Source organism: Kineococcus sp. TRM81007, assembly GCF_022669155.1.
Classification (GTDB): domain Bacteria; phylum Actinomycetota; class Actinomycetes; order Actinomycetales; family Kineococcaceae; genus Kineococcus.
Map to the genome: position 1 here is coordinate 219,785 of NZ_JALBVB010000056.1, position 115,343 is coordinate 335,127.

The window sequence follows — 115,343 nt, forward strand, 5'->3', positions numbered from 1 at the left end:
CGGGTGGACCGGGCCCCGACGGGAGGACGACCCGGCGCCCCCCGGGCGGCGCGGCGGCTCCCGGCGTTCGCCTGGACGCGCGCCGGGAGCGCGCGCACAGTGGTGCGGTGCGCGGCGTCGGGCGGTGGGGGGTGCGCCCCGTCATGCCGCAGGCGCTGCTGCTGGCCCTGCACCTGCGCGACGCCGCGGGCCTGCACCCGCCCACCTCGCCCGCCGTGCCCGACCTGCCGCCCCTCGACCCGCCGGTGCGCCCCGCGGCGACGCTGCCGGGCGCCGAGGAGGCCGGGCGGCAGTGGGCGCGCTGGTGGGCCGGCGCGTTCCCCGGCGGCCCCGAGTCGCTGACCTCCCTGCTGCCGCCGACCTTCCCCGGTCTGCGGGGCATGCCCGAGCTGCGCGGGGTGGCCGAGCTCGGCATCGACGAGGCCGTCGCCTGGACCGAGCGGGCGCGCCACCTGGAGCGGCGGGTGCTCGCCGACGTGCCGGTCGCCCTGTTCGAGACGACCCTGCTGACGCGGGTGGAGCGCGAGCTGGGGCGGCGCCTGCGCTCGTTCACCCTCGACGTGGTGGTGCTGCCGGTGCGGGGCGCCGGTGCCTGGGAGACCCCCGCCGGCCCGGTGATCTCCCTGGCGCTGCGCGCCGACCGGGACGCCTACCTGGCGTGGCTGCGCGAGCAGCTGCTGCGCGCCGGCGGGACCGCGGGGCGCACGCGCACCCCGCCGCCGGAGGGGGCCGGCCCCGCCGTCACCGGGTGATCGCCCTCGCGGGGCCGCCGCCCGGCGCGCTCCCGGCGGGTCACGCCTGGCGGGGCGGTGAGCGGACGGGCATGGTGGGAGGACGCCGAGAACGAGGAGTGCGACGTGCGCGAGGTAGTGCTGGTCCTGTCCACCGCCGGTCTGCTGACCCTGACGGCCTGCGGCGGTGCGCCGGCGTTCGACTCACCCGCCCAGCCCGGCGCGCTCGTCGAGTCCCGGTCGACGCCCACCCCCTCGGTGACCCCGGCCCCCGAGGACGTCGTCCTGGGCTCCTGCGCGGCCGACGGCTCCGGGCAGGTCGCCGCGGACCTGACGGTCACCAACACCGCCGACGAGCCCCGCAGCTACCTCGTGACGGTCTCGGTCGCCGGCCCGGACGGCGAGCGCCTGACCCAGGCGCACGTCGCCGCGCCCGAGATCGCCGCGGGAGGGTCGGCGCAGGTGCGGGCCACCGCCCCCGTCGCCGGCGCGCCGGCCCAGCTCACCTGCGAGGTCGCGCAGATCCACAGCTTCTGACCCGGGCGGCCCCGGGACGCACGGAGGGCCCCGGCTCGCGCNAGCCGGGGCCCTCCGACGTGGGGTGAGTGACGGGACTTGAACCCGCGACTTCCTGGACCACAACCAGGTGCTCTACCAGCTGAGCTACACCCACCACGTGACGACGTGCGGGGCACGACGTGACGCGGTGAGCATACACGCCGCGCGGCCGCGTCCCCGAACGCGTGCACGGGCCCCGGGGCGCGGACGGGTGGAGCGGACGTCAGCTCCCCGGGGTGCCCTCCCCGGCCGGCTCCGCCTTCAGCTCCAGCCGCTGCCCGGCGGCCTTGGCGGTCTCCGAGTCCGGGCCGGGCTGCGGCACGAACAGCACCTCCCGGTAGTACTTCAGCTCCTGGATGCTCTCGCGGATGTCCGCCAGAGCCCGGTGCCCGCCGTGCTTGCGGGGGGTGTGGAAGTACACGCGCGGGAACCAGCGGCGCGCCAGCTCCTTGACGGAGGAGACGTCGATGAGCCGGTAGTGCAGGTGCTCGGTCAGCTCCGGCATGTCGCGCGCCAGGAACGCCCGGTCGGTGTGCACGGAACTGCCCGCCAGGGGCGCCTTGCGCGGCTCGGGCACCCACCGCCGCACGTACTCCAGGACGATCTCCTCCGCCTCGGCCAGGGTGCGCCCGGCCGGCAGCTCGGCCAGCAGCCCGGAGGAGGTGTGCATGTCGACCACCACCCGGTCCATGTCCTCCAGCGCCTCCGGCGGCGGCTTGACGACCACGTCCACGCCGTCGCCGAGCACGTTGAGGTCGGCGTCGGTGACGAGGACGGCCACCTCGACCAGCGCGTCGCGGGTCAGGTCCAGCCCGGTCATCTCGCAGTCGATCCACACGATGCGGTCCTGGACGCGGTCGCCGGGCCCGGCCGGCGTGGGGGTGCTCACCCGTCCAGCGTAGTCAGCGCCGCCGGCACCCCGCNCGCGGGGTGCCGGCGGACCCCACCACCTGCGCCGCCCCCGCGGCCGCGCCCCGGCGCTCGCTGCTGGTGCTCACCGTGGCCGTCCTGGCGGTCTGCGGGACGCTGAGCCTGGGGGCCGTGGCGATGGAGGTGGGCCTGTCGGGCGCGCTGCCCGCGCTGGCCCTGGCGGCGGTTCCGGTGGGGCCCGTGCTGGCGGCCGTGGTGTGGCTGGACCGCCACGAGGCCGAGCCGCCGCACCTGCTGGCCTTCGCCTTCGGCTGGGGCGCGTGCGTGGCCAGCCTGGGCGCCCTGGTGCTGAACTCGCTGTCCTCCCGCCTGCTGGAGCGCGCCGTCGGGGACGTGACCAGCTCCTCCGTGCTCGTCGCGCCCGTGGTCGAGGAGGTCCTCAAGGGCCTGGGCGTCCTGCTGCTGCTGCTCAAGCAGCGCCGCCAGTTCGACGGCGTCGTCGACGGCATCGTGTACGCGGCGTTCGTCGGCGTGGGTTTCGCCTACCTGGAGAACGTCCTGTACCTGGGGCGCGCCCTGGGCGACGAGGAACCGGCGGCGCTCGTGACGGTGTTCGTGCTGCGCTGCGTGGTCTCCCCGTTCGCGCACCCGCTGTTCACCATGGCCGTCGGCGTCGGGCTGGGCCTGGCGGCCGAGCGCCGGCCGGTGCGCGTGCGGGTGGCGGCGCCGCTGCTCGGGCTCCTGCTGGGCGTGGGGCTGCACTCGCTGTGGAACGCCAGCGCCGGGGCGGGCACGGCGGCGTTCGTGGAGGTGTACCTGCTGCTGCAGGTCCCGGTGTTCGTCGCGGCGCTGGGCGTGGCGCTGGCCGCGCGGGCGCGCGAGGCGCGGCTGGTGGGCCGCTACCTGGAGGTGTACGTGCGCACCGGCTGGCTGCGCGAGGAGGAGGTGCGCGTCCTGGCGTCGCCGTCCGCGCGGCGCTGGGCCCGCGCCGGCGCCCGGGACGCCGGCGGGCGCGAGGCCGCCCGCGCGGTGCGCGACTTCCAGGAGGCGGCCACCGCGCTGGCGTTCCGGCGCGAGCGCGTGCGCCGCGGCACCGACCCCGGCTCGCCGGAGGAGGAGCTGGCGCTGCTGCGGCGCCTGTCCGCCGAGCGCTCCCGGGTGGTGACGCTGGTGCCGGAGCGGTGAGAGGCGTCTCACGTGTGACGCGGGACACCGTGGCGCCTCCCCGGCGACGACCGCCGCCCGCGAGGCCGTAGCCTTCCCTGGTCGATGTCCACGGTCGACGCCGTGGTCGATGGAGCCGCACGAGAGACGAGGGTGAGCCCGTTGCCCGCTGCTGACAGGTACGACGCCGTCCTCGTCGGGGGCGGTGTGATGAGCGCCACCCTCGCCACCGCCCTCACCGAGCTGGAACCGGACTGGTCGGTGCTGGTCCTGGAGAAGCTGGACACCATCGGCGCCGAGAGCTCCGACGCGTGGAACAACGCCGGCACGGGCCACTCCGCGCTGTGCGAGCTGAACTACACGCCCGCCAGGCCCGACGGCACCGTCGACATCGCCAAGGCCGTCGCGATCAACGAGCAGTTCCAGGTCAGCCGGCAGTTCTGGGCGCACCTGGTGGAGCAGGGCGTGCTCGGCGACCCGGGCGGGTTCATCAACCCCGTCGCCCACATGAGCTTCGTGCGCTCGCGCGACGTGGAGTACCTGCGCACCCGCCACGAGGCGCTCTCGCAGCACCCGCTGTTCGCGGGCATGCAGTGGTCCACCGACCACGCCGAGATCGGGGAGTGGGCGCCGCTGCTGGTCGCCGGCCGCGACCCGGGCGAGCGGGTCGCCGCGACCCGGTCCACCGCGGGCACCGACGTCGACTTCGGGGCGCTGACCCGCGCGCTGCTGACCGGCGCCGCCGGCCGCGGCGTGGAGCTGCTCACCGGGCACGCCGTCACCGACCTCACCCGGCGCGGCTCCGGGTGGACGGTGAAGGGCACCGCCGCCGGCGGCGGCTCCTTCGAGGTGTCCACCCCGTTCGTGTTCGTCGGCGCAGGCGGCGGTGCGCTGCACCTGCTGCAGCGCAGCGGCGTGCCCGAGGGCAAGGGGTTCGGCGGCTTCCCCGTCAGCGGCCAGTGGCTGCGCTGCACCCGCCCGGAGATCGTCGAGCAGCACGCCGCGAAGGTGTACGGGCAGGCCGAGGTCGGCGCCCCGCCGATGTCCGTGCCGCACCTGGACACCCGCGTCATGGACGGCCGCCGCTCGTTGATGTTCGGTCCCTACGCCGGTTTCTCGCCGCGGTTCCTGAAGAAGGGCTCGCTGCTGGACCTGCCGCTGTCCGTGAAGCCGGACAACCTGCTGCCGATGCTCGCGGTGGCCCGCGACAACGTCCCGCTGATGACGTACCTGGCCAAGCAGCTGACGCAGTCGACGGAGCAGCGGATCGAGGCGCTGCGGGTGTTCTACCCGCAGGCGCGCCGCGAGGACTGGGAGCTGCTGACCGCCGGTCAGCGCGTGCAGGTCATCAAGAAGGGCCCGCGCGGCGGGGTGCTGCAGTTCGGCACCGAGCTCGTGCACGCCGCGGACGGCTCCGTGGCGGCGCTGCTGGGTGCCTCCCCGGGCGCCTCCACGGCCGTGGACGTCGTGCTGCGGCTGCTCGCGCAGTGCTTCCCCGCCCACCAGGACGCCTGGCGCGAGCGCCTCGTCGGCATGGTCCCCTCGTACGGGCGCAAGCTCTCCGACGAGCCGGACCTGCTCGCGAAGACGCTGGCGCGCACCCGCGGCGCCCTGCACCTGGCCGCCTGACCGGCCCGCCCGTGCGCCACGGGGTGCTGCCGTCCCCGCTGGGGGAGCTCACGCTCGCGCGCGACGAGCGCGGCCTGGTGGGCATCTGGTACGAGGACCACCGCGGCGGTGCGCCCGCGGACCTCGGTGCGCGCGACGACGCCGCGTTCGGTGACGTCGCCGCCCAGCTGGCGGAGTACTTCGCCGGCGAGCGCACCGCGTTCGACCTGCCGCTCGCCCCGCGCGGGGACGCCTTCGAGGCGCGCGTGCGGGCGGCGCTGCTCGAGATCCCGTACGGCGCCACGCGCACCTACGGCGAGCTGGCCCGCGCCCTGGGCGGGCCGGGGTACGCGCAGGCCGTGGGCGCCGCCAACGGGCGCAACCCGCTGTCGGTGGTGGTGCCCTGCCACCGGGTCGTCGGCGCGGACGGCGCCCTGACGGGCTACGCGGGCGGGCTGTGGCGCAAGCGGTTCCTGCTGTCCCTGGAGGAACCCGCCGCCGACGCGGCCGGTCGCCTGTTCTGAACCCCCGCCCCGCTCGGCCTCCCGCACCCACCCGCTCCCTCCCGCCGTGATCTTGCGCGGTTGAACGTTGAACCGCGCGAGATCGCCGAGGGGGAGCGGGTGGGCGCGGGAGGGGAGGGGGGCCTCAGGGGCGGGAGGCGAGTTCGCGGCGCACGTGCTCGACGATCCCGTCGGCGGCCGCCTCGACCTGCGCCAGGGCCTCCTCGAAGTCGCCGCGGTCGCCGTACCAGGGGTCGGCGATGTCGAGGGCCGACTCGTCGGCCACCGCACCCGGCCCGCCCACGTCGGGCGCCGCCGGGTCGAAGGAGCGGTACATCGCGACCCTCGCCGCCGAGGCCTCGTCGGGCGCCTGGGTGCGCAGCCAGCGAGCGTGCCGCGACGTCATGGCCAGCAGCAGGTCGCGGGAGGCGATCTCCTCGACGGTGACCCGGTGGGCGCGGTGGTCCGGCACGTCGTAGCCGGCCTCGGCCAGGACCGCGCGGGCGCGCCGGTCCACGGGGTTGCCGTCCTCCTCGTCGCTGATCCCGGAGGAGTCCACGACCACCTGCCCGTCCAGGCCCGCCTCGGCGAACCGGCGGCGCAGCACGGACTCGGCCATGGGGGAGCGGCAGATGTTCCCGGTGCACACGGTCATCACGCGGTAGGGCACGGGGTTCATCCTGCCGCCCCCGTCCGATGGTCGCGCGTGGGGCCTTGTGCACGGACTGTGACGCAGTGGATGCTTCAGCGCACCGGTGTCGGAGCAGGCGCCGGAGATCCCCAGGAGGACACGCATGGGTCTGGACCCCTCGCGCGGCGGTCGCATCGCGGTCGCCGCGCTCTCGGCGACGGCTCTGGCCGTCCCGGCGGCTGCGGCGGCATCGCCCGCCGCCACCCCTCAGCAGGCCCCCGCCCCCGACGTCCGCCTCCTCGACGGCGAGTACCGCGACGGCGCGCCGCTGCCCGTGCTGGCCCCCGACGCCGCCGGGTCGAGCGCCGCGGGAGCACGCACCACCCTGGCGGCGCCCACCGACGGCGGTGCCGGCGACGGCCCGGTGCAGGTCGGCGACCAGCGGGACTGGCCGTCCCTCGTCGACGGCGGCGTCACGCCCGACGGCGAGGTCGTCGAGAGCGCGGTCACCGTGCAGGGCTACACGCTGCGCGGCCTCGGCGACAACATCGAGGTGTGGGTCGCCGACGACCTCTCCTTCCCCGAGGGCGACTGCCGCAACACCACCGGCGGCGGCGAGCTGGTCGTCGTCACCGACGAGCAGGTCGCGGGCTTCGTGCAGGAGTTCGACGAGACGATCTACCCGGTGGAGTCCGAGGTGTTCTCCGTCGCCCCGCTGCGCGACGGTTCCGGTGCGGTGCTCGGCGAACTGGTCGAGCAGCCCGACGGCGGCACCTACCCCGAGGGGTACTGGACCGGCCAGGGCGACCGCACCGTCGTGCTCGTCGACAACGTCCGCGACCAGAACTACTTCGACCCGACGGACGAGAACGGCCGCACCTACATCGCGGGGTTCTTCTACTCGCTGTTCAACGACCTCGTCGACCGCAACGTCATGACGATCGACGGGTTCGACTGGGTGCACCGCACCGGCGAGAACCCGCCGGACGACTCGCAGGAGCCGGACTACCTGGAGTGCGCCGACTACCTGCAGCGCTCCGGCCTCGGTGAGCCGGCGGCGCGCACCTACGAGGGGACGTTCGCGCACGAGTACCAGCACCTGCTGGAGCACTACGCCGACCCCGACGAGCTGTCGTGGGTGAACGAGGGCCTGTCGATGTGGTCCGAGGCCCTGCTCGGGTTCTCCGACCCCGCGCCCGCGCCGAACACCGACGAGGCGGACAGCTACCTCGCCACGTTCCTCGGGTTCAACGACCAGCCGGAGTACGGCGGCCCCGAGCAGTCCGTCACCCTGTGGGGCGACCAGGGCGACCCGGAGATCCTCGCCGACTACGGCAGCGCCTACGCGTTCATGCTCTACCTGCACGGCCGGTTCGGTGGCGACGAGTTCATGACGGCCCTGCACAACGAGCCCGAGGGCGGCCTGGCCGGCCTCGACGCGGTGCTGCGCGAGCGCGGGTACGACGTCCGCTCGCAGGACGTGCTGCACGACTTCCTCGCCGCGATGGCCGTGGACGCGGCCCTCGACGCCGGTGCGAAGGTCAAGCGCGGGGACGCCGGGGCGCTGCAGGTGGAGGCGATGACCGCGCGCGTGAACTGGGACTCGCCGCAGTCCTACGACTCCCCGGGGGCCCCGGTCAACGGCGCCGACTTCGTGCGGCTGCGCGACCCCGCCGGTTACGTCGACCGCGGGCTGATCACCTTCAAGGGCTCGAACACCTACCCGACCACCCCGGTGGAGTGGGAGCAGGACGGCGAGGAGCTGTACTCCGGCAGCGGCGACAACCTCGACCGCGGCGTCGTGCGCGAGTTCACGATCCCGGCGCAGGACCCGACGATCGGCGTGGACCTGCAGGTGGACACCGAGGAGGGCTGGGACTTCGCGGTCGTGCAGGTGTGGGACGAGGCCGCCGGCGACTGGGTGTCGCTGTCCAGCGAGGCCACGACCACCGAGGCCGACCCCGGCGCCGACCCGCGCATCACCGCGGAACTGCCCGGCCTGACCGGTGAGGTCTCCGGCACGCAGACCTTCGACGCCTCCGCCTACGCCGGGCAGACCGTCGACGTCGCGATCCGCTACCTCACCGACGGCGGCGTGGCCGAGCCCGGCGTGCGGGTCAGCGGGGTCTCGGTGGGTGGGCAGCCGGTGGCCGACGCCACCGACCTGTCGACCTGGAGCTCGCTGAGCGAGGCGCACCCGACCGAGGTGGCCGGCTGGACCGTGCAGGTGGTGGGCACCTCCGGGAAGAGGGTCTCCGTCGTGGAGCTGCCCGTGGTGCGCACCCCGTGGGGCTTCACCACGGTGACCAGCGTCAAGCACGCGCTCGGGTTCACCCCGGAGGTGGCCGCCGTCCTGGTCACCGCCGACGACCCGAGCGAGAGCATCACCTCGTACGCCACGTACGAGCTGTGCGTGAACGGCGTGCTGCAGCCGGGCGGCGGCACCGCCTGAGCGTCCCGCGCGCCCGCGACGCCGCTGCGACCGACCGGTCGCGGCGGCGTCGTCGCGTCGGGGCGCCGCTCAGGACGCCGCGACCACCCGGGCCCGGCGCACGCGCCCGGACCCGGCCCGGACCGCGGCCACGAGCGCGAACACCGCCAGCGCCAGCAGGACGATCGTGCCGCCGGAGGGCGTGCCCACCACGGCGGAGGCCGCCACCCCGCCCACGCCGACGGCGGCGCCCAGGGCGCTCGCGGTGAGCAGCAGGGCCCCGAAACCCCGGCACAGCCGCTGGGCGGTGGCGACGGGCACGACGAGCAGGGCGCTGACCAGCAGCAGCCCCACGGTGCGCATCGAGAGCACGACCGTCACGGCGGTCAGGACGGCCAGGGCGCAGTTCAGCCGGAACACCGGCAGGCGCACGGCGCGGGCGTGCTCCTCGTCGCTGCCCGCGGCGAAGAACCACGGCCGCAGCACCAGCACCGCCGCGACGACGACGACGGTGAGCGCGGCGAAGGCGCGCACGTCCGCGGCGCTGGTCGTGGTGATCGCCCCGAACAGGTAGCTCTCGAGGTTCGCCCCGCCAGCCGGCGCCAGGCTCAGCAGGACCGCCCCGCCGGCGATGCCGCCGTAGAACAGCAGCGCGAGCGCGACGTCGCCGCCGGTGCGGCCGCGGTGGCGGACCAGCTCGATCAGCAGGGCCGCGCCCACGGCGGCGACCAGCGCGGCCCACACCGGGCTGCGCCCCGTGAGCACCCCGACCCCCACGCCGGCGAGGGCGACGTGACCCAGCCCGTCGCCCACCAGGGACAGCCCGCGCTGGACGAGGAACGCGCCGACGAGCGGGGCGGCCAGGCCGACCATCGCGGCGGCCAGCAGGGCGCGGCGCAGGAACGCGTAGTCCAGGAGCTGCAGCAGCTCAGGCACCGGCCGCCACCCGCCCCCGCTGCTCGCAGGCGCAGCCGCCCTCGACCCGCACGACGCGGTGCAGCACGGGGGCGAGGGCGGCGGTCTCGTGGGTGACGAGGACCACGGCGGTGCCGGCGTCGAGCTGCCGGCGCAGGACGGCGGCGACGGTGCGGGCCGCGGCGGCGTCGACGCCGGCGGTGGGCTCGTCCAGCAGCAGCAGGCGCGGTGCGCCGGCCAGGGCGCGGGCCAGCAGCACCCGGCGCTGCTGGCCGCCGGAGAGCTCGGCCAGGGGGGCGCGGGCGCGTGCGCGCAGCCCCACCAGGTCGAGGGCGTCGAGCACGGCGGCCCGGTCGCGGCGGCGCTGCGCCGGCAGCAGGCGCCGCAGGGGGCCGGTGCCCCCCAGGCGCCCGCCGGCGACGACCTCGGCGGCGGTGGCGGGCACGGCGGTGGCCACCGTGTGCCGCTGCGGGACGTAGCCGAGACCCGCGCCGGCGGGCAGCCGGTCGTGCCGGTGGCCGAGCACCTCGAGGTGCCCGGAGTGCACCCGGGCCAGGCCCAGGGCGGCGCGCACCAGGGTGGTCTTGCCGGCACCGTTCGGCCCGAGCAGGGCGACGCACTCGCCGGGGGCGACCTCCAGGTCGACGTCGCGCACGACGGGGCCGTCGGCGTAGCCGGCGCAGCAGCCGCGGTAGGCGAGGGCGGGGGAGCGGTGGGGAGGCGCTGACACGGTGTTGATGATAATCACAATCGTTTGCTAGCTTCCGGACCGCCCCGCTCGGGGCGCGACCCCCCACGGAACCGAGGACCGCCGTGCACCACCCGCTCGCCCACCTGCCCACCCGCCCGCTCGCCGCCGGCTCGCTGCTCTCGCTCCTGCTGCTCACCGGCTGCGGTTCCGGGACCTCCGAGCCCGCCGCCAGCGCCGAGGACACCCCCGAACCCGCCGCGGCCGCCACCGAGGTCGCCGCCGGCACCCCGCGCCTGGCCCTGACCCACGACGGCGGGGTCCAGGTGCTCGACGCCTCCACCTTCGAGCTCCTCGCCGACCTGCCCGTCGAGGGCTTCAACCGCCTCAACGCCGCCGGCGACGGCCGCCACCTGCTGCTGTCCACCACCGGCGCCTTCCAGGTGCTCGACGCCGGCACCTGGGCCGAGCCGCACGGCGACCACTCGCACTACTACACCGCCGAACCGGAGCTGACCGACGTGCGCTTCGACGCCGTCAAGCCCGGCCACGTCGTCGTCCACGAGGGCCGCACCGCCCTGTTCGACGACGGCACCGGGGACGTCACCGTCTTCGACTCCGCCGACGTGGAGGACCCCGACCGCGCCCAGCGCGAGCTGACCACGCCCGCCGCCCACCACGGCGTCGCCGTCGAGCTCTCCGACGGCAGCCTGGTCGTCTCCGAGGGCACCGAGGAGGAGCGCACCGGCACCCGCTGGCTCGACGCCGACGGCACCGAGATCGCCGCGAACTCCGGCTGCCCCGGCGTGCACGGTGAGGCCGTCGCCGCCGGTGAGGCCGTCGTCATCGGCTGCGAGGACGGCGCCCTCGTCCACCGCGACGGCACCATCACCGAGGTCACCGCCCCCGACCCCTACGGCCGCATCGGCAACCAGGCCGGTTCCGAGGTCTCCCCGATCGTCCTGGGCGACTACAAGACCGACCCCGACGCCGAGCTGGAGCGCCCCACCCGCGTCTCCCTCATCGACACCCGCGACGCCTCCCTGCGCCTGGTGGACCTGCCCGCCTCCTACTCCTTCCGCTCCCTGGGGCGCGGCGAGGACGGCGAGGCCCTCGTCCTGGGCACCGACGGCGCCCTGCACGTGATCGACCCCGAGGCGGGGGCGCTCGTGCGCTCGATCCCCGTCGTCGAGCCGTGGGAGGAGCCGATGGAGTGGCAGGAGCCGCGCCCGACCCTGCACGTCCTCGACGGGACCGCCTACGTCACCGAGCCGGCCACGAAGGAGCTGCACGCCGTCGACGTCGCCACCGGCGAGGTGTTCGAGACCGCGCAGCTGGACGTCGTGCCCAACGAGCTGAACGGCGTGACCGGCGACGCCGGGCACGAGCACGCCCACGAGGGCGAGCACGAGCACGAGGAGGCCGGGACCGCGTGAGCCCCGCGCGCCGCTGGGCCGCCGCCGCCCTCGCGCTCACGGCCCTGACCCCCGCCGCCTGCTCCACCGGGGCGGCGGGGGGCGAGGGCGGCGACGGCCGCCTCGACGTCCTGGCCTCCTCGCCCCCGCTGCAGCACGTCGCCGAGGTCGTCGGCGGCGAGCACGTCGACGTGACGGGCCTGGTGCCGCCGGGCGGCGACAGCCACGACGTGGAGCTGACCGCCGCGCAGGTCGGCGCCCTCGGCGAGGCCGACCTGCTCGTGCACCAGTCCGGCCTGCAGCCGTCCACCGACGACGCGCTGGAGGTCTCGCCCCCGGGGCGGGTCGTCGACACCGCCGGGCTCGCCGACCTGGACGCCGACCCGCACTTCTGGCTCGACCCGCTGCGCCTGGCCGAGGCGGGCGAACTCGTCGCCGACGCCCTCGCCGAGCTCGACCCGGCCGCCGCCGCCGACTACGCGGCGGGCGCGGAGGCGCTCGCGGAGCAGGCCGCCGCCCTGGACGCCGAGCACGCCCGGGCTCTGGCACCCTGCCGCGGGGCCACCCTCGTCACCTCCCACGAGGCGTTCGGGTACCTGGCCGGCCGCTACGGGCTGCGGCAGGTCGGGATCGCCGGCATCGACCCGCACGTGGAACCCACCCCCGCCCGCGTGCGCCGCGTCGTCGACGTCGTCCGCGACGCCGGGGTGCGCACCGTCTTCTTCGAGGTCTCCACCAGCCCGGAGGTCACCGAGGCACTGGCGCGCGAGCTCGGCGTGGGCACCGGCGTGCTGAACCCGATCGAGCGCGCCGGAGAGGACGAGGACTACCCCTCGCTGGTGCGCCGCAACCTCGACGCCCTCACCTCCGGGCTGGTCTGCGACGGCCCGCCGGGCGCGGGGGAGCCCTCGAACTCGTAGAACACGCTGCGCGAGGCGCCCGCGGAGTCGTCCGCGACGACGCGGGCGCCCAGCGCCTCCCAGAACGCCACCGCGCCGGGGGAGTGGCGGTAGGTGTGCAGGGCCAGGCGCTCGTAGCTGCCGTCCGCCGCGGCGCGCTCGCGCACCGCCGCCACCAGGCCGCGGGCGATGCCCCGCCGGCGGGCGCCGGCCGCCACGTACACCCGCACGAGCTGTCCGGTGCGGTCGTCGGCGTAGCGCTCGACCAGGTGCTGCGGGCTCGCGCCCGGCCGCAGCCGCCCCTCGCGCAGCCCCGCGGTGCCGAGCACCTCGCCGGTGGCGTCGTCGACCGCGACGAGCAGGAACGCCTCCGCGGTGCCCGGGTAGCGGCGCAGCGGGTCGTCGACGTCGGCGTGCACCACCGGGTCGTGGGCGTCGCCGAAGTCGCGGGCGATGCAGGTGCGCATCACCTCCTGCGCGCCGGCGAGCGTCGCGGGCGAGAGGAGCTGCGGGGACCAGGGGTGGGACGGGGAGCGGGGCGCGGCGTGCACGGTGGTGACTCTGCCACCGCCCGCCGCGCTCCCGTCCCCCAGCCGGTCCGTTCAGGCGGTCCGCTCAGCCGGCGTGGTGCTCGCCGTCCTGCTGGGCCAGGAAGCGGTCGCGGGCCACGACACCCAGGTCGGGGGAGTCGGTGAAGATGCCGTCGATGCCGGCCTCGAAGTACACCTGGGCCAGGTCCAGCACGCGGCCGAACTCCGCCGGGTCCTCGCTGCTGCGGTAGTCCACCGGCAGGAACTCGTTCTCCGGGCGCAGCGTGTAGGGCACGACCTCGAGACCGGCGGCGTGCGCGTCGGCCACCAGACGGGTCTCCTCGCCCAGCGTGCCGTCCTCCTCCAGCGCCACCACCTGGGTCAGCGACGGGCCGATGGCGTCCACGTAGCGGGCGATGTCGCGCAGCGTGGAGGGCAGCAGCAGGTCCGCGTACTGGCGCGGGTCACCGGCCGCCACCAGGTCCGCCGGGGCGCCGGAGGCGGAGGTGAGGAACACCGAGTCGGCGCGCAGGCCCAGCTCCGTGCGCAGCTCGACGAGGTTCGTCAGCTCGAACGACTGCACGGTCGCGCCCGAGCCGGGACGGTTCAGGCCGTGCTCGGTCAGCGCCTCGACGACCTCCTCCTCCATCGGCAGCCCGATGGACTGGAAGTACGTGGAGTGCTTGATCTCCGGGATGATCCCGATCTCGCGGTCCAGCTCCTCCGAGAGGCGCTCGCGCTCGTCGAGGACCTCCTCGAAGGTGGGCACCTCGTAGGCGCCGTCGAAGATCGTGCTCTCCTGGCGCAGCTCCGGCAGGCGCTCCTCGGCGCGCAGCGTCTTCAGCTCCGCCAGGGTGAAGTCCTCGGTGAACCAGCCGGTCAGCTCGACGCCGTCGATCGTCTTGGTCGCCTGGCGGTCGGCGAACTCGGGGCGCTCCTCGACGTCGGTGGTGCCGGAGATCTCGTTCTCGTGGCGCACCACGAGGACGCCGTCCTTGGTGGCGACCAGGTCGGGCTCGATGACGTCGGCGCCGAGCTCGGCGGCCAGCTCGTAGGCGGCCAGGGTGTGCTCCGGCCGGTAGGCGGAGGCGCCGCGGTGGCCCACGATCAGCGGGGCGGCCTGCTCGTGGCCGTGGCCGTGGCCGGGGTGGGTGTCCGGCGCGGCGGAGGCGGCGGTCAGGGGGGTCAGGACGGTGGCGGCGGCCAGGGTGGCGGCGGCGACGGTACGCGATCTCACCCGGCGGAGTCTGTCGACGGCTCCACGCGCTCTCAACGAACCCTCAGCGAACAGCCGGTGACGACAGGGCGGCGCCGGTGGGGGGCTGTGCCCGCCGCGCCGCCGGCGGCCGGCTCCGCCGGACGGCTGACGACCCCCTCCAGCCGCCGCTCCCGGCTGCCGATGACACCGGGAGCAGTCCGCAGGAGGCTGCCCCAGCGAGGGAGCTGCACCGTGAAGGGCATCAACGTCAGGTCGATCGCCGCGCGCCTGCTGGTCATCGTCGTGGTCGCCGCGATCGCCATGGCCGGCATCACCGTCATGGCCGGCCTGCAGACGCGCGACCGGATCCTCGCCGAGCGCCAGGCCGCCACGCGAGCCGTCGTCCAGACCGCCCTGGGCGTCGTCGAGCACCACGCCGCCGAGGCCGAGGCCGGGCGCCTCACCGAGGCCGACGCCCAGGCGCAGGCCCTGGCGGCGCTCGCCTCCCTGCGCTACTCCGGCCAGGAGTACTTCTGGGTCAACGACATGGGCCCCACCATGCTCATGCACCCCGTCAAGCCCGAGCTGAACGGCACGGACCTGTCCGCGAACACCGACCCCGACGGCAAGGAGCTGTTCGTGGAGATGGTCGACGTCGTGCGCCGCGACGGCGCCGGGTTCGTCGACTACCAGTGGCCCAAGCCGGGCGAGGAGGACCCGCAGCCGAAGACGTCCTACGTGGCCGGCTACGAGCCGTGGGGCTGGGTCGTCGGCTCCGGCGTCTACGTGGACTCCGTCTCCGCCACGGCCCTGGCCGACGCCCGCCGCCTGGCCCTGGGCGCCGGCGCCCTCCTGCTCGCCTGCGTCGCGCTGTCCCTCGTGGTCGGCCGCAGCATCGTGCGCCCCGTCCGGCGCGCCACCGACGTCCTGGCCCGCGGCGACCTGTCCGCGCGCCTGGACCCGGGCCACGGCCGCACCGAGCTGGAGCAGCTGGCGGTCGCGCTGAACGCCACCCTGGACCGCGCCGCCGGCGTCGTGCGCGACGTCACCGACGCCGCCGGGGACCTGGACGCGGCCGCCACCCGGCTCGTCACCTCCAGCGACCAGATCGCCGAGCACGCCGCCGGCACCAGCGCCCGCGCCGTCGAGGCGGGCGGCACCGCGCAGGAGGTGACCAGCCGCATCGCCGAGGTCGCCGACGGCGCCCGCCGCACCGGCGAGGCCACCGGCGAGATCAGCCGCAACGCGCAGGCCGTCGCCCGGATCGCGCAGGAGGCCGTCGGCGTCGCCTCGGAGACCAGTCGGGCCGTCGCCGAGCTGGGCCGCTCCTCCTCCGAGATCGGCAGCGTCGTGAAGGTCATCACCGCCATCGCCGAGCAGACGAACCTGCTGGCGCTGAACGCCACCATCGAGGCCGCGCGGGCGGGGGAGATGGGCAAGGGGTTCGCCGTCGTCGCCGGGGAGGTCAAGGAGCTGGCGCAGCAGACCGCCACCGCCACCGAGGACATCACCGGGCGCATCAGCGACGTCCAGCAGGCCGTGGCCGCAGCCGCCACCCGCATCGCCGAGATCAGCGACATCGTCGCCCGCATCGACGACTACCAGGGCACCATCGCCGCCGCCGTCGACGAGCAGAGCAGCGCCACCGGTGAGGTCGCCGGTCAGGTCGCCGCCGCCGGTGAGTCCGGGCGCGTCATCGGCACCACCCTGGAAGGGGTGGTGCAGGCCGCCGAGCGCACCTCCCGCGACCTGGTGACCGTGCGGGAGGCCGCCCGCGGGATCGCCGAGACGTCCGCGCAGCTCCAGCGGGCCGTGGGGGTGTTCTCCGGCTGACCCCGGCCCGCGGCGTCAGCCGGCGACGCGTCAACCGGCGACGGTGACGTCCTTGGAGTCCACGGCGACCACGGACCCGTCGCGGGCGGAGACGCTGAACGCGCGGACGGTGTGCTCGCCCGGCCCCAGCGGCACCTCGACCGACCACGCACCGCGGCCGGGGGCGCCCTCGGCCGCGGTGGTGAACCCGTCGGCCACCACGGCGCCGGAGGCGTCCAGCACCTCCCAGCCCACGGTGGCCTCGAACACCGACGCCTCCCCGCCCAGCGTCACCGGGGAGGTCACCTCGGCGCCCTGCGCGGGGCCCAGCACCCACACCGGGCCCAGCACCGAGGACGCCTCCGCCCGCGCCAGCGCCTCCCCGGCGTGAGCGCCCAGGCCCCACAGGTCCGGCACGCGCGAGCCGTCGATCATCAGCTGCACCCCGGCCACGGACGGGTCCGCCGCCGTGACCGTGTGCACGACCTGCTGCAGCGCCGCCTGCGCCTGGTCCTCGCCGGCACCCGGTGGTGCCGTGGCGGCCTCCGCGGACAGCTCCACCGTGACCAGGTCCTGCATCCGCTCCACGCCGAGCACCTCCGTGCCCTCCGGCCACGGCACGAAGTAGTCCGGGTCGCGCGGCGGCTGCAGCATCTCGCGCAGCGCCGTGGAGACCGGGTCGCCCGCCGAGGGCACGTCGTGGAACTCCCGGTAGAGCGCGACCTCCAGACCGCCCTCCATGCCGGTGCGGCCGGCGTAGTACGCGGGGACGGTGATCGTCCCGGCGGGGGAGGTGCTCGTGCCGGAGCCGGTGGGCGTGCCGGTGGTCGTGGCCGTGGAGGTGGCGGCCGCGGGACCGGCGGGGGCCTCGGCCGAGCCGCACGCGCTCAGCAGCAGGGCGGCGGCCAGGGCCGTGCCCGCCGCTCCCGCCCTGCCGGGCCGGTGCGCGGCGCTCCTGCCACCGGGCGTTGCCGCCGGGGTTCCGGACTGCGGTACGCGGTTCACAGCACCCATCCCCCCAGCATCGCAGGGGGCGGGCCGGGCAGCAGGGCGGGCGCGCGGCGGCTCACGCCGGCGAACGCTCCACCGCGGGGGTGCTCCGCGCGCCGTGCTCCCCGGTCAGGACCAGGAGGACGCCCAGCGCGCCGAGCGCCAGCAGCCCCCCGGCGCCGGTCGTCGGGAGGCCGTCGTAGTTGACGTACGCCCCCGCGGGTGCGGTGAGGGCGAGGCCGAGCATCCCGCCGACGACGACCACCGGCACCAGCAGCGGCAGCGCCGCCGTCGAGACGGCCGCCGCCCCGGTCAGCACGAGCGCGGTGGTCAGCACCCGCCGCCGGGACGGGGCCCGCAGGCCCGGCCCCGCCGCCAGGAGGAACGGGGCCAGGGCCGCGACCAGTGCCGGGCCCACCGCCCGGGACAGGTCCCGCGGTCCCGGCACGAACCCGGCCGGGTCCAGCAGCAGCACCACCGCCAGCGCGGTCGGCAGGACCACGAGGACCGCACGGGTGGGCGCGCCGACGGCGCGGGGCGCCGGGCCGCTCCCCGCGCCGGCGGGCGGGGCGGCGGCCGGGCGCAGCGCGCCGGCGCACGCACCCGAGACCAGCAGCAGCGTCAGCGTCACCAGCGCGTCGGCGGTGGACAGGTCCCCGGGGGTGAAGGTGGCGTAGCGCTCGCCGCCCAGGTCCTGCACCGCTACCGCGCACGCGGTGCCCGCCGCCAGCGAGCCCGCTCCCGCCAGCCACCACCAGCGTGCCCCGCCCGCCGGCGGAGCGGGACGCCCCGTGCGCCAGCCCCGCGAGATCGCGGTGCCCGCCGCCGCACCCACCGCCGCTCCGGCACCGACCGCCGCGAGCACGAGCACCGCGGCCAGGGCGGGGGAGCGGCCGTCCACGGCCCGGCCGAGGACCGCGTTGGCGAGCACGACCGCGGCACCGGCCCCCAGCCAGGACGCGACCGGCACCGGCGGGGCGCCGCGCCACGTCGCCCGGCCCGCAGCCCGGCCCGCGGCCCGGTGCGCGGGGCGGGCCGGCAGCAGCGGCAGGGCGCACCACATCGCGGCCACCGCGGCCAGGCGCACGTCGTGGGCGATCAGCGCGAGCTCGTCCTCACCGGGCACCTGCGCGGTGTGCCCGGGGCCCAGGGCCCGCGCCTCCGCGGCGTGCACCGCCGACATGGCCGTGGCCGCCAGCGCCCAGGACACCGCCCCGCCCACCAGGGCCGTCCCGCCGATCGCGGTGCTCAGCCAGCGCATGCCGCCACGCTACGGGCCCGCGGCGCACGCGGGCCAAGTCCTCGGCGCGGGCGGCGGGGTGTTCACGGGCGGTTCGCCCGCCCGTCCCCGTCCGCGGCTGTGCTGGGTGCCCCCGGCAGGATTCGAACCTGCGACACACGGTTTAGGAAACCGATGCTCTATCCCCTGAGCTACGGGGGCCCGCCCGCCGGCGCTCGCCGCGGGCCCTGGGAGTCTAACCGGACCCGCCGAGCCGCCGGCCTACGCGGTCCGCCGTCGCGGCAGCGGCGCCTCGACCCACGCGGCGTCCTTCAGCCGCAGGGCGGGGCTCTCCACCAGCAACCACGAGGCCGCTGCGGCGGCGCAGGCCAGCAGCAGGCTGAGCGCGACGAAGCCGGCGGTGCCGAGCGCGGCGGCCCCCGCCAGGGCCAGCAGCAGCTGGATCGGCCAGTGGTAGACGTACAGGCCGTAGGAGAGGTCCCAGCGGGGGTCCTGCCGCAGCGGCAGGCGCACCGCCGCCCACAGGAACAGGTAGGCGAACGCCGGGCCGGCCAGGGCGCGGTGGTCCGGCAGCAGGTGCAGGCCCGCGACGACCAGCGGCACGCACGCGGCGGCCAGCAGGCCGCTGACCGGGACCCGGTCGGCGAAGACGTGCCCGGCCGCCCCCAGCAGGAAGACGAACAGGAACCGCAGCATCAGCTCCGTGCCCAGGTCCACCCCGGCGGCCGAGGCGATCGTCGCGGCCCACAGCAGCCCGCAGGCCAGGAGCAGCCAGCGGCGCCGGCGCAGCACGCCCAGCACCCCCAGCGCGGCCACGGCCCCGTAGCAGCAGGCCTCGAAGAACAGCGTCCACAGCGACCCGTCGAGGACCGCCTGCCCGCCCTCGACGGGGTCGGTCACGGCGCTGACGCCGAACTGGCGCATGAGCAGCGCGGCGTTGGCGGTCACGTACGACACCGCGGTCTCCGGCCCCTCCAGCACCGCGGTGGCCGGCCTGCCCGACAGGACCGCGGCCAGCGGCGCCACGACGGCCGCGGTGACCAGCAGGCACACCCAGAAGCCGGGCGCGATGCGCAGGAAGCGGTGCCAGGCGTAGCGGCGCAGCGAACCCAGCCGCAGGAAGCTGCGGGCCACGAGGAAGCCGCTGATGACGAAGAAGCCGTCGACGGCCAGGCTGCCCAGGTCGGTGGAGCCGACCTGGGGCTGGTGGCCGAAGCCGTTCTCCATCCCGTGCACGACCGCCACGGTCACGGCCAGCGTCAGCCGCAGGACGTTCAGCGAGTTGCTGCGCGGGTCGAACAGCGCCGCCAGGGTCGGGTACCTCCCGGGCACCCGCCCCCCGCGAGGGGGTGCGACGACCCGAGGGTCGTCCCGCTCCCCGGTGCTCGCACCTCCGCCGCCGATGGTCCTGCCCCGCCCCACGCGCGCCCCCGGATCCGTGCCCCGTCTGCTCGGCCGGCGGTCGGCGCAGCCCCCCGCGCCGTCCGCCGCCGGTCCTCCCGGGTGCAGCGCGCCGCCCGGGGAGACCGTCCCGCAGGACCCTACCCTCACGTGACAGGAGGGTTGAGGGGCCGGACCCCCGTCCTCGCCGACCGCGACGACCCCCCACCGGGCGCGACGGGGGAGCGGGGAGGGGTGCCGCGGGACCTACGACGCCGTGTCGTTGACTCGCGTTGCGCCGCAGGCGAACACCCGGCCCCCGTGTCCGGAGGGGGCCGTCCGGGTGCCTACACTCAAGTCGCAAGACACGCCGACCGATGCCGTCTCCTGGGTGTCGGGCCGAGTCGAGGGGGACTCCGACACCCGGCCGACGTCGTCTCCCGAGGAGAATCCCGGATGTCCGTTCAGACCGTCCGCACCGAAGCCCGCGCGAGCGTCCCCGCGCCCCGCCGTGCTCCCCGCGAGAGCGCCGCCCTCGCAGCCATCGACGCGGCCCTGGCCGAGACCGGCTGCATCCTCGTGGCCACCTCCGCCACCGAGGCCGGCTGCAGCATCGCCTTCTACGACGCCCGCTCCCTCAGCCGCGCCGTCGACGTCATCGCCTCCGCGGCCACCCGCTGCGGGGACGACGCGCTCGCCGCCCGCGCCCGTCAGCGCGGCGCCGGCGCCTGGAAGGTCACCGCCGAGCCGCAGGCCTGGTCCGGCCCCGACGGCGACCCGCACACCGCCGGGCAGCGCTCCTCCACCACCTGGAACCTCCAGGTGCCGCAGTCCGACGTGGTGCCCGCCGCCGCCGCGCTCCTGGCCTGACGCGGCACCTGGCCTGACGCGGCACCGGGGGCGCCGGCCGCTCACACCTCGATCTCGGCGAGCACCCGCGGCACCTCCGCGGGCAGCTCCCGGGCGAGGAACCCCAGCCGGCCCACCGAGCTGGCCAGGCGGTCCCCGGCCCGCCCGTGCAGGTGGCACGCCCACACCGCCGCCTGCACCGGGTCCGCGCCCCGCGCGCACAGCCCCGTGACGATCCCGGCGAGCACGTCGCCGGAACCCGACACCCCCAGCCCGGCGCCGCCGGACACGTCCAGCCACAGCCGCCCGTCCGGCGCCGCGATCCACGACTCGCCCCCGCCGGCGGCGACCACGCACCGGCTGCGGCGGGCCAGCTCGCGCGCCGCGGCGGCCGCGTCCCGCTCCACCTCCTCCTCGTCCACGCCCAGCACGATCGCCAGCTCCTGGGGGTTGGGGGTGAGCACGGCCCGGCCGTCGAGGTGGTGCAGGAACGACGCGTCCCGCGTGACCGGCGCCAGGCCCAGCGCGTCCAGCACCACCGTCTGCCGCAGCGGCGGCACCAGCACCTCCAGCAGCTCCACCACCGCCGCCTCGCCGACCGTGCCCACCCCCAGGCACACCGCGTGCGCGCCCTGCGCCAGCTCCGCGAGCTCCGAGCCCTCCGCGCCGCACGAGGGGTCGATGCCGCCCTCGTCGTTCGCGGGCAGGGCCAGCACCAGCGCCTCGGGCAGCGCCACCCCCAGCGTCGGTGCCGTCGAGGCCGTCGTCGCCACCTGCAGCTTGCCCGCGCCGCAGCGCAGCGCCGCCTCCGCCGCCAGCAGCACCGCGCCCGGCGTGCGCTCGCTGCCACCCACCACGCACGTGCGCCCGCGCGACTCCTTGCCCACGCCCGGCGGCGGCAGCGGCCACTCCCGCAGCACCGCCGACGTGACCGTCACCGCGTCCGCCGCCGCGTCCCGCGGGCTCACCGCGCCACCCGCGCCGTCCCGGCCCGCGCGCCGTCCCCCGGGTCGTGGGCCGCGTCGTCGGAGCCGTCGCCGGAGCCGTCGCCGGAGCCGTCGCCACCGGGGTCCTCGTCACCGGGGTCGTCGCCGGGGTCGTCCGTGACCCGCACGTCCGCGACCGCCCGCGCGTCCCCGGCCAGCCGCAGCCGCAGCGCACCGCCGTCGCGCTCGTAGGAGGTCACCGAGCAGTTCGCCAGCGGCTCGCGGTCGTCCAGCTCCAGCACCGCCCGCTCGTCCAGGCCCTCGAGCACCAGCCGGAAGTTCATGACCACCGCCTGGTGGGAGACCACCAGCACGTGCCGGTCGGCGTGCTCCTCGCGCAGCGACGCCAGCACGCTGCGCACCCGCAGCGCCACGTCGCACCAGCTCTCACCGCCCGGCGGGCGGTAGTAGAACTTCCCCAGCCGCGCGCGCCGCTCCGACTCCTCCGGGAAGCGCGCTCGCACCCCGGCGCCCGTCAGCCCGTCCCACCAGCCCAGGTCGCGCTCGCGCAGCCGCTCGTCCGTGCGGACGTCCGGCACGTCCAGCCCCGCCGCGCGCGCCCCGCGCACCACCTCCTGCGCGGTCCGCAGCGCTCGGCGGTACGGGGAGCTCAGCACCACCTGCGGTGCCGGCGGAGCACCCGCCCCGCCCGCCAGCCACGTCCCCACGGCCGCCGCCTGCCGCCGGCCCAGGTCCGACAGCGGCACGTCCGCGTCCCGCTCGCCGACGTCCACCACCTCGGCCTGCGCGGCTCGCGCCCGCGCGTCGGCCACGTTGCCGGTGCTCTGCCCGTGACGGACCAGCACCAGGGAGGCGGGCCAGCGCAGTCCGGGTGATCCGGGGGAGTCCAGGGGATCGGGGGAGTCGGCCACCCGCCTACGTCTATCGCAGCGGCCCGGCCCGTGCGCGGTGAGCCGTGCCCGTCCCCACCGGGAGGTGACAAGGTGTGACGATGCGGTCCCGGCGGGCGCAGGTCCCGCCGCCGGAGGAGGAGGTGCACGCTGAAGCGGCTCGTGCGGCGCTGGCACCACCTCATGCTGCGCACCACCCTGCAGCGGCGCGTCTCCGTGATGGCGGGCGTCTTCCTGCTCATCTCCCTCGCCCTGACCGTCGTGCTCGCCCAGAGCCTGCTGGGTCCGGAGCGGGACGGCGATCAGCACCGCGCCGAGCAGCGGCAGTGGGAGGCCGCCGGCGAGGGGCTGCGCGACCTGCGCGGCGACTTCGTCGAGCTGCACGCCGTCCACCAGCAGTACGTGCTGTCGACCGACCCCACCCAGACCCCCCGCCTCGCCCGCGAGCGCGAGCAGCTGGCCGAGCAGCTCACGCAGCGCGAGGACCAGCTGCGCGAGGAGTTCGCCGTCCTGGAGCCGACCGCGCTCACCGGCCGGCTGGAGGAGGCGCTGCGGGACGTCGAGGAGTGGCGGACCGTCGCCGACAGCCAGGCGGACGTCAAGGCCACCGGGGACGAGGACGGCCTGCGCAGGGCCCTCGCCAACGCCCCCGCCAGCCGGGAGTTCCGCACCGCCTACCTCGACATGGAGTCCCTGGCGCGGGAGCTGCACCAGGAACGCACAGCCGACGCCGAGCTGGCCGAGGAGGACCTGAACCGCTTCCGGCTCGTGCAGGTCCTCGTCCTGGGCATCGCCCTGCTGATGGTCCCCACCGTGCTGCACCTCGTGCGCCGCTGGGTCCTGCGCCCCCTCGACCAGCTCTCCCACCAGATGCTGGGCGTCGGCGGCGGCGACCTGCAGACCCCCGTGGGGCTGGCCGGGCCCCCGGAGCTGGCCGCCGTGGCCCACTCGGCCGAGACGATGCGCCGGCGCATCCTCGACGAGCTCGCCGACGCCGTCTCCGCCCGCGAGGCCCTGGCCCAGGGCCAGCCCCTCGTCGCCGAGGTGCGCGACCAGCTCGCCGCCCACGAGCTGCCCGTCCTCGCCGGGTGGTCCGCCGCCGCCGCGCTGCGCCCCGCCGAGGGCCTGCTCGCCGGCGACTGGTACGACGTGCTGCCGCTGCAGGACGGCCGCTACGCCGTCGTCGTCGCCGACGTCTCCGGGCACGGGGCGCGCGCCGGCATCGTCGCCATCCAGCTCAAGCGCCTCCTGGAGGCCGCGCTGCACCTGGCGCCCGAGCCGGACCTGGCGCTGGCCATGGCCGCGCGCGTCTTCACCGACGAGGCCGAGCGCTTCGCCAGCTGCGTGGTCGCCGTCGTCGACCCCGACTCCGGGCTGGTGCGGTACGCCAACGCCGGGCACCCCGCCCCGCTGGTGCTGCGCTCCGACGGCGGGGCCGTGCGCCTCGTCGCGGAGCTGGAGGCCACCGGCCCGCTGCTGTCGTGGCTGCACCTGGACGTGCCCGGCGCCTGGAGCACCGGCACGGTCTCCCTGGCGCCCGGTTCGATGCTCGTCGTCTACACCGACGGGCTCACCGAGGCCCGCCCCAGCGGCAGCACCGACGAGCTGGGCGTCGAGGGCGTCCTCGAGGCGCTCTCCGGCCTGCCCGAGCTGACCCCCCAGACCCTCGTCGACGAGGCCCTCGACGTCGCCCGCCGCTTCAGCGGCGGGCGGGCCCGCGACGACGTCACCCTCGTCGTCCTCGCCCGCAGCACCACCCCGGCCCCGAGCGCCCCGCCCGCCGCCCCCTCCGCCCCGGGCGGCTCGCCCCTCCCGGCCGGCTGAGCACCCCGGCGCGGCGAGGTCCTGGAGCGGCCCGCCCGCGCGCCTACTGTGGAGGGCGTGAACGACGCCGCACGCCCCACCGCCGACACGACCCGACGGCGGTGGTGGGCCGAGGCGGAGGCGCTCGGCGGCACGTCCACCCTGCTGGACCACCCCGACGGGCCCGACGCGGGCCTGGACCTGACGACCGCGCACCCCTCCGGGCTGGCGCAGCTGCTGGCCGGCGGGCCGGCACCGCTGTCCAGCCTCGTGCGCGAGTCCGGAGCCTTCGCCGACGCCCGCCGCCGCGCCCGCACCACCCACCGCCGCGCCGCCGTCCTGCTCGCCCAGCGCGGCACCCGCGCCCTGGCCGTGGCCGTGGGCACCGTCACGTGGGTCCCGCCGCACGGCCCGGCGCGCCGCACCCCCCTGCTGCTGCGCCGCTGCTCCCTGACACCGGTGGACGGCACGCAGGACGACTTCGTCGTGCAGCTCGACGCCGGCGTCCTCGTCAACCCCGTGCTGGTGCGCACCGCGCGCGCCGAGCTGGGCGTGGAGCTGGACGCCCCCCGCGTGGCGCGCGCCGTGGGCAGCCACCGCGGTTTCGACCCCGACCCCGCCCTGGAGGAGGTGCGCCGCCAGCTGTCCGGCGCCCCGGGGCTGAGGGTGGAGCGCCGCCTGCTGCTGAGCACCTTCACCGACCCCGGCTCCGACCTGCTCGCGCACCTGCGCGACCACGGCGCGGACGTGCGCGGCCACCGGGTGGTGCGGGCCCTGGCCGAGCAGGTGCCCGTCGCCCCCGCCGGCGCGCTGCCGGCCGGTGGTGACGCCCCGGTCGCGGACCGCACCGGGCTGGCGCTGGACCCGTGGCAGCACCGCGCCGTGGAGCACGTCCTGGCCGGCGGCGACCTGCGCCTGGAGGCATCCGCCGGCACCGGCGCCACCCAGGTCGCCGCCGCGATCGTGGCCGCCGGCGCCGCGGCGGGGCGCACCACCCTGCTCGTGGCCGACTCCGCCGCCGAGCGCCGCGCCGTCGATGAGCGCCTGCGCGAGCACGGCCTGGGGCGCCTCGTGCTGCACGTGACCGCCGAGCTCGACGCCGCCGCCGTGCTCGCCGCCGTGCGCGAGCAGACCCGCGCCGCCAGCGCCGAGGCCGCCGCCCGCGGCGGCGGCGCGGACCCGGGGTCCCCCCGACCGGAGGCCGCCGGCGCCGCCGCGGTCCTGGACGAGCACGCCCGCGCCCTGCACCGCCCGCGCGAGCCGTGGGGCGTCAGCGCCCACGACGCGATGGAGGCGCTGGCCGCGCTCGCCGAGCGCGACGTGCCGGCCACCACGACCCGGCGCCTGCGCGGCCGGGCGCTCGCCGAGTGCCGCCGCGAGGACCTGCCGGTGTGGGCGGCGCGGCTGCGCCGCGCCGTCGAGCTGGGCGCCTTCGAGGTCAGCGGGGCGAGCACCCCGTGGGCGGACGCGCCGCTGCGCAGCCCCCGCGCGGCCGAGGACGCCCTGGCGCGGGTGCGCTCGGCGCTGGAGCGCACCCTGCCCGCCGCCCGGGCCCTGATGGCCACCGTCTGCGACGCCGCCGGGCTGCGCGGGGCCGCCTCCGTGGCCGAGGCGAACGCGCGGGTGGAACTGCTGGAGGGGGTGCGCGCCAGCGTCGACCGCTTCGGGGCCGACGTGTTCACCGTCCCCCTCGGCGACCCGGCCGCCGCCACCGCGACCGCCCAGTGGCGGCGCGAGAACGGCGTGCGCATGGGCGCGCTGGCGCGCTGGCGGCTGCGCCGCCGGGCGCGCGCCCTGCTGCTGCCCTCCGCGGCGCCCGAGAGCACCGCCGAGCTGCACGACTGGCTGCAGCGGGCGCGCGCCCAACGGCTGGCCTGGCAGCGCGTCGCCGTGCGCGAGACCGCACCCCACGTCCCCGACGGCCTGGACGAGCTGTGCACCGCCGTCGCCGCCCTGCGCGCCGACCTGCTCGACCTCGAGCGCGTCCTGCCGGGGCGCCTGCTCGGCGACGTCAGCGCGGACCGCGTCGAGGACGGCTCGCTGCTGGCCGTGCCCCTGCCGGAGCTGACCGCGCTGCTGCGCTCCCTGGCCGCCGACGCCGCCGCCCTGGACGACCTGCCCGAGCGCACCGTGCTCCTCGACGAGCTCGCCGCCGCCGGCTGGCAGCCCCTCCTGGAGGACCTGGGCGCCCGCTGGGGCGGCGCGGGCAGCCTGGACCTGACCGCGGAGGTGGAGCGCGCCTGGTGGGCCGGCGTCCTGGACGCCGTCTGCCTGGAGGACCACCTCGTCGGTGCGCCCGACGCCCCGGCGCTGCGCAGCGCGCGCGCCGGGCTGCAGCTGGCGGAGGCCGCCGCCCGCACCCACGACGCGCGGCGGGTGCGCCGCGCCGTGGACGCGCGCGTGCCGGTGGCGCCCGCCGCACCCGTCCGGGCCGCACTGCCCGCCCTGCGCGGTCCCGGCCGGCCCGCCGAGCCCCTGGGCCCGGAGCTGACGGCGGCGGCCGCGCTGCTGCCGTGCACGGCGCTGTCCGCGGCCGGTGCCGCCGCCCTGGCCGCGGACCTGCCGCAGGCCGACCTGGTGGTGGTGCTGGGGGCGCGCTCGACCGCCACCTCCTGGGCGCTGCCGGCGCTGGCCCGCGGCCGCCGCCTCGTGGTGGTGGGCGACCCCGCCCTGCCCGGGCCCCGCGACCTCGCCGACCTCGCCGACCTCACGGGGCGTGACGGCACCGGCGAGGCCGCCCCGCCGCCCCGCAGCCTGCTGGACGACGCCGCCGGCGTGCTGCCCGGCCTGCGGCTGGAGCGTCAGCACGCCTGCCTCGACGACCGGCTGCTCGAGGGGGTCGTGCCGGTCACCGGCGACGACGCGCAGGACGTGCTGCCCGGTTCCGGCCCCGACCCGCGCGCCGTGCACCGCACCTCGGCGCGCACCGGTGCCCGGCGCGGGCCGGACGCGTTGGTGGAGCTGACCCTGGGCGTCGTCGCCGACGCGCTGCACCGGTGCCCGGGGGAGTCGCTGGGCGTCCTCGTGCCCGACGCGGCCGGTGCCGACCTGCTGGGCGACGTCCTGCGCCGGCGCCTCGCCGAGCGGGGGCTGGGGCACGCGGCCGGGGAGCTGCTGGTCGCCGAACCGCCGCGCTGGGCCGGTGAGCGGCGCGACCACGTCGTGGTGCTCGCCGACCCCGTGACCGGAGGGGCCGGCCTGGGCGCCGGGCACGCACCCCCGCAGGAGGTCGTCCTGGCGCTGACGCGCTCGCGGCTGCGCACCACCCTCGTGCTCGACGACGCCCGGTGGGAGGCGGCGGGGCACGGTGAGCCGGGCGGCTCGGCCGTGGACGGCCGCCCGCTGCTGCTGCGGACCGCGGTGGCGTGGGAGTCGCCCGCCCCGCACGGCGAGCGCACCACCAGCGCGCTGCAGCGCCGCCTGGCCGCCGCGTGCCGGGACCTGGGGCTGCCCGTGACGCTCGGCGCCGGGCGGTCCGGAGCCGTGCCGATCGCGGTGCGCCGCCCGGACGGGACGGGACCGGCGCTCGCGGTGGAGCTGGACGGCCCGGGGTGGGCCGCCGTCGGCGTGCTGGAGCGGGAGGTCGTCGCTCCCGCGCGCCTGGAGCGGCGCGGCTGGTGGTGCGTGCGCTCCCTGGAGGCTGACGTGCTGGCCGACCCCGCCGCCGAGGCGCACCGGCTCGCGCGGCGCTGGCGCGAGGCGGTGGCGGAGCTGGGCGAGCCGGCGGACCTCGTGCTGGACCTGCGCGCGGACGCCCCGGTGGGCCCGCCGCCGCGGGACCCGCGGGTGAGCGGACGCGACGAGCGGCACCGCGCCGGGCAGGACGCCGGGCAGGACGCCGTGCAGGACCTCGAGGGGGACGTCGAGCGCGAGGCGCCGGACCGGCCCGGCGAGCCGGGGGAGCCTCGGCCGGTGGTCCGGTCCCGGCCGGTGCCGGTGCCGCGCGAGGAGGCGTCGTGAGCGTGCCGGGCGGGCAGCCGCGAGGAGGCGCCGGGCAGCGGCGCGAGGAGCCGGCGGGGACCGGCAGCTCCGTGGAGGACGAGCGCTCGGCCGACGACCGCGACGAGGGCTGGGGTGAGCGGGCCGGCGGGCTGGACGACGACTGGTACCTGTCGCAGCGGCCGCCCCACTGGGACTGAAGCGCTCGGTGCGCCAGGTGCGGGGCGCACCGCACCGCACCTCACGCAGCGTTCTGGTGCATCGCTCTCAGCGAGACCCTGATGACGTCTCGTGGACCGCGCGTGACGGTAGGTCGAGATCTCGCGGTCTCCGCTGTCGCAGGGGTTCCTCGTGCGGTCGCGGGCCCACATGATGGGCGCCGATCAGCGGCCGCGACCCCACCCGGTCCGGCCGGGACAGCGGTCGAGACGACGGTCGGGAGGTGGGGTGTGCACGGGTACCGCGCTGCGACCGGCCCCGCCGCGGCACCGGTGAGCGTGCCCCGGCCGGGCGCGACCCCCACCGGCGCCGGGTCCCTCGCCCGGCACCCGCCGCGCCGGCCCCCGCGGGTGGGACGCACCCCGTTGGTGCTCCTCGCCGCCGCCCTGGTCGGCATCACCCTGACGGCATTCGCGCCGCTGCCCGGGGAGCTCGCCGTGGGGGTGGGCGTGCTGGCCGGTGCCTCGGCCGGTGCGGTGGTCGGTGCCCTCCCGGGGCGCCCGGCGGCCCGCACTCGCCGGTTCCCCGGTCCGGACTGTGCGCGGGCGGGGCGCCGCGGGCGCGCGGCGCCGCGCGACCGGCTGACCGGGCTGCCCGAGCGGGAGGCGCTGCTGGCGGCCGTGGACCGCGCCCTGGTCGCGGCGGCCCCGGGAGGACCGGCCCCTGGCCTGCTCGTGGTGGACCTCGACCGGTTCCGGGACGTCAACGACGCGCTGGGGCACGACGGGGGCGACGACGTGCTGCGCGCCCTCGCCGGTCGGCTGCGCGCGCTGGCGCCGGCCGACGCGGTGGTCGGCAGGCTCGGCGGCGACGAGTTCGCCGTCCTCGTCCCGGACGGTGCCGGCGCGGAGGACCTCGCACGGCGCGTCGTGCACAGCGCCGGGCGGCCGCTGGACGCCGGCGGGCTGCGGGTGCTGCTGCCGGCGAGCGTGGGGGTGGCGCTGGCACCCCGGCACGGGTCGGTGGCGGCGGCCCTGCTGCGCAGCGCCGAGGCCGCTCTGCACGAGGCCAAGCGGGTGCGCGGGTGCGCCTGCACCTACGGCGGCGAGCACGCTGCCACCGGAGCCCCCGGCGCCGAGCGCCTGCGGTTGCTGGGCGAGTTGAGCCGGGCGGTGGAGCGCGGTGAGCTGTTCGTGCACTACCAGCCGCAGGTCGACCCGGCGACCGGCGCGCTCGCGGGTGCGGAGGCCCTGGTGCGCTGGCGCCACCCCGACCTCGGCACCGTCGCACCGGACCGCTTCGTGCCGCTGGCGGAGGGCTCCGGCCTGGTCCACGCCCTGACCGGCGTGGTGCTGGGGCACGCCCTGGCCGACCTGGCGGGCTGGCGGGCGTGCGGGTGCGACGTGACGGTCTCCGTCAACCTCTCCGCGCGCTCGCTCGCCGAGACCGGTCTGCCCGCGCTGGTGGCCCGCGAGCTGGATCGCCACGGGGTGCCTGCTCGGGCCCTCGTGCTGGAGGTCACCGAGACGGCTCTGGTGGCGGACCCGCAGCGGGCCCGCACCGTCGTCGGCGAGCTCCGCGCCCTGGGGTGCTCCGTGGCGGTTGACGACTACGGCACCGGGCAGTCGTCGCTGCGCCGCTTGACGGGCCTGGACGTCGACGAGCTCAAGATCGACCGCTCCTTCGTGACCGCGATGACCACCGACCGCGCCCGGGAGGTGATCGTGCGCTCCACCGTGCAGATGGCCCGGGACCTGGGGCTGCGGGTGGTGGCCGAGGGCGTGGAGGACGCCGGCACGCTGCGGGCCCTCGCCGCACTGGGCTGCCACCTCGTGCAGGGCACCCACGTGGGTGAGCCCGCGGCGGCGGGGGACCTGCTGTGGTCGCTGGCCACGCGCGGCGGTGCGGCGCACCTCGGCGCCGCACCACGGCTCGTGGTGCGGCGCCGCCCTTCCGGCGCGCTCTGACCCCGTCCCACCCGGCGTCCCACCCGGCGTCCCACCCGGCGTCCCACCCGGCGTCCCACCCGGCGTCACGGCGCGCGCAGGGCGAGCACCGTGCGCCCGGACGCCGCTGCCAGGCGCGCGGCCGTGGGCGGGTCCACCGCCACCAGCACGCTGCCCGGCCCGCCCGGTGCCGCGCCGAGGAACCCGCTGCCGGTGGCCGTGGTGGGCACCGCGAGGACCACGACGTCGGAGGCGACGCGCTCGGCGCCGGTGGGCAGGCCCGTGACGGGGTCGTCGGTGCGGGCCAGGACGTCGACGCGGGCACCGGACCGCAGCCCGTCGAGGACCGCCGGGTCGCCCACGGCGACGGTGGTGGCCAGCGTGCCCGGCGGCTGCCCGGCCAGCAGGCCGGCGCCGGTGGTGCGCGCGTCCGTGAGGACCTCACCGCGGCGCACCGCGCCGGAGAGCACGGCACCCCGCGCGCCGGCGTCGTCCAGGGCGCCGTCGGGCACGGTGCCCGACGGGCGCTCGTCGCTGCGCACGTCGCCCACCGTCAGGGCCGCCCCGGCCGGCAGGTCGCGCGTCGCGACGAGCACCGGCCGCGTCGCCGGCTGCGGCGGCGCCAGCGCGGACACCGCCACCCCGGCGGCGGCGGCGGTCAGCCCGGCGCTGAGCCAGCGCCGGGCCAGCCTGCGCCGCCGCCGGTCGCGGGGCCCGGCGGGGCGGGGTGTCGTCTCGCGCAGCACACCCGGACGCTAGGGAGGCGCGGCCGCCCAGCCGGTCGCGTCCGTGCCCGGCTGTGGACCGCCGCGGCGGTGCGGCCGGTGTGGAGACCGGGTGAGCCGTCCACTCAGGCGGCGGAGGTCGAGCCGCCCGACGCGGAGGAGGACGAGGACGAGGTGGACGACTTGGACGAGGACGAGCTCGTCGAGGACGACGAGTCCGAACTCTTGGCCGCCGAGCCGCCGGAGTCCTTGGACCCGCTCTTGGCGTCCGAGCCGCCGGACCCGTTGCCGGAGCCGCTGCGCGAGTCGGTGCGGTAGAAGCCGGAGCCCTTGAAGACGATGCCGACGTTGTTGAACAGCTTGCGCAGCTGCCCCGAGCACTCGGGGCAGGTGGTGAGGGCGTCGTCGCTGAAGGACTGGCGGACCTCGAAGCTGTGGTCGCACTGCTGGCACGCGTAGGCGTAGGTGGGCACGTCGTCTCCAGGGAGGTCGAGACCCCGACTGGCACTCGGGGAGTTCGAGTGCCAATCCTACTCGCCGCGCGGACCCCGCGCGGCCCTCAGCGCGCCGCGCGCCCCCGGCGCACCACGGCCTGACCCAGCGGCCGGGCGTGCACCCGGAGCCAGCCGTCGTCGGCACCGGCCGGCAGCGCACCGGCGACCTCCGGCGGGCTCGGCGCGGCGGCGTCGACGGTGAGCAGGGTCCAGCAGCCGCTGCCGCCGCCGGGGGCGAGGGCCCGGGCGGCCCCCACCTCCAGCACCCCCTCGCGCCGGGTGACCGCCGGGGTGGCCCCGTCCGCCCGGCCCACCAGGGCGATCCGCCCGCCGGTCGCGGTGCGCCAGCGCGCCGCCCACCCGCGCAGCAGGGCCGACTCGTCCGGGTCCACCAGGTCGCCGGCCCCGCTGCCCGGGCCTCGCGCGGCGACGACCACGACCCCCGTGACGGCGCCGTCGGCGGCCGCCGCGTCCAGCTCGGCGCGCAGCCACGGCAGCTGGGTGAAGCCGGCGGTGCGCAGCGAGCCGCCGGTGGCGTCCAGCAGCACGTAGCGGGTGCCGGCCAGGTCGAGCCGCCGGTGCGGCGCCGCGGCGCCGCTGGACGCCGGCCCCGCGGCGGCGGCCGTTCCCGCCTCACCGTCGCCGGGCAGCCACGACCAGGAGGTGGCGGCGGGCAGCTCCTGCGCCAGCACCTCACGGGCCAGCGCCACGTCGGCGTCGGTGCCGGCCCGCCCCGGGGTGCCGACGACGTCCCCGGAGAGCAGCACGTGCTGCGCTCCGGCGGCGGCCGCGCCCCGCAGGGCCTCGCGCAGCGGCGTCTCGGTGCCGGGGTGCGCGGCGCGGACGTGGGTGGCGGCCACGAGCGCGACGCGGCCGGTGCGCGGGCCGGTGGCGGTGCCCGGGCCGAGGGCTGGGTCGCGCGGTGCGTCCACCGCCCCGGGAGCGGCCGGTGCCGTGCCGGCCTCCAGGGCGGCGAGGTCCAGCCGGCCCGCGGTGCGGCGGGCGGCGTCGGTCTGCGCCACGTACACCCGCTCCACGGCCACCTCGCGCGCCCCGGCGGGCACGGCGGCCGTCAGGCGGCGCCAGCCGGTGAAGTCGACCCGCTCGGCGAACGTCACCGGCCGGGCGGCGCCGTCCACGCGCAGCACCGCCCGCAGCCAGCCGCCGGCTCCGTCGCCGCGCACCCGCAGAGCGACCTCGCGGGTGCCGGCGGGCAGCGCGACGGGCGGGTCGGCGACGGCGGCGGCCACGGACGTGCCGGTCGGTTGCTCGTGCGTGTCGTGGGTGAGCCGCAGCGCCGCCCGGACGCCGGCCAGGTCGTCCACGGTGACGGGGGCGAGGGCGGCGGTCGCGCGCGTGGCGGCGGCTCGCCAGCGGCCGGGGTCGGTGACGGGGTCGGCGAGCACCGTGCTCAGGCCGACGGCGACGGCGGTGGTGGTGCTCACCGCCCCGGCGCGCAGGACGACGGGCACCGCGGCAGGGCCCGTGCCGGCGGCGGTCAGCCGGAGGCGGCCGTCGGGCAGGGCGGCGACGCTCAGCAGGGCGGGGTCGGTGGTGACGGTGACGTCGGCGGCGTCGACGCGGGCGCGCCGGCCCTCGCCGTCGCGGCCGGTGATCTGCACGTCGGCGACCGCGCCCGCGGTGGTCAGCTGCGGGGAGGGGTCGAGCTCCAGGGAGGCGAGCGGGCCGAGCACCTCCAGCGCCAGCTCGCCCGAGGCGGCCCCGGCCCGGACGCGCAGCACCGTGCGCCCGGGTGAGCTGCCCCGCACCAGCACGCGGGTCCCGCCGTCGCCGGGCTCGACGGACTCGACGGCCGCCGTGGCGGGGGCGTCGGTGCTGAACGCCGGTGCCTCCAGCGGTGCGGGTGCCAGCGCGGCGTCGGTGCCCGCGGCCTCCACGGCCAGCAGCAGGCCGGGCAGGACCCGGCCGCCCGGTCCGCGCCAGACGATCCCGGTGGCGCGCCCGTCCGCGGCCGGTGGCAGCAGCCCGACGGCGTGGGCGACGGCCCGCGGGGCGCCGTCGGACGGTTCACCGACGACTGCGACGTGCGCCTCGCCGGCGGGACGTGCCACGAGCTGCGCGGAGCCGCCGCCGTCGAGCACCACGGCACCGGCCGCACCGGCCTCGACCATCCGCTGCGCGGTCTCAACGGCGGTCAGCCCGCGCGAGCGGGCGGTGCCGCCGTCGGCGGTCAGCAGCAGCAGCTCCCCGGCGCGGGTCCACCCGAGCGCGGTGCGCGCGCGCAGGGCGGCCCAGGTGGGGTCGGCGGTGTCGATGGCGGCGACGGCGCCGTCGCGCACGAGCTCCAGACGGGCGCCCAGGGCGAAGCCGTCCGAACCGGGGTCGAGGGCGCCGACGCGCACGTCGACGGCGGTGCTCGCGGGGGTGCCGACGGCGGTGCCGGCCAGGGCGGTGGCGACGGTGCCGGTGGCGACGAGGACGAGGCCGTCCGCGGGCACGGGGGTGCGCCCGGGGGAGCGCACGGCGCTGACGCGGCCGGCGCGCACCTCGACCTCCAGGCCGCCGGGGGCGGTCGGGGTCCGGTCCCCGGGACCCCAGGCGGGGGTGAACAGCGCCACCGCGTCGGCGGGGACGGTGCGGGTGGCGAGGGCGGCCAGCGGCCAGGTGCGCTCGCCGACGGTGGCGGTGCCGGTCAGCCGCACGTCGCCGAGGCGACCGGCCCAGCCGGTGGGGGTGTCGTCGACGCCGACGGCGCGCTGCACCGCGGCGTCGGCCTTGAGGGCGTGGCCGTCGACGACGACGGGGCCGTCGGGCGTGCCGGTGCGGTCGATGTCGTAGAAGTCGCCGTTGACGGCGGCGACCGCGCCGGCGGCGGTGGCCAGCTCGGCGGGGGTGCGCGGTTCGGACAGGCTGCGCTGCAGCAGCGCGGGCCGGGTGCCGGTGCCGGGGGCCAGGCGCAGCAGCGAAGTGCGCTGGGAGCCGGCGGCGTCGAGGGTGGCGAGCCGCTCCAGGGTCAGGCCGGGGGCGACGGTCGTCAGCGTGCGCTCCAGCTCGACGCGGCCGGGGGCGGCGGCCAGCGCCCGCGGGTCCGGCAGGCCGGCGGCGCTGCCGGCGGCGTCCGCGCGGGTGGCGGGCGAGGCGGCGGGGACGAGCAGGCTGGCGAGGCCCCCGGTGAGGACCGTGCGACGGCGCATGCACGAAAGGTATCCGCTGGGGCACGCGGAGTTACCGGCTTGGGGGGTGGCGCCAGTCCGCCAGCTTGCCGTGCCGGCTGACCTGCTGCAGCCGCTCCTCCACCACCGAGCGCTCCGCGGTGCCCGTGACCACCAGCACCTCGTCACCGCGGCGCAGGGCGGTGCGCGTCCCCGGCACGAACGTCGCCCCGTCGCGCGCCACCAGCGTCACGTTCGCGCCCGGCGGCAGCCGCAGCTCGAACACCTCCACCCCGTGCAGCCGCGAGCCGTCCCCCACCCGCACCCGCACCACGTCCGCCGACAGCGTCCCCAGCGGGGAGACCTCCACGTCCAGCTCGGCCGTGGTGGTCGTCGGCACCAGCCGCAGCACCCGCGCCAGCGGCCGCAGGGTGGGCGCCTGCAGCAGCGTGAACACGACGACCAGGACGAGCACCACGTCGAAGAGCTGCTCCGTGCCGGGCACCCCCGCCACCGCCGGCACGGTCGCCAGCACGACCGGCACCGCGCCCCGCAGCCCCGCCCACGACAGGAAGGCGAGCTCCGCCGCGCTGGAGCGCTGCGAGCCCCGGAACGGCAGCAGGCTCACCAGCACGGACAGCGGCCGCGCCAGCACCGTCAGCACCAGCCCGACGAGGAGCGCGTCCAGCACCACGCCCGGCAGCCGCGACGGGCTCGCCAGCAGCCCGAGCGCCACGAACAGCCCGATCTGCGCCAGCCACCCGGCGGACTCGGCCACGCCCCGCGTGGTGTGCCGGTGCGGCAGCCGGGAGTTGCCCAGCACCAGGGCGCACAGGTACGTCGCCAGGAAGCCGGAGCCGCGCAGCAGGTCGGCGCCGGCGTAGGCGCCCACGGTCAGGGCGAGGACCGCCACCGGGTACAGCCCGGAGCTCGGCAGCGCGGTCCGGCGCAGCAGCCACGCCCCGGCGAAGCCGCCGCCGACGCCGACGGCGGTGCCGACGGCCAGCTGCAGCACCGCCTGCCCGACCGCGGCCCACCACGTCGGCGCGGCACCACCGCCGGCGACCTCCGTCAGCGTCAGCACGGCGATGACGACGGGCGCGTCGTTCAGACCCGACTCCGCCTCCAGCACCCCCGTCAGCCGCCGCGGCAGCGGCACCGAGCGCAGCACCGAGAAGACCGCGGCCGCGTCGGTGGAGGAGACCACCGCCCCGATCAGCAGCGACACCGGCCACGACGTGCCCAGAAGCAGGTGCGCCCCCACGCCCACCACGGCCGTGGACACGGCGGTGCCGACGGTCGAGAGGACCGCCGCCGGCGCCAGGACCCCGCGGATCGTGCCCCAGCTGGTGGTCAGGCCGCCCTCGGCGAGGATGAGGATGAGCGCGCCGTAGCCGAGCACCTGCGCCAGCTCGGCGTCGGAGAAGAGCACCCCCAGGCCGCCCTCGCCGACGAGCAGCCCCAGCCCCAGGTACAGCAGCAGCGACGGCAGCCCGGTCCGGGCCGACAGCCGCACCGCCAGGACCGCCAGGAGCAGCACGGCGGAGGAGAGCAGCAAGACGGCGCTGAGCTCCTCGACGGTCATGCGGCACCGTACCGGCCGGGGCCCGCGCGGACGGCCGTGGCCTCAGCCGCCGCCGGCGTCAGGGCGCGACGGCGCGCGGCTCGCGCAGGTCCACCTCGGCGGGCGCGGGCCCGCGCACGGCGGCGACGGCGTCGGTGGTCCAGCCGGCGCCCCAGTCGCGGCGCTCGCGCCACAGCGGCGCCCAGGTCTCCTCGCCCCCGCCGCGCCCGGCCAGCGCCAGCGCGCGCTCCCCGACGGTGCGCAGCCCCACCCCGCCGGCCAGCAGCGCGGTGCCGGCCGCGGCGCGCGCGGGGCTCCAGCGCTTGCGGGCGAACTCGGCCTTGCCGCGCAGCACCATCCGCAGCTTGCCGGTGCGCGAGGCGGAGGACTTGCCGCCGGCGTGCACGACGACCGCGTCGGGGGTGACGGAGGGGTGCATGCCGCGGGCGATGGCGCGCGCGCTGAGGTCGGCGTCCTCGCTGTACATGAAGAACGCCTCGTCGAACCCGCCGAGCGCCTCCCACGTCTGGCGGGTGGCCAGCAGGAAGGCGCCGCTGACGACGCCGACGTCGCGCACGCTGTCGCGGTCCCAGCGCCCGAGCGACTCGGGGTCGAAGACGGGGGAGCGCTTGAACGCCGTGGACAGGCCGGTGGCGTAGCAGAACCAGCTCCACAGCGTCGGCTGGGCGAAGCAGGACGTCAGGGACACCGTGCCGTCGGGGTAGAGGACGCGCCCGCCGACGACGCCGCGCGTGGGGTCCTGCTCGAGGAAGGCCAGCAGGGCGTCGATCGCCCCGGGCAGCACGACGGCGTCGGGGTTGAGCAGCAGCACGTGCCGGCCGCTGCTGATCTCGGCGGCGCGGTTGCAGGCGGCGGCGAAGCCGAGGTTCTGCGGCGAGAAGCGCACGACCAGGTCCGGGTCGGCGGCGGCGCGCTCGGCGAGCAGGGTCCGGGTGGGCTCGTCGGAGGCGTTGTCCAGCACGACGACCTCGTGGGAGGCGGCGGGGCGCCCCTCGCCGGCCAGCGCGTCCAGGCACTGGGCGGTCCACTCGGGCGCGTTGTAGGTCACGACGACGACGGACACGTCCACGGTCACGGGGGCTCCTCCTCGCCGGCGCCGCCGGGAACACCGGTCAGCACTCGGAGTCGATCTGGGCACAGCTCGCAGTCACCATCGGCGGGGCACAGTGAACCACGCCGGTGCCGGTCCCCGGCCGGGGCGCGGGCCCGGAGCGCGGGGGAGGTGCGTGCGCGCGGGGGCGGGGCGGGCGGCGGTCAGGCGGTGAACGGCATCCAGCGGGTGGGGGTGACCACGGCCTGCACCGGGCGGTCGTGCGGCAGCACCGGCAGGGGGCTGACGGCGGCGTCGAACAGCTCGTCGTCGTGCACGAGCGCCACCACCGGCACCCGGGCCGGCACCCTGCGCAGCGCCCGGTCGTAGCTGCCGCCGCCCTGGCCGAGGCGGCGTCCGGCGGTGTCCACGGCCAGCGCGGGCACGACGACGACGTCGGCGGTGGCGATGGCGTGCGGCCCCAGGGGGCCGTGGCCGTGCCCGCCGGTGGCGTCGCTGCGCACCGCGCGCACCTCCCAGTCGAGGTCGGCGTCGGGCAGCAGCACGGGCAGCAGGACCTCCACGCCGTGCCGGCGCAGCTCGCTCAGGGCCGAGCGGGTGCCGGGTTCGCCGGGCAGGGAGGAGTAGCAGGCGACGCGGTGGGCACCGGCGACGAGCGGGCAGGCCAGCAGGGTGCGGGCCACGGCGGCGTCGACCTCGGCGGCCTCGGCGGCGCCGCGGGTGCGGCGGCGGGCGCGCACCGCGGTGCGCAGGCCCAGCTTGCGCGCGCCCACCTCGACGGGGTCGTGGGCGACGTGCAGGCGCCCCGGGTGCGAGGTCGCGCGTGACGCCGCGTGCGGCGTCGTGCGCGACGTGGTGCCGGTGGTGGACCGCGCGTCGTCGCGGGTGGGGGGCACGGCGGCTCCTGAGGCTCTCGGACGTGCCGCGCGCGCGGTTGCACGCGGGACGTCACCGCGTCCAGTCTGCCCCCGCGACGCCCGGAAAGCCATGCCCGCCGTGACCGCTTGGCTGCTCTCGGTGTCCCGGTTGAGCCGGGCGGTAGCCTCCGGCCCCATGAGCGAACGCGACGAGCGTCCCGGCCGCACGGTCCGCAAGGCCGTCATCCCGGCTGCGGGCCAGGGCACCCGGTTCCTGCCCGCCACGAAGGCCATGCCCAAGGAGATGCTGCCGGTGGTGGACACCCCGGCCATCCAGTACATCGTCGAGGAGGCGGTGCGTGCCGGCCTGACGGACGTCCTCATGATCACCGGCCGCAACAAGCGGTCGCTGGAGGACCACTTCGACCGCAACGTCGAGCTGGAGGTGGGCCTGCGGGCCAAGGGGGACGACGCCAAGCTCGCCCGCGTGCAGGAGTCCACGGACCTGGCGCAGGTGCACTACGTGCGCCAGGGCGACCCCAAGGGCCTGGGGCACGCGGTGCTGGTCGCCGAGCAGCACGTGGGCGACGAGCCGTTCGTGGTGCTGCTGGGCGACGACATCGTCGACTCCCGCGACCCCCTGCTGGACAAGATGATCGAGGTGCGCGAGCAGCGCGGCGGCAGCGTCGTGGCGTTCATGGAGGTCCCCGAGGACCAGATCCACCTGTACGGGTGCGCGGTGGCCGAGCCCACGGACGTCGAGGACGTCGTGAAGGTCTCCGGCCTGGTGGAGAAGCCCAAGCGCGAGGAGGCCCCCAGCAACCTCGCCATCATCGGCCGCTACCTGCTGGACCCGGCCGTGTTCGCGGTGCTGCACGAGACGCCGCCCGGCAAGGGCGGGGAGATCCAGCTCACCGACGCCCTGCAGGTGCTGGCGCGCTCCGACGCCCCGGGCGGCGGCGTGCACGGGGTGGTCTTCCGCGGCCGCCGCTACGACACCGGCGACAAGCTGGACTACATCAAGGCCGTGGTGCGCCTGGCCAGCGAGCGCGAGGACATCGGCCCGGAGCTGCGCGAGTGGCTGGGCGAGTACGTCGCGGCGGGGGCCGGCGCGTCCTCGTGAGCGCCGCCCCCCACCCCTCCTCGCACGGGGACGGGCCGTTCACCCCGGTCTCCGAGCACGCCGCCGCCTGCCTGGACCTGGTGCGCCCGCTGCCGCCGCTGGACGTGGCGCTGCGCGACGCGCTGGGGTGCGTGCTGGCCGAGGACGTGGTCAGCCCGCGCCCGCTGCCGGCGTTCGACAACTCCGGCATGGACGGCTACGCGGTGCGGGTGCGCGACGTGGAGGGCGCCTCGGAGGAGTCCCCGGTGGGGTTGCCGGTGGTGGCGGACATCGCGGCCGGCAGCGGCGACCCGATGCGCCTGCCGGGCGGTGCGTGCGCGCGCATCATGACCGGCGCGCCGGTGCCGGCGGGCGCGGAGGCCGTGGTGCCGGTGGAGTGGACCGACCGCGGGGTGGCGCACGTGACGGTCCGGCGCGCCCCGCGCCCGGGTCAGCACGTGCGCCGCGCCGGCGAGGACGTCGCCGCCGGCGTGGTGGTGGTGGAGGCCGGCACCCGCCTGCAGCCCCGGCACGTCGGCGTCCTGGCGGCGGTGGGTCGCGCCCGGGTGCGGGTGCGCCCGCGCCCGCGCGTGGTGGTGGTCTCCACCGGCGCGGAGGTCGTCGAGCCGGGCGCCGTGCTGGCGCCGGGGCAGCTGCACGACACCAACGGCTACCTGCTGACGGCCGCCGCGGAGGACGTGGGTGCGCTGGCCTACCGGGTGGGCGTGGTCGACGACGACGCCGCCGCGCTGGCGGCGGTGCTGGACGACCAGCTGGTGCGCGCCGACGTGGTGGTGACCTCCGGCGGGGTCAGCGAGGGCGCCTACGACACGGTCAAGGAGGTGCTGTCCGGGCCGCTGGGCGAGCGCGCCGGGCACCGGGTGCGCTTCGGGCGCGTGGCGGTGCAGCCGGGGATGCCGCAGGGCGCGGGCACCCTGGGCGAGCAGCGGGTGCCGGTGTTCACGCTGCCGGGCAACCCGGTCAGCTCGTTCGTGTCCTTCGAGGTGTTCGTGCGCCCCGCGCTGCGCCGGATGCTCGGCGCGGAGGGCCCCGACCCCGAGCGCCCGCGGGTGCGGTGCGTGGTCGCCCGGGGCTGGACGTCGCCGTCGGCGAAGGAGCAGTACGTGCGGTGCGCGTGGACGCGCGGCGAGGACGGCCGCCTGCACGTGGCGCCGGTGTCCGGGCACGGCTCGCACCTGGTGACCGCCCTGGCGCGCACGACGTGCCTGGCCGTGGTACCCGTGGGCACGTCCGAGGTGGAGGTGGGCGACGAGGTGGAGTGCGTGCTGCTGGGACCGCTGCCGGTGGGGCAGCCGTGAGCGGGGACGCGGCGGCCGGGGAGCGGCTGACGCACCTGGACGAGCGCGGGCACGCCCGAGTGGTGGACGTGTCCGCCAAACCCGTCACGGTGCGCGAGGCGCGCGCCGAGGGGCGGGTCGAGTGCTCGCCGCGGGTGCTGGAGCTGATCGCCTCCGGCGGGCTGCCCAAGGGCGACGCGCTGGCCGTGGCGCGCATCGCGGGGCTGCAGGCCGCCAAGCGCACCCCGGACCTGGTGCCGCTGGCGCACCCGGTGGCCGTGCACGCCGTCGAGGTCGAGATCGACGTGGAACCGGACGCCGAGCGGCCGGGTGTGCTGATCCGCTCCGCCGTGCGCACCGCGGACCGCACGGGCATCGAGATGGAGGCGCTGACGTGCGTGGTCGTGGCGGCGCTGACGTTCGTGGACATGGTCAAGGCCGTGGACAAGCGCACGGTCGTCACCGGGGTGCGGGTGACCGCCAAGAGCGGTGGGCGCTCGGGGGACTGGAGCGTGGATGACTGACGCGACGGCCGGTGGGGTGCGGCGCAGCGCCCTGGTGGTGACGGTCTCGAACCGCGCCTCCGCCGGCGTGTACGCGGACGACTCCGGGCCCGTCCTCGTGGACGGCCTGGGCTCCATGGGCTTCGCCGTGGACGGCCCGGTCGTGGTGCCCGACGGCGACCCGGTGGAGGAGGCGCTGCGCGACGCGGTCGCCGCCGGGTACGACGTGGTGGTGACCAACGGCGGGACGGGGCTGAGCCCGCTGGACCTGACGCCGGAGCGCACCCGGCGCGTCCTCGACTACGAGGTCCCCGGTGTGCCCGAGGCGATCCGCGCCGCCGGTGCCGCGAAGGGGGTTCCCACCGCGGTGCTCTCGCGCGGGTTGGCCGGCGTCGCGGGGCGCACGTTCGTGGTGAACCTGCCGGGTTCCCCCGGTGCGGTGCGCGACGGCGTGGAGGTCCTGTCGGGTTTCCTGCCGCACGCCGTCGAGCAGGTGCACGGCGGCGACCACCGCCGTGGTGGCGGTACCCCGTGAGCCGGGCGTGACGGTGCCGTTCTGGCCGGCGGAACTGGTCGAGGGCTCGGTGCGGCTGCGGCCGCTGCGCAGGCGCGACGCCGCGCAGTGGCGGGCGGTGCGCGCCGCGAACGCGTCCTGGTTGCGGCCGTGGGAGGCGACGAGCCCGGACCCGGCCGGGCCGGTGCCGACGTTCGCGCAGATGGTGCGGGGTTTCTCGCGCGAGGCGCGCGCGGGCCGGATGCTGCCGTTCGTGGTGGAGCTCGACGGGCGCCTGGTGGGGCAGGTGACCGTCTCGGGCGTGACGTGGGGTTCGCTGCGCTCGGCGCACGTGGGGTACTGGATCGACCAGCGGGTCGCCGGCCGCGGCACGATCCCGCTGGCGCTGGCGATGGTGGTCGACCACTGCTTCCGCGTGCTGCGCCTGCACCGGATCGAGGTGAACATCCGCCCGGAGAACGCGGCGTCGCTGCGGGTGGCGGCCAAGCTGGGCCTGCGCGACGAGGGGTTGCGCGAGCGGTACCTGCACATCGACGGGGCGTGGCGCGACCACCGCACGTTCGCGGTGACGGCGGAGGAGGTGCCGGAGGGGATGGTGACCCGGTACCGGAACTCCACCCGGTCCTGAACGGATCCCCGGGAGGTGGTTTCACCGTGGGCACGAGGGGTAACCGGACGGTGGCGGGGTGGGAAAGCGGTGCGGCGACACACCGTCGAGGTCCACGGTGTCGTGGACGGCGAGCCCTAGCGTTTCGCCCGTGCCCGCGAGCAGCCTGATCTTCCTCACCATCGTCGTCCTGTGGGCTGCCTACCTGGTGCCCTCGGCCATCCGGCGGCGCCGGCACGCCGGGGAGGCCCGCGTCGGCGACCGCGACTCCGAGGCGCTGCGCGTGGTGGTGCGCCAGGGCTCCGCCCCCGCGGAGCGCCCCGGGGCCCTCGCCGCCTCCTCCAGCCGTCCCGTGCTCGCCGGGCCGGCGCCGCGGCCGCAGCCGGCCGCTCCGGCGGCGCCGGCCGCCGCACCCGCTGCCGCGCCGGCCGAGCCGCGCGTGCTGGTGCAGCAGACCCGCACGAGCCGGGTGGTGCGCCGGCGCCGCCGTCTGCTGGGGGCCGTGCTGGGCGCTGCGGCGGTGACGTGGGCGCTGGTGCTGGCGTCGGTGGCGCCCGCGTGGGCGGCCCTGCTGCCGACCGCCGCCCTGGCCCTGGTGGTGGTGGCGCTGCGCCGGCACGCCGCCGCCGCGCCGGCGCCGGTGCTGGTGCCCACCGCGGTGGTGCCCGCACCCGCGGCCCCCGCCGAGGACGCCGGCCGCGCGGGCGGCACGGTGCTGGACGACCTGACCGCGCAGCTGGAGCGCGAGCTCGCCGAGGAGCTGGCTGCCGCGCGGGCGGCCGCCGACGGCGCGGTCCCGGCGCCCCGGACGCAGCCGGAGGCGCCCGCCGCGGCTGCGGACGGCGCCGGCTGGGAGCCCGCGGAGGTCCCGCTGCCGACGTACCTGCTCAAGCCGCGCGCCCGCCTGGTGCGTCCCGCCCGCGCCGGTGCGCCGGTCGCCGGCCCGGTGGAGGTCGACGTGGAGGTCACCCCGGCGCGGTCGGTGCGCGGGCACCGGGTGATCGACGTGCGCGAGCACTCCCGCGTCGTCAACGGCTGAGCACCGGCGTCCGGGGTGGTGCCCCGGGCCTGGTAGTGTTCTTCTCGCTCCCGCGGCAACGGGGAGCGAGCAAGGGGCTGTGGCGCAGCTGGTAGCGCACCTCGTTCGCAACGAGGGGGTCAGGGGTTCGAGTCCCCTCAGCTCCACATCACGGAAGAGGCCCCCGCCGGGTTCGGCGGGGGCCTCTTCGTCGTTGGCAGTGCCGGCGCGCTTGGTCGCCGAGAGTGATCGCTGCTCGTGTTGCGCTCAACGATCCCTGTGGGAGGGTTGCGGAGAACAGGTGATGCCCAGCTACCATCCGTGGCAGAGGGTCACCCGAACGTACGCACGCACTTCGCGGCGGTCGAGTGGCCCGGTGCCACACCGTCGTGGTCTCGATCATTCGCAGGACCTCGACGGGGGGAGAGGCATGGCGGCGGAGGAACTGGCGGCAGGACAGGTGCGGGTCTTCCCGCACCAGCAGCGGAGGGTCATCGACGGCTCCACCGCTCCCACGGCGACCGCTCCCTTCCTCCCCGTCTCACGGCGGCGACCCGCACCGACGGGTGCGCACCGCGCCTCCCGCCGCGCCGTGTGGCAGCACGAGTACGTGCGCACCCTCGTCGCGAGCGACGCCGTGGCCGCGGTGATGGGCGCCCTGCTGGGCTGGGCAGCCCGCTTCGGCGGCTCCCCGCTGCACCTGGGCACCGTCAGCGGTGCGTCGGTGCTGTGGCTGATGGCGCTGCTGCCGCCGATCTGGGTGGCCGCGATGGGCTTGATGCGCGCCTACGAGCCGCGCTTCCTCGGGGTGGGCTCGGAGGAGTTCCAGCGGGTCCTCACCGCCGGCACCACCGTCGTGGCGCTCGTGGGCACCCTGTCGTGGGCGTTCAAGCTCGACCTGGCGCGCGGCTTCGTGGTCGTGGCGCTGCCGGCGGCGGGCCTGCTGACGCTGGCGGGCCGCCTGGTGGCCCGCCGCTACCTGCACCGCCGTCGCGCGGCGGGGGAGTGCGTGCAGTCCACGCTGGTGGCCGGGCACCCGCAGGCGGTGGCCGCCCTGGTGCGGCAGGTGCGCCGCGACACCGACCACGGCCTGCGCATCGACGGCGCCTGCACCCCCGGCGGTCGGAGCAGCGCCGAGCTGGAGGCGCTGGGCGTGCCGGTGTGCGGGACGCTCGACGACGTCGCCGCGGTGGCCCGCCGCACCGACGTCGACGTGGTCGCCACCCTCACCTGCCCGGAGCTGGACGGGCCGGTGCTGCGACGGCTCGGCTGGCAGCTGGAGGACACCCGCGCCGACCTCGTCGTCGCCCCGGCGCTGACGGACGTGGTGGGCCCGCGCGTGGTCATCCGGCCCGTGTCCGGGCTGCCGCTGCTGCACGTGGAGCGCCCCGAGCTGCGCGGGCTGCGCCACGTCGGCAAGGCGCTGCTGGACCGCGGCTCCGCGGCCCTCGCGCTGCTGCTGCTCAGCCCGGTGTTCCTGCTGATCGCCGCGATGATCAGGCTGGACTCCAAGGGCCCGGCGTTCTTCCTGCAGACCCGCGTGGGTCGCGACGGCCGCGAGTTCACCATGGTGAAGTTCCGCTCGATGGTCACCGACGCGGAGAAGCTGCTGATCGACCTGCGTGAGAAGTCCGAGGGCAACGGGCTGCTGTTCAAGATGAAGCGCGACCCGCGGATCACCCGCGTCGGCGGGTTCCTGCGCCGCTACTCCCTGGACGAGCTGCCGCAGCTGTTCAACGTGCTGACCGGGTCGATGTCCCTGGTGGGCCCGCGGCCGCCGTTGCCGAAGGAGGTCGCCGAGTACGGCGCCGACCTGCACCGGCGGCTGCTCGTGAAGCCCGGCCTCACGGGGCTGTGGCAGGTCAGCGGGCGTTCCGACCTGGACCTGGACGAGTCGACGCGGCTGGACCTGCAGTACGTGGAGAACTGGTCCCCGGCGTTCGACGCGATGATCCTGGCCAAGACGGTCAAGGCCGTGCTGGGTGGGCGCGGGGCGTACTGAGCCCCTCTGCCCGCTCCCCGGTCCGGCGCCCGGAGTTCACCACCGGGACGACCGTGACGATCAGCGTGGCGTGTAGCCTCCGTCACGGCCAGTTCCGGCCGGCGTTCGAGGGCGAGGGAGAGTCACGCCAGTGCTCACGGGGACCAACGACGGTGCCGGTCACGCGACGGCGGGGGGAGCCTCGTCACCGGAGCCCTCCGGCGACCTCTTCCGGGTGGAACTCCTCGGGACGACGCCCGGCCGGGTCGCGTACCGCGTCGACGGGCACGAGGTGTCCGTCGCGGCCCCAGCGGTGCCGCTGACGGCCTCGGGGGACGCGGAGGTGGCGCTGGGTCTCCTCCCCGCCCTGAAGACGGGACGTCCCCTCTCGGTCGACCTGGGGATCAGCCCTCGGCTCGGGCAGGGCGTCGGGCGGTTGCAGGAGGTCCTCGCCACGTGGCTGGACCTGCCGCCCGTGCCCGTCCACGCGGACACCGCCGAACCGCCCGGGGGGCGCGTCGCGGGGGTGGGCTGCTTCTTCAGCGGCGGGGTGGACAGCTTCCACAGCGCCCTGCGGCGCCGGGACGAGATCACCCACCTGATCTTCGTGCGGGGTTTCGACATCCCCGTCGACGACGACGTCCTGGGTGCCCAGGCCGCGCAGCACGCGCGGGAGGCCGCCGACGCGCTGGGCAAGGAGCTCGTCGAGGTCACCACCGACCTGCGCCGCTACCCGCTGCTGGACAAGAAGTGGGAGTTCACCCACGGTGCCGCGCTCGCCGCGGTGGCGCACTCCCTCTCCGGTGTCGTCGGCAAGGTCTACGTCCCGGCGTCCCGCACGTACAACGACGCCCGCCCGTGGGGCTCCCACCCGCTCACCGACCCCTTGTGGAGCGGTGACGCCGTGGACCTCGTGCACGACGGCGCGGACGCCACCCGGGTGGAGAAGATCGGTTTCCTCGCCCGCGAGGACGTCGCCGCCCGGCACCTGCGGGTGTGCTGGGAGAACCGTGACGGGCGCTTCAACTGCTCGCAGTGCGAGAAGTGCACCCGCACCATGGTCGCGCTGCGCGCCCACGGGGTCCTGGACCGGTTCACGACCTTCAGCGGGGAGCTCGACCTGCGCCGGTTGCGTTCCAGCACCCCGCGGGCCCGCGCTCAGGAGGCGTTCACCCGCCAGACCCTGCGGCAGCTCGAGAGCACCGGGGCCGACCCGGAGCTCGAGTCCGCGCTGCGGTGGCAGTTGCGGCTGGGCCCCGCCCGACGGGTCGTGGGCAGGACGAGCCGGCGGATCCGGCACCGGCTGACCCGCCGCTGACGGCGGGCCGGCCGGTTCCGGCCACGTCATCAGCGGTCACCAACGGTCGCCCGTGACCTCCTGGCCGGTCCACCCCAGGACGTTCCCCGACACGGTGATGTCCTTGCCGTTCGGCATGATCATCGCCCCGTAGCGGCTGTTGTCCTCGAAGGTGTTGCCCCGGACGACCAGGCCGGTGATGCTCGCGTCGCCGCGCACGTTGATCGTGTAGGAGCCGCCGCCGAGGCGGTTGCCCTCGATGAGGACGTTCGACAGCTTCCTCGTCCCCAGCTCGGTGCCGATCATGACGGCCGCGTTGAGGGGGTCCTTCCCGTTGGAGGGGTCGAGCACGTTGCCGCGCACGACGACGTTCGAGCCGGACGTGGTCTGCACCGCGTCGCTGTGCAGCCCCTCGACGCGGGTCATGCCGTGGATCCAGCTGTCCTCGATGACGACGTCGTGGCCGAAGCGGGCGCCGTCGGCGGAGCCGTGCAGGTTCACCCGGCGCAGCGTGTAGTGGCCCCAGCCGACGCCGACGTCGGCGCCGGTGGCGTCGATCTCGCTGTCCTCGATCAGCAGGTTCCGCTTGCCCTCGGCGACCTTCACCGCCACCTGACGGCCCTTCTTCCGGCACACGACCTCGCTGTTGCGGATCACGACGTCGTCGGCGTCGACGACGACGCACCCGACGATCCGCACGCCGTCCAGCACGGTGCCGTCCCGGGTGATGGTCTGGTCGCCGGTCAGGGTGCGCTGCGTGCCCTTCCCCCGCAGGCCCGTGGTGAGCGGGCCGGGGCGGCCGTCGGTGACCTGCGCGCGCACCTTGCGGCTGGGGCGCTGCACGTCCACCGCGCCGCCGGACGTGCTCCCACCGGCGCCGAGGCCGGCGGCCGGGTCCACCACGCGCAGCGTCTTCGCGACGCTGCTGCTGCTCCTGCCGCTGACCATCCGTGCGGTGAGGCTGATGCGCCCCGAGAACGCGGACAGGTCCACGTCGGCGGTGGCGGTCCAGTCCCCGTTCGCGGTGGCGGGCGGCGCGGCGGCCACGGTGGCGCTGACGGCCTCGCCAGCGACCAGGTAGGTCAGGGTGTCGAACGCCTTCGGCGAACGGGTGGTGAGCGCCACCGTGGTGGCGGGCACGCGGGCGTTGTTCACGCTGGTGCCGGAGTAGGCGATCCACGGCGAGCTGCTCGCCGCCTGCGCGGGCAGGGTGCTCGCGGCGAGCACGACGCTCGTGCCCACGGCGGCCACGACGGCTTTCCAGGTGCGCTTCGTGCCGGCCACGGGAGCCTCCGCTCGACTGTCTGAAGGGGACGTGCTGTCCCTTGAGACATCGGGTCGGAGCGGGTGTGAGCGCCATCCCCCCGTCGTGTGAGGCGAACGGGGCCGTTCCCCGGCCGAATCGTCACGCTGCGTGGCGGGACGGGGGAGCCGCCGGGCGCCGGTGCTCCGGGCGGGTGCCGGGCCGGGTCAGACCTGCGGCGCGACGGAGGGGTGCTCGGTGCGCACGAGCCTGCCGTAGGGCCCGACGACGATGTCGCTGCGGATCACGCGGGCGGGGGAGCCGGCCACGATCGACGCCGGTGGGACGTCCTTGGTGACCACGGCGCCGGCCGCCACGATGGACCCGTCCCCGATCGTCACGCCGGGCAGCACGATGCTGCCGGCGCCGACGAAGCAGTGCCTGCCGATGCGGGTGTGCGTCTTCTTCGCCCGCGTCATGTCGTGCGCGAGGACGATCGCCTCCAGCGCCACGTAGCTGCGCTCGCCGATGTGGATGCCCTGCGGGTGGGTGCGGTCGAAGCGGGCGGACAGGCTGAACGTCGCCGTGGGGTGGATGTCCATGCCCCACACGTGCACGTTGACCGCCCTCTTGACCCCGACGATCCCCTTGCGCAGCCAGCGCAGCTGGTTCAGCGACCTCGGCATCGGCGGTTTCTCCTCGGGGCGTCGGCGGTCAGGCGGCGGGGGCGGTGCGGGAGGTGGTGTCGCGGTCCCAGGCGACCGGGGCGCCCGCGCTCAGGCGCTGCCGCGCGCGCAGCCGGGTCAGCACCCCGACGGCGGCGTACACGGGCAGTGACGGCCACAGCCCGGGCCGGCGGGCCAGCCGGCGGGCGGCGGAGGCGGGGCGCGGTCCGGCCCCGGAGGCCGCGGGGGCGGTGGAGGCGACGTGCTCGGCGACGCTGAAGCGGGCGCGCGTCTTGATCGCCAGCAGGGCGCCCAGGGTGCGCGGCGGGTGCACCGTGAAGGTGGTGCCCGGCACCGAGACCCGCTCACCGGGCGCGAACAGCGCCCGCACGAAGGTGTCGTCGCCGGTGGCGTCGGGGAAGCGGCCGAAGCGGGCCCGGCCCTCGCGGGACAGGGCGTACAGCCCGGAGCCGATCAGGTCGTCGGTGACGTACGGCAGGGCCGTCCACACCCGGTAGTAGGCGCGCACCGGCCAGGAGGAGCGGCTGACGTCCACGTGCAGCCGCGGGGCCGCCGCGAGGGCGGGGCCCCGGCGCAGGACGTCCAGCACGCGGCGCAGGTCGTCGCCGTCGACGGTGACGTCGGCGTCGAGGTACGCGCGCGGGAAGGTGGTGCACGCGTCGTCGCCGAGGTTCAGGGCGTTCGCCTTGCCCGGGACGGCCGTCTCCACCACGCGCGCACCGCGGGCGCGGGCTCGTGCGGCGGTGTCGTCGGTGCACGCGTTGGCGACGACCACGACCTCCAGGTCGTCCCCCGGGCGCAGGGCGCCCAGGCACCGGTCGATGACGGCGCCCTCGTCGTGCGCGGGGACGACGACGCTGCCGCGCAGCGCCCCCCCAGGGCTCGGCGTGCTCACGGAGCGCACCGTAGCAGTCACGCTGAGCCGGTCGGCGGGGTCGCTGCTCACGGCTCCACCACGCGCACCCTCGCTTCGGAGCGCTTGCCCGTGTTCGTGTCCGCCACCTGCACGCGCTCCTCCGGGGCGAGGACCGGCCCGTAGCGGGCGCCGCTGCCGAACACGTTGTCGCGCAGGACGACCCCGGAGATGCCGTCGTCGTCGCGGACGTTCACGCTGTAGTTGCCGCCGTCGAGGTAGTTGCCCTCGATGAGCACGTCGGACAGCTCGCCGGAGTCGTTCTCCGCCCCCAGCTGCACGGCGGCGTTGAGGACGTCGCCGTCGGAGGTGTCCGTCGGCACCAGGGTGTTGCCCCGCACGACGATGCCCGTGCCGCCGTTGGACTGCAGGGCGTCGCTGTGGGAGTCGCCGACCCGCACCATGTCGTGGACCCAGCTGTCCTCGACGGTGACGTCGCTGCCCAGGCGCGGCCCGTCGATCACGTCGTGCACCTCCACACCGCGCAGCGTGTAACCGCTCCAGCCCACGGCGACCTCGGTGCTGCCCAGCCCGTCGATCTCGGAGTCCTCGATGAGCAGGTCGCGGTCGGACCCCTCGATCACCACGGCGCGCTGCTGGTGGCCACAGCGGATCCGGACGTTGCGGAGGACCACGTCGTCGGCCTGGACGGACACGCACCCCTCGATGTCGAGGTTCTCGACCACCCGGCCGTCCTCGGTGATCGTCAGCGACCCCGACGGCTGCAGCACCGCGCCGAGCGGGACGCCGGTGTCGTGCGGTCCGGGGAAGCCCTCGGGGATGCCGAGGACGCGGGCCTGCTGCTCCAGGCGCGCGCGCTGGGCGGCGAAGCGGTCCTGCTCCTGCTCCTGCTCCTGCCCGCCGCTGCAGGCGCCGGTCGAGAGGGCCACGAGGGTGAGCAGGGCGACGGGGGCGGTGGAGCGGGGCAGCCGGGGCACGGGCACCTCTCGGGGGTCGTCCGGCGTGCTCGCCCTCGAGGACACCGTGGCCGGGCGGTCGGGAGCCAGTCGGTGCTGGCGGCGCGGCCAGCATACGGGCGGGTGCCGCGCGCACGGCCGTGCACGCAGGGTCACGACGAGCCGGAGCGGCGGAGAGATCCCCGAGATGCACGTTCCTGCTACCTCCGGTCATTGTGCAATGCTCTGCGTCGTCAACCGAGGGCCGGACGGGTGTCGCCCGGCCTGACGAGGCCCGAGGACGCGCCCTCTCCCGTCCCGGGTGCGCGAGGGACGACGAAGCCGAGGAGAAGCCATGACCATCGGATCGCTGATGCGGGTGCTCGTGCACCGCTGGTACCTCACCCTCGTGGTCGTCGCCCTCGTGGCCTGGGCCGCGCGCGGGGTGTGGAACCAGGCGGAGCCGGAGTACGAGACCTCCGCGACCTTCCTGGTGACGCCCAGCGTCTCCCTCTCCACGCCCCGGCCGGAGCAGGAGCAGGGCACGCAGCCCGGACCCAGCAACCCCTTCTCGCTGTCCGGCGGCGCCAGCACGCTCGCCGCGACCGTCTCGACGGCCCTGAACACCGCGCCCGTGCAGGCCGGGGTGCTGGCGGCCTTCCCCGAGGCGGGCTTCGCCGCCGGCGAGGCGAGCAGCAGTTCCGGCAACCGCACCTACTTCCCCGTCGTGGTGACGACGACCACCCCCGAGGCCGGCCCCGCCCTGGTCGACGCCGCCCTGCAGGCGGCGAGCCAGCAGCTGCTGGAGGTCCAGCAGCGCGTGCAGGCCCCCGCGGACGGGCTGTTCATCGTCATCCAGTCCACGCCGACCGACGGCCCCCGCGAGCTGTACCCGGACCGGGCCCGCGCCGTCGGTGCGATCGCCCTGGGCGGGCTCGCCGCCGGGATCGTGCTGATCGTGCTGGTCGACCTCGCGCTCACCTCGCTGAGCGAGCGCCGCCGTCGCCGCGCGGCCGGGTCCACGCCCGCCACGTCCGGCACCACGTCCGGCCGCACGTCCGGCCGTGCTGCCACCGGCGAGGGCGCCGGTGGCCCCGACCTGCGCGACGGGCAGCGCGGCGGGCAGCGCGCTGCCGGGCACCGCGCGGACCCGGTGCGGGAGCGGGCGGGCAGCTCCGCCCGGTCCTCCTGAGCGCCTCCTCGGCGGCCGCGTCGATCGGTCGCGCCATCGCGGACCCGCTGCGGTCCGTCGCGGCTCGCCCGCGGCCGCTGCGGATCTCCTGGCTGCCGATCGCGGTGGTCGTGTGCGCCTTCACGCTGCCCGGCAACTTCGTGCTGCCCGGCCCCCTGAAGTCCAACGGCGCCCCCGCCGGGCTGTTCTCCCTGGCCTGCCTCGTCCTGGCGGTCCTCACCGTCCTCGCCGCGCGACGCCGTCGCGCCGACGGCGAGGACCCGCGCTGGTCCCTCGTGGGCGCCGTCCTGGTGCTCAACCTCGCCGAGGCCTTCTGGACCTACGGCGTCGCGCTGACCAGCCCCCTCGACAGCGCCGAGGCCGCCGGGGCGCTGCGCTCCCTCACGGGCTCGCTCAGCGTGACCGGTGTCGGCTTCTACCTGTGGCTGGCGCTGCGCCGCCGCGACGACCTCGACCGGGTCCTCGGCTGGATCGTCGGCTGCGCGGCGTTCTCCGCCCTCGTGGCCGCCGCCAGCTGGGCTGGGCTGCTGCCGAGCTGGGCGTCGCTCGCGCGGGCGGTGGGCCTGGTGGAGAACACCCCCACCCTCGGCACCGTCAGCCGCCTGGACTTCCTGCGCGCCCGGGGCACCGGGGAGCACCCCATCGAGTACTCCCTGGGCCTGACCGCGGCCCTGCCGATCGCCCTGCACCTCGCGCGGCACGCCCTCACCTCCCGCGCCCGCCGCTGGGCCTCGCTGGCCTCCGTCGTCATCGTCGTCGGCGTCCCCCTGTCGGTCTCGCGCACCGCCGTGCTCGGCCTGGTCCTCGGCCTCGCTGTCGCCGTGTCGGTGTGGCCGGCGCGGCAGAAGCTCGCCGCGCTCGTCACCGGCGCCGCCGGTGCCGTGCTCATGTTCGTCCTCGTGCCGGAGCTGTCGCGCTCCCTCGCGCAGATCTTCCTGCTGGCGGAGGAGGACAACAGCGTCACCGGGCGGCTGGACGACTACGTCCTCGTCGAGCAGATGTTCCGCGAGAACCCCTGGCTCGGGATGGGCGCCGGCGTGTACCGCCCCGAGACCGGCGGGGTCTTCCTGGACAACACCTTCCTGGGCACCCTCGTGGGCGGCGGTGCGATCGGCGTGGCCGTGTTCGCGCTGCTGTTCCTCGTCGGCGGCGCCGTGGCGTGGGACCGCAGCGTGCTGGCTCCCGACGCCGCCGACCGCAGCCTGAACCGCTCGCTGCTGGCGGTCCTCGTCGTCGTGGCCATGGGGGCGGCGACCAGCGACGTGATGTCCTTCCAGCACCCGCGGGTCCTGCTCGTGGTGGCGCTGGGGGTGCTGGCGTCCCGGGCGGGCGTCCTCCGGACGCGGGTCGAGGACGGCGCGAGCGGGCCGGGTGCGCCCCGACCCGCCGTGGTGGCGCGGTGAGCGGGGCGGTGGACCGGGTGGCGGGTGGCGACGGGTCGAGCGAGAGGGACGGGACGAGCGTGCAGGACGGGACGGACGTGCGGGACGGCGGCACGGTGGGTTCCGGCCCCCCGGTCGTGCAGGCGCTGCGCGCGCGGTTGCTGGACGACCTGGCGGAGGTCCTGCCGGCGCACCGGTCCTGGACCGCCCTGGACTTCCCCATGCACCTGAACTGCGGCGACTCCGCCCTGCACCTCGGGCTGGAGGCTGCCGCGGCCCAGCGCGGGGCACGGGTCACCCGGATCCTGGACCGCCGCTCGTACCGCCCGGAGCTGCTGGACCCCGGCTCGCTGCCCGTGTCCATGGCCGGCGGCACCTGGGGCGGGCTCTACCCCACCCACCACGAGCTGCGGCTGCGGTTCCTGCGCGACACCCGCGGCCGCGACGCGGTCCAGATGCCCCAGTCCATCGAGCACGTGGACGAGCGGCACCGCGAGGAGCTGCGCCGGGCCGTCGGCGAGCACGGGCGCTTCACCTTCCTCGTGCGCGACCGGCGCAGCTACGACATCGCGGTGCGCGACTACGACTGCGAGGTCCGCCTCGTGCCCGACCTGGCGTTCGCGCTCGGCCCCCTGCCGCGCGGCACCGCCACCCGGCCGCTGGCCGTGCAGGCCCGCACCGACCGCGAAGCCGGGGGCGTGGAGGGTTTCGAGGAGACCTTCGACTGGATCACCGCCCCGCCCCGCTCGCGCTCCGCGCTGCTGCTGCGGGCGGCGAGGAGGGCCAACGCCCAGCAGCGCCGCAGCGCCTCCCGGCCGGTCGCGGTCGCCGCCCGGGCCGCCATGCGCGCGCTGGCCCGGGCCAACCTGCAGCGGGCCTGCTCGATGCTGTCGGTGGGGGAGCGGGTCGTCACCGACCGGCTGCACGGGCACGTCATCAGCACCCTGCTGGGCATCCCGCACGTGGTGGTCAACGACAGGTTCGGCAAGGTGCGGGCGCTGCACGAGACCTGGACGGCCGACGACCCGGGGACCTCGTTCGCGGCCTCCTGGTCCGACGTCCCCGAAGCGCTGGCGCGGCTGGGGCGCTGACCCCGTCCCCACCGGCGCCGGCTCCCCGTTCCTTGTGGCGCGGAGACGCCCGTCAGTACCCTGGGCCCGCGTGTGACGGTGGGGTCCAGTCGAGTGTGGTCGACCCGGCCTCGGCGCTGGGCGGAGAGAGGTGTCCCGTGCCCGTGTCGTCCCGTCCTGTCGCGCCCCCGCGGGTGGTGCGGTGACGTCCTCGCTGCGCGCGCGCGCAGCGTCCGGTGTGCTGTGGAGCGCGGCCCAGATGTGGCTGGTGCGCGCCACGACCGCCGGCGCGTTCATCGTCATCAGCCGCCAGCTCCAGCCCGCCGAGTTCGGCCTGGTCGCGCTGGCCATGTCCGTCATCGCCGTCCTGCAACTGCTCGGCGACAGCGGCATGGCGACCTACCTGATCCGGACCCCCGAGCTCGCCGAGCGGCACCGCAGCACCGCGTTCTGGACGAGCCTCCTGCTCGCCACCCTCCTCGCCGGGGCGCTCGCCGCGCTCGCCGGGCCGGTGTCCGCGCTGTTCGGCGAACCCGGCCTGGCGCCGGTGCTGCGCTGGCTCAGCCTCGCCCTCGTGCTCACCGGCCTGGGCAGCGTCCCCAGCGCGCTGCTGCGCCGCGACATGCGGTTCAAGCAGCTGGCCCTGCGCGGCACCGTCGCCACCCTCCTCGGGTCCGTGGTCGCCATCGTCCTGGCCCTGCTCGGTGCGGGGGTGTGGGCGCTCGTCGCCCAGACCCTGGTGCGCGGTGTCGTCAACGTCGCCATCACCTGGTCGGTGGTGCACTGGTGGCCGCGGTTCCTGCTGGACCTGCGCGAGGCCCGCGCGATGCTCGCGTTCGGGAGCAAGCTGCTGGGCATCGACCTGCTGCTGCAGGCCCGCACGCGCGGCGAGGAGTTCGTGATCGCCGGGGTGGCCGGCGCCACGACGCTGGGGTTCTGGTCGCTGGCGAGCCGGCTGGTGAGGATCATCCAGGAGACCGGCAGTTCCGTCGTGAGCACCGTGGCCACCCCGGCGTTCGCCAAGCTGCAGGACGACCGGCCGAGGTTGTTCCGCGCCTACGAGTCCGCGATGTCCACGGCCGGGCTCGTCATGTTCCCCGCCATGCTGTTCCTCGCCGTCACCAGCACCGACCTGGTGCCGCTGCTGCTGGGCGAGCAGTGGGCCGTCACCTCCCGCGTCGCGCAGGTCGTCTCCCTGGGGGCCGCGCTGGGCGTGTTCAGCCAGTTCGACCGGGCCGTGTTCGTGGCCGTCGGCCGGCTGCGGCCGGAGATCGTCATGGTGAGCGCCATCGTCGCCGTCCACCTGACCCTCGTGGTGGTCCTGATCCCGCACGGGCTCCTCTGGGTGGCCGTCGGGCTGCTGGTGCGGATCGCGCTGGTCGTCCCGGTGCGCCAGGTGGTGCTGCACCGCACCGTCGGGCTGCCGCTGCGCAGCTCCCTGAAGGCCTGGCGCGTGTTCCTCGCCGCGGTGGTGATGGCCCTGCTCGTGCAGGTCTCCTCCGTCCTGCTGGACGACGCCGCGGCGTGGTTGCGCGTGGTCGTCGCCGTCGCGGTCGCCGCCGTCACCTACCCGGTGGCGCTGTGGCTGGTGGCGCGCCCGGTCGTGCGCGCCGTCCTCGCGGACCTGCGCGGCCTGCGCCGCCGCCGGCGGCCGGCCGGCCCGCCGGCCCAGGCGCCGGCTGAGGACGCCGTCGCCGTCGGTGCCGCACCCGGCGCCGCCGTCACCCCGGACGTCCTCCCCACCGTCACCCCCACCCCAGGAGCTGACACCCGCCGTGAGCGCTGAGCCCACCACCGCCCCCTCGCCCGCCGACGGCCCGGCCGGCCGGGCCGTCGACGTGTCCGTCGTCGTGCCCTGCCTGAACGTGGTCGGCGTGGTCGAGGAGCAGCTCGCCGCCCTCGCCGCGCAGGACTACGACGGCACCTTCGAGGTGGTCCTCGCCGACAACGGCAGCACCGACGGCCTGGCCGACCACGTGCCCGGGTGGGCCCAGCGGTACGGGCTGGACCTGCGGCACGTCGACGCCTCCGCCGTGCGCGGCGTCAGCCACGCCCGCAACGCCGGGCTGCGCGCCGCGCGCGCCGACCTCGTCGCCGTCTGCGACGCCGACGACGTGGTGGTCCCCGGCTGGTTGCGCGCCCTCACCGACGCCGCCCGCGACGCCGACCTCGTGGCCGGCACCATGGACGTGGTCACGCCCAACGACGCGGTGCGCCGCGAGTGGCGCCCGGGGCCCACCCCGGGACAGCTGCAGACCCGCTTCGGGTTCCTGCCGTTCGCGATGGGCTGCAACGTGGCCGTGCGCCGCGACGTGGCCCTGGCGGTCGGCGGCTGGGACGAGTCGTACGTCGCCGGTGGTGACGACGTCGACTTCAGCTGGCGCGTGCAGCTGGCCGGGCACCGCATCGCCCTGGCCGAGGACGCCGTCGTCCGCTACCGCTACCGCACGGACCTGAGGGGCACGGCGCGGCAGTTCCGCGACTACGCCCGCAACGAGGCGCGGCTGCTGGCGCAGTACCGCGAGCACGGCGCCGTCGCGCCCGACGGGGTCTCCCGCGCGGACCTGAAGTGGCTGCTGCGGCACTGCTACCACGTCCTGCAGGGGCCGGGCCGCCGCGGCCGCTGGGTGTGCCGGGCGGCGCGCCTGCACGGCCGGGAGCAGGGCCGGCGCCGCTACCTGCGCGGGGCCTGAACGGCCGCCGCTCAGCGGTGCTTCAGCGCCGCGGCCGCCCGTCCGTAGCGCATGTAGAAGGCCCCCACGACGTACGCCGCCCGGCTGCGCGCACCGCTCAGCTCGGGTGCGCGCACCGCGCGGGCCAGCGCGCCGACCGGAGGGGCGAACGCCTTCGCCGTCAGCGCCCCCGGGGGCTGCTCGCCGTCGCGCACGCGCCGCTGCCGGCCCTCCTGCACGCGGCACAGCTTCTTCCACGCCTCGGCGTAGGACTCGCGCGCGGGGTGGCGGACGACGGCGTCGGGCACGTACGTCAGCGGGTACCCGGCGGCCACGGCGCGGGCGCACCACTGCGCGTCCCCGCCGGAGAGCAGGCCGTCGTCGAAGGGGCCCACCGCGTCGAACACCTCGCGCGGCACGACGAGGTTCGCGGTGACGGCGAAACCCCGCGGCACGGTGCGGTCCTGCCGGAACGCGTTGACCACCTCGAACGCCTCGACCGGGTGCGGGCGGCGCGCGTCGCGCGGGTACACCCGCACCCGGCCGGCGACGACGCGCGCGCCGGCGTCCAGGGCCCGCACCGCCGCCGAGACCCACGAGGGGTCCGGCAGGGTGTCGGAGTCGGTGAACGCCAGCACGTCCCCGCTCGCGCGCGCGACGGCGGCGTTGCGGGCCGCGTAGGAACCCGGGCGCGGCTCGCTGAGGAACTCGATGCGCGGGTCCAGCCCGGCGAGGTCGGTGCGCGGGTGCCGCGAGCCGTTGTCGGCCACGAGGATCCGCAGCTTCCCGGCCGGGTGGTCCTGCGCCAGCAGGGCGCGCACGCACGCCTCCAGGCGCGGGTCGTCCTTCACGGGGACGACGACGTCGACGGTGGGCGCGCTGGTCGGGGCGGCGCTCGGCATGGGGACGGGCGTCCTTCCGGGGGCGGGCGGCCTGGGGTGGCGGGCGCATCGTCGCACACCTGGCGTTGCGTCCCGGCGACCACGCGTAGCAGGATGCCGCTGCGTGAGCGCCCCCAGCGAGACCGCCGAGCCGGAGGCCGCGGCGCCTTCCCCGCCGCCCACCGCCAGCGTCGTGGTACCCGTGCACGACGGCGTGGACGACCTGCGCCGGTGCCTGACCGCCCTGCTGCACCAGGACTACCCCGCCGGCAGGTTCCGGGTGGTCGTCGTGGACAACGCCTCCCGCGAGGACGTCTCGGCGGCCCTGCCCGACGACGAGCGGTTCGTCCTGCTGTCCGAGCCGGTGCCGGGTTCCTACCGCGCCCGCAACCGTGCGCTGACCGAGGCCGACGGCGAGGTGGTGGCCTTCACCGACGCCGACTGCACGCCGGAACCGGACTGGCTGCGCCGCGGCGTGGAGGCGCTGCGGCGCACGGGGGACCACCTGGCCATGGTGGGCGGCGCGGTCGAGCTGACGTTCCCGGCGGGCCGCCCGCGCACCGCGTGGGAGCTGTACGAGGCGGCGCACGCGTTCCCGCAGAGCGAGTACCTGGCGAAGCAGCGCTTCGCCGTCACCGCGAACCTGTTCACCTGGCGCTCCGCGCTGGAGGAGATCGGCCCGTTCGACGCCTCGCTGGCCTCGCGCGGGGACGCCGAGTGGGGCCAGCGCCTCGCCGCCCGCGGTGGGGCGCAGGGGTACGCCCCGGACGCGGTCGTGCACCACCCGGCCCGCTCCACGTGGTCGTCGATGTGCACCAAGACGCTGCGGGTGGCGCGCGGGCGCCGCGACGTCGACCTGGCCCGGGGACGCGGCCGGCGGCACTTCCTCGGGGTCGCCGCGGCCCACGTGCGGCTCGGCGTGGTGGGCGTGGTCCGGCCCGCCGCACCGGCGCACCTGCGCACCACGCGCTCGGCCACGGCCCGGTACGTGGCCGCCTACTCCACCGCCAGGGTGCTGTACGTCGCGGTGAACCTCGCCACCGGCGTGCGGCCGGGTCTTTGACACCGGCTGCGCGGGACGATCAGATGACCGGCGTGACGGACGTCCTGTTCTACGGCAGCAGTCCCTGGGACGAGACCTGGCTCACCGAGCACTACCTGTCGGAGGCGCTGTCGCAGCGGGTCCGGGTCCTGTTCGTGGACCCGGCCTTCAGCGTCCTCACCCCGCTGCGCCGCCACGGCGCCGTGGCGGGGACCCGCCGGGTCGCCGGGCTGCTCGCCCGCCCCAGGCGCCGCGAGGGCGACGTCCACGTCCTGCGCACGACGGCGCTGCCTCCCAAGGAGAACCCGTGGGCGCGCGCGGCGTCCGCGCCGTGGCGGCGCGCGCAGGTGCAGCGGGCGGTGCGAGCGGCGGGGCTGGACGTCGGCCTCGTGGTGACGGCCGCCGCGTTCGACGACAGCACCTGGATCCCCGACGGCGCCGTCTCCGTCTCGATCGTCAAGGACTGGCTCGAGGCCGGCGCCCACCTGACGGGGCTGCCGGCCGAGGTGGTGCGCGAGCGGCAGCAGCGCACCTGGCGCACGGCGGACCTCGTCTGCGCCATCTCCACGCGGTTGCAGGACCGGCTGCGCGAGGAGGGCGTGGAGTCCGAGCTGCTGCGGCACGGTGCGCTGCCCGCCCGCACGGCCCCGGTCTCCGGCCAGCCGGTGCCGGCGGCGCTGAGCGCGCTGCCGCGGCCGCTCATCGGTGCGGTCGGCCGCATCGACGCCCGCTGGGACCACGCAGCGCTGGCGGCGGTGGCCGAGGAGAACCCCGGTGGTTCCGTCCTGCTCATCGGCCCGGTCAGCCCGCGCGCCGACCGCGGCGCGCTCGAGCGGTTGCGGCGGCTGCCGAACGTCCACCTGCTGCCCGCGGTGCCGAACGTGCAGCTGCCCGCCTGGGTCGAGGCCCTGGACTGCGCCACGGTGCCCTACGTCGACGACCCGTGGCAGCGCTACGCCTCCCCGCTGAAGATCTGGGACTACCTGCGCGCGGGGACGCCGACCGCGGCGACGGGCTGCCCGGCGCTGGGGGAGTTCCCCGACGGGCTCGTCCACTTCGCCCTGCCGTCGCGCGAACTGCCGCGGCTGGTGCGCGAGGCGCTCGCCGAGCCCGCGGAGAACCGCCGGCTCCGCACGGGGTTCGCCGCCGCGAACACGTGGGACGACCGCGCCGGGCGGTTGCTGGAGCTCGCCGCGTCGCGCCGCCCGCTCAGCTGAGGGCGGCGGCGCCGGGGCGGCGGGGCAGGAACTCCGGCAGCTCGGCGGCGCCCACGTCCACGCCGAGCCCCCGCACGAGGCGGCCCGCCAGCGCCGGCCACGTGAACAGCGGCGACCTCGACGCTGCGCGGGCCCCGGTCTCCGCCGCCGTCGCGGGGTCGCTGAACCTGCGCATGGCCTCCAGCACCGCACCGGTGTCGGTCGGGTCCACCACGACACCCCCGTCGCCGATGAAGTCCGCCGAGCCGCCGTTCGTGCCGCCGATGCTGGGCAGGCCGGCGGCGGCGGCCTCGGTGAACACCACGCCCGCGGGTTCGTACAGCGAGGGCATGACGAAGCACGTGGCGGCGTCGAAGAGCCCCTGCAGGCGTGCGCGCCCCTGCGGGGTGCCGCGCGGGATCCGCCCGTGCGTGCGGACCCCGGGCGCGGAGATCTCCGGGTGCCCGCCCACGACGTCGAGGGTCGCGCCGGGGTGCTCGGCGCGCAGCCGGGAGAACGCCTCCAGCACGCGGGGACCGTTCTTGCGGGTGAAGTCCAGGCCCACGAACAGGAACCTCGGGACGGAGAAGTCCCGTTCGGGGCTGCGGGGCACCTCGTGCGTGCCGGCCCCCACGACGCGGACGCGCGCGGCGGGCACGCCGTAGTCGGACTCGGCGGAGTCGGCCGCCCAGCTGCTCGTCATGCAGCACGTCGTGGCGGAGACGTACGCCTCGGCCTGCACGCGCAGCCGCGCCTCGACGTCCCGGCGGCGCATCGCGTCCCAGTTGGCGTACGGGTAGCGCAGGGCCTGCGCGACGGTCATGTCGTCGTAGACCACGCGCGGCAGCCCGGTGCGCACGAGGTACCCGGCGCCCAGCTGGACGACGCCGTCGAGGCCGCGCAGCGCGTCCAGGCGCCGCTGGCCGGTCCGGCTGCGCAGCGCGGCCAGGTGCGCGCCGACGAGCGCTGCGCTGTAGCCGCGCCGCAGGCGTTCGCGCGGCGGCAGGCCGCCACCGCCGCGGCGGTGCAGGGGGCTCATGGCCAGGGCGAGGGCACGTTCCAGCCGGGGGTCGGGCCGCACGTCGACCGGTACGACCTCGACGCCCCAGTGCTTCAGGCCCTGCAGGACCCCGTAGGGGGTGCCGGAGCGGACGGTGGGGTCGGTGGCGTCCCCGGGGAACAGCACCGCCAGGCGCAGACGGAGGGAAGTGCGGTCGTCCGGCATGGCGTCAGGGTAGGCCATCGATCACGCAGGGTCGCCGATCCGGCGTCAGGAGGCGTCGCGGGCGGTCCTGCGCAGCGCGGAGCGGAACTCGTCCACCACGGCCAGTTCCGGCAGCGCCCCCGCCTCGCGCGCCTGCGCCAGCGTCGGCGCCTGCTCGTCCTTGCCGGACAGCGTGAACTCCAGCTCCCGCCCGTCGCGACCGGTGCGCGGCCACTCGATGCCCAGGTCGGCGTCCAGCGGGTGCACGCCGTGCTCGCGCTCGGGGGCGTACCCGGTCGAGCACAGGTAGACGACGGTGGAGCCGTCGGCCAGGGACAGGAACGCGTGCCCCAGCCCCTCCGACAGGTACACGGCGCGGCGGTCGACGTCGTCGAGGAGCACGGAGTCCCAGCGGCCGAACGTGGGCGAGCCGACCCGCAGGTCCACCACGACGTCCAGGACGGCGCCGGCGGCGCAGAACACGTACTTCGCCTGCCCCGGCGGCACGTCGGCGTAGTGCACCCCGCGCAGCACGCCGGCCGCCGAGACCGAGCAGTTCGCCTGCGCCAGCGCCAGGCCGTGCCCGGCGGCACCGGTGAACTCCGCCTCCTTGAACCACTCCAGGAACGTCCCGCGGTCGTCGCCGAACTGCCGGGGGGTGAACTCCCAGGCTCCGGGCACGCTCAACTCGCGCGTCTGCACGGTGCTGTTCCTCTCCGCCGGCCACGGCCCCGGGCGGGGCCCTCCGGCCGCGACCCTACCGAGGGCGACCGGCGGCGGTGCGGGCTGTCGGTGAGGAACCGGTCACCGTAGGCTGCGGCGCGTCGTGCCGGAGGAGGACGAGGGGGACGTGTGCGCTGGGTCGTGACCGGGGCCACCGGGATGCTGGGGACGGACGTCGTGGCGGCGCTGCGCGAGCGCGGGGAGGACGTCGCACCCCTCGGGCGCGCGGACCTGGACGTCACCGACCTCGCCGCCTGCCGGCGCGCGGCGGCCGGTGCGGACGTCGTCGTGAACTGCGCCGCGCACACCGCGGTGGACGCCGCGGAGACGGAGGAGGCCGCGGCGTTCGCCGTGAACGCCGTCGGCGCGCGCAACCTCGCCCTCGCCGCCGCGGGCGCCGGGGCACGACTGGTGCACGTGTCCACCGACTACGTGTTCGACGGCGATGCCACCGAGCCGTACGCGCCGGACGCCCCGCAGGCGCCGCGCAGCGCCTACGGGCGCACCAAGGCCGCGGGGGAGTGGGCGGTCGCGGCCAGCGGTACCGACGCGCTCGTGCTGCGCACCGCGTGGCTGTACGGCGAGCACGGCGCCTGCTTCCCGAAGACGATGGCCCGTGTCGGCGCCGAGCGCGGCGCGCTGTCCGTCGTCGACGACCAGGTCGGCCAGCCCACCTGGACGCGGGACGTGGCGCGCCTCGCGCTGGACCTCGTGGCCGCCGGCGCCCCGGCGGGCGCCTACCACGCGGTCTCCGCGGGCCGCTGCTCCTGGTTCGGGTTCGCCGCCGCCGTGCTGGCCTCGGCCGGGCTGGAGCGGGTGTCGCTGGAACCCGTCACCAGCGCGGAGTTCGTGCGGCCCGCGCCGCGGCCGGCGTTCTCCGTGCTGGACACCTCGAACCTGGCTGCGGTGGGCGTGCAGCCCGTCGGTGACTGGCGCGAGCGGTGGGAGGTGGCCGCCGCCGCGGTCCTGGGCTGAACGGAGCCCTCAGCGGACCCCGCGCGCGAGCAGCTCCAGCAGGTAGGCCCCGTAGCCGCTCTTGGCGAGGCGCTCCCCGCGCTCGCGCAGGGCGCCGTCGTCCAGCCACCCGTTGCGCCAGGCGATCTCCTCCGGGCAGCCGATCTTCAGCCCCTGCCGCGCCTCCAGGGTGCTGACGTAGTTCCCGGCGGCGAGCATCTGGTCGAACGTGCCGGTGTCCAGCCACGCCGTGCCGCGCGGCAGCACCTCCACCCGCAGCGCGCCGCGCTGGAGGTAGGTGCGGTTCACGTCGGTGATCTCCAGCTCCCCGCGCGCCGAGGGGCGCAGCTGCTTGGCGATGCCCACGACGTCGTTGTCGTAGAAGTACAGGCCGGGCACGGCGTAGTTGCTGGCCGGGTTCGACGGCTTCTCCTCCAGCGACAGGGCGTTGCCCTCGGCGTCGAAGGACACCACGCCGTAGGCGCCGGGATCGCTGACCCAGTACGCGAAGACGGCCCCGCCGGTCAGGCCGTCGAACCTCCGCAGCTGGGTGCCCAGACCGGGACCGTAGAAGATGTTGTCCCCCAGCACGAGCGCGACGGACTCGCCGCCGATGAACTCCTCGCCGATGACGAACGCCTGCGCCAGGCCGTCGGGGGAGGGCTGCACCGCCCAGCTGATCGAGATGCCGAACTGCGAACCGTCGCCGAGCAACCGCCGGAAACCGTCGGCGTCGTGCGGGGTGGTGATGACCAGGACCTCGCGGACGCCGGCCAGCATGAGCGTGGACAGCGGGTAGTAGACCATCGGCTTGTCGTAGACGGGCACGAGCTGCTTGCTGATCCCCTGCGTGATGGGGTGCAGCCGGGTGCCGGATCCACCGGCGAGGATGATTCCGCGCATGGCACCGTAGTATGACGCTCATGAGACTCCTGGTCACCGGCGGTGCAGGTTTCATCGGGAGCCACTACGTGCGCTCGGCCCTGACCGGGGTGCACGGCGCGAGCGGGGTGGAGTCCCTGGTGGTGCTCGACAAGCTCACCTACGCGGGCAACCTCGCGAACCTCGACCCGGTGGCGGACGACCGGCGCCTGGAGGTCGTCGAGGGCGACATCACCGACGCCGCCACGGTGGACGCGCTGATCGCCCGCACCGACGTCGTGGTGCACTTCGCCGCCGAAAGCCACGTCGACCGCTCCATCACGGGCGCGGCGGGTTTCGTGCACACCAACGTGGTGGGCACCCAGACGCTGCTGGACGCGGCGCTGCGCCACGGCGTGGACAAGTTCGTGCACGTGTCCACCGACGAGGTCTACGGCAGCATCGACTCCGGCTCCTGGTCCGAGGACCACGCGCTGGAGCCGAACAGCCCGTACTCGGCCTCGAAGGCGTCCAGCGACCTGCTGGCGCGCGCCTACCACCGCACGCACGGCGTGCCCACCGTGGTCACCCGCTGCTCGAACAACTACGGGCCCTACCAGTTCCCGGAGAAGGTCGTCCCGCTGTTCATCACCTCGTTGATGCGCGGTGGCACGGTGCCGCTGTACGGCGACGGGCTGAACGTGCGCGACTGGCTGCACGTGGACGACCACTGCCGCGGCATCCAGCTCGTCCTCGAGGGGGGTCGCGCGGGTGAGGTGTACAACATCGGCGGCGGCACGGAGCTGACCAACCGCGAGCTCACCGAGCGGATCCTGGACGCCTTCGGCGCCGGCTGGGACCGGGTGCGCGAGGTCGAGGACCGCAAGGGGCACGACCGGCGCTACTCGGTGGACATCTCCAGGATCCGCACCGAGCTGGGGTACGAACCCCGCCACAGCTTCGACGAGGGGCTGGCCGCGACGATCGCCTGGTACCGCGAGAACGAGCAGTGGTGGCAGCCGCTGCTGAAGCACCTGTCCGTGGTGCGCTGACCCCGGGCGGGCGGCCCGGGGCCAGGTGCCCCGGCCGGCCGCCTCAGAGCGCCAGGGGCTGGGCGTCGCCGCGCAGGTCCACGGCGCTGGAGGCCGCGGCGAGGAAGTCGTCGTGGCCGAGCGCGTCGGCCTCCCGGACCACGGCGAGGCCGCGCGAGCGGAGCATCCCGGCGATCTGCTCCTGGTGGTCGTCGATGTGCTCGGCGAACTCCGCGCGCCGCGGCACGAGGATCGGCAGCTTGCCGGCCTGCAGCGCCTCCAGCGCCACGCCGGTGCCCGCGTGCGCGACCACCAGGTCGGCCTCGCGCATGGCCGCCCCGAGCTCGGCGGCGGGCACGGCGGGACGGGGGTCGACCACCGGCAGCCCGCTGGTGTCGGTCGTGCCGGTCTGCCACAGCACCTCGGCGCCCGCCTCCTGGAGCATGGGCGCCAGGTGCTCCAGGAGCCGGCGGAAGCCGTAGGTGCGCGAGGTGCCCAGGGACACCACCACCTTGGAGACCTTCCGGGCCTGCTCGACCGGTCGCACCTGCCACCCGTCGAAGACGGAACCGGCGTACTTCCAGCGCCGCGAGGCCCAGGAGGAGTTCTGGGTGTACAGCTCCACGCCGGGCACCCGGGACAGCAGCCGGCCGCTCAGGGACGGCCCGTCCGTGCGGGTGGCGCTCTCGATGTAGTAGGCGGGCGCCCCGTGCAGGCGCGCCTGCGGCAGGACGGAGACGGCGAGGCTGGAGCCGGTGCTCACCACGGCGGAGACCTTCCGGCGCTTGAACAGCGGCGAGGCGAGCAGCGCGTTGTGCACGGCGGCCCTGACGTCGCGGGTGGGCCCGGGCTTGACCCAGGTGACGTCCTCGCCCTCCAGCAGCGACAGCGACTGGGGGGTGGGGACCGTCACCCAGTGGAAGGTGTCGTGGAGGGGCAGCCTCCTCGCGAGGGTCTTCAGTTGCATGAGGTGTCCGCCGTCGTTGGCGACGAGCAGTGCTGTCATGAGCGAGACCTCGTCCGGATCGCGGCCACCCGGTCGGAGCAGCCTGTGACAGCGCGCACTGTAACCATCTCCCAATGTGACTGTCACATGACGATCACCACACGCACGCCGCGGCGTGCTCCGCGTCCACCCCCGGTTCTCGCCCGGATCACACCCAGCTGGGCAGCCACATGCGGTCCTGCCACGCCTCGTACGGGACGACCTGGCCCGTGTACACGGGCCAGAAGAAGGCGAAGCACGCCACGCACGCCACCACCACGACCCCCGCGGCCAGCGCCCCCCTGCGGCGGCGCCGCAGCGCGGCCTCCACGCCCACGCCGCCGCGCAGCACCGCCGCGCCCGGGTCCGGCCCCAGCAGCAGCCCCAGCGCGAAGACCACGCCGAGCACCACGAACGGCACGAGGACCACCGCGTAGAAGGTGAAGATCGTGCGGTGCTGGTACTGGAACCACGGCAGGTACGTCGCGGCGTACCCGGCCAGCACGGCCCCGGCGCGCCAGTCGCGGCGCAGCGCCCACCACCACAGCAGCACCACCAGGGCCACCACCCCGGCCCACCACAGCACCGGCGTGCCCAGCGAGGTGATCGCCTTCGAGCACTCCGCCACCTCGCAGCCCTGCTGGCCCAGCTCCGGCGCCTCGTAGAAGAAGGACGTCGGCCGGCCCTGCACGAGCCACGACCACGGGTTCGCCGAGTACGGGTGCGGGCTGTCCAGACCGACGTGGAAGTCGTACGCCTGCTGGTGGTAGTGCCACAGCGAGCGCAGCGCGTCCGGCACCAGGTCGCCGGGACCGGACGACGGGTGCTGCGCGCCCCACTGCCGGTCCCAGCCGTCGTCGGAGGCGAACCAGCCCGCCCAGGTGGCGACGTAGACGGCCACCGCCACCGGCACCATCGTCAGGAAGGCGGGCACGCCGTCGCGCCAGGCCGCCGCCGGCAGCCAGGAGCGCACCCCCACCGCCCGCCGGGCGCCGGCGTCCCACAGCACCGTCATCAGGCCGAAGACCGCGAGCACGTAGATGCCGGACCACTTCACCCCGCACGCCAGGCCGAGGCTCACCCCGGCCGCCAGCCGCCACGGCCGCCACCCCAGCCGCGGGCCCAGCCCGCCCGCACCGCGCTCGGCCACCGACCGGGCCAGCCGCTCGCGGGCGTGGTCGCGGTCCACCAGCAGGCACGCGAACGCCACCAGCACCCACCAGGACAGGAAGACGTCCAGCAGGCTGGTGCGGCTCTGGACGAAGTGCAGGCCGTCCGTGGCCAGCAGCACCGCGGCGGTCACCCCCAGCACCGTGGAGCGGAACACCCGCCTCGCCACCCGGCCGACCAGCAGGATCGACAGCGTGCCCACCAGGGCCGCGGCGAAGCGCCACCCGAAGGAGGAGTCCACCCCGAACAGCCACTGCCCGAGCGCGATCATCCACTTGCCCACCGGCGGGTGGACCACGAAGTCGCCCTCGGTGCCGAACACGTCCGGCGTGCCCGCGGTGAAGAGGGCGTCGGGGGTGGGGATCGAGGCGTCGTTGCGCAGCTCCACGCCGTGCTGCAGCAGCGACCAGCCCTGCTTGACGTAGTACGTCTCGTCGAAGACGAGCTGGTGCGGCTCACCCAGGCGCCAGAAGCGCAGGAAGCCGCCGATCGCCGTCACCACCAGCAGCGGCAGCCAGGCGCGCCGCCACGACTCCCCGGTGATCTCCGAGGGGCCGCCGAGCAGGCGCTCGCGGGCCTGCTCCACGCCCCACCGGGCGGGCCGCTCCGTCGTCGCCGCGCTCACCGCCCCCTCCCCGGCAGCGGCCTCACGCGTGGTCCCCGCAGCGCTCGATCACGCGGTTCATCGTAGGTGCGCGCCGCGGCGCGCCGGGGGTGGTGCCGCGCGCGGCACGGCGTGCGCGACCATCGGGGGGTGGAAGACCAGCCGACCCCGGCCGCGCCCGGCGACGGCCGCCTCGTGCTGGCCGCGACCCCCATCGGCAACCCGGGCGACGCCTCGGTGCGCCTGCGCGAGCACCTCGCCGGCGCCGACGTCGTCGCCGCCGAGGACACCCGCCGGCTGCACCGGCTGTGCGCCGCCCTGGGGGTGGCGACCGGCGGCCGGGTCCTGAGCTACCACGAGCACAACGAGGCGGCCCGCACCCCGCAGCTCGTGGAGGAGATCGCCGGCGGTTCCACCGTCCTGCTCGTCACCGACGCCGGCATGCCATCGGTCTCCGACCCCGGCTACCGCCTGGTGCGCGCCTGCGCCGACGCCGGCCTGCTCGTCACCGCGCTGCCGGGTCCGTCGGCGGCGCTCACCGCCCTGGCCCTGTCCGGCCTGCCGAGCGACCGGTTCGCCTTCGAGGGGTTCCCGCCCCGCCGGCCCGGGCAGCGCGAGCGCGCGCTGCAGGAGCTGGCCGCCGAGGAGCGGACGCTGATCTTCTTCGAGTCCCCGCACCGCACCGCCGCCACGCTGGCGGCGATGGCCGCCGCCTTCGGCGCCGAGCGTCCCGCCGCCGTGTGCCGGGAGCTGACCAAGACCTACGAGGAGGTCGTGCGCGCACCGCTGGGGGAGCTGGCCGACTGGGCGGGCGGGCGCGAGGTGCGCGGCGAGGTGTGCGTGGTCGTCGCGGGCGCCGAGCCCGGCGCCGGCGCCCTCGACGAGGCCGAACTGGTCGCGCGGGTGCTCGGCCGGGTGGGTGGGGGCGAGCGCCTCAAGGACGCGGTGCGCGAGGTGGCGAAGGCCCACGGCGCCTCCTCGCGGGAGCTGTACGACGCCGCCGCGGCCGCGCAGCGCGCCGCTCGCGGCTGACGCCCCTACCCCCCGACGCGAGTTCCGTAACCGGGCCTCACCCGTTCGCCAGCACACTGCGGGGGGAGAGAGTAGGCGCCGAGGAACCCCGATGCAGAGAGGGCAGCACGAAACCCTCGAACCACCGGAGCCCCCGATGCGCCCCAGCACCGCCCCTCGCCCCGCCCGCCGTCGCGCCCGCGCCCTGCTGGCCGCCGCCGCGATCGTCGCGACGCTCGGCACGGGAACCGGCGTCGCACCGGTGGCCCAGGCCGCGATCTCGCCCGTCATGTCCTACGACGGCGCCAGCGTGAACAACGCCCGCATCCCCGCCGAGGCCATCAGCATCGAGACCGCCACCGCGGTGGAGTTCGACCGCGGCACCTACTGGATCGGTTCCACGCAGGTCGGCACCATCGACTCGGTGGCCTCCGACGGCACCGTGTTCCGGGGGACCGGCACCGTGGACCTGGCGGGACGCACCGGATCGGTCACCCTGGTCGCCAGGCTCTACAAGGGCAAGTACATGGTGCAGAAGGTGTACAAGGTGCTGCGCCTGGTCCCGCCGGTCCCGCTGGGCATCCCGGCCGGCTGGCCGAACGCCGACACCACCGGGGTTCCCGCGGGCAAGGTCCTGCAGCCGGTCGGCGACCTCGTCGTCACCACTCCCGGCACGGTCCTCGACGGCCTGGACATCGGCTGCCTGACGGTGCGCGCTACCGACGTCGTCGTGCGCAACTCGCGGGTGACGTGCACCGACGGGCGGATGCTGGCCGTCGCCCTGCAGGGCGCCAAGGGCTTCGTCATGGAGGACTCCGAGATCGACGGCGGGAACGGTGCGGCCGAGACCGCCATCGGCTGGGGCGGGTACACCCTGCGCCGGGTGGAGGTGCGCGGCACCCAGGACGGCCCCCGCCTCGGTTACGACGTGACCGTCGTCGACAGCTGGGTCCACGGCCTGGTCCGCGACCCCGACGTGCACACCGACGCGATGCAGTCCACCACCGGCGCCCGCATCACCGTCCGGCACAACACCCTGGACCCGCGCACCCCGGGCGTCGACGACTTCCTCAACGCGGCCGTCCAGCTCGGCACGGAGACCGGCAACCACGAGCTGCGCAGCGTGCTGTTCGAGAACAACTACTTCAACGGCGGCACCTTCTCGGTCAACGTCAGCTGCGACGCCCGGTTCACCGGCAGCGTGGTGTTCCGCGGCAACAGGTTCGGCCACGGCAGCAAGTACGGTCCGGTCATCGCGCCCGCCGGTGTGACGTTCACCGGCAACACGTGGGTCGACACCGGTGCCGAGGTCCCGGTCGAGCCCGCCTGCTGACCTCTCGCGCCCCTCGAAGAGGGGGCGGGAGAACCCGAGGTGAGTACGCTGCGCGACCGGTCGGTCGCTCTAGAGTGCTCGTGTGCCGACTCCCACCGCACGAGCCGACGCCCCGATCAAAGCCGTCCGACTGGTCTTCGCGCTCGCCGTGCTGGCGCTGCCCGCCCAGGTGGCGATCCGGCACGTCGCCTCCGAGCCGTACCCGGGCCTCTACCAGCCCTCCTTCGGCGGCGTTCCGCTGGCCGGGCGCGAGGCGGTGACCACCGAGGCCGAGGTGACCCTCGAGTTCGCCGGCGGGGCCACGCGCGCCGTCGGCGTGGAGGAGGTCCTGCCGCCCACCAGGGTCCTGCCGCGCTTCGTCTTCACCCGCGGCTTCGGCACCCAGGAGCGCGCCGACGACCCGCGCACGGTGGCGTGGCTGCGGGAGCGGGTCGCCGCGCTCGACGAGCGCACCGCCACCGCGGTGGACGTGCGCTGGCAGCGCGTGGGGTACTCGCTCGACGACGGTTCCCGGCGAGTGGTGGAGGAGACCTCGCACGTGCGGGTCGACCTGGGGGCGGCGCGGTGAACGGCGCGGTGAACGGCGCGTGGAGCGCGTTCGACCGCTGGGTGGCGCGCGGGCCGTTCACCGCCACGGACCTGGGGCGCTACCGGGTGCTGTTCGCCCTGCTGCTGCTCCTGACGCCCTCCCGCTACGCGTGGGCCGGGCAGTTCCCCGACTCCTTCGTCAACGGCCCGCCGGGGCCGTTCATGCTGCTGCGGGCCGTCCCGCCGCGCGAGGTGCTCCTGGGGCTCGACGTGCTCGTCCTCCTGGCCGCCGGTTTCCTGCTGCTGGGGCTCTTCACCCGCACGGCCTCCGTGGTCGCGGGCCTGACCATGCTGACGGGGAACGGGATCTCCTACAGCTTCGGCAAGATCGACCACAGCATCTTCCTCGTGCTCGTACCGCTGGTGCTGGTGTTCGCCCGGTGGGGCGACGCCGTGTCGGTGGACTCCCTGCGGCGGCGGTACCGGCAGGGCGGTCCCGCCGCGGGACCGGCGGCGGCACCGCCCCAGTGGCCCCTGCGGCTCCTCGCCCTGCTGGTGGGCCTGGGGTTCCTCACCGCTGCGGCGCCCAAGCTGCTCAGCGGCTGGCTGTCGCCGGCCACGCAGGCCGTGCAGGGCGTCATGCACACCCAGTACCACGTCAACGGGCGCACCGAGTTCCTGGCGGGAACCCTCCTCGACGTGCGCAGCGCCCTCTTCTGGGAGTCCGTCGACGTCGCCACCGTCCTGCTGGAGGGGTTGCTCGTCCTGGCGGTGCTGAACTGGCGGGCGTGGCGGATCGGCATCGCCGTCGCCTCGCTGTTCCACTTCGGCGTGCTGCTCATGATGAACATCGGTTTCGCCGCGAACGTCTTCACCTACGCCGCGTTCGTGGCGTGGGGGTCGCTGCGACTGCCCGCGGTGCGGGTGCTGCCGCGCCGCTGGCTCGCCCGGTACGGCTGGACCGTCGCCGTCGCCGTCGGGCTGTTCGCGGCGTTCCGCCCCGAGGAGTGGGTCGTCCCGCGGCAGGGGCAGCTGATCGTCGTCCTCGGTGCGCTCGTGAGCACCTGGTACCTGCTGCGGCAGGTGCGGGTGCTGCTGCGGCGCGGCCGTCCCGGTGCCCGCTCCCCGCAGCCGGCGCACGACGAGGCGGCAGCTGCCCGGTGAGACGGGCGGCGGTGCGGTGATCGGCCGCGCCACGGTGGTGGGAGCCGGGCCCAACGGGCTGTCGGCCGCGGTCGTGCTCGCCCGGGCCGGCCTGGAGGTGACCGTCCTCGAAGCCCGCGGCGGGATCGGCGGTGGCGCCGCCAGCACCGACTTGCTCGGGGCCGGCGTGGTCACCGACGTCGGCTCCGCGGTGCACCCCTTCGGCGTGGCCAGCCCGCTGTTCACCGCGCTGCCGCTGGAGCGGCACGGCCTGCGCTGGCGCCACGGGCCGGTGGTGCTCGGGCACCCCCTCGACGACGGACCCGCCGCGCTGCTCACCGGTGACCTGGAGGGGACCGCGGCCGGGCTGGGGCGCGACGCCGCGGCCTGGCGGGCGGTGTTCGCGGGACCGGTGCGGCGCTGGGAGGCCCTCGTGCCGGACCTGCTCGGCCCGCTGCTGCGCGTGCCGTCCTCGCCGCTGGCGCTGGCGTCGTTCGGTCTGCGCGCGGCGTGGCCCGCGAGCGCCTTCTCCCGCGCCGTCTTCCGCGGGGAGCCGACCCGGGCGCTGTTCGCCGGGCTCGCCGCGCACGCGCTGCAGCCGCAGCACCACCCCCTCACCGCGGCGTTCGGGGTGCTGTTCGGGGCCGCGGGCCACGCCACCGGCTGGCCCGTCCCGGCAGGCGGCGCCGGCGCCGTGACCCGCGCCCTCGCCGCGGAGCTGGAGCACCACGGCGGGCGGGTCCTGACCGGGCACCCCGTCCGGGACCTGGGCGACCTCGCGGTGGCGGGGGAGGCGGACGTGACCCTGCTGGACCTCACGCCGCGGCAGTTGCTGGCCGTGGCAGGTGACGCGCTGCCCCCGGCGTACGCGAGCGCCCTGCGGCGCTGGCGCTACGGCCCGGCCGCCCACAAGGTCGACTACCTCCTGGACGGTCCCGTCCCCTGGCGGGACGAACGCCTCGCCGGGGCGGTGACGGTGCACCTGGGCGGGACGGCGGCCGAGATCGCCGCGGCCGAGGACGCCGTGGTGCGCGGGCGGCACCCCGACCGCCCCTTCGTGCTGCTCGCCCAGCAGGACGTCGCCGACCCCGGCCGCGCACCGGACGGGCAGCGCGTCGTGTGGGCCTACGCGCACACCCCGAACTCCTCGGACGACGCCTCGACCGCCGAGCGGGTCGACGCGCAGATCGAGCGGTTCGCGCCGGGCTTCCGCGACCGCGTCCTGCACCGGGTCGCCACGCCGCCGGCCGGCCTGGAGGCCGGCAACGCCAACCTCGTGGGTGGGGACGTCGGCGGCGGGGCGCTCACGATCCGCCAGCAGGTGTTCCGGCCCGTCGTGTCCGCGAACCCCTACGCCACCCCGCTCGACGGCGTGTTCCTGTGCTCGGCGGCCACGCCGCCCGGTGGTGGCGTGCACGGCATGTGCGGGTACCACGCGGCCCGGGCGGCGCTGGCGGACCTGGCGCGCCGCCGCCGCGAGCACCGTGCGCGCTGACGGCTCCGCGCCGCTCGCCCGCCGAGGGCGGGACCGCGGCGGACCCCGGCGCACCCCGGCGCACGACGAGCCGTGACCCGCTGGNCGGCTCGTCGCTGCCGGGTGGCGGCGATCAGTGCTGCACGGCCTTCTCCGCGCCCGCGCCCGTCAGGGAACGCACCTCCATCTCGGCGGCGCGCTTCTCGTTGCCGCTCTCGCGGCCGGTGACCGAGCCGAGCCAGCCGAGGAAGAACGCCAGCGGGATGGTCACCAGGCCGGGGTTCTCCAGGGGGAACCAGGAGAAGTCCACGCCCGTGTCGCGGATCATGGACAGGCTCACGCCGTTCTCGTCCACCTTGCCGGAGACGACGGGGGAGAACGCGATGAGCACCAGGCAGGAGATCAGCCCGCCGTAGGTGCTCCACAGTGCGCCGCGGGTGGTGAAGCGCCGCCAGAACAGCGAGTACAGGATGGTCGGCAGGTTCGCGCTGGCCGCCACCGCGAACGCCAGCGCCACCAGGAACGCCACGTTCTGCCCGTTGGCGAAGATGCCGCCGACGATGGCCACGGCGCCGATGACGACGACCGTCGCGCGGGCCACGCGGACCTCGCGCTCGGGGGAGACGTCGCCCTTCTTCAGGACGCTGGCGTAGATGTCGTGGGCGAAGGAGGCGCTGGCGGTGATCGCCAGGCCCGCGACGACCGCGAGGATGGTGGCGAACGCGACCGCGGCGATGACGCCCAGCAGGATCGTCCCGCCCAGCTCGTAGGCCAGCAGCGGGGCCGCGGAGTTCGCCCGGCCCGGTGCCGCCCGGATGACGTCCGGCCCGACGAGGGCGCCGGCGCCGTAGCCGATGACCAGGGTGAACAGGTAGAAGATCCCGATGATCCAGATCGCCCACACGACGCTCTTGCGGGCCTCCTGCGAGCTGGGCACCGTGTAGAAGCGCATCAGCACGTGCGGCAGGCCCGCGGTGCCCAGGACCAGCGCCAGCGACAGCGACAGGAAGTTCAGCTTGGAGATCTCGCTGCCGCCGTACTGCGCGCCGGGCCCCAGCAGCGTCTCGCCGGCTGAGCCGGGGGCCGAGACCGCCGCCCCGAGCAGGTCGGACAGGTTGAACCCGTAGCGGGCCAGCACCCAGACGGTCATCACGGCCGCACCCGCCACCAGCAGGCACGCCTTGATGATCTGCACCCAGGTGGTGCCCTTCATGCCGCCGATGAGGACGTAGAGGATCATCAGGGCGCCGACGACGGCGATGACGAGGTTCTGCCCGGCGCGCGAGTCGATGCCCAGCAGCAGCGCCACCAGGCCACCGGCGCCGGCCATCTGCGCCAGCAGGTAGAAGAACGACACCGCCAGGGTCGAGATGGCCGCGGCCGTGCGCACCGGCCGCTCGCGCAGCCGGAAGCTGAGGACGTCGGCCATCGTGAAGCGGCCGGTGTTGCGCAGCAGCTCGGCCACGAGCAGCAGGGCCACCAGCCACGCCACGAGGAACCCGATGGAGTACAGGAAGCCGTCGTAGCCGTACAGGGCGATGGCCCCGGCGATGCCCAGGAAGCTGGCCGCCGACAGGTAGTCCCCGGCGATGGCGACGCCGTTCTGGCCACCGGTGAACGAGCGGCCGCCGGCGTAGAAGTCCGCGGCGGTGCGGTTGTTGCGGCTGGCCCGCAGCACCACGGTCAGGGTCACGGCGACGAAGGCCACGAAGATGGCGATGTTGACCGCGGGGTTGCCGATGTCGGTGCTCGCGGCGCTGGCGGTGGGCAGCGCGGTGGTGAGGGAGGTGGTCACCGGGCGCCCCCCTCGACGCGGTGGCGCAGCTCCTCGGCGGCCGGGTCGAAGTGCCTGTTCGCCCACCGCACGTACGCGGTGGTGATGACGAACGTGGAGACGAACTGCCCCAGGCCGAACAGCAGGCCGATCGTGATGTTGCTGTCGCCCACCCGGGTGCTCATGAAGCCGGGCGCGTAGCCCGCCAGCAGGACGTACGTCGCGTACCACACCAGGAAGAACGCCGACAGGGGCAGGACGAAGCGGCGGAACCTCCGCCGCAGCGCCTGGAACTCGGGGGAGTCGAGCGCTTCCTCGTAGGGGGTGCGGCCCTCGCCCGCACCGGGCGGCGGGCCGCTCGATCCGTGGTCCGTCGTGCTCACCAGAACCTCCTCGTCCTCCCGGGGACCGTTCCCCGGGTCGTGAGGACGGTCACGGTAGTGGGGGCGGCTGCCGCCGCGCTCGCGCAACGCCGGGACCGTTCCCGGAAGGTCCGGGCACCCTTCCGGAAGCCGTCCGGGACCGGGGAGCGGGCGGGGACTGGCCTTGAGCTGGTTGAACGGACACCATGGCGCGGTGCGAGCGGGGAACACCGGGTGGCCGTACCTCCTGAGGCGGGTGGCAGGCCACCACGTGCGGGACCGGGTGCGCGAGCGGTGGCAGCACGCCAGCGGCCGGCGCGTCAGGCACCCGTCGACGACCACCGCCGAGCTCGCCGCCGAGGGGGTCGCCCGGCGGCTCGTCCTGCACCGCGCCACCGTGGCGCCCCTGCACCGCCCCGCGGACGTGCCGGGCCCCGTGTGGCGGCAGTGGCGGGCGACGCACACCGGCCACGTCGCCGAGCAGGTCGTCCTCGACCTCACCGGCGCCACCGTCGTCAGCGGCTTCGGGTGGGTCTTCGCCTCCGGGCGCCTCGTCGCGGACCTGTGGCAGGAGCGGGAGCACTCCGCCACGCGCATGGCCGCGCACGTGCGCCCGACCGGCCCCGCCGTGCACCTGACGGGCACCACCGCCTCCCTCCTGGCGCCCTGGGTGCGCAACTACTACCACTGGACGGTGCAGGGGGTGCCGCGCGTGAGCATGCTCGCCGCCGCGACCGACCTCTCGGGGATCGACCACTGGCTCGTCCCGCGGCTCGACCGCGGCTACCTCGGGGAGTGGCTCGACCACCTGGGCGTCCCGCGCGCCGCCCGCATCGAGGTCTCCGGCGTCGAGAGCCGCTTCACCACCGAGCGGCTGCTCGTCAGCTCCGTGCCGTCGGCGGGCTACGACGTCCCGCGCTGGGTCGTGCGCGACGTGCGCGAGCGGGCGCGGTCGCTGCAGCGCGCGGACGGCCCCGAGCTGCTGTTCGTCGACCGGCCGGACACCGGCCGGCGGCGGCTGCTCAACCGCGAGGAGGTGCTGCGCCTGGTGCGCGAGCGCGGTTTCACCGTGGTGGACCTCGACGAGGCGCACCTCGCCGACGAGGTGGCGCTGTTCTCGGCCGCCCGCGTCGTCGTCGGCGTCCACGGCGCCGGCCTCACCAACGCCGTCCACTGCGCGCCCGGCTCCCACCTGGTCGAGATCACGCCGGGGGGGCTGACGTACCCCACGTTCCACAAGCTGGCTGCGGTCGCCGGCCTGCACCACCACGTCCTGCGCGGCACCGAGCCCGCCCTGCCGCGACCGCTGGCCTTCCTCGACAACGAGGCCGACGTGGTCGCCGACGTCCCCGCCCTCGAGCGGCTGCTGGACCGGCTGGTCCCCCGCGCCGCCCCCAGCCGACCGTGCGGGGCGCGCGTGCTGTGAACACCCCGTGAGCGGGAGCCCACCGGGCACGCCGGGTACCCGCCCCGCGTTGCACCCGCCGTGGGAGAGCAGCAGCTGGAGCAGCCCGGTGGGGTCCTCGCCGTCGTCAACGCCACCGCGGGGACCGCGTGCGCACCCGCGGTCGAGGCGGCCGTCGGGGAGATGGGCAGGGACGCCGACGTCGAGCTGCGACCCACCCGCGACCTCGACGACCTGCGCGACGCCCTGCTGAGCGCGCAGGGCCGCCGGCTCGTCCTGTTCGGCGGCGACGGCAGCCTGCACGCCGCCCTGCAGCTGCTGTGGGACGCCGGCGCCACCCGCGAGGTCGGCCCCCTCGGCGTGGTGCCCCTCGGCACCGGCAACGACCTCGCCCGCTCCCTGCACCTGCCGCTGGACCCGGTGGCCGCCGCCCGGGTGGCCCTGCACGGCCGCCCGCGCGGCCTGGAGCTGCTCGTCGACGGCAGCGAGCGCATCACCGTCAACACCGTGCACGCCGGCATCGGCGCCTCCGCCACGGAGAAGGCCCGCCGCCTCAAGCGGCACCTGGGGGCCGGCGCCTACCCGGTCGGGGCCGTGTGGGCGGGCTTCAGCGCCGGGCGCGGCTTCCGGCTGCGCGTGGAGGTCGACGGCGAGGTCGTCACCCCCGGGGACCGGCCCGTGCTCGTCGTCGGCATCGGCATCGGCGGCACCATCGGCGGCGGTGCCCCGCTGGTGCCGGGGGCCGACCCCCACGACGGCGTCGCCGACGTCGTGGTCTCCGCCTCCACCGGGCCGCTGGCCCGCATCGGCTTCGCCGCCGGGCTGCGCCGCGGCGTGCACGTGGAGCGCCAGGACGTCGTCACCAGCGCCGGGAAGGTCGTGGAGATCACGGCGGTGGAGGGCACCTTCCGGCTCAACTCCGACGGCGAGGTCAGCGACCCGCAGCAGCACGAGCGCTTCGAGATGCTGCCGGACGTGTGGCAGGTCGTCTGCCCCTGAGCGCCCCGGGCGTCCCTCACCCGCGCGCCGCGGCCGCCGACGCGTCCAGCAGTTCCAGGTGGCCGCGCACCGCGTCGGCCAGGGCGTCGGCGCGCGCCAGCGGCGAGCCCGGGGACCAGCGGTGCGCGTCGTGGTCGGCGCTGGTGCGGCGCACCGCGGCCAGGCTCGCGGCCAGCTCCTGCTCCAGCCGCTGCGCCAGCTCGACCGGCGCGGGGGCCGGCGGGCGCAGGGCCCCACCCTCCCCGGCGCGCACGGCCGCCACCACGGCCTCGTCAGGCCCCTCGTCCAGGCTCCAGAACCGCACCGGCCGCACGACGGCGTGGTTCCACACCGGCTGCCCCGCGGGGCGGAAGACCAGCCGCACCGGCCGCTTGGCCAGGCCGGAGGCGGCCAGCCACTGCCCAGCGCCCGGCGGTGCGGTGCCCCACGCGCAGTCCTCGGCGGTCGCGTCGCACACCAGCGCCGCGCCCACCCCGCCGGCGTCGGGCACCTCGTCGGCCGCCGGTCCCAGCAGCGGTCCCCACAGCCACGCCTCCGTCACCCGCAGCCGCACGATGCCCGGCGGCTGGGCCGCGACGTGCCCGCAGCGCTCGGCCACCTGCTCCACGGTCCGCACCGCCGTCGCCCACTTCACCGGGCCAGTCTCCCCGCCCCGCCGGTGCACGCACCGCCGGGGCGGCGCGGGGGAGCGCCGTGCGGGTTGCCGCCGCCGTCGCGCGGGGGCCTAAGGTGCCCCGGTGGACGCGACCGAGCTGAGGGCCCTGCAGAAGCCGCTGAAGGACAGGTACCGCGAGGACCCCGCCGCCGCGGCCGTGCCCGCGCGGGCCGTGGCCGTGCTGGACGGGCAGTCCATCGGCGTCTCCGTCGACGGCTTCGCCGGCACCACCCGCGCCGGGCTGCACCCGGCCGCCGGCGGCGACGGCACCGAGGCGTGCTCCGCCGACATGCTCTGCGAGGCGGTGGCGGCCTGCGCCGGCGTGACGCTGCGCAGCGTGGCCACCGCGATGGGCGTGCAGCTGCGCGGCGCCAGCGTGACCGCCGAGGCCACGTGGGACGCCCGCGGCACCCTCGGGGTGGACCGCTCGGTGCCCGTCGGGATCACCGACGTGACCATCACCTTCGACTTCACCTCCGACGCCGACGAGGCCACCGAGGCGAAGATGGTCTCCCTCGCCGAGCGCTACTGCGTCATCGCCCAGACGCTGCAGGTGCCGCCGACGGTCACCGTCCGCCGCGCCTGAGCGCTCCGCGCCCTGCCCCGTCGCGCCCGGCCCCGCCGGGCCGGGCGCGACGGGCTCAGGCGCCGAAGGCGAACGTCGTGGTGGTGGTGAGCTCCGCGCCGGGCCGCAGCACCGCCTCGCCCAGCCCGCCGCCGGTGAACCCCGGCCGGTTGACCGCGTCCGGCAGCAGCTGCGTCTCCAGGCACAGCGCGTCGCCCTGCCGCACCTGGCGGCCCTCGCGGGTGCGCCACGCGCCGTCGAGGAAGTTGCCCGTGTACAGCTGCACGCCCGGCGCGTCGGTGCGCACCCGCAGTCGCCGGCCGCTGCGCGGCCCGGTCAGCTCGGCCACGACGCGCTCGCCGGTGCCCGCCCCGTCCAGCACCAGGCAGTGGTCGTAGCCGAGCGCGCGCAGCAGCTGCTCGTCGGGCTCGCGCAGCCGCTCGCCGAGGCGGGTGGGGGAGCGGAAGTCGAACGGCGTGCCGTCCACCTCCCGCAGCTCACCGGTGGGGATCAGCCGCTCGTCCACCGGCACGTACCGGGACGCGGCCAGGCGCAGCACGTGCTCCTCCACGGTGCCGGGGCCGTCGAGGTTGACGTAGGCGTGGTTGGTGAGGTTCACGGGCGTCGGCGCGGTCGTCGTGGCCCGGTAGTCCAGGCGCAGCCGCACCTCGCCGTCGCCCTCCGTCAGGGTGTAGGTGACCTGCGCCGTCAGCTCGCCGGGGAAGCCCATGTCGCCGTCGGGGCTGACCAGCGCCAGCCGCACCGCCGGTCCCTCGCCGCCGGTGACCTCCTCCGCCGCCCACACGCGCTGGTCGAAGCCCTCCGCGCCGCCGTGCAGGGCGTTCGGGCCGTCGTTGACCGGCACCCGGTGCTCGACGCCGTCGACGGTGAAGCGCCCGTCGCCGATCCGGTTGGCGACGCGGCCCACGACCGCGCCGGGGTAGCCCTCGGCGGCCTCGTAGGAGGCGACGTCCGGCAGGGCCACCACGACGTCGCCGAGCGTCCCGGTGGTGTCGGGCACCACGACGCGGTGCAGCGCCGCACCCCGGGTCAGGACGTGCGCGCTCGCCCCGGAGGGCAGGCGCAGCTCCCAGCGCTCCACGGGCTCGCCGCGGCGGGTGCGGCCGAAGGGGGAGCGGGTGACGGTGCCGGTGGCGGTCATGGTCGGCATCGTGCCGTGCCCGGTGCCCTGGCCGGCCACCGGGGCGCAGCGGGTCCGGTCGCGGGTCCGGCTACGGGTCCAGCCGCCAGTCGATGCCCTCGCCGCCGGCCTCGCGCAGCAGGGCGTCGACGCGGCTGAAGGGGCGCGAGCCGAAGAACCCGCGCCTGGCCGACAGCGGGCTGGGGTGCACGCCCGCCACGACGGGCACGTCGCCCAGCAGGGGCGTCACCGACTGCGCGTCGCGGCCCCACAGCAGCGCCACCAGCGGCCCACCGCGCTCGGCGAGGGCGCGCACCGCGGCGTCGGTGACCGCCTGCCAGCCCAGGCGCCGGTGCGAACCGGCGTCCCCGGCCCGCACGGTCAGCGCGCGGTTCAGCAGCAGCACCCCCGAGCGGGTCCACGCCGACAGGTCGCCGTGCTCGGGCGGCTGCACGCCGGTGTCCTCGCGCAGCTCGCGGTAGACGTTCACGAGGCTGCGCGGCAGGGGCCGCACGTGCGGCTCCACGGCGAACGACAGGCCGATCGGGTGACCGGGGGTGGGGTAGGGGTCCTGCCCGACGAGCAGCACCCGCACGTCGGCGAAGGGCTGCCGGAAGGCGCGCAGCACGTTCCCCGGGCTCGGCAGCCAGGGGCCGGGTTCGGCGGCCAGGCGCTGCGAGAGGGCCGACAGCTGCGGGCGCACCGGTGCCAGCGCGCGCGCCCAGCCGGCCTCGAGGTCGTCGATCCCCAGGCCGGCGGGGTCCGGGAGGGGGGCGTCGGCGGACTCGGTCGCGGCTGGCTCCTCGGGCACCCGCCGGACGCTAGCGCGCGGTGCCGGGCCCCGCGCGCCGCGAGGGGCCGGTGTCGGAGGCTCCTCCTACAGTGGGCGGCGTCGTGAGAGAGGGGCAGGTCGTGGACGGGTCGCAGGTGCAGGTCGGCGCGGCGGCGCGCGAGGAGGGCGCCGGGCGGGCGAACGGGCTCAGCCGCCGCGACGCCGAGGTCCTCGCGTTCGAGCGGCGCTGGTGGAAGTACGCCGGCGCCAAGGAGCAGGCGGTGCGCGAGCTGTTCGACCTGACGCCCACGCGCTACTACCAGGTGCTCAACGCCCTCATCGACACCCCCGAGGCGCTGGAGCACGACCCCATGCTGGTCAAGCGGTTGCGCCGGATGCGTTCCAGCCGCCAGCGCGCGCGTTCCGCGCGCCGCCTGGGCGTGCAGCCCTGAGCCGCGGGGGGCAGCGCCGGCCGCGGCAGCTGGCGGCGCGCAGGGGCGCGCACCGCACCCGCCGCGGGCCGGCCGGGCTGGTGCTGGTGGTGCTGGCCTGGGTGCTGGTGGCCGCGGTGGTGGTGGGCGGGGCCGTGGTGGCGGTGCGCCGGCTGCTCGACGGGCTGCTGAGCGGGGTGAGCGGGCTGCTCTGAGCCGCCTCGCGCGTCACGCTGATCAGCGTGGGTGAACCCTGCCCCAACGGCCCCCCCGCCCACTACCCTGAGCAGCGGTCGATCAGTTCGATGAGCACGTCCTCTCCGGGGCCGGCACGTCGGGCGTCGCCCACGGCCTCACCGCCGCGGGCAGCGTGAGACCCGTCCCCGGACGATGCCGGGGGCGTCCCGCTCGCTGCACCACCCAGGAGAAGGCAATGGCTCAGGGCACCGTGAAGTGGTTCAACGCCGAGAAGGGGTACGGCTTCATCACCGTCGACGACGGCGGCGCCGACGTCTTCGTGCACTACTCGTCGATCGCCGCCGACGGCTACCGCTCCCTCGAGGAGGGGCAGCGCGTCGAGTTCGAGATCGGGCAGGGGCAGAAGGGCCCGCAGGCCGAGAACGTCCACGGCCTCTGAGCCCTCCGGCGCCGGCACCGCGGACACCTCGAACTCCAGCAGGACGGTCTCCGACAGGAGCACCCCGCCGGTCTCCAGCGGCGCGTTCCAGACCACGCCCCAGTCGCGGCGGTCGATCTTCGTCGAGCCCTCGAAGCCGAGGCGCGTCGTGCCGAAGGGGTCCCTCGCCGCGCCGGTGTACTCGAAGTCCACGGAGACCGGCCGCGTCGTGCTCTTGATCGTCAGGTCCCCGGTGACGCGGTAGTCGGCGCCGCCCAGCGGTTGCACGTGCGTGGAGCGGAAGCCGATGCTCGGGTGCGCGGGGGCGTCGAAGAAGTCGTTGGTGCGCAGGTGCTCGTCGCGGTGCGGTTCCCGGGTGTCGATGCTCGCGACCTCGATGAGGACCTCCGCGCCCGAGGCCTCCGGCCGGGCGAAGTCGAGGTGGGCGCGTCCCTCGAAGCGGGTGAACTGCCCGCGCACCTTGGTGACCATCGCGTGGCGGGTGACGAAGCCGATGCGGCTGTGGGTGGGGTCCAGCAGGTACTCGCCCGACAGGTCGTCGGTGCGGCGCGTCTTGAGCGCCTGGATCCGCAGCGGCAGCTCGGACACGTCTCTCCTCAGGTCGTCCCCGGGGATGGGGCCGGGTGGTCGTGACCAGGGTCGCAGCGGTTCGCCAAGGCCACCAGACGCCGGACGGGTGAGCCTTCAACCACGGAGCGTTCCCGCCGACGCCTCCGCGGGAACGGAGCGCGGGGGTTTGCACTCGGAGGGGGAGAGTGCCAACATTGGCGCTGGCACTCTCGAGTCGAGAGTGACAGCACCAGCAGCACCTCGACCCGGGAGCGAAAGCTCCGGGCCGGACCGGTGAGGCCGGTCGCGCGGGGGACGTGACCCCGTCGTCGCCGGTCGTCCGTCGCGGGCACCGCTCCGGCCACCCACCGCCCGTCTTCTGGGAGGAACACCAGGCATGAGCAAGATCATCGCCTTCGACGAAGAGGCCCGTCGCGGTCTCGAGCGCGGGATGAACCAGCTCGCCGACGCTGTCAAGGTGACGCTCGGCCCCAAGGGCCGCAACGTCGTCCTGGAGAAGAAGTGGGGCGCCCCCACGATCACCAACGACGGTGTGAGCATCGCCAAGGAGATCGAGCTCGAGGACCCCTACGAGAAGATCGGCGCCGAGCTGGTCAAGGAGGTCGCGAAGAAGACGGACGACGTCGCCGGTGACGGCACGACGACCGCGACCGTCCTCGCCCAGGCGCTGGTGCGCGAGGGTCTGCGCAACGTGGCCGCCGGTGCGAACCCGATGGGCCTCAAGCGCGGCATCGAGAAGGCCGTCGAGGCCGTGACCGAGCAGCTGCTCGGCGCCGCCAAGGAGGTCACCACCAAGGAGCAGATCGCCGCGACCGCCGGCATCTCCGCCGGTGACGCCTCCATCGGCGAGCTCATCGCCGAGGCCCTCGACAAGGTGGGCAAGGAAGGCGTCATCACCGTCGAGGAGAGCCAGACCTTCGGCCTGGAGCTCGAGCTCACCGAGGGCATGCGCTTCGACAAGGGCTACATCTCCCCGTACTTCGTCACCGACGCGGAGCGTCAGGAGACCGAGCTCGAGGACCCGTACGTCCTCATCCTCAACTCCAAGATCTCCACGGTGAAGGACCTGCTCCCGCTGCTGGAGAAGGTCATGCAGTCCGGCAAGCCGCTGGTGATCATCGCCGAGGACGTCGAGGGCGAGGCCCTGGCGACCCTGGTCGTGAACAAGATCCGCGGCACCTTCAAGTCGGTCGCCGTCAAGGCCCCCGGCTTCGGCGACCGCCGCAAGGCCATGCTGGGCGACATCGCCATCCTCACCGGTGGCCAGGTCATCTCCGAGGAGGTCGGGCTCAAGCTCGACACCGCCGACCTCGACCTGCTGGGCCGCGCCCGCAAGGTCGTCGTCACCAAGGACGAGACCACCATCGTCGAGGGTGCGGGCGACGCCGACGCCATCGCCGGCCGCGTGGGCCAGATCCGCGCCGAGATCGAGCGCAGCGACTCCGACTACGACCGCGAGAAGCTCCAGGAGCGCCTCGCCAAGCTGGCCGGCGGCGTGGCCGTCATCAAGGCCGGCGCGGCGACCGAGGTCGAGCTCAAGGAGCGCAAGCACCGCATCGAGGACGCCGTGCGCAACGCGAAGGCGGCCGTCGAGGAGGGCATCGTCGCCGGTGGTGGCGTGGCCCTCATCCAGGCCGGCGTGCTGGCCTTCGAGAAGCTCGACCTCACCGGGGACGAGGCGACCGGCGCGAACATCGTCAAGGTCGCCGTCGAGGCCCCGCTGAAGCAGATCGCCATCAACGCCGGCCTCGAGGGCGGCGTCGTGGCGGAGAAGGTCCGCAACCTGCCCACCGGTCACGGCCTGAACGCCGCCACCGGCGAGTACGTGGACCTGCTCGAGGCGGGCATCAACGACCCGGTCAAGGTCACGCGCTCCGCGCTGCAGAACGCCGCGTCCATCGCGGGTCTGTTCCTGACCACCGAGGCCGTCATCGCCGACAAGCCGGAGAAGGCGGCCCCGGCCGCTGCCGGCGCCGACGGCGGCATGGGCGGCATGGACTTCTGAGTCCAGCCGCACCACCAGCACCACCCGCGAGGGCGGTCCTCCACCAGGGGGGCCGCCCTCGCGGCGTTCCCGGCCGGCACCGCCCGTGCATCGATTACCGTGCGCGGGTGACCAGCCCGACGACGTCGTCCGCCCGCACCCTCGTACCCGGCCTGAACTGGGCGGGGAACCACCGCTACGCCGCCGCCCGCCTGCACCGGCCGCGCAGCGTGGAGCAGCTCCGGGAACTCGTCGCCGGTTCACGGCGCCTGCGGGCCCTGGGCACCCGGCACTGCTTCAACGACGTCGCCGACTCCCCGGGCGACCTGGTGACCCTGAGGGACCTGCCGGCCGGCGTGGACGTCGACGGTGACCGTGCGGTGGTGCGCGTCGGGGCCGGCACCAGCTACGGCGTGCTCGCCCAGCGGCTGCACGAGGCCGGCTGGGCGTTGCGCACCATGGCGTCCCTGCCGCACATCAGCGTCGCCGGCGCGGTGGCCACCGCCACCCACGGCTCCGGCGACCGCACGCAGAACCTCGCCGCCGACGTGCGGGCGCTGGAGCTCGTCGGTGCCGACGGCGGGCTGCGCCGCGTCGAGCGCGGCGAGGAGGAGTTCGCCGGCAGCGTCGTGGCCGTCGGTGCGCTCGGCGTCGTCACCGCCCTCGAGCTGGACGTGGTGCCCACGTACGAGGTGCGCCAGGACGTGTACTCCGGGTTGTCGTTCGCCGCGTTCACGGAGAACTTCGACGCCGTCACCTCCGCGGCGTACAGCGTCAGCGTCTACACCACCTGGGTGGGCGAGGACACCGCCCAGGTGTGGCTGAAGACGCGCCTGGCGGACTCCGCCGCAGCGCCCGCGGAGCTGTTCGGGGCGCGGCCCGCGAGCGAGCCCCTGCACCCGCTGCCGGAGGTGGACGTGCGCAACGCCACCGAGCAGCTCGGCGTGCCCGGTCCCTGGCACGAGCGCCTGCCGCACTTCCGGTTCAGCTTCCAGCCCAGCAACGGCGAGGAGCTGCAGGCGGAGTACTTCGTGGAGCGCACCCGCGCCCTCGCCGCGATCGAGGCGCTGCGCGGCCTGGGGCCGTCGATCGCCCCGCTGCTGCACATGTGCGAGGTGCGCACCGTGGCCGCCGACGACCTGTGGCTGTCCTCGACGTTCGAGCGCGACGCGGTGGCGTTCCACTTCACCTTCAAGCAGCGCCAGCCCGAGGTCATCGCGGCCCTGGTCCGCATCGAGGAGGCGCTGCTGCCGCTGGGTGCGCGCCCGCACTGGGGCAAGCTGTTCGCGGCCGGTGCCGACGCGCTGGCCGGGCTCTACCCGCGCTTCGCCGACGCCCGCGCGCTCGTCGCCCGCCGCGACCCGGACGGCACGTTCGCCAACGCGTTCACCGACCGGATCGGGCTGACCGGCTGAGACCCCGGCCCGGCCTCAGCCGAGTCCGACGGGCGGGCGGGCCGGGTCGGCGACGGCGATCTCCGCCGCGGCGAACCGGTCCTCCAGCGCCTCCAGGCCCCGCTCGTCCAGGAACGCGCGCTCGGCCTCGTGGATCGGCACCGCCTGCAGCCAGCGCACCTGCACCGCCTCGTCGAGCCGGTAGCGCGCAAGCCGGGGGAACAGCCCCGGTGCGGTGAGCAGCAGGTGCTCGGCGGGCGTGCCGAACAGCTCCCCGGCGACGCCGGGGAACACGGTGCCCGCCTGCACCGGCCACGCCTCGGCGACCGCGGTGAACGCCGAGGCGACCAGCAGCGCGGCGGCGTCGGCGGCGTCCACCCCGGTCAGCACCGTCACCAGCTCCACCCGCTCGTCGTGGCGGTCGGCGCCGGAACCGACGAGGTTCACCCAGCGGTGCATCGACAGCGTGGAGACCGACACGTGCCCCGGGCGCGGGACGTCGCGCACCGTCAGCACGTCCAGCCAGCGCCGGCCGGTGCTGTCGGAGAACTCGGAGAACTCCGGCGCCACGTCCCGGCCCAGCTCACGGGCCGCGAACCGGGCCATGCGCACCTCCGCGTCGGAGGGGGGAGCGGGTTCCGCGCTCACCGGGCCACCCCCGCCCCCACCGGCCGGGCGGACTCCACGGCCAGCCCCGTGGCGGGGTCGGCCAGCGCCGCCAGCGGTGCGTGCAGACCCGGGTCGATCCACGCGGCGCCGCCACCCAGGGCGTCGAGCACGAACCGCGGGTGCGCCGTCAGGCGCTCCGCCAGGCGGAACCCCGCACCGCGCGTGGTGGCCGCCAGGTCGTCCAGCTGCGGCCAGGGCCGTTCGGGGTTCACGTGGTCCGGTGTCAGCGGGGAGACCCCGCCCCAGTCGTCCACGCCCGCGGCCAGCAGCTGCTCGCGCTGACCGGGGTCCGACAGGTTCGGCGGCGCCTGCAGCGACACCCCCGGCCCCAGGAGCAACCGCGCCACCGCGATCGCCGCCAGGTACTCCTCGTGGCCCAGGTCGTCGGCGCCGCGCATCGCGGTGTCGTCCTTGGCGCGGAAGTTCTGCACGATCACCTCCTGCACGCCGTCGTGCTCGGCGGCGACGTCGCGGATCGCCAGCAGCGAGTCGACCCGCTCCGCCGGGGTCTCGCCGATCCCGACGAGGATCCCCGTGGTGAACGGCACCCGCGCCCGGCCGGCGTCGTGCAGCACGCGCAGGCGCAGCGCGGGGTCCTTGTCGGGGGAGCCGTAGTGCACCTGGCCCGGTTCGCTCCACAGCCGCGTCGCGGTGGTCTCCAGCATCATCCCCATCGAGGGCGCCACCGCTCGCGAGGAGCGCAGCGCCTCGAACGTCATGACCCCGGGGTTCAGGTGCGGCAGCAGGCCCGTCTCGTCCAGCACCCGCCGCGCCAGGTGCTGCACGTACTCCAGCGTGGTGGTGAAACCCCGCTCGTCCAGCCAGCGGCGCGCCGCCGCCCAGCGGTCCTCGGGGGCGTCGCCCAGGGTGAACAGGGCCTCCTTGCACCCGGCGGCGGCGCCGGAGCGGGCGATCGCCAGCACCTCCTCCGCCTCCAGGTATGCCGCCGGCAACCGCCCCGGGACCGTGGCGAACGTGCAGTAGTGGCAGCGGTCGCGGCACAGCCGCGTCACCGGCACGAACACCTTGCGCGAGTAGGTGACCACCCCGGGACGGCCGGCGCGCTCCATCGCCGCGTCCCGCACGGGCGCCGCCAGCTCGCACAGGGCGGCCAGGTCCGTGCCGCGCGCGTGCAGCAGCGCCTCGGCGGACGCGCGGTCCAGCTCCCCGGCGCGGGCGGCGGCCAGGGCGGCGCGCACGCGCCCCGGCTCCGGCTCGGGGCAGGGCGGCGCCGCGCGCCGGCGCGGGGCGGGCAACGAGGTGCTGGTCACGGGGTCCTCCGCGTCTTCGGGGGCCGGGGAAGGTCGTTCACGGGGTGCAGGACGCGCTGAGCGCGGTCCGGCCCAGGGCGGCGGCCGTGCGCGGCCCCACGCCCAGGGCGGCGGCCCGGCGCAGCGCGTCCAGGGTGTCGACGTCGCGGCGCAGGCCCGGCAGGGGGGCCGTCAGCTCCCGCGCCCCGGCGGCGCGGTGGGCGGCGGCCGAGCCGGGGCCGAAGCGGTGCGGCGGCGGCCCGTCGCGGCGAGCGACGAGGACGCTGCCGTCGCCGTCGGCGTCGGCCACCAGCACCGGGCCGCGGTGGTGCTCGGCCTCGGCCAGGGCGGCACCGAGGTCCTCCGGGCGAAGGGCGGGCAGGTCGGCGACGAGCACGGCGGTGGGACCGGTCGGCAGGGCCGCCAGCCCGGCGTCCACGGCGCGGGCCAGGCCCGGACCCCCCGCGGGCACGGCCCGTGCCCCCAGCTCGCCGGCCGCCGCCCGCACCGCCTCGTCGTCGCTGACGCACAGCACCCGCCCGACCGCGGCGCAGCGCAGCGCGGCGTCCACGCAGTCCAGGGCCATCGCCGTCGCCAGGGCCAGGCGCGGTCCCGGCGGCAGGGCCAGCCGCGTCTTGGCGTCGCCGCCGCCCTTGACGGGCACGACGACCCGCCAGGTCCCGGAGTCCACCACGCGGCGAGTCTCCCCCACGGCGCGGTGCGCCGCGCCCGCGGCCCCGCGCCTACGCTGGCCCCGTGGCGACCGCACCCGACACCTCCCGGCTCGACGCGCCCGCCCGGCGGGTGGCGCGGGCCGTGGTCACCGAGGACGTCCTGGACGTCGCCGAGCACGCCGCCCTCGTCGAGGTGCCCGCCGCCGGCGCCGTCGTGACGTTCGCCGGGGTCGTGCGCGACCACGACGGCGGCCGCGGCGTGGGCGACCTGCGCTACGTGGGCCACCCCGGCGCCGGCGACGTGCTGGCCCGGGTCGTCGCGGAGGTGGCCGGGGGTTCGGACGTGGACGCGGTGGCCGTCAGCCACCGCCTCGGCGACCTGGCGATCGGGGAGGTCGCGCTGGCCGTGGCGGTCTCCGCCGCGCACCGCGCCGAGGCGTTCGCCGCCTGCGCCCGGCTGGTCGACGAGGTGAAGGCCCAGTTGCCGGTGTGGAAGCACCAGCGGTTCAGCGACGGCACCTCCGAGTGGGTCGACTGCCCCTGACCCGCCGTCCCCGACCCGCCGCCCCCCACCCGCAGGGGGTGCCGCCGGCCCCCGGCGGGTTAGCCTCGCGCCGTGCCCCCCGCCGACCTCCGCGCCGCGCTGCGCACCGCGGCCTCCGACCCCGACCGGCTGAGCGACGCGCAGGCCGAGGCTCTGCTGGGCGCCGACGGCGGCGCCCTGGCGGAGCTGTGCGCCACCGCCGACGCGCTGCGCGCCCGGCGGGCCGGGGACGAGGTCACCTACGTCGTCAACCGCAACCTCGACGTCGAGCGGGTGGGTGCCGGCACCCCGGCGGCCCGCGCGCGGGTGCGCGAGCTGGCCGCCGAGGCGCAGCGCCTGGGCGCCACCGAGGTGTGCGCGCAGGGCCCGCTGCCGCCCGGCGCGCCCGCCGACGGCTACCTGGACCTCGTGCGCGACGTCGCCGCCGGCGCCCCGGGGATCCACCTGCACGCCTTCCGGCCGCCCGAGGTCGCCGACGCCGCCGCCCGCCGCGGCAGCAGCCCGCGAGAGTTCCTCGAGGCCGCGCGCGAGGCGGGCCTGGGCTCGGTGCCGGGCACCGCCGCGCGGATCCTCGACGACGGCGTGCGCGAGCGCCTGGCCGGGGGCCCCGACCTGCCCGTGGCCCGGTGGGTGGAGCTGGTCACCACCGCCCACGAGGTGGGCCTGACGTCGACGGCCACGATGGTCCACGGGCACGTGGAGAGCCCCGCCCAGCAGGTGGCGCACCTGCGGCTGCTGGCCTCGATCGCCGAGCGCACCGGCGGTTTCACCGAGTTCATCCCCATGCCGTTCGTCCCGCCGCCGGGCGCGGCGCTGCCGGCGGGCTGCCGGCCCGGCCCGGACGCGCGGGAGGTGCGGGCCGTCACCGCGGTGGCGCGGCTGCTGCTGGCGGGGCGGATCGACCACGTGCAGGCGCCGTGGCCGAAGCTGGACGAGGCGCTGGTGCGGCAGCTGCTGGCCGGGGGAGCGGACGACCTCGGTGGGCTCCTCGTCGACGGCGAGCTGGACCCCGCCGCCGGGCAGGAGCAGGGGCTGACGAGGACCCGCACCGACGTGGAGCGCACCGCTGCCGCGCTGGGGCGGGGCGTGCGCCGCCGCACCACCCGCTACGGCGAGGTGGCGGACGCGCGGCCCACCCCGGCGTGAGCGCCGCGCGGGCGGGACGGGGACCCGCCGGTGCCGGGCCCGCCGGTGCCGGGGACGTCGGTGGTGGGGACGCCGAGGAGGTCGACGTCGTCGTGGTGGGTGCCGGGTTCGCCGGCATCGGGGCCGCGGTGCGCCTGGCGCGGCGGGGCCGGGAGTCCTTCGTGGTCCTCGAGCGCGCCGGTGACGTCGGCGGGACCTGGCGCGAGAACACCTACCCCGGAGTGGCGTGCGACGTGCCCGCCCACCTGTACTCGTTCTCCTTCGCGCCCAACCCGTCGTGGTCGCAGGTGTTCGCGCCCGGTGCGGAGATCCACGCCTACCTGCGCGGCGTGGCCGCCGAGGTCGCCGACCGGGTGCGGTTGCGCACGGAGGTCCGCTCGGCGCGCTGGGACACCACCGCCGGCCGCTGGGAGGTGGGCACGAGCGCGGGCCGGTTCCGCGCCCGGGTGCTGGTGCTGGCCGCCGGCCGGCTCACCGAGCCGCGCCCGCCGGACGTGGCGGGGCTCGACTCCTTCGACGGGCCGGTGGTGCACTCCGCGCGCTGGCGCGAGGACGCCGGCTGGGACGGCGCGCGCGTCGGCGTGGTCGGCGCCGGGGCCAGCGCCGTGCAGGTCGTCCCCGAGCTGGCGGGGCGGGCCGGGCACCTGACGGTGTTCGCACGCAGCGCCCCCTGGGTGGTGCCGCGCGGGGACCGGCCCTACTCCCCGGCCGAGCGGGCCGCCTTCGCCGCCGACCCGGGCGCGGTGCAGCGGTTGCGCGAGGAGGTCTTCGAGCGGATGGAGACCGGCATCGCGGCCCGGCACCGTGAACCGGGGGAGCTGGCGCGGCTGCGCGAGCGCGCGCTGGCGCACCTGGCCGCGCAGGTGCCGGACCAGGCGCTGCGGGCAGCGCTCACCCCGGACTACGAGGTGGGGTGCAAGCGGGTGCTGCTCTCGGACGACTTCTACCCGGCGCTGCAGCGGCCCGGGGTGCGGTGGGTGCCCTCGGCGCTGCGGCGCCTGGAGGGCCGCACGGCGGTGGCCGCCGACGGCACCCGCGCCGAGCTGGACGCCCTGGTGCTGGCGACGGGGTTCGCCACCACGTCCCAGCCGTACGCCGAGCTCGTCACCGGCCGGCGCGGGACCCTGGCCGCCGCGTGGTCGGCGGGGATGGTCTCGCACGCCTCCACGGTGGTCCACGGCTTCCCGAACATGTTCGTGCTGGACGGCCCGAACGCCACGCTGGGGCACAACTCCGCCGTCCACGTCATCGAGAGCCAGCTCGGCTACCTGCTCGGCGCGCTGGACCACCTGGCCGGCACGCCCGGGCCGCTGGAGGTCACCGCCGAGGCCCAGCGGCGCTACACGCGCCGGCTGGACGAGGCGGCGGCGGACACGGTGTGGCTGCGCGGCGGCTGCTCCAACTGGTACGTGGACCCGCGCAGCGGGCGGCTGACGCTGCTGTGGCCGGACACCGCCACGGCGTTCCGCGAGCGCAACGGCACCTTCGACCCGGCGCCGTTCGCGACCTGAGCCGTCCGTCCGGGTGGTGGCCGGTTCAGCCGCCGGCGAAGGGGGGCAGCACGTCGAGCACGGCCCCAGCGGGCAGGAGGTCGGCGCGGTCGGCGGCCACGCCGTCGAGCAGGAAGCTGCACGCGGCCAGCACGCGGGTCAGGTCGGTGCCGCGGGCGGTGCCCACCGCCGCGACGAGGTCGCCGACGGTGGCGCCGGCCGGCAGGGCGACGCTCTCCTCCTCCACGCCGGCCGCCGCGGCGGCCCCGGCGAAGTAGCGCACGCCGACGGTGGTGCCGGTCGTCTGCTGGGTCACCGCTCAGCCTCCGATCGAGCTCATGGGACGGGTGGGGTGCAGGAAGGCGGGGTCGTCGATGTCGTGGCCGGGCAGCTTGCCCCACATCGCGGCCCGCCAGGTCACGGCGAGCTCGTCGTCGCCCGCGCCGGCGCGCATCGCGTCGCGCAGGTCGGTCTCGGTGGTGGAGAACAGGCAGGTGCGCACCTGCCCGTCGGCGGTCAGGCGGGTGCGGTCGCAGTCCCCGCAGAAGGGGCGGGTGACCGAGGCGATGACCCCGACGTCGCCGGTGCGCCCGTCGTCGTCGGTGACGTCCCACGTCTCGGCGGGGGCGGAGCCGCGGGCGGAGCCGGGGCGGGGGGTCAGCTCGAACTCGGCCTGCAGGGCGGTGAGGATCTCGTCGGCGGTCACCATGTCGCTGCGCTGCCAGGTGCCGTGCGGGTCCAGCGGCATCTGCTCGATGAAGCGCAGCCGGTACCCCTCCCGCAGCGCCCAGCGCAGCAGGGCGGGGGCCTCGTCGTCGTTGGTGCCGCGCAGCAGCACCGCGTTGACCTTGACGGGGGCCAGGCCGGCGTCGGCGGCCGCGCGGGCACCGGCCAGCACGTCGGCGTGGCGGTCGCGGCGGGTGATGGAGGCGAAGCGCGCGGGGTCGAGGGTGTCGAGCGAGACGTTGACGCGGTCCAGGCCGGCGGCGGCCAGGGCGCCGGCGCGCCGCGCCAGCCCGATGCCGTTGGTGGTCAGGGAGGTGCGCACGCGCTCGCCGGCGGGGGTGCGCAGCGCGGAGGTGGCGGCGACGACGTCCTCCAGGCCCTTGCGCAGCAGGGGCTCGCCGCCGGTGAAGCGGACCTCGTGCACGCCCAGTTCGCGCACGGCGAGACCGACCAGCCGGACCACCTCGGCGTCGTCCAGCAGCGCCGGTCGCTCCAGCCAGGGCAGGCCCTCGGGAGGCATGCAGTAGTGGCAGCGCAGGTTGCAGCGGTCCGTCAGGGACACGCGCAGGTCGCGGGCGGTCCGCCCGTGCCGGTCGCGCAGCGGACCGCTGCGGAACCGCTCGTCGGCGGTGTCGACGGACCGAGGGCCCGGCGGCCGCACGGCGGGCAACCCGAGGTCCACGCTCGTCACGGCTCCACCCTAGGCGGCTGTTCCGGCCGGGGCGTGCTCCCACCCCACTGCGGGGACTCTCTGTAACGCACTGGTCACGATCTGATCCGTGGCGCGATTTCGACTCGGTCGTGGCTGGCTTTCAGCCGATAGGAGGCGTACCGTCAAGGTGAACGAAAGATGAACGGGAGGTGCCACATGAACGACATCCAGGCCAAGAAGGTGGGGACTTCCCGCGGCCCGAAGGCTCAGTGGGTGACGGTGCGCGACGCGAAGGGTCGCCCCCACCTCGAGATGCGGTGGAACGTGTCGAGCGCGACGTCGCGCCCGGCGCCCCTGCACCGCGCCGCCTGAGGATCACCGCCGCCGGATGATCCACGACGCGGGGCCGGNCCGGCCCCGCGTCGCGTCCCGAACCGAGTCAGAACCGAGTCAGCCGGCGAACATGCGCGCGTTGGCCGCCTCCACGTCCGCGTACTGACGGCCCGCCTGCGCCAGGGCGCGCTGGATCTCCTCCAGGGAGGCCCGCACCCGGTCCTGCGTGCCGCGCCACTGCGCGCTCAGCGCCTGGAACCCCGCTGCCGCCTGCCCCTTCCAGCACGACTCCAGGTCCAGCAGGTGGCGCATCATGCCGTCCACCTCACCCGCCAGGGCGGCCGCGGAAGCGGACACGGCGGCGCTCGCCTGCTCCACGCGCGCGCTGTCGACCTCGAACCTGCTCATGGGATCCTCCTCCGCGCGGGTCACCCGCGCCGCGTGGGGGAGAGCCGTCCCTCCCCGCCGGGAACCCCGACGCTAGGCGGCACGAGGAGCCCCGTGCCGAGGTCGTCCACAGCCGCGTCCCCTCCCGCCCGCACCGGGCGCCGGTGGACACCGCGACGCACCTGCCGGGCCGAGGACCGGGGGCGGGCCCCGCGGTGAGCGTGCTCGTCGACCCGCCCCGCTACCCCGCCCACGGTCGCTGGTGGGCGCACCTGGCCAGCGACTCCTCGCTGGAGGAGCTGCACGCCTTCGCCGCCGCCCTCGACGTGCCGCGCGGCGCCTTCGAGGGCGACCACTACGACGTGCCCGCCGAGCTCGTCGAGCGGGCCGTCGCCCGCGGTGCCGAGCCCGTCGCCACCCGTGAGCTGCTGCGCCGCGTGCGCGCGGCCGGGTTGCGCACCCCCAAGCGGCGCGGGGAGAAGGTCCTCGGCACCGCCGTCGTCGCGGGCGCCCGCGTGGACGTCGTGCGCGCCGCGCGCGTGCCGGCGCCGCACGGCACCCACGGGCTGCTCGTGGTGACCGGGGACGCGGTCCTCCTGGCGCCCGACGGCCGGCTGCCCCCCGCGGCGGAGCCGGGGCAGCGGCCCGTGCTCGGGTTCCGCCGCACCTGGCGGCGCGCCGGCGGGCGCACCGCCGTCGTGCACGACGGCCTGCTGCTGCCCGCCGACGGCGATCGACCGGCGACCGGGGTGCGTGCCGTGCCGCTGGACGACCCCGCCGTCGCGACCGCCTGGTGGTGGCCCCTGGTGCGAGCGCACCCGCGCGCCTGAGCGGACCCGGGGTGTGCGGGTGCGCACCCGCACACCCCGGCCCTCACAGCCCCAGCAGCGCCTTCGCCTCCGCCAGCACCGGTGCCGGGACGACGCCCTCGCCGCCGAGCACGTACACCGCCTCGACCCTCCCGGCCCCGGCCGCCAGGTACTCCCGCACCGCCTCCGGCAGCCGGTCGCCGACCAGCAGCACCGCCGCGTCGCGCCGGCCCGCGGCCGCCGCGCCCGCCAGCGCGTCCGGGAAGGTCGATCCCGTCGCCAGGACGACCGTCGTCGCGTCCGGGAAGAGCGTCCCGGCGATCCGTGCGGACGTCTCGTACCGGTCCGAGCCCGCCAGGCGCTCCGCCTCGAAGCCGCCGGCCGCCAGCTCCGCCAGGACCGCGTCGCCGACCGACGCGGCGCCACCGGCGACGTGGACCTCCACGTCGCCCAGCCCCTGGAGGAACGCCAGGACGCGCGGGTCCAGCGCGTCGGGCGCGGTCAGCAGGACCGGGGCCTGCGCGCTCGCCGCGAACGCAGCCCCCGACAGCGCGTCGGCGAAGCCGGTGCTGCCGGCGAGGACCACCTCGTCGACGTCGACGCCGGCGTCCACGAGGAAGCTCCCCAGCTGCAGCGCGGTCCCCACCCGGTCCTCACCGGCGATGCGGACCACCTCGTAGCCGGCCGCGCGCAGGCCGTCGGCCACCGAGGGGGCGATGGCGTTCTCGCCGCCCAGCAGGTAGACGGTGCCCGTGGCCCCCAGGGCGCGCGCGATCTCGGCCCCGACGCTGTCGGGCAGCGTGGCGGTGTCGGTCAGCAGCACCGGGGCCTCCTCCCACACGGCCACCGGGGCGGCGGCCAGCGCGTCGGCGAAGGCGTCGGCCCGGGCCAGCAGCACGGCCCCGGCGTCGCCGTCGGCGGGGAAGTCCTCACGCGCGAGCCGGTTGGCCGTCTGGAAGCGGTCCGCGCCGCCCAGGCGAGCGCTGCCGCCGCCGACCTGGACCTCGACGGGCACGCTGACGGGGGTGCCGCCGTCAGGCGTCGCGGTGACGGTGACCGTGTAGGTGCCCGCCTGCGCGTACGCGTGCTTGCCGAACGCCTTCACCTCGTCGCGCCCGGGACCCGCCACGCGCATCGGCTGCGGCTCCGACCCGTCGCCGAAGTCCACCACGAGCTCGACGCCGGCGGCCGGGCGCCCCGCGGCGAGGGTGGCGGTACCGCCGTCGGTCGTCTCCTCGCCGTCGGTCGTCTCCTCGCCGTCGGTGCCCTCCCCGGTGGTGTCCTCGCCCTCGCCCTCGTCCTCGGGGTCGCCCTCGCCCTCGTCCTCGGGGTCGTCCTCGTCCTCGGGGTCGTCCTCGTCCTCGGGGTCGTCCTCGTCCTCGTCCGTCTCGTCGAGCTCGTACTCGGCGGCGACCGTGACGACCCCGCTGGGCGTGGCGATCGCCGGGCGGACCTCCACCTCCAGCACGTCCGCTGCGGCCTCGCCGCTCTCGTCCGCCTGCGCCGGGGTGCCCGCGGTGCCGAGCGCCAGAGCCAGCACCAGGGCGGCGCCGAGCTCGCGGCGGGAACGGCTGCTGTTCGTCACGTGTCCTCCTGGAGGTCTGCCGTCCGGCCGTCCGGCCGTCCAGCCCTGAGGATCGGCACGTCGCCGGGGCGCACGCAGGGGCCGGGCGGGGGAGACCCGGCCGGAGCAGCCGTGACGGGGCGGGCGCGCGGTCAGGGTGGCGGTCAGCGTCTCCTCGGAACCGTCGCGCACGACGGTCAGCTCCACCTCGCTGCCGACCGCGACCTCGCGGACCGCCGCCGTCAGCGCCTCGTAGCCTGCGGTGAACTCGCCGTCGACCGCGGTGATGACGTCGCCGGCCCGCAGACCCGCCTGCGCGGCCGGGGTGCCCTCGCTCACCGCGGCGACCTGCGCGCCCGTGCGGGTCACCTCGCCCACCGTCACCGCCGGGTCGTCCTGCGTCAGGCTCACGCCCAGCCACGCGTGGTCGGCGGTGCCGTCGGCCACGAGCTGGTCGGCGATCATCCCCACCTCGTTCGCGGGGATCGCGAAGCCCAGGCCGATGCTGCCGGACTGCGCGGAGGCCGACGAGCTCAGCGTGGCGATGGAGGAGTTCACGCCGATGACGCGGCCGCTGGAGTCCAGCAGCGCCCCGCCGGAGTTGCCCGGGTTGATCGCCGCGTCGGTCTGGATGGCGTTCGTCGCCACGGTCTCCGTGGTCGTCTGCTGACCGAACGGGCCGCCGTAGGGGTTCTGCGCCTCCGTCTCGGCGGTCGTCAGCACCGGCCGGTCCACCGCCGAGACGATGCCCGTGGTGGCGCTGCCGGCCAGGCCCAGCGGGTTGCCCAGCGCCATGACGGCCTGCCCGGGCACGACCTCGTCGGAGTCGGCGAAGGTGGCCGGCGCCAGGTCCGCGGGCGGGTCCTGCAGCTGCAGCACGGCCAGGTCGGTCGCCGGGTCGGTGCCCACGATCGTCGCCTCGTACCGACGCCCGTCGCTGAGGGTGACGACGATCTGCGCGTTCGCGCCGGCGCCGGTGACGACGTGGTTGTTCGTCACGACGTGGCCCTGCTCGTCGTAGACGATGCCGGAGCCCACGCCGGAACCCTGCGCGGAGCTCACGCCCACCGCGACGACGCTGGGGGAGACGGAGTCCGCCACGGCCTGCCAGTTGACGGTCGTCTCGCTGACGCCCTGGATCGTGCCGCCCGAGCGGGCGGACACCGTGGTGCCCGTGCCCGCCTCCTGCCCGAAGGCGCCCAGCAGGCCGGCCGTCAGGGCGCTGGCGGCCACGGCGCCGGCGACGGCCACGCCCGCCACCCCGGCCCAGCCGGGACGCCGGCGCGGCCCCCGGCCGCCGCCACCGTCGCCGCCGGAGCCGCCGTCACCGCCCCCGGGAGGGGTGGGGCCGCCGGGCGTCGCCCACGGGTCGTGGGGCTGAGCGCCCTGCGGTCCGTAGGGGGAGGGGCCGTAGGGGCTGCCCCCCCGCAGGGGCTGGGTGGGGTGGCTGCCCGGGTAGCCGTGCTGGGCCGGTGCCTGCGGCGCGGTGGGGGCCCCGCCGTCGGGGTCGGGGCCGTACCCGCGGGCCTGGACCGCGGTGCCGGCGGAGGGGGAGCCGCCGAACGGCGCGGCGCTGCCGTCGGCGGTGCGGTGCTGGTCGGCGGTGCGGTCCATCCTCGTTCACCTCTGGTGTGCGGTGCCGGTGGGCACGGGGAGCCGGTGGGGCACGGGGAGCCGGTGCCCCCCGTCCTGCGGGGGCGTGCCCCCGTCTCCCCTCCATTGACGGTCCCCGCCCTGCAGGAGCGCCCGGAACGGGCTGGACGTCAGCTGTGAATCCGGGAACCGACGCGCTCGCCGCCGCCCGGACCACCCCCGTCGCCGTGGCTCCCCCCGCCGTCCTCGCCGCCGAGCTGGGCCGGCGCGGCGCGGAAGCGCACCCGGAACGTCGCGCCGCCGCCCGGCGTGGGCACGGCCGCCACCGTGCCGCCGTGGCCGGCCACGATGCTCGCCACGATCGCCAGGCCCAGCCCCGAGCCGCCGCCCGTGCCGCGCCGCCGGGAGGCGTCCAGCCGGTAGAAGCGCTCGAACACCCTCTCGGCCTCCTCGGGCGGCAGACCCGGGCCGTGGTCGCGCACCTCCAGCACCGACTCCGGACCCGACGGCCCGGCCACCAGGCCGACGGCGACCTCCACCGGGGTGCCGGCCGGGGTGTGGTGCAGGGCGTTGCCCAGCAGGTTCGTCACCACCTGCCGCACACCCGCCTCGTCGGCCAGCACCACCGCCGAGGCCGGGCCGGTGCCCTCCTGCACGCCGGTCAGCCGCACCTGCCGGTCCGGCGCCAGCGCCCGCGCGTCGTGCACCGCGTCGGAGGCCACGACCACCAGGTCCACCGGGTCGCTGCGCCTGTCGGGACGGCGCTGCGCCTCGTCCAGGCGGGCCAGCGCCAGCAGGTCCTCCACCAGGCGGCCCAGGCGGGTGGACTCGCCCTCGATGCGCCCCATGACGTGCACCACGTCCTGCGGTTCGCGCACGGCGCCCTGCCGGTACAGCTCGGCGAACCCGCGGATCGCCGCCAGCGGGGTCCGCAGCTCGTGGCTGGCGTCGGCGACGAACCGGCGCATCTGCTCCTCGGAGCGCTGCCGGGCCCGGAAGGAGTCCTCGATCCGCGCGAGCATCGCGTTCAGCGCCGCGGCCAGCCGCCCGATCTCCGTGGTCGGCGGGGCGCTGCGCACGCGGCGCGACAGGTCGCCGGCCGCGATGGCCGAGGCGGTGCGCTCGATGTCGTCCAGCGGCCGGAAGGAGCGGCGGATCACCACCGCGGCCAGGCCCGTGCCCAGCAGCAGCACCGACGCGCCCGCCAGCAGGGCGACCGTGCGGTAGCGCGCGAGCGTCTCCTGCACGCCGGCCAGCGGCAGCGCCACGGCCGCGTTGACGGGCACGGTGTCGAAGGTGACGAGCAGCACCCGCCACTGACCACCGTCGTCCTCGCCGCCGACGGTGAAGGCGGTGCCCGCCCGCTCGGCGACCACCTCGCTCGTCAGCTCCGGCAGGTCCGGGCGCGCCGTGCAGCCGCGCGAGCCGTCCGCGGGTGGGCACAGCTCGTCCAGGCTGCCGCCGTCCGCGTCGGTCAGGAGCACGTAGAAGGAGGAGAAGGGCACCGCGTCGCTGGGGTAGCCCTGGGCCAGGTGCGACAGGGACACCTCCACCGCGACGCGCCCCCGGCCGTTCAGCTCCTCGTCCACCTGCCGCAGCAGGTTCGAGCGCAGCAGCGTCAGCGACACCCCGCCGAAGACGGTCATCGCCACCAGCAGCAGCGCCACGGCGATGACCAGCAGCCGCGTCTGCAGCGGCACCCGCTCCTCGGCGGCGCGCACCCGCCCGCGCCAGCGGCCCGGCACCGCCCCGGCCCGGCTCACCCGGCGTCCGACGGCACGCGCAGCACGTAGCCGACGCCGCGCTTGGTGTGGATCAGCGGCACCAGGCCCTCGGTGTCCAGCTTGCGGCGCAGGTAGGAGATGTACGACTCCACGATGCCCGCCTCGCCGTTGAAGTCGTAGTCCCACACGTGATCCAGGATCTGCGCCTTCGACAGCACCCGGTTCGGGTTGAGCATCAGGTAGCGCAGCAGCTTGAACTCGGTGGGCGACAGCTCCACCGCCCGGCCCGCGCGGCGCACCTCGTGGGAGTCCTCGTCCATCTCCAGGTCGTGGAAGACGAGGTGGCCGGACTCGGCCCCGGCCGGGCCGCCGGTGCGCCGCAGCACCGCGCGGATGCGCGCCACGACCTCCTCCAGGCTGAACGGCTTGGTCACGTAGTCGTCGCCGCCGACGGTCAGGCCGTTCACCTTGTCCGCGGTGTCGTCGCGGGCCGTGAGGAACAGCACCGGTACCGGACGACCGCGCTCGCGCAGCTTGCGGGTGACGGTGAACCCGTCCAGGTCCGGCAGCATGACGTCCAGCACCACCAGGTCCGGGCGCACCTTCTCGGCGAGCTCCAGCGCCTGGGCGCCGTCGGCGGCCGAGGTCACCTCGAAGCCCGCGAAGCGCAAGCTGGTGGCGAGCAGTTCGCGGATGCTCGGCTCGTCGTCCACGACGAGCAACCGGGCCTCCGGGGGTGTGTTCGCGCTCCTCACCCCCCCGATCCTGCCCCCGACGGCTGGGAAGCACCTGGGGAGGTGCTGGGGCGAGGGGACGGGTGCGGGGGTGGCTGGCAGACTCCCGGGCGTGCTGCGCTCCGTGACCGCCACCCGGTACGTGCTGCCGCTGCGCGAGGGCGGCAGCATGCCGGGCCTGTGCGAGGCCGACGACCTGGGCACCTACGTCGTGAAGTTCTCCGGCGCCGGGCAGGGCCGCAGGGTCCTCGTCGCCGAGGTGCTCGCCGCGCGCCTGGCCGCGGCCCTGGAGCTGGCGGTGCCCGAGCTGGTCGTGGCCGAGGTGGACCCCGTCATCGGCCGCGGCGAGCCGGACGAGGAGGTGCAGGACCTGCTGCTGCGCTCGCCGGGCGCGAACCTGGGCACGGACTTCCTGCCCGGGGCGCTCTCGTTCGACCCGGCGGTGGACCCGGTGGACCCCGGCTGGGCGGCGCGGGTGCTGTGGTTCGACGCCCTCGTGCTCAACGTGGACCGCTCCTGGCGCAACCCCAACGCGCTGTGGTGGGGCGGGCGCCCCTGGCTGATCGACCACGGTGCGGCGCTGTACTTCCACCACGACTGGGCGCGCGCCGCGGCGAGCGCGACCCGGCCGCTGCGGCACGCCGAGGACCACCTGCTGCTGCGGGCCGCGGCCGACGTGGCGGACGTGGACGCGGCGTGCGCGGCGGCGCTGACGCCGGACGTGCTGCGGGCCGCGGTCGGCGACGTGCCGGACGTGTGGCTGGACGCGGAGCCGGGGTTCGGTTCCGCGGACGAGGTGCGCGAGGCGTACCTGGAGTGGTTCACCGCGCGGCTGGCGCCACCACGGCCCTGGGTGGGCGAGCTGGCCGCCGTGCAGGGGGAGGCGCGCCGTGGCTGAGGGCCTGGACGTCTACGAGTACGCGGTGGTGCGGGTGGTGCCGCGCGTGGAGCGCGCGGAGTTCCTCAACGCCGGGGTGGTGCTGTGGTGCCGCGCGCGCGAGCACCTGGCCGCCCGCACCGCGCTGGACGACGCCCGCCTGCGGGCGCTGGCACCGGACGTGGACGCCGCGGCGGTCGCCCGGCACCTGGACGCGCTGGAGCGGGTGTGCGCGGACGACCCGGCCGCCGGTGCCGCCGCGTCCGAGGCGCGCGGGGCGCGGTTCCGCTGGTTGACGGCCCCGCGCAGCACCGTGGTCCAGACCTCGCCGGTGCACTGCGGGCTGACCGCCGACCCGGCCGCGGAGCTGGACCGGCTGCTGCGCGCCCTCGTCACCGGTCCCTGACCCGCCGCCGACCCGCCCCCGGACGCGCCCGGGGGCGGCCGGGGGAGCCGAAGCCCCACCCGACCGCCCCCGGGCGGTCCCGCCTCGATCAGGCGCGGTAGATCTGGCAGACCGACGGGCGCGGCTGGCCGGTGCCGTCGTAGGGGAAGGTGGACGCCGGCGCGTCGATGGTCGCGGTGTCGATCTCACCGGGGTGCTGCACCGCCAGGAACACGGTGCGGCCGTCCTCGGCGATGACCGGGCCGCAGGCCTCCGCGCCGACCGGCACGGACGCGAACTGCCGCACCTGGCCGCGGTTCGGGCCGTCCACGACGACCTCGAACAGGCCGTCGTTGGTGCCCAGTGTGCTGCCGTCCGTGGAGATCCACAGGTTGCCGGTGCTGTCGAACGCCACGTTGTCGGGGCAGGAGATCGGCGAGACCTGCGCGGGGTCGAAACCGCCGAAGTAGGTGCTCTGGTCCTCCGGGTCGCCGCAGACGAGCACGAGGTTCCAGAAGAACTCCGTCGCCGCGGCGTCGTCGCGGGCCTCGACGATCTCGATGACGTGCCCGTCCTTGTTGATGGGGCGGGGGTTCGCCTCGTCGACGGCGGGCTTGTACAGGGTGCCGCGCTGGGTGTTGTTGGTGCACGCCAGGTACACGCGGCCGTTGACGGGGTTGCGCTCGACGTCCTCGGGGCGGTCCATCTTCGTGGCGCCCACGGCGTCACCGGCGGCGCGCGCGTTGATCAGCACCTCGTCGACCGACATGCCCGGCACGAGGGAGCGGCCGTCGCGGGTCAGCTGCACCCAGCGGCCGCGGCCGTCGTAGCGCTCGTCCTCGATGCCGTCGCCCTCGAAGACGGCCACGTACAGGTCGCCGTCCTCCAGCAGGCGCATGTTGTGCTTGCGGTCGCCCTCGCGGTACTTGCGCTTGGAGATGAACTTGTACAGGTACTCGAAGCGCTCGTCGTCGCCCATGTAGGACACCGCGCGCCCGTCGGCGGCGATGGAGATGGTGGCGCCCTCGTGCTTCATGCGCCCCATCGCGGTGTGCTTGCGGGGCGTGGAGGTCGGGTCGTGCGGGTCCACCTCGACGACCCAGCCGAACCGGTTGGGCTCGTTGGGCTCGGCCACGGAGCCGAACCGCTCCTCGATGCGCTCCCAGCCGCGGCCGCTGCTGCCGACCACGCCGTAGCGGTCGCTCTCGCCGGGGCCCTCGCCGCCGGGCTCCTCGGCGGAGAAGAAGTAGCCGTTGAAGTTCTCCTCGCCGGACAGGACCGTGCCCCACGGCGTGGTGCCGCCGGCGCAGTTGCCGAAGGTGCCGATCGGCTTGCGGCCGGACGGGTCGGAGTTGGTGCGCAGCGCCTTCGCGCCGGCGGCCGGGCCGGTGAACTCGAACTGGGTCATCGGCGTGATGCGGCGGTTGAACTCCGAGCCGCGCACGTACGCCCACGGGGAGTTCTCGTCCGCGCGGCGCAGCTCCACGACGGACATGCCGTGCGCGGCCAGCGAGATGAGCAGCTGCTCGTCCGTGGCGTCCTCCGCGCCGGTCCAGTCGCGGAACATCAGTTCCTCGTTGGTGTACTCGTTGTTGCACACCAGCAGGGCCCGGTTCGGGTCCTGCATCGGGACGATGGTCGTGTAGTCGTTGTTGTAGCCGAACTGGCCCAGCTGGGCCTCGGCGGTCTGGTTCTCGAAGTCGAAGTCCGGTGCGCCGGGCAGGATCGGGTCGCCCCAGGAGATCAGCGGCGCCCAGGTCCAGCCGGCCGGCACGTCGAAGGAGTCCACGTCCGCCGGGACGGGTGCGATGACGTCGAAGTCCACGGCGTGGCCCGGGTCGAACGGGTCGGCCAGCAGGTTCACGTCGCCGGAGGTGCCGAAGGCGCTGGCGCTGGCCTGGGGGGCCTGCGCCACGGCGGCACCGGCGACGCCCAGGCCCACGAGCCCGGCGAGGACGCCGCGCCGCGAGACGGCCGAGCGGACGACGTCGCCGAAGTAGGCGTTCTCGGTGCGGTTGGGGACGGGCTTCGCGCACGAGGTCGCGCAGCGGTAGTGGCAGGTCATCGAGCTGCGACGCCCGGCGGGGGCGTAGGGCAGCAGTTCCAGCGTCGGGCGGCAGGCGTCCGTCGTCACGGGGGGATCTCCTCGGGCGGGGCGTCCAGCCGGGGCGGCACCCGGCCGTCGACCGCTCGGATGGCGGTCGTGCGGGGTGGACGTTATGGATGCCGGGCGGCGGTTGAGGCCACCGGCGGGTGGCGCGAAGGTGAACCGTCGATGACCAGTCGCGAGCATGGTTTGCCTCACCTTCCTCGATGCGCTACAGGGTGTTGCGGCAGGATCACGCCATGAGCCCCGCCGACGGCCTGCCCGTGGACAACCCGTTCGCCGCTCCCAGCGACCTGCCCTTCGGGCTGCCGCCGTTCGGGGAGATCCGCGGCGAGCACTTCGCCCCCGCCTTCGACGCGGGGATGGCCGCTCACCGCGCCGAGCTGGACGAGCTGCTGGCCGCCGAACCGACCGCCGCGGCGTTCCTCGACGGCCTGGAGGCCGGCGGGCGGCTCCTCGCCCGCGCCGAGGCGGTCTTCTGGAACCTCACCGGCACCGACGCCGACGACGCCCTGCGCGCGGTGCAGGAGGAGTACGCCCCCAGGCTGGCCGCCCACCACGACGCCGTGCGGCTGGACCCGCGCGTGGTGGCGCGGGTGCGGGCCCTGCACGAGGACCCGCCGGCCGACCTGGACGACGAGGCGCGCCGCCTGCTGGAGCGGCTGCACTCCGACGCCGTGCGCTCCGGGGCGCTGCTGGACGCCGCCGGAGCCGAGCGGCTGCGCGAGCTGAACGCCGAGCTGAGCGCCCTGACCACCCGCTTCGACGTGGAGCTGCTGGCCGACACCAACGACCTCGCGGTGCGGTTCACCGACGCCGCGGAGCTGGAGGGGCTGGCGCCGGCCGACCTCGCCCGCGCCGGGCAGGCCGCCCGCGCCCGCGGCCTGGACGGCTACCTGCTGCCGCTGGCGCTGCCCACCGGCCAGCCCGTGCTGGAGCAGCTGCGCCGGCGCGACTCCCGCGAGCGCGTGCACCGCGCGTCCGTCTCCCGCGGCGGCCGCGGCGGCGAGCACGACACGCGCATCCTGCTGCAGCGCATCGCGGCCCTGCGCGCCGAGCGCGCGCAGCTGCTCGGCTTCGCCGACCACGCCTCCTGGGTGGTGGCCGACGAGACCGCCGGCGACGCCGAGGCCGCCGCCGGCCTGCTGCGCCGGTTGGCCCCGGCCGCCGCCGCCAACGCCCGCGCCGAGGAGGCCGAGCTCACCGAGGTCCTCGTCGCCGCCGGCGAGGAGGCCCCCCTGCGCGCCTGGGACTGGGCGTGGTGCGCCGGCCTGCTGCGGCAGCAGCGGTTCTCCCTGGACGCCGAGCAGCTGCGGCCCTGGTTCGAGCTGGAGCGCGTCCTGGTGGACGGGGTGTTCGCCACCGCCTCGGCGCTGTACGGGCTGTCGTTCACCGAGCGCGACGACCTGCCGGTGTACTCCACCGGCGTGCGGGTGTTCGAGGTCGCCGGCCCCGACGGCCCGTTCGGGCTGTACCTGTTCGACCCGTACGCCCGGCCCTCCAAGCGGGGCGGCGCGTGGATGAGCTCGTTCGCCGAGCAGTCCCGCCTGCTGGGCACCGCCCCCGTCGTCGTGAACTGCCTGAACGTGCCCGAACCCGCGGCGGGGGAGCCGGCGCTGCTCACCGTCGACGAGGTGGAGACCCTCTTCCACGAGTTCGGGCACACCCTGCACGGGCTGCTCTCCGACGTGCGCTACCCGCGGTTCTCCGGCACGAACGTGCCCCGCGACTTCGTGGAGTTCCCCTCCCAGGTGAACGAGTTCTGGGGTTTCGAGCCGGAGGTGCTCCAGCGGTACGCCCGCCACCACGTCACCGGCGAGCCGCTGCCCGCCGGGGCGGCCGAGGCGCTGCGCGCCGCCCGCTCGTTCGGGCAGGGTTTCTCCACCCTGGAGTACCTGGCCGCCGCCCTGCTCGACGCCGCCTGGCACCGGGTGGCCCCCGGCGACCTCGACGGCGCCGGGCCCGACGACGTGCAGCGGTTCGAGGCCGCCGCGCTGGCCGAGGCGGGCGTCGCGCTGGAGACCGTGCCGCCGCGGTACCGCAGCAGCTACTTCCACCACGTCTTCGGCGGCGGGTACGCCGCCGCCTACTACTCCTACGTGTGGAGCGAGGTCCTCGACGCCGACGCCGTGGAGTGGTTCCGCGAGAACGGCGGGCTGCGGCGGGAGAACGGCGAGCACTTCCGCCGGACCCTGCTCTCGCGCGGCGGCGCCGTGGACCCGGTGCGGGCGTACCGCGACTTCCGCGGCCGGGACGCGCAGATGGAACCGCTGCTGCGCCGCCGCGGCCTGACCGCGGCCTGACCGGTGCGCGGCGCGGCGCCGCGCACCGGTTCAGCAGGCGGCTGCCACGGCCCGCGGTGCCCAGCGCGCGGACAGCTCCGGCGCCGGCACCGGCCGGGACCAGTGGTACCCCTGCGCCCGGTCGCACCCCAGCTCCCGCAGGGCCCGTGCGTGCTCGCCGCTCTCGACGCCCTCGGCGACCGTCTCCAGCCCCAGCGCCCGGGCGAGGCCGACGACGGTGCGCACCAGCGCCGCGTCCTGCGCGCAACTCATCCCCTGCACGAAGGACCGGTCCACCTTCAGCACGTCCACCGGCAGCCGGCGCAGGTACGACAGCGAGGAGTACCCCGTGCCGAAGTCGTCGACGGCGATGCGCACGCCGTGCTCCCGCAACCGCGCCAGGACCTCCCGGGCGACCTCGCCCTCGCGCACCAGCACCGTCTCGGTGACCTCCAGCACCAGCGCCGACGCCGGCAGGCCGGTGTCCCGCAGCACCCCCAGCACCTCGGCGACCAGCTCGGGGCGCAGCTGCGCCACCGACAGGTTCACCGCCACGGTGAGCCCACCCGCTCCCGCCGCGCGCCAGGCCGCGGTCTGCGCGCACGCCTGGCGCAGCACCCAGCTGCCCAGGGCCTCCACCGCACCGCTCTCCTCCGCCACCGCGATGAACGCGTCGGGGAACAGCAGCCCGCGGCGCGGGTGCTGCCAGCGCACCAGCGCCTCCACCCCGGTCGTCGCGCCGTCGGCCAGGCGCACCGTCGGCTGGTAGTGCAACCGCAACTGCCCCTCGGCGGCCGCGACCGCCAGGTCCGACTCGAGCTCCAGCCGGTCCGCGCGCGCCTCGTGCATCGCGCGCTCGAACACCGCCACCGTCGGGCCCACCGTCGGGCGGGCCGCGCCCTTGGCCGCGTACATGGCGGTGTCGGCGTCGCGCAGCAGCGTCGCCGCGGTCGTGCCCTGGTGCCCGGGCGCGGCCACGCCGATGCTGCAGCCCACGGCGAGCGAGCGCCCGTCGTGCTCCACGGGCAGGCGCAGCCGCCGCAGCAGCCGCTCGGCGAGGCGCACCGCGGCGGGCACGTCCACGCCGTCGAGCAGCACCGCGAACTCGTCGCCGCCCAGGCGGGCCGCGGTGTCCTGCGGGCGCAGGCACTCGCGCACCCGCTCCGCGCACGCCTGCAGCACCGCGTCCCCGGCGTCGTGCCCGCAGCGGTCGTTCACCGCCTTGAACCCGTCCAGGTCCAGGTACAGCAGCGCGGTGGGGCGCCCGCAGCGCTCGTGGCCCTCCAGCGCGGCACCGAGCCGGTCCAGGAACAGGGCGCGGTTCGGCAGCCGCGTCAGCTGGTCGTAGAACGACTCGCGCAGGGTCTGCTCCGTGTACGCGTCGTTGAGCGCGGCACCCGCGTGCTCGGTGAACGTCGCCAGCAGGTGGCGGGTGGCCGGGACCGCGCCGCCCGGGGCGTCCACGACCAGCAGCGCCCCCACGGACCGCCCGTGCGCGCGCACCGGCGCGGCCCGCCAGGTGCAGTCCCCGTGCCGGCCGTGCACCTCCGCCCCGGCCCGCACCGCCTCGGCACCGTGCCCGGCGAGGTCCGGGCACGACGGCGGCCCGCCGGCGGTGCCGTGCGCGCGCACCTCCAGCCGGTCCCGGTGCAGCGGGTTCTCCAGCACCACGACGACCTCGTCGCCGCCCAGGACGCGCTGCGCCCCGTCGCACAGGAGGTCCAGCACCTCCTCCAGCGGCCGGCGGTGCGAGATCGCCCGCTGCAGCGTCAGCACCGTGCTGAGCACCAGCTCCCGTTCCTGCAACGTCCGCAGCAGCTCCTCGCGCTCGCGCGCGAGCCGCTCGCCGTGCTCACGCTGCTCGCGCTCGCGCCGCAGCGCCCGGGCGGCCTGCAGCGCCTGGCCGAGCAGGCGCCCGGTGCCCAGCAGCAGCAGGCGCTCGGCCGCGTCGAACGGCTCCTCGGCGCGCGCGACCACCAGCACGGCGGGGAGCGCCGGGTCGGGCACCTCCGCGTCGACGACCTCGGCGCCGGGCAGCCCGGGCAGGTCGACCGGGCCGCCGTCGCCCACCGCCGCGAGCAGCGCGGCCGTGCCCGCCTCGTCGCCGGGCAGCAGGCCGACCGCGGCCACCAGCTCCCCGCCGCGCACCACCGCGGCGACCTCGCTGTCCAGCTGCTCGGCCACCCACTGCACGGCGCGGGCCGCCATGGTGCGCGTCTCGCCGACCTGCGCGAGCGTCGTCAGCAGCTCCACCAGCAGCAGCCCCTGCTGCTGCCCGTGCTCCCCGGTGCTCACAGCGCCAGCGCGACGACGGTCTGGTTGTGGCAGCCCGCGGCGCCCGAGACGCGGGCGATCTCGCCGTTGCTGTAGTTGAGCACCACGTCGGCACCCCCCGCCGCCTCCAGCGCGGCACGGGCCTCGCGCAGCGGGCCGGTGCGGCTGAGCAGCCCGCGCCGCGCGACGCAGCTGAAGACCAGCATCCCGGCGGGCGTCGCACCGCCCAGGGCGGCGGCGGCGTCCCGGCAGGCGCGGCCCGCCCCGGCCACCACCGCCTCCTCGTCGCCGGCCATGACGTGCACGAGGCTGCCGTGCGGCACCTCGGACACGAAGGTCAGCGTCCGCTCGCGCACGTCCAGCCCCACGACGGTGCGCACCTCCTCGCGCCGGCGGCGCACCAGGCCCAGCGGGTGCGCGAACCCCAGGCCGGTCAGCGCCTCCTCGCCGAGCGCGCCGGCGTCCACGCCCAGGTGCTCCAGGTACACGTCCAGCGCGGGCCGGCCGTCCAGCGCCCGCACGGTGAAGCCGTCGGAGTCGCTGACGACCATCGGCTCGCCGACCCGCTGCAGGCCGTGGGCGGTGCCCACGCCCAGCGGGCGGTCGGTGCCGAGCCAGGCCCCCACGAGCCCGTTCTCGACGACGTCCACGGCGGTGCGGCCCGCGGCGTCGGGCGCGCCGTGCAGCTGCCAGCTGCGCCGCGCCACCACGTCCCCGCCGGAGCCGCCACCCACGATCGGCACCGCGGGGCCCAGCTCCGAGTAGGCCCCGCGCACGACCGCCTGCTGCTGCAGGTCGGTGCCGTTGGGCAGCAGCAGCACGGTCGAGTGCGCGCGGGAGGTGTCCCGGCAGGCGGCCGCGACCCGCGCACCGCGCTCGTACGGGGGGTCGTCCCGGGCCGCCGAGGCGGTGCGCACCGACACGCCCGGGCCCCCGATCGCCGTGACCACCACGCCGGCGGGCGCCTCGTCGCCGCCCGCGTACGTCGTCACCGTGCTCGTGCCGACCACTGCGGCCCCGCCCGCGGCGGCGCCCACGCCGGCGGCGACGGCGGCCAGGTCCAGGTCCCAGCGGGCCATCACGACCAGCAGCCCGGCGCGGCGCCCGGCGCGGGCGCGTTCCACGGCCAGCGCGGCGGACGCGGCGACGTCGGTGCCGGCGTCCGCCGAGCCCACGGACGACCAGCGGTCAGCGTTCACCCCCGCAGGGTCGACACCCGGCGGCACCGGGTTGACCCGTCGGCCACCACCACGACCCGTTCGGCTCACCGGGACCGGTCCTCCAGCGACCCGCCCGGCGTGCCGAAGCAGTCGGGGAGCACCCGGGAGGCACGCACCGGCGGCGGTCGCCGGCGTCCGGGTGCACCGGTGGGGGACTCGGTGGACGACAACGGTCAGCGGTTCGTCACGCCCGCTCCGCGCGGCGGCCACCTCCCGGACGCCGGGCCCGGGCAGGGTGGGGGTGTGGTCAGCGCAGCTCCGCTCACCCCGCCCCTGGTCATCGCCCACCGGGGGTACTCCTCGGTGGCGCCGGAGAACACGCTCGCCGCCTTCGAGGCCGCGCTGCGCTGCGGCGCCGACATGGTGGAGACGGACGCCCACCCCACCGTCGACGGTTCCGCGGTCCTCATCCACGACGAGGTCGTCGACGCCACCACCGCCGGTCGCGGCCGCGTCGCCGACCTGCCCGCCGGCGAGCTGGCCCGCCTGGACGCCGGCTCCTGGTTCTCGCCCGCGTACAGCGGTCAGCGGGTGCCGCTGCTGGCGGACCTGCTGGACCTGATCGCCGAGCACGCCGGCGCCCAGCTGCTGCTGGAGCTGAAGGGCCGCTGGAGCGCGGCGCAGGTCGCCGCGGCGCTGACCGACGTGCGCCGCGCCGGCGCCGTGGAGCAGGTGGTGGTGCAGAGCTTCGAGACCAGCACCCTCGCGCACGTGCAGGAGGTCGCTCCGGAGGTGCGCCGCGCGGTGCTGCTGGACGCTCCCGCGCCCGACGCCCTCGCGCAGGGCCGTGCGCTGCGCCGCGACCTCGGCGTGCTGGCCTGCAACCCCTCCGTCGCGTCCCTGGTGGCGCGCCCCGGCGCCGTCGCCGAGCTGCACGCCGCCGGTCTGCAGGTGTGGTCCTGGACCGTGGACGAACCGGTGCTGTGGCGGGCGCTGACCGAGGCGGGCGTGGACGGCGTCATCACCAACCGCCCCGACGGGTTGCGCGGCTGGACCGAGGCCCTCGCCGGCGTGCCCGGCGAACCCGCCGACCTGGTGCTGGCCGCGGCCAGCCAGGGCGGCCGGGCGCGCGCGGCCACCGACGCGCGGCCGGCGCGCGCCGGCGGCCGCTGAGGGGCGCCCGGTGCCCCGATCGGCCCCGACGGCCCGCCGGGACCGCGGGCGGGACCCCGGCGGCGCCACCCGGTGAGGTGCGCACCGCCGGTGCTCACTCGCCCGGCAGGACCCCGTCCGCGTCCGGCACGCCGCCGTCGATGTCGTCGGCGTCCACGATGCGGTAGGCGTAGCCCTGCTCGGCGAGGAACCGCTGCCGGTGCGCGGCGAAGTCCTGGTCCTTCGTGTCCCGCGCCACCACCGTGTAGAAGCGGGCCGTGCCGTGGTCGCCCTTCGGCCGCAGCACCCGGCCGAGGCGCTGGGCCTCCTCCTGCCGCGAGCCGAACGAACCGGAGACCTGGATGGCGACCTTCGCCTCCGGCAGGTCGATGGAGAAGTTCGCCACCTTCGAGACCACCAGCGTGGTGACCTCCCCGTGGCGGAACGCGTCGAACAGCCGCTGGCGCTCCTTCACCGAGGTGTCGCCCTTGATGACGGGTGCGTCCAGCCGGTCGGCGAGGTCGTCGAGCTGGTCGATGTACTGGCCGATGACGAGCGTGGGCTCCCCGGCGTGCTGGGCGACGAGCCTCTCCACCACGCGGGACTTCTCCGGCGACGTCGAGCACAGCCGGTACCGCTCGTCGTCCTCCGCCGTCGCGTACGCCAGGCGCTCGCCGTCCGGCAGCGTCACGCGCACCTCCACGCAGTCCGCCGGGGCGATGTAGCCCTGCGCCTCGATGTCCTTCCACGGCGCGTCGTAGCGCTTCGGGCCGATCAGGGAGAACACGTCGCCCTCCCGGCCGTCCTCGCGCACCAGCGTCGCCGTCAGGCCCAGGCGGCGGCGCGCCTGCAGGTCCGCGGTCATCCGGAAGATCGGCGCCGGCAGCAGGTGCACCTCGTCGTAGAGGATCAGGCCCCAGTCGCGCGCGTCGAACAGCTCCAGGTGCGGGTAGACGCCCTTCCGCTTCGCCGTCACCACCTGGTAGGTGGCGATCGTCACCGGGCGGATCTCCTTGCGGGCCCCGGAGTACTCCCCGATCTCGTCCTCGGTCAGCGAGGTGCGCTTGAGCAGCTCGTCGCGCCACTGCCGCGCCGACACGGTGTTCGTCACCAGGATCAGCGTCGTGGCGCGCGCCTTCGCCATCGCCCCGGCGCCCACGATCGTCTTGCCCGCCCCGCAGGGCAGCACCACCACGCCGGAACCGCCGTGCCAGAAGCCGTCCACGGCCTCCGACTGGTACGGGCGCAGCGACCAGCCGTCCTGCGCCAGGTCGATCGGGTGCGCCTCGCCGTCGACGTACCCGGCGAGGTCCTCCGCCGGCCAGCCCAGCTTCAGCAGCGCCTGCTTGAGGTTGCCGCGCTCGCTGGGGTGCACCGCCACCGTGTCGGGGGCGACGCGCTCACCCATCATGGGCGCGACCTTCTTGCTGCGCAGCACCTCCTCCAGCACCGGGGTGTCCAGGGCGCGCAGCACCAGCCCGTGCGCGGGGTCGTTCGCCAGCTGCAGGCGCCCGTAGCGCGCCATCGTCTCCGCGACGTCCACCAGCAGCGAGTGCGGGACCGAGTAGCGGGAGAACTCCAGCAGCGTGTCGACGACCTGCTCGGCGTCGTGGCCGGCCGCGCGGGCGTTCCACAGCCCCAGCGGCGTCAGCCGGTAGGTGTGCACGTGCTCGGGGGCGCGTTCCAGCTCCGCGAACGGGGCGATCGCCGCGCGGGCGGCGCCCGCGCGCGGGTGGTCGACCTCCAGGAGCAGCGTCTTGTCGCTCTGGACGATGAGGGGGCCGTCGGTCACGGGGCGTTCAACCCCGCGGAGCGCCGAGTGCTTCCGCGCCGCGCCGCCGCGGTGCCGGTGGAGCCGCTCACACCCGGACCTGCCGGGCCACGGAACCGAAGTCGTACTCGTGGCCGTCGTAGCCGTACTGCGTGCCCTGCTGCGCGGCCCAGGCGACGAACACCGCGACGCCCACGACGAACAGCACCGTCAGGGCGATCGTCACCCAGGAGATGATCTTGCCGGCGAGGAGGAAGCCCAGCCCGCGCCGGGCGCCCTGCGAGGCGACGATCTCCCGGCGGGCGGCCGGGGTCAGCGCCAGGGACACGATCGAGGCGATCCAGCCCAGCCCGGTGCCCAGCAGCACCAGGCCGCCGACGGCCGTCCACAGCACGGCGTGCGCGGTGCCCGTCACCGGCGGCTCGCCGTAGCCCTGCGGGTAGCCCTGCCCGTGGCTCTGGTCGTGGCCCTGCCCGTAGCCCGGCGGGTAGCTCTGGTCGTAGCCCTGCCCGTAGCTCTGCCCGTAGCCCTGCGGGTAGCTCTGCCCGTAGCTCTGCGGGTAGCTCTGGTCGTAGCCCGACGCGTGATCCCGCTGGTCGGGCTGCCCGGGGCGGGGCTCCTGGGCGTCCCCGGTGGGGCGCGCTGCGTCGTCCGGCTCCACCCACCACGAGCGCTGCTGCTCGTCCCGGTCCGGCTCACCCATCGCCTGCTCCCTCCAGCCCGTCGCACCGCACCGCCCGCCGCGGTGGGGCGGCTGTCGACGCTAGCCGACGCCGGCGGTGCTCACGCGTCCCGTACCGCCACACCGGTGACGCGGTGCACCGAGAAGGTGCGCACCGCCCCGTCCGCGCGGTCCAGGGCGGTGATCCGCCCGCCCGCCACCTCGATCGGCTCCACGAGGTGCCGGCGCGGTGCCCCGTCGGCGTCGGCGTACCCGATCCACGCCGCGCGGCGCTCGGCGGCGGCCTGCCGCAGCAGCACCAGGGAGGTGGAGGGGTCCAGGTGGTCCAGCGCCGGTGCGTCGGCGTGCTCGGCGCGGCGCCGCTGACCGGCCTCGGCGTCCTCGTCCCCGGTGCGCAGCGAGCGCACCGCCGCCGTCAGCAGCGCCGGCGACGGCGGGGGAGGCTCACCGGTGACCGGGCGGGGCGGGGTCCGCGGGCCGCTGCGCAGCACCGGGGGCCGGTGCACCAGCAGCTCCCCGCCGGGGCCCTCGGCGGCGGGCGCCAGGCCCACCGCGCGCAGCGCCGCCAGCACCTCCTCGGGCTCGGCCTGCGCGGCCAGCACGGTCGGGGCCAGGGGCCGCAGCCCCAGGCGGGCGCAGCGGCGGTCGGTGAGCAGCTCGGCCAGCACGGCCGGGTCCTCGGCGCGCACGTAGCTGCCCGCCCGGCCCACCCGCACCCGCCCGTGCCGGCGCGCCACGTCCCGCACCAGGTACTCCAGCGGCTGCGGCACACCGGTGGCGGAGACGTCCGCGAGGAAGCGCAGCGCGTCGTCGGCGGTCAGCCCCTCGTCCAGGCCGTGCCGGACGGTGGCGGCGTCGAACCGGTACACCGTGGCCCCGCCGCGGCTCTCGACCCGCGCCAGAGCGGCCAGCCGCTGCGCCAGGTGGCTCTCCAGCGGGCCGGGCGCCACGGCCGTCAGGTCCGCCTGCAGCAGCACCTCGGTGACCGGCGCTGGCAGCGCCAGCGCCAGGGCCGCCGCCGCGGCGTCCTCGTCGCCGTCCAGCAGCGCGCGCCCGGCCGGCGCCAGCGCCCCGGCGCCGACCACGCCCAGCCAGCCGGCGTCGCGCAGGGCGGAGCGCACCAGCTCCTCGCGCAGCCGCCCCGCGCGGCGGGGGGCGTCCCAGCGCAGGCGCGCGGCGAGGTCGTCCGCGGCGACCGCACCGCCCTCGCCGGCGGCCGCCAGCTGGGCCAGCACCGAGCGGCGCACGGCGAGGGCGGCGCCGCGGTCCAGGTCCGGGCCCAGCGCGTTGCGCAGGGCGTCCTTCACGTCGCGGGTGCCCACCAGCGCGGGCACCCGGGTGGAGCCCAGCCACGGCCGGGCCAGGTCGAGCCAGCGGGTGGGGACGTCCTCCTCGCGCCAGGCGTCGAAGGCCGGCGTGGGCAGCCAGCGCGGCTCCACCTCGGCGTCGTCGGCGACCAGGCCCGCCAGGTGCGCGACCTCGGCCACCAGGGCCGCGGTGGCCTCGTCCACCTCCAGCGCGGCGGCGGTGCGGCGCAGCTCGCGCACCCCCACGCCGCCGGCGCGCAGCACCGGCGGGGGAGCGGAGCCCCACAGCAGGCCCAGCTCCTCCACCAGGCGGCACGCCTCGGCCGCGGCCTCCGCCGCCGCGGCGGTCACCTGCTCCGGGCGCCGCTGCTGCACCCGCGGGGCGGGCGGCTCCCGGTCGGGCGACCGGTGGACCCGCCCGCCGCGCAGCGCCAGGCCCACCTCGCGCGGCAGCACGACCGTGCCCGGACCGGACACCGCCAGCAGCCCGTGCGCGAGCAGCCAGTCCACCGGGCCGGTTGCGCCGGCCGCCCGCACCTGCCGGTCGGCGCGCTCCACCGACCCCGTCGGCGGGCCCCACGTCAGCTTCTCCAGCAGCGCGCGCACCCCCTCGGGCGCGTCGCCCAGCAGGGGTTCCAGCACGGCGGCGTCGCCCAGGTGGGCGGCCAGCCGGCCCAGCGCCGCCTCGGGGTCGTGGGTCACCGGCAGGCCGAGGTCCTCCAGCAGCTCGGCCAGGCGCTGCGGGGAGCGCCGCCCCAGCGCGTCGGCCAGCGGCGGTCCCAGGCCCGCCGGGTGGGGGCCCAGCAGGTCCCGCACCGCGTGCACCAGGTGCAGCCGGCGGTCGGGCCCCCACAGCAGCGCCCGCTCGCGCAGCTGCGCGAGGACGCCGTTCGCCCTGGCTCCCCAGGTGCGCGCGACCGCCGTGGCGCTGGTGGGGGAGGGCAGCACGGCCAGCACTTCCGCGACCTGCAGCGCGGGGGTGTCGAGGGCGTCCAGCGCCCGCTGCACGCTGGCGCGGGTGGTGGCCCGGGTGGCCAGCGCCGTCGTCGATCCGGGCAGCGGGGAGGCCAGGTCGGGGCGGGCGGCGAGCAGCGCCTCGAGCTCGCCGTCGCCGCGCGCGCGCAGGTCCTCCGCGAGGGAGCGCGGGGTGCTGCGGGCGGGGGTGGCCATCCGCGCGAGTCTAGGTCGGGGCCGGGGCGCGCGCCTCAGCGCGTGGGCGGCGACGACGGCGGGTGGGGCGGCAGCTCCGGCGGCAGCCCGAAGTGCGCGAACAGCCGGGTGTCCAGGAACGAGGTGATGCGGCGGATCCGCCCGTCGCGCAGCTCCAGCACGTGCAGCGCCCACGGCGCCAGCGCCCCGTCCGGCCCGCCCGGCTTGTACTGGGCGAACGCGGGGGAGCCGTTGACGTCGGCCCGCACCAGGCGCGAGCCGCGGCACGCGCGGCCGGGGCCCACCATCCAGCGCACCACGTCCCGCGGGCCCGACAGCCACATCTCGAACGGCGGCATGTTCTGCGTCACGTCCTCGGCCAGCAGGGCCACGAAGGCGTCCATGTCGTAGGACTCGAAGGCCCGCACGTACCGCTCCAGCAGGTCGCGGTGGCCGGCGTCCAGGTCCGCCTCCCGTGCGCCGGTGACCGCCTCCGGGTCCACGTCGGGGCGCGAGGACAGCGTGGCGCGGGCGCGCTGCAGGGCGCTGTTGACCGACGCGGTGGACGTCTCCAGCAGCCCGGCGACCTCCTCCGCCCGCCAGCGCAGCACGTCGCGCAGGATCAGCACGGCCCGCTGGCGCGGTGGCAGGTGCTGGAGGGCGGCGACGAACGCCAGCCGGATCGACTCGCGGGCCACCGCCACGTCGGCGGGGTCGCCGGCCGCCGGCAGCACCCGGCTGTCCACCATCGGCTCCAGCCAGGTGTCCTCCGGCTGCC

98 protein-coding genes, 3 tRNA genes and 3 pseudogenes (1 of these 104 cut by a window edge) are annotated in these 115,343 nt (G+C 76.5%); 53 read left to right on the top strand and 51 right to left on the bottom strand.

Going from position 1 to position 115,343, the window contains the following annotated elements; translation table 11 throughout:
* The first annotated feature begins 107 nt into the window (after window positions 1-107).
* Window positions 108-752 (top strand): hypothetical protein, encoded by a 645-nt coding sequence (locus tag MN205_RS15250; RefSeq protein WP_242128772.1) that lies wholly within the window; start codon window positions 108-110, stop codon window positions 750-752.
* A gap of 105 nt (window positions 753-857) precedes the next feature.
* Window positions 858-1,268, top strand: coding sequence for a hypothetical protein (locus tag MN205_RS15255; RefSeq protein ID WP_242128774.1), 411 nt, complete (start codon window positions 858-860; stop codon window positions 1,266-1,268).
* Window positions 1,269-1,328: 60 nt separating this feature from the next.
* Here MN205_RS15255 and MN205_RS15260 read toward each other — a convergent pair.
* Together MN205_RS15260 and orn are read right to left on the bottom strand one after the other, a co-directional pair.
* Window positions 1,329-1,404, bottom strand: a tRNA-His gene (locus MN205_RS15260).
* A gap of 108 nt (window positions 1,405-1,512) precedes the next feature.
* Window positions 1,513-2,178 carry an oligoribonuclease gene (gene orn, locus MN205_RS15265; protein WP_242128776.1) on the bottom strand — a complete coding sequence of 222 codons (666 nt, stop codon included), beginning with the start codon at window positions 2,176-2,178 and terminating at the stop codon, window positions 1,513-1,515.
* Between the two features lie 41 nt (window positions 2,179-2,219).
* Between orn and MN205_RS15270 the strand changes: the two genes are divergently transcribed.
* The 3 genes from MN205_RS15270 (at window position 2,220) to MN205_RS15280 (ending at window position 5,455) form a co-directional block, all read left to right on the top strand.
* Window positions 2,220-3,344 carry a PrsW family intramembrane metalloprotease gene (locus MN205_RS15270; RefSeq protein WP_242128777.1) on the top strand — a complete coding sequence of 375 codons (1,125 nt, stop codon included), beginning with the start codon at window positions 2,220-2,222 and terminating at the stop codon, window positions 3,342-3,344.
* Window positions 3,345-3,428: 84 nt separating this feature from the next.
* On the top strand, window positions 3,429-4,952 hold the full coding sequence (locus MN205_RS15275; protein WP_242738866.1) for a malate:quinone oxidoreductase: 1,524 nt from the start codon (window positions 3,429-3,431) through the stop codon (window positions 4,950-4,952).
* A gap of 11 nt (window positions 4,953-4,963) precedes the next feature.
* Complete coding sequence (locus MN205_RS15280; RefSeq protein WP_242128780.1) at window positions 4,964-5,455, top strand: methylated-DNA--[protein]-cysteine S-methyltransferase; 492 nt, start codon at window positions 4,964-4,966, stop codon at window positions 5,453-5,455.
* Window positions 5,456-5,579: 124 nt separating this feature from the next.
* On the opposite strand, the gene MN205_RS15285 is transcribed toward MN205_RS15280, so the two are convergent.
* Complete coding sequence (locus MN205_RS15285) at window positions 5,580-6,113, bottom strand: low molecular weight protein-tyrosine-phosphatase (RefSeq protein WP_242128782.1); 534 nt, start codon at window positions 6,111-6,113, stop codon at window positions 5,580-5,582.
* 115 nt (window positions 6,114-6,228) lie between these two features.
* Here MN205_RS15285 and MN205_RS15290 point away from each other — a divergent pair, with 115 nt between their 5' ends.
* Window positions 6,229-8,517, top strand: a complete 2,289-nt coding sequence (locus MN205_RS15290; RefSeq protein ID WP_242128784.1) for an immune inhibitor A domain-containing protein — start codon at window positions 6,229-6,231, stop codon at window positions 8,515-8,517.
* A gap of 69 nt (window positions 8,518-8,586) precedes the next feature.
* Here MN205_RS15290 and MN205_RS15295 read toward each other — a convergent pair whose 3' ends face one another.
* A complete protein-coding gene (locus tag MN205_RS15295; protein ID WP_242128786.1) occupies window positions 8,587-9,432 on the bottom strand; it encodes a metal ABC transporter permease in 846 nt (281 codons plus the stop codon).
* On the bottom strand, window positions 9,425-10,141 hold the full coding sequence (locus MN205_RS15300; RefSeq protein WP_242128788.1) for a metal ABC transporter ATP-binding protein: 717 nt from the start codon (window positions 10,139-10,141) through the stop codon (window positions 9,425-9,427). The genes MN205_RS15295 and MN205_RS15300 overlap by 8 nt, the downstream gene beginning before the upstream one ends.
* A gap of 83 nt (window positions 10,142-10,224) precedes the next feature.
* Here MN205_RS15300 and aztD point away from each other — a divergent pair, with 83 nt between their 5' ends.
* Window positions 10,225-11,535 (top strand): zinc metallochaperone AztD, encoded by a 1,311-nt coding sequence (gene aztD, locus MN205_RS15305; protein ID WP_242128790.1) that lies wholly within the window; start codon window positions 10,225-10,227, stop codon window positions 11,533-11,535.
* Entirely contained in the window at window positions 11,532-12,434 is a 903-nt protein-coding gene (locus MN205_RS15310; protein WP_242128792.1) for a metal ABC transporter substrate-binding protein, read from the top strand. Before aztD ends, MN205_RS15310 begins: the two co-directional genes overlap by 4 nt.
* Here MN205_RS15310 and MN205_RS15315 read toward each other — a convergent pair.
* Window positions 12,341-12,964, bottom strand: coding sequence for a GNAT family N-acetyltransferase (locus MN205_RS15315; protein ID WP_242128794.1), 624 nt, complete (start codon window positions 12,962-12,964; stop codon window positions 12,341-12,343). The genes MN205_RS15310 and MN205_RS15315 overlap by 94 nt on opposite strands.
* A gap of 64 nt (window positions 12,965-13,028) precedes the next feature.
* On the bottom strand, window positions 13,029-14,180 hold the full coding sequence (locus MN205_RS15320) for a glycerophosphodiester phosphodiesterase (protein ID WP_242128795.1): 1,152 nt from the start codon (window positions 14,178-14,180) through the stop codon (window positions 13,029-13,031).
* A gap of 213 nt (window positions 14,181-14,393) precedes the next feature.
* Here MN205_RS15320 and MN205_RS15325 point away from each other — a divergent pair, with 213 nt between their 5' ends.
* Window positions 14,394-15,974, top strand: a complete 1,581-nt coding sequence (locus tag MN205_RS15325; protein WP_242128797.1) for a methyl-accepting chemotaxis protein — start codon at window positions 14,394-14,396, stop codon at window positions 15,972-15,974.
* Window positions 15,975-16,004: 30 nt separating this feature from the next.
* On the opposite strand, the gene MN205_RS15330 is transcribed toward MN205_RS15325, so the two are convergent.
* The 4 genes from MN205_RS15330 to MN205_RS15345 all read right to left on the bottom strand — a co-directional run bounded on the left by MN205_RS15330 (window position 16,005) and on the right by MN205_RS15345 (window position 19,515).
* The gene (locus tag MN205_RS15330) at window positions 16,005-16,958 is read right to left on the bottom strand and encodes a Gmad2 immunoglobulin-like domain-containing protein (RefSeq protein WP_242128800.1); all 954 of its coding nucleotides are present in this window, start codon (window positions 16,956-16,958) and stop codon (window positions 16,005-16,007) included.
* 61 nt (window positions 16,959-17,019) lie between these two features.
* Window positions 17,020-18,204 (bottom strand): hypothetical protein, encoded by a 1,185-nt coding sequence (locus MN205_RS15335; RefSeq protein ID WP_242128802.1) that lies wholly within the window; start codon window positions 18,202-18,204, stop codon window positions 17,020-17,022.
* A gap of 107 nt (window positions 18,205-18,311) precedes the next feature.
* Window positions 18,312-18,384: transfer RNA gene (locus MN205_RS15340), tRNA-Arg, on the bottom strand.
* A 60-nt stretch (window positions 18,385-18,444) separates the two neighbouring features.
* Window positions 18,445-19,515, bottom strand: coding sequence for an acyltransferase family protein (locus MN205_RS15345; RefSeq protein ID WP_242128804.1), 1,071 nt, complete (start codon window positions 19,513-19,515; stop codon window positions 18,445-18,447).
* A 504-nt stretch (window positions 19,516-20,019) separates the two neighbouring features.
* Between MN205_RS15345 and MN205_RS15350 the strand changes: the two genes are divergently transcribed.
* Window positions 20,020-20,433 (top strand): hypothetical protein, encoded by a 414-nt coding sequence (locus MN205_RS15350; RefSeq protein WP_242128806.1) that lies wholly within the window; start codon window positions 20,020-20,022, stop codon window positions 20,431-20,433.
* A 41-nt stretch (window positions 20,434-20,474) separates the two neighbouring features.
* Here MN205_RS15350 and MN205_RS15355 read toward each other — a convergent pair whose 3' ends face one another.
* Both MN205_RS15355 and MN205_RS15360 read right to left on the bottom strand, forming a co-directional pair.
* A complete protein-coding gene (locus MN205_RS15355) occupies window positions 20,475-21,380 on the bottom strand; it encodes an NAD(P)H-hydrate dehydratase (RefSeq protein ID WP_242128808.1) in 906 nt (301 codons plus the stop codon).
* Window positions 21,377-22,270, bottom strand: a complete 894-nt coding sequence (locus MN205_RS15360; RefSeq protein ID WP_242128810.1) for a histidine phosphatase family protein — start codon at window positions 22,268-22,270, stop codon at window positions 21,377-21,379. The genes MN205_RS15355 and MN205_RS15360 overlap by 4 nt, the downstream gene beginning before the upstream one ends.
* Window positions 22,271-22,411: 141 nt before the next feature.
* Between MN205_RS15360 and MN205_RS22005 the strand changes: the two genes are divergently transcribed.
* The 4 genes from MN205_RS22005 to MN205_RS15380 all read left to right on the top strand — a co-directional run bounded on the left by MN205_RS22005 (window position 22,412) and on the right by MN205_RS15380 (window position 30,117).
* Window positions 22,412-24,073: a PP2C family protein-serine/threonine phosphatase gene (locus MN205_RS22005; RefSeq protein ID WP_242128813.1), complete on the top strand. Its 1,662-nt coding sequence runs from the start codon at window positions 22,412-22,414 to the stop codon at window positions 24,071-24,073.
* A 57-nt stretch (window positions 24,074-24,130) separates the two neighbouring features.
* Window positions 24,131-28,012 carry a hypothetical protein gene (locus tag MN205_RS15370; protein ID WP_242128814.1) on the top strand — a complete coding sequence of 1,294 codons (3,882 nt, stop codon included), beginning with the start codon at window positions 24,131-24,133 and terminating at the stop codon, window positions 28,010-28,012.
* Entirely contained in the window at window positions 28,009-28,191 is a 183-nt protein-coding gene (locus MN205_RS15375) for a hypothetical protein (protein ID WP_242128816.1), read from the top strand. The genes MN205_RS15370 and MN205_RS15375 overlap by 4 nt, the downstream gene beginning before the upstream one ends.
* Window positions 28,192-28,440: 249 nt before the next feature.
* Entirely contained in the window at window positions 28,441-30,117 is a 1,677-nt protein-coding gene (locus MN205_RS15380) for a bifunctional diguanylate cyclase/phosphodiesterase (RefSeq protein WP_242128818.1), read from the top strand.
* 65 nt (window positions 30,118-30,182) lie between these two features.
* On the opposite strand, the gene MN205_RS15385 is transcribed toward MN205_RS15380, so the two are convergent.
* The 6 genes from MN205_RS15385 to MN205_RS15410 form a co-directional block, all read right to left on the bottom strand.
* On the bottom strand, window positions 30,183-30,842 hold the full coding sequence (locus tag MN205_RS15385) for an SAF domain-containing protein (protein WP_242128820.1): 660 nt from the start codon (window positions 30,840-30,842) through the stop codon (window positions 30,183-30,185).
* Between the two features lie 104 nt (window positions 30,843-30,946).
* The gene (locus MN205_RS15390; RefSeq protein WP_242129488.1) at window positions 30,947-31,294 is read right to left on the bottom strand and encodes an FmdB family zinc ribbon protein; all 348 of its coding nucleotides are present in this window, start codon (window positions 31,292-31,294) and stop codon (window positions 30,947-30,949) included.
* Between the two features lie 86 nt (window positions 31,295-31,380).
* Window positions 31,381-34,470 (bottom strand): phosphodiester glycosidase family protein, encoded by a 3,090-nt coding sequence (locus MN205_RS21285; RefSeq protein WP_305037221.1) that lies wholly within the window; start codon window positions 34,468-34,470, stop codon window positions 31,381-31,383.
* A 31-nt stretch (window positions 34,471-34,501) separates the two neighbouring features.
* Window positions 34,502-36,013, bottom strand: a complete 1,512-nt coding sequence (locus MN205_RS15400; protein WP_242128822.1) for a potassium/proton antiporter — start codon at window positions 36,011-36,013, stop codon at window positions 34,502-34,504.
* A gap of 58 nt (window positions 36,014-36,071) precedes the next feature.
* Window positions 36,072-37,088, bottom strand: a complete 1,017-nt coding sequence (locus tag MN205_RS15405) for a glycosyltransferase family 2 protein (protein ID WP_242128824.1) — start codon at window positions 37,086-37,088, stop codon at window positions 36,072-36,074.
* A gap of 179 nt (window positions 37,089-37,267) precedes the next feature.
* On the bottom strand, window positions 37,268-37,960 hold the full coding sequence (locus MN205_RS15410; RefSeq protein ID WP_242128826.1) for a 5-formyltetrahydrofolate cyclo-ligase: 693 nt from the start codon (window positions 37,958-37,960) through the stop codon (window positions 37,268-37,270).
* Window positions 37,961-38,117: 157 nt separating this feature from the next.
* Between MN205_RS15410 and galU the strand changes: the two genes are divergently transcribed.
* The 9 genes from galU (at window position 38,118) to MN205_RS15455 (ending at window position 46,262) form a co-directional block, all read left to right on the top strand.
* A complete protein-coding gene (galU, locus tag MN205_RS15415; RefSeq protein ID WP_242128828.1) occupies window positions 38,118-39,044 on the top strand; it encodes a UTP--glucose-1-phosphate uridylyltransferase GalU in 927 nt (308 codons plus the stop codon).
* Window positions 39,041-40,342: a gephyrin-like molybdotransferase Glp gene (glp, locus tag MN205_RS15420; RefSeq protein ID WP_242128830.1), complete on the top strand. Its 1,302-nt coding sequence runs from the start codon at window positions 39,041-39,043 to the stop codon at window positions 40,340-40,342. The genes galU and glp overlap by 4 nt, the downstream gene beginning before the upstream one ends.
* Complete coding sequence (gene moaC / locus MN205_RS15425; protein ID WP_242128833.1) at window positions 40,339-40,845, top strand: cyclic pyranopterin monophosphate synthase MoaC; 507 nt, start codon at window positions 40,339-40,341, stop codon at window positions 40,843-40,845. Before glp ends, moaC begins: the two co-directional genes overlap by 4 nt.
* Window positions 40,838-41,359, top strand: coding sequence for a molybdenum cofactor biosynthesis protein B (locus MN205_RS15430; RefSeq protein ID WP_242128835.1), 522 nt, complete (start codon window positions 40,838-40,840; stop codon window positions 41,357-41,359). The genes moaC and MN205_RS15430 overlap by 8 nt, the downstream gene beginning before the upstream one ends.
* Window positions 41,343-41,966 carry a GNAT family N-acetyltransferase gene (locus MN205_RS15435; protein WP_242128837.1) on the top strand — a complete coding sequence of 208 codons (624 nt, stop codon included), beginning with the start codon at window positions 41,343-41,345 and terminating at the stop codon, window positions 41,964-41,966. The genes MN205_RS15430 and MN205_RS15435 overlap by 17 nt, the downstream gene beginning before the upstream one ends.
* A gap of 130 nt (window positions 41,967-42,096) precedes the next feature.
* Entirely contained in the window at window positions 42,097-42,984 is an 888-nt protein-coding gene (locus MN205_RS15440) for a hypothetical protein (protein WP_242128839.1), read from the top strand.
* A gap of 73 nt (window positions 42,985-43,057) precedes the next feature.
* Window positions 43,058-43,130: transfer RNA gene (locus MN205_RS15445), tRNA-Ala, on the top strand.
* 263 nt (window positions 43,131-43,393) lie between these two features.
* Window positions 43,394-44,965: a sugar transferase gene (locus MN205_RS15450; RefSeq protein ID WP_242128841.1), complete on the top strand. Its 1,572-nt coding sequence runs from the start codon at window positions 43,394-43,396 to the stop codon at window positions 44,963-44,965.
* Between the two features lie 214 nt (window positions 44,966-45,179).
* On the top strand, window positions 45,180-46,262 hold the full coding sequence (locus tag MN205_RS15455) for a hypothetical protein (RefSeq protein ID WP_242128843.1): 1,083 nt from the start codon (window positions 45,180-45,182) through the stop codon (window positions 46,260-46,262).
* A 36-nt stretch (window positions 46,263-46,298) separates the two neighbouring features.
* Here MN205_RS15455 and MN205_RS15460 read toward each other — a convergent pair whose 3' ends face one another.
* From MN205_RS15460 to MN205_RS15475, 4 genes are all read right to left on the bottom strand, one after another.
* Window positions 46,299-47,525, bottom strand: coding sequence for a right-handed parallel beta-helix repeat-containing protein (locus MN205_RS15460; RefSeq protein ID WP_242128845.1), 1,227 nt, complete (start codon window positions 47,523-47,525; stop codon window positions 46,299-46,301).
* 186 nt (window positions 47,526-47,711) lie between these two features.
* Entirely contained in the window at window positions 47,712-48,170 is a 459-nt protein-coding gene (locus tag MN205_RS21290; protein WP_305037222.1) for a DapH/DapD/GlmU-related protein, read from the bottom strand.
* Between the two features lie 28 nt (window positions 48,171-48,198).
* Window positions 48,199-49,065, bottom strand: coding sequence for a glycosyltransferase (locus MN205_RS15470; RefSeq protein WP_242128847.1), 867 nt, complete (start codon window positions 49,063-49,065; stop codon window positions 48,199-48,201).
* Between the two features lie 47 nt (window positions 49,066-49,112).
* Window positions 49,113-50,021 (bottom strand): hypothetical protein, encoded by a 909-nt coding sequence (locus MN205_RS15475; protein ID WP_242128849.1) that lies wholly within the window; start codon window positions 50,019-50,021, stop codon window positions 49,113-49,115.
* Window positions 50,022-50,334: 313 nt separating this feature from the next.
* Between MN205_RS15475 and MN205_RS15480 the strand changes: the two genes are divergently transcribed.
* From MN205_RS15480 to MN205_RS15500, 5 genes are all read left to right on the top strand, one after another.
* A complete protein-coding gene (locus MN205_RS15480) occupies window positions 50,335-51,171 on the top strand; it encodes a hypothetical protein (protein WP_242128850.1) in 837 nt (278 codons plus the stop codon).
* Between the two features lie 110 nt (window positions 51,172-51,281).
* Window positions 51,282-52,574: an O-antigen ligase gene (locus MN205_RS22010; protein WP_242128853.1), complete on the top strand. Its 1,293-nt coding sequence runs from the start codon at window positions 51,282-51,284 to the stop codon at window positions 52,572-52,574.
* A gap of 59 nt (window positions 52,575-52,633) precedes the next feature.
* Complete coding sequence (locus MN205_RS15490) at window positions 52,634-53,644, top strand: polysaccharide pyruvyl transferase family protein (protein ID WP_242128855.1); 1,011 nt, start codon at window positions 52,634-52,636, stop codon at window positions 53,642-53,644.
* Between the two features lie 181 nt (window positions 53,645-53,825).
* Window positions 53,826-55,409 (top strand): lipopolysaccharide biosynthesis protein, encoded by a 1,584-nt coding sequence (locus tag MN205_RS15495; RefSeq protein WP_242128857.1) that lies wholly within the window; start codon window positions 53,826-53,828, stop codon window positions 55,407-55,409.
* On the top strand, window positions 55,399-56,316 hold the full coding sequence (locus tag MN205_RS15500; protein WP_242128859.1) for a glycosyltransferase family 2 protein: 918 nt from the start codon (window positions 55,399-55,401) through the stop codon (window positions 56,314-56,316). The genes MN205_RS15495 and MN205_RS15500 overlap by 11 nt, the downstream gene beginning before the upstream one ends.
* A gap of 11 nt (window positions 56,317-56,327) precedes the next feature.
* Here the strand turns inward: MN205_RS15500 and MN205_RS15505 are convergent, their stop codons facing one another.
* Window positions 56,328-57,197, bottom strand: coding sequence for a glycosyltransferase family 2 protein (locus MN205_RS15505; protein ID WP_242128862.1), 870 nt, complete (start codon window positions 57,195-57,197; stop codon window positions 56,328-56,330).
* Between the two features lie 103 nt (window positions 57,198-57,300).
* Here MN205_RS15505 and MN205_RS15510 point away from each other — a divergent pair, with 103 nt between their 5' ends.
* Both MN205_RS15510 and MN205_RS15515 read left to right on the top strand, forming a co-directional pair.
* Entirely contained in the window at window positions 57,301-58,239 is a 939-nt protein-coding gene (locus tag MN205_RS15510) for a glycosyltransferase family 2 protein (RefSeq protein ID WP_242128863.1), read from the top strand.
* Window positions 58,240-58,262: 23 nt separating this feature from the next.
* On the top strand, window positions 58,263-59,435 hold the full coding sequence (locus MN205_RS15515; RefSeq protein WP_242128866.1) for a hypothetical protein: 1,173 nt from the start codon (window positions 58,263-58,265) through the stop codon (window positions 59,433-59,435).
* Here MN205_RS15515 and MN205_RS15520 read toward each other — a convergent pair.
* On the bottom strand, window positions 59,428-60,639 hold the full coding sequence (locus MN205_RS15520) for a glycosyltransferase family 4 protein (protein ID WP_242128867.1): 1,212 nt from the start codon (window positions 60,637-60,639) through the stop codon (window positions 59,428-59,430). The genes MN205_RS15515 and MN205_RS15520 overlap by 8 nt on opposite strands.
* A gap of 45 nt (window positions 60,640-60,684) precedes the next feature.
* On the bottom strand, window positions 60,685-61,320 hold the full coding sequence (locus MN205_RS15525; RefSeq protein ID WP_242128870.1) for a dTDP-4-dehydrorhamnose 3,5-epimerase family protein: 636 nt from the start codon (window positions 61,318-61,320) through the stop codon (window positions 60,685-60,687).
* A 150-nt stretch (window positions 61,321-61,470) separates the two neighbouring features.
* Between MN205_RS15525 and rfbD the strand changes: the two genes are divergently transcribed.
* Entirely contained in the window at window positions 61,471-62,316 is an 846-nt protein-coding gene (rfbD, locus tag MN205_RS15530) for a dTDP-4-dehydrorhamnose reductase (protein WP_242128871.1), read from the top strand.
* A gap of 9 nt (window positions 62,317-62,325) precedes the next feature.
* Here the strand turns inward: rfbD and rfbA are convergent, their stop codons facing one another.
* The gene (gene rfbA, locus MN205_RS15535; protein WP_242128873.1) at window positions 62,326-63,198 is read right to left on the bottom strand and encodes a glucose-1-phosphate thymidylyltransferase RfbA; all 873 of its coding nucleotides are present in this window, start codon (window positions 63,196-63,198) and stop codon (window positions 62,326-62,328) included.
* 20 nt (window positions 63,199-63,218) lie between these two features.
* Here rfbA and rfbB point away from each other — a divergent pair, with 20 nt between their 5' ends.
* A complete protein-coding gene (gene rfbB / locus MN205_RS15540; RefSeq protein WP_242128876.1) occupies window positions 63,219-64,208 on the top strand; it encodes a dTDP-glucose 4,6-dehydratase in 990 nt (329 codons plus the stop codon).
* A gap of 43 nt (window positions 64,209-64,251) precedes the next feature.
* Here rfbB and MN205_RS15545 read toward each other — a convergent pair whose 3' ends face one another.
* The gene (locus MN205_RS15545; protein ID WP_242128878.1) at window positions 64,252-65,193 is read right to left on the bottom strand and encodes a glycosyltransferase; all 942 of its coding nucleotides are present in this window, start codon (window positions 65,191-65,193) and stop codon (window positions 64,252-64,254) included.
* Between the two features lie 148 nt (window positions 65,194-65,341).
* On the bottom strand, window positions 65,342-66,967 hold the full coding sequence (locus MN205_RS15550) for a dolichyl-phosphate-mannose--protein mannosyltransferase (protein ID WP_242128880.1): 1,626 nt from the start codon (window positions 66,965-66,967) through the stop codon (window positions 65,342-65,344).
* A 129-nt stretch (window positions 66,968-67,096) separates the two neighbouring features.
* On the opposite strand from MN205_RS15550, the gene rsmI reads away from it, so the two are divergent.
* The 5 genes from rsmI (at window position 67,097) to MN205_RS15575 (ending at window position 72,456) form a co-directional block, all read left to right on the top strand.
* Window positions 67,097-67,978 (top strand): 16S rRNA (cytidine(1402)-2'-O)-methyltransferase, encoded by an 882-nt coding sequence (rsmI, locus tag MN205_RS15555; protein ID WP_242128881.1) that lies wholly within the window; start codon window positions 67,097-67,099, stop codon window positions 67,976-67,978.
* Between the two features lie 136 nt (window positions 67,979-68,114).
* Window positions 68,115-69,290 (top strand): hypothetical protein, encoded by a 1,176-nt coding sequence (locus MN205_RS15560; RefSeq protein ID WP_242128884.1) that lies wholly within the window; start codon window positions 68,115-68,117, stop codon window positions 69,288-69,290.
* An 82-nt stretch (window positions 69,291-69,372) separates the two neighbouring features.
* Complete coding sequence (locus MN205_RS15565; RefSeq protein ID WP_242128886.1) at window positions 69,373-69,858, top strand: hypothetical protein; 486 nt, start codon at window positions 69,373-69,375, stop codon at window positions 69,856-69,858.
* Complete coding sequence (locus tag MN205_RS15570; protein ID WP_242128887.1) at window positions 69,855-70,982, top strand: HTTM domain-containing protein; 1,128 nt, start codon at window positions 69,855-69,857, stop codon at window positions 70,980-70,982. The genes MN205_RS15565 and MN205_RS15570 overlap by 4 nt, the downstream gene beginning before the upstream one ends.
* A gap of 16 nt (window positions 70,983-70,998) precedes the next feature.
* Window positions 70,999-72,456 (top strand): phytoene desaturase family protein, encoded by a 1,458-nt coding sequence (locus tag MN205_RS15575; protein WP_374115953.1) that lies wholly within the window; start codon window positions 70,999-71,001, stop codon window positions 72,454-72,456.
* Between the two features lie 112 nt (window positions 72,457-72,568).
* On the opposite strand, the gene MN205_RS15580 is transcribed toward MN205_RS15575, so the two are convergent.
* A complete protein-coding gene (locus MN205_RS15580) occupies window positions 72,569-74,230 on the bottom strand; it encodes a cation acetate symporter (RefSeq protein ID WP_242128890.1) in 1,662 nt (553 codons plus the stop codon).
* Window positions 74,227-74,592, bottom strand: coding sequence for a DUF485 domain-containing protein (locus MN205_RS22015; protein ID WP_242128892.1), 366 nt, complete (start codon window positions 74,590-74,592; stop codon window positions 74,227-74,229). The genes MN205_RS15580 and MN205_RS22015 overlap by 4 nt, the downstream gene beginning before the upstream one ends.
* A gap of 235 nt (window positions 74,593-74,827) precedes the next feature.
* On the opposite strand from MN205_RS22015, the gene MN205_RS15590 reads away from it, so the two are divergent.
* Complete coding sequence (locus tag MN205_RS15590; protein ID WP_242128894.1) at window positions 74,828-75,997, top strand: DUF563 domain-containing protein; 1,170 nt, start codon at window positions 74,828-74,830, stop codon at window positions 75,995-75,997.
* A gap of 60 nt (window positions 75,998-76,057) precedes the next feature.
* Entirely contained in the window at window positions 76,058-76,975 is a 918-nt protein-coding gene (locus tag MN205_RS15595) for a diacylglycerol kinase family protein (RefSeq protein WP_242128896.1), read from the top strand.
* Between the two features lie 16 nt (window positions 76,976-76,991).
* Here MN205_RS15595 and MN205_RS15600 read toward each other — a convergent pair whose 3' ends face one another.
* Window positions 76,992-77,609, bottom strand: coding sequence for a hypothetical protein (locus MN205_RS15600; RefSeq protein WP_242128898.1), 618 nt, complete (start codon window positions 77,607-77,609; stop codon window positions 76,992-76,994).
* Window positions 77,610-77,712: 103 nt separating this feature from the next.
* On the opposite strand from MN205_RS15600, the gene MN205_RS15605 reads away from it, so the two are divergent.
* Window positions 77,713-78,216: an OsmC family protein gene (locus MN205_RS15605; protein WP_242128900.1), complete on the top strand. Its 504-nt coding sequence runs from the start codon at window positions 77,713-77,715 to the stop codon at window positions 78,214-78,216.
* A gap of 55 nt (window positions 78,217-78,271) precedes the next feature.
* On the opposite strand, the gene MN205_RS15610 is transcribed toward MN205_RS15605, so the two are convergent.
* Complete coding sequence (locus tag MN205_RS15610) at window positions 78,272-79,357, bottom strand: aldose epimerase family protein (RefSeq protein WP_242128902.1); 1,086 nt, start codon at window positions 79,355-79,357, stop codon at window positions 78,272-78,274.
* Between the two features lie 70 nt (window positions 79,358-79,427).
* Entirely contained in the window at window positions 79,428-80,147 is a 720-nt protein-coding gene (locus MN205_RS15615) for a uracil-DNA glycosylase (RefSeq protein WP_242128905.1), read from the bottom strand.
* A gap of 116 nt (window positions 80,148-80,263) precedes the next feature.
* Between MN205_RS15615 and MN205_RS15620 the strand changes: the two genes are divergently transcribed.
* Window positions 80,264-80,560 (top strand): DUF3263 domain-containing protein, encoded by a 297-nt coding sequence (locus MN205_RS15620; RefSeq protein ID WP_374115954.1) that lies wholly within the window; start codon window positions 80,264-80,266, stop codon window positions 80,558-80,560.
* Window positions 80,561-80,972: 412 nt separating this feature from the next.
* A complete protein-coding gene (locus MN205_RS15625; protein WP_242129490.1) occupies window positions 80,973-81,176 on the top strand; it encodes a cold-shock protein in 204 nt (67 codons plus the stop codon).
* A 30-nt stretch (window positions 81,177-81,206) separates the two neighbouring features.
* On the opposite strand, the pseudogene MN205_RS15630 reads toward MN205_RS15625, so the two are convergent.
* Window positions 81,207-81,764: pseudogene (locus MN205_RS15630) on the bottom strand (YceI family protein); the annotation flags it as partial.
* A 358-nt stretch (window positions 81,765-82,122) separates the two neighbouring features.
* Here MN205_RS15630 and groL point away from each other — a divergent pair.
* Complete coding sequence (gene groL, locus MN205_RS15635; RefSeq protein WP_242128909.1) at window positions 82,123-83,751, top strand: chaperonin GroEL; 1,629 nt, start codon at window positions 82,123-82,125, stop codon at window positions 83,749-83,751.
* A gap of 107 nt (window positions 83,752-83,858) precedes the next feature.
* Entirely contained in the window at window positions 83,859-85,145 is a 1,287-nt protein-coding gene (locus tag MN205_RS15640; RefSeq protein ID WP_242128911.1) for a D-arabinono-1,4-lactone oxidase, read from the top strand.
* A gap of 15 nt (window positions 85,146-85,160) precedes the next feature.
* On the opposite strand, the gene MN205_RS15645 is transcribed toward MN205_RS15640, so the two are convergent.
* The 3 genes and pseudogenes from MN205_RS15645 to cofC all read right to left on the bottom strand — a co-directional run bounded on the left by MN205_RS15645 (window position 85,161) and on the right by cofC (window position 87,737).
* Window positions 85,161-85,772, bottom strand: a complete 612-nt coding sequence (locus tag MN205_RS15645) for a suppressor of fused domain protein (RefSeq protein ID WP_242128913.1) — start codon at window positions 85,770-85,772, stop codon at window positions 85,161-85,163.
* 14 nt (window positions 85,773-85,786) lie between these two features.
* Window positions 85,787-87,049, bottom strand: a pseudogene (gene cofG, locus MN205_RS15650) (7,8-didemethyl-8-hydroxy-5-deazariboflavin synthase CofG); the annotation flags it as partial.
* Between the two features lie 52 nt (window positions 87,050-87,101).
* The gene (cofC, locus tag MN205_RS15655; RefSeq protein ID WP_242128916.1) at window positions 87,102-87,737 is read right to left on the bottom strand and encodes a 2-phospho-L-lactate guanylyltransferase; all 636 of its coding nucleotides are present in this window, start codon (window positions 87,735-87,737) and stop codon (window positions 87,102-87,104) included.
* 23 nt (window positions 87,738-87,760) lie between these two features.
* Here cofC and MN205_RS15660 point away from each other — a divergent pair.
* The 3 genes and pseudogenes from MN205_RS15660 to MN205_RS15670 form a co-directional block, all read left to right on the top strand.
* Window positions 87,761-88,261, top strand: a pseudogene (locus MN205_RS15660) (molybdenum cofactor biosynthesis protein MoaE); the annotation flags it as partial.
* A gap of 72 nt (window positions 88,262-88,333) precedes the next feature.
* The gene (locus MN205_RS15665) at window positions 88,334-89,407 is read left to right on the top strand and encodes an FO synthase (RefSeq protein WP_242128920.1); all 1,074 of its coding nucleotides are present in this window, start codon (window positions 88,334-88,336) and stop codon (window positions 89,405-89,407) included.
* 92 nt (window positions 89,408-89,499) lie between these two features.
* Window positions 89,500-90,918 carry a flavin-containing monooxygenase gene (locus MN205_RS15670; protein WP_374115955.1) on the top strand — a complete coding sequence of 473 codons (1,419 nt, stop codon included), beginning with the start codon at window positions 89,500-89,502 and terminating at the stop codon, window positions 90,916-90,918.
* A 25-nt stretch (window positions 90,919-90,943) separates the two neighbouring features.
* Here MN205_RS15670 and MN205_RS15675 read toward each other — a convergent pair whose 3' ends face one another.
* Both MN205_RS15675 and moaA read right to left on the bottom strand, forming a co-directional pair.
* Window positions 90,944-91,213 (bottom strand): MoaD/ThiS family protein, encoded by a 270-nt coding sequence (locus MN205_RS15675; RefSeq protein ID WP_242128924.1) that lies wholly within the window; start codon window positions 91,211-91,213, stop codon window positions 90,944-90,946.
* A 3-nt stretch (window positions 91,214-91,216) separates the two neighbouring features.
* On the bottom strand, window positions 91,217-92,284 hold the full coding sequence (gene moaA / locus MN205_RS15680) for a GTP 3',8-cyclase MoaA (protein ID WP_374115956.1): 1,068 nt from the start codon (window positions 92,282-92,284) through the stop codon (window positions 91,217-91,219).
* Window positions 92,285-92,491: 207 nt separating this feature from the next.
* Here moaA and MN205_RS15685 point away from each other — a divergent pair, with 207 nt between their 5' ends.
* On the top strand, window positions 92,492-92,647 hold the full coding sequence (locus MN205_RS15685; protein WP_242128928.1) for a hypothetical protein: 156 nt from the start codon (window positions 92,492-92,494) through the stop codon (window positions 92,645-92,647).
* 78 nt (window positions 92,648-92,725) lie between these two features.
* Here MN205_RS15685 and MN205_RS15690 read toward each other — a convergent pair whose 3' ends face one another.
* A complete protein-coding gene (locus MN205_RS15690; RefSeq protein ID WP_242128930.1) occupies window positions 92,726-93,016 on the bottom strand; it encodes a WXG100 family type VII secretion target in 291 nt (96 codons plus the stop codon).
* Between the two features lie 143 nt (window positions 93,017-93,159).
* Here MN205_RS15690 and MN205_RS15695 point away from each other — a divergent pair, with 143 nt between their 5' ends.
* Window positions 93,160-93,825 carry a DUF4031 domain-containing protein gene (locus MN205_RS15695; protein ID WP_242128932.1) on the top strand — a complete coding sequence of 222 codons (666 nt, stop codon included), beginning with the start codon at window positions 93,160-93,162 and terminating at the stop codon, window positions 93,823-93,825.
* A gap of 43 nt (window positions 93,826-93,868) precedes the next feature.
* Here the strand turns inward: MN205_RS15695 and MN205_RS15700 are convergent, their stop codons facing one another.
* The 3 genes from MN205_RS15700 to MN205_RS15710 form a co-directional block, all read right to left on the bottom strand.
* Complete coding sequence (locus MN205_RS15700) at window positions 93,869-96,982, bottom strand: cell wall-binding repeat-containing protein (protein ID WP_242128933.1); 3,114 nt, start codon at window positions 96,980-96,982, stop codon at window positions 93,869-93,871.
* Window positions 96,983-97,131: 149 nt separating this feature from the next.
* Entirely contained in the window at window positions 97,132-98,724 is a 1,593-nt protein-coding gene (locus MN205_RS15705) for a cell wall metabolism sensor histidine kinase WalK (protein WP_242128936.1), read from the bottom strand.
* Window positions 98,721-99,440 carry a response regulator transcription factor gene (locus tag MN205_RS15710; protein ID WP_242128938.1) on the bottom strand — a complete coding sequence of 240 codons (720 nt, stop codon included), beginning with the start codon at window positions 99,438-99,440 and terminating at the stop codon, window positions 98,721-98,723. Before MN205_RS15710 ends, MN205_RS15705 begins: the two co-directional genes overlap by 4 nt.
* Before the next feature lie 91 nt (window positions 99,441-99,531).
* On the opposite strand from MN205_RS15710, the gene MN205_RS15715 reads away from it, so the two are divergent.
* On the top strand, window positions 99,532-100,317 hold the full coding sequence (locus MN205_RS15715) for a HipA family kinase (RefSeq protein WP_242128940.1): 786 nt from the start codon (window positions 99,532-99,534) through the stop codon (window positions 100,315-100,317).
* On the top strand, window positions 100,310-100,702 hold the full coding sequence (locus tag MN205_RS15720) for a DUF3037 domain-containing protein (protein WP_242128941.1): 393 nt from the start codon (window positions 100,310-100,312) through the stop codon (window positions 100,700-100,702). Before MN205_RS15715 ends, MN205_RS15720 begins: the two co-directional genes overlap by 8 nt.
* Before the next feature lie 88 nt (window positions 100,703-100,790).
* Here the strand turns inward: MN205_RS15720 and MN205_RS15725 are convergent, their stop codons facing one another.
* Entirely contained in the window at window positions 100,791-102,746 is a 1,956-nt protein-coding gene (locus MN205_RS15725; RefSeq protein ID WP_374115957.1) for a PhoX family phosphatase, read from the bottom strand.
* Window positions 102,747-103,027: 281 nt separating this feature from the next.
* Here MN205_RS15725 and MN205_RS15730 point away from each other — a divergent pair, with 281 nt between their 5' ends.
* A complete protein-coding gene (locus MN205_RS15730; RefSeq protein WP_242128946.1) occupies window positions 103,028-105,091 on the top strand; it encodes a M3 family metallopeptidase in 2,064 nt (687 codons plus the stop codon).
* A 30-nt stretch (window positions 105,092-105,121) separates the two neighbouring features.
* On the opposite strand, the gene MN205_RS15735 is transcribed toward MN205_RS15730, so the two are convergent.
* Complete coding sequence (locus MN205_RS15735) at window positions 105,122-107,365, bottom strand: bifunctional diguanylate cyclase/phosphodiesterase (RefSeq protein ID WP_242128948.1); 2,244 nt, start codon at window positions 107,363-107,365, stop codon at window positions 105,122-105,124.
* The gene (locus tag MN205_RS15740) at window positions 107,362-108,543 is read right to left on the bottom strand and encodes an FIST signal transduction protein (protein ID WP_242128950.1); all 1,182 of its coding nucleotides are present in this window, start codon (window positions 108,541-108,543) and stop codon (window positions 107,362-107,364) included. The genes MN205_RS15735 and MN205_RS15740 overlap by 4 nt, the downstream gene beginning before the upstream one ends.
* Window positions 108,544-108,807: 264 nt before the next feature.
* Between MN205_RS15740 and MN205_RS15745 the strand changes: the two genes are divergently transcribed.
* Window positions 108,808-109,677 carry a glycerophosphodiester phosphodiesterase family protein gene (locus tag MN205_RS15745; protein WP_242128953.1) on the top strand — a complete coding sequence of 290 codons (870 nt, stop codon included), beginning with the start codon at window positions 108,808-108,810 and terminating at the stop codon, window positions 109,675-109,677.
* Window positions 109,678-109,771: 94 nt separating this feature from the next.
* Here MN205_RS15745 and MN205_RS15750 read toward each other — a convergent pair whose 3' ends face one another.
* The 4 genes from MN205_RS15750 to MN205_RS15765 all read right to left on the bottom strand — a co-directional run.
* Window positions 109,772-111,448: a DNA repair helicase XPB gene (locus tag MN205_RS15750; RefSeq protein WP_242128954.1), complete on the bottom strand. Its 1,677-nt coding sequence runs from the start codon at window positions 111,446-111,448 to the stop codon at window positions 109,772-109,774.
* Between the two features lie 67 nt (window positions 111,449-111,515).
* A complete protein-coding gene (locus MN205_RS15755) occupies window positions 111,516-112,130 on the bottom strand; it encodes a DUF4190 domain-containing protein (RefSeq protein WP_242128957.1) in 615 nt (204 codons plus the stop codon).
* An 80-nt stretch (window positions 112,131-112,210) separates the two neighbouring features.
* The gene (locus MN205_RS15760) at window positions 112,211-114,586 is read right to left on the bottom strand and encodes a helicase-associated domain-containing protein (protein ID WP_242128959.1); all 2,376 of its coding nucleotides are present in this window, start codon (window positions 114,584-114,586) and stop codon (window positions 112,211-112,213) included.
* Window positions 114,587-114,621: 35 nt separating this feature from the next.
* Window positions 114,622-115,343 carry the 3' portion of a sigma-70 family RNA polymerase sigma factor gene (locus tag MN205_RS15765; RefSeq protein WP_242128961.1) on the bottom strand. 358 nt of this gene lie beyond the right edge of the window, so the window shows 722 of its 1,080 coding nt (coding positions 359-1,080); its start codon lies beyond the right edge, outside the window; its stop codon occupies window positions 114,622-114,624.

What these genes read in the sequence shown, in the direction of transcription:
- MN205_RS15625 (WP_242129490.1), top strand. Translation starts at nt 80,973, where the DNA reads ATGGCTCAGGGCACCGTGAAGTGGTTCAACGCCGAGAAGGGGTACGGC.
- MN205_RS15515 (WP_242128866.1), top strand. Translation starts at nt 58,263, where the DNA reads ATGACCGGCGTGACGGACGTCCTGTTCTACGGCAGCAGTCCCTGGGAC.
- MN205_RS15350 (WP_242128806.1), top strand. Translation starts at nt 20,020, where the DNA reads ATGTCCGTTCAGACCGTCCGCACCGAAGCCCGCGCGAGCGTCCCCGCG.
- groL (WP_242128909.1), top strand. Translation starts at nt 82,123, where the DNA reads ATGAGCAAGATCATCGCCTTCGACGAAGAGGCCCGTCGCGGTCTCGAG.
- MN205_RS15430 (WP_242128835.1), top strand. Translation starts at nt 40,838, where the DNA reads ATGACTGACGCGACGGCCGGTGGGGTGCGGCGCAGCGCCCTGGTGGTG.
- MN205_RS15290 (WP_242128784.1), top strand. Translation starts at nt 6,229, where the DNA reads ATGGGTCTGGACCCCTCGCGCGGCGGTCGCATCGCGGTCGCCGCGCTC.
- MN205_RS15520 (WP_242128867.1), bottom strand. Translation starts at nt 60,639, where the DNA reads ATGCCGGACGACCGCACTTCCCTCCGTCTGCGCCTGGCGGTGCTGTTC.
- MN205_RS15690 (WP_242128930.1), bottom strand. Translation starts at nt 93,016, where the DNA reads ATGAGCAGGTTCGAGGTCGACAGCGCGCGCGTGGAGCAGGCGAGCGCC.
- MN205_RS15725 (WP_374115957.1), bottom strand. Translation starts at nt 102,746, where the DNA reads ATGACCTGCCACTACCGCTGCGCGACCTCGTGCGCGAAGCCCGTCCCC.
- MN205_RS15335 (WP_242128802.1), bottom strand. Translation starts at nt 18,204, where the DNA reads ATGCGCTGGCTGAGCACCGCGATCGGCGGGACGGCCCTGGTGGGCGGG.
- MN205_RS15285 (WP_242128782.1), bottom strand. Translation starts at nt 6,113, where the DNA reads ATGAACCCCGTGCCCTACCGCGTGATGACCGTGTGCACCGGGAACATC.
- MN205_RS15505 (WP_242128862.1), bottom strand. Translation starts at nt 57,197, where the DNA reads ATGCCGAGCGCCGCCCCGACCAGCGCGCCCACCGTCGACGTCGTCGTC.
- rfbB (WP_242128876.1), top strand. Translation starts at nt 63,219, where the DNA reads ATGAGACTCCTGGTCACCGGCGGTGCAGGTTTCATCGGGAGCCACTAC.
- galU (WP_242128828.1), top strand. Translation starts at nt 38,118, where the DNA reads ATGAGCGAACGCGACGAGCGTCCCGGCCGCACGGTCCGCAAGGCCGTC.
- MN205_RS15730 (WP_242128946.1), top strand. Translation starts at nt 103,028, where the DNA reads ATGAGCCCCGCCGACGGCCTGCCCGTGGACAACCCGTTCGCCGCTCCC.
- MN205_RS15450 (WP_242128841.1), top strand. Translation starts at nt 43,394, where the DNA reads ATGGCGGCGGAGGAACTGGCGGCAGGACAGGTGCGGGTCTTCCCGCAC.
- MN205_RS15560 (WP_242128884.1), top strand. Translation starts at nt 68,115, where the DNA reads ATGCGCCCCAGCACCGCCCCTCGCCCCGCCCGCCGTCGCGCCCGCGCC.
- MN205_RS15610 (WP_242128902.1), bottom strand. Translation starts at nt 79,357, where the DNA reads ATGACCGCCACCGGCACCGTCACCCGCTCCCCCTTCGGCCGCACCCGC.
- MN205_RS15755 (WP_242128957.1), bottom strand. Translation starts at nt 112,130, where the DNA reads ATGGGTGAGCCGGACCGGGACGAGCAGCAGCGCTCGTGGTGGGTGGAG.
- MN205_RS15685 (WP_242128928.1), top strand. Translation starts at nt 92,492, where the DNA reads ATGAACGACATCCAGGCCAAGAAGGTGGGGACTTCCCGCGGCCCGAAG.
- rfbA (WP_242128873.1), bottom strand. Translation starts at nt 63,198, where the DNA reads ATGCGCGGAATCATCCTCGCCGGTGGATCCGGCACCCGGCTGCACCCC.
- MN205_RS15700 (WP_242128933.1), bottom strand. Translation starts at nt 96,982, where the DNA reads ATGGACCGCACCGCCGACCAGCACCGCACCGCCGACGGCAGCGCCGCG.
- MN205_RS15275 (WP_242738866.1), top strand. Translation starts at nt 3,429, where the DNA reads ATGTCCACGGTCGACGCCGTGGTCGATGGAGCCGCACGAGAGACGAGG.
- MN205_RS21290 (WP_305037222.1), bottom strand. Translation starts at nt 48,170, where the DNA reads ATGCCGAGGTCGCTGAACCAGCTGCGCTGGCTGCGCAAGGGGATCGTC.
- MN205_RS15545 (WP_242128878.1), bottom strand. Translation starts at nt 65,193, where the DNA reads ATGACAGCACTGCTCGTCGCCAACGACGGCGGACACCTCATGCAACTG.
- MN205_RS21285 (WP_305037221.1), bottom strand. Translation starts at nt 34,470, where the DNA reads ATGCGCCGTCGCACGGTCCTCACCGGGGGCCTCGCCAGCCTGCTCGTC.
- MN205_RS15480 (WP_242128850.1), top strand. Translation starts at nt 50,335, where the DNA reads ATGACCATCGGATCGCTGATGCGGGTGCTCGTGCACCGCTGGTACCTC.
- MN205_RS15400 (WP_242128822.1), bottom strand. Translation starts at nt 36,013, where the DNA reads ATGACCGTCGAGGAGCTCAGCGCCGTCTTGCTGCTCTCCTCCGCCGTG.
- MN205_RS15760 (WP_242128959.1), bottom strand. Translation starts at nt 114,586, where the DNA reads ATGGCCACCCCCGCCCGCAGCACCCCGCGCTCCCTCGCGGAGGACCTG.